Source organism: Acinetobacter populi (assembly GCF_002174125.1).
Classification (GTDB): domain Bacteria; phylum Pseudomonadota; class Gammaproteobacteria; order Pseudomonadales; family Moraxellaceae; genus Acinetobacter; species Acinetobacter populi.
In genome coordinates this window covers 461,372-576,714 of sequence record NZ_NEXX01000002.1, presented here as the reverse complement: position 1 = coordinate 576,714, position 115,343 = coordinate 461,372, and the positions used below count along the sequence as shown (strand labels likewise).

General features: G+C 40.7%; 99 protein-coding genes, 2 tRNA genes, 3 rRNA genes, 1 pseudogene and 1 riboswitch (2 of these 106 running past the window's edge). Of the genes and pseudogenes, 64 read left to right on the top strand and 41 right to left on the bottom strand.

Going from position 1 to position 115,343, the window contains the following annotated elements:
• From CAP51_RS08830 to recJ, 5 genes are all read left to right on the top strand, one after another.
• Positions 1–256, top strand: the 3' portion of a protein-coding gene (locus tag CAP51_RS08830; protein ID WP_087620359.1) for a YkgJ family cysteine cluster protein. 110 nt of this gene lie to the left of the window's left edge; the window shows 256 of its 366 coding nt (coding positions 111–366); its start codon lies beyond the left edge, outside the window; the stop codon is at positions 254–256.
• Positions 257–359: 103 nt separating this feature from the next.
• On the top strand, positions 360–1,826 hold the full coding sequence (gene guaB / locus CAP51_RS08825) for an IMP dehydrogenase (protein ID WP_087620358.1): 1,467 nt from the start codon (positions 360–362) through the stop codon (positions 1,824–1,826).
• A 109-nt stretch (positions 1,827–1,935) separates the two neighbouring features.
• Positions 1,936–3,279: a phosphoglucosamine mutase gene (gene glmM / locus CAP51_RS08820; RefSeq protein WP_087620357.1), complete on the top strand. Its 1,344-nt coding sequence runs from the start codon at positions 1,936–1,938 to the stop codon at positions 3,277–3,279.
• Positions 3,280–3,291: 12 nt separating this feature from the next.
• Entirely contained in the window at positions 3,292–3,948 is a 657-nt protein-coding gene (gene pdxH / locus CAP51_RS08815; protein ID WP_087620356.1) for a pyridoxamine 5'-phosphate oxidase, read from the top strand.
• A 12-nt stretch (positions 3,949–3,960) separates the two neighbouring features.
• Positions 3,961–5,670: a single-stranded-DNA-specific exonuclease RecJ gene (recJ, locus tag CAP51_RS08810; RefSeq protein ID WP_087620355.1), complete on the top strand. Its 1,710-nt coding sequence runs from the start codon at positions 3,961–3,963 to the stop codon at positions 5,668–5,670.
• Positions 5,671–5,725: 55 nt separating this feature from the next.
• Here the strand turns inward: recJ and CAP51_RS08805 are convergent, their stop codons facing one another.
• Positions 5,726–6,490: a putative porin gene (locus CAP51_RS08805; RefSeq protein ID WP_087620354.1), complete on the bottom strand. Its 765-nt coding sequence runs from the start codon at positions 6,488–6,490 to the stop codon at positions 5,726–5,728.
• Positions 6,491–6,649: 159 nt separating this feature from the next.
• Complete coding sequence (locus CAP51_RS08800) at positions 6,650–7,429, bottom strand: putative porin (protein ID WP_087620353.1); 780 nt, start codon at positions 7,427–7,429, stop codon at positions 6,650–6,652.
• Between the two features lie 318 nt (positions 7,430–7,747).
• Between CAP51_RS08800 and prfB the strand changes: the two genes are divergently transcribed.
• From prfB to CAP51_RS08785, 3 genes are all read left to right on the top strand, one after another.
• A protein-coding gene (gene prfB, locus CAP51_RS08795) for a peptide chain release factor 2 (RefSeq protein WP_140404421.1) occupies positions 7,748–8,843 on the top strand; the annotation gives its coding sequence in 2 pieces (ribosomal slippage) (positions 7,748–7,819 and positions 7,821–8,843; 1,095 coding nt in all).
• Positions 8,844–8,973: 130 nt separating this feature from the next.
• Positions 8,974–9,273: an ArsR/SmtB family transcription factor gene (locus CAP51_RS08790; protein ID WP_087620351.1), complete on the top strand. Its 300-nt coding sequence runs from the start codon at positions 8,974–8,976 to the stop codon at positions 9,271–9,273.
• 19 nt (positions 9,274–9,292) lie between these two features.
• A complete protein-coding gene (locus CAP51_RS08785; protein ID WP_087620350.1) occupies positions 9,293–10,342 on the top strand; it encodes an alkene reductase in 1,050 nt (349 codons plus the stop codon).
• A gap of 81 nt (positions 10,343–10,423) precedes the next feature.
• Here the strand turns inward: CAP51_RS08785 and CAP51_RS08780 are convergent, their stop codons facing one another.
• Complete coding sequence (locus CAP51_RS08780; RefSeq protein ID WP_087620446.1) at positions 10,424–11,611, bottom strand: DUF4268 domain-containing protein; 1,188 nt, start codon at positions 11,609–11,611, stop codon at positions 10,424–10,426.
• 460 nt (positions 11,612–12,071) lie between these two features.
• Between CAP51_RS08780 and CAP51_RS08775 the strand changes: the two genes are divergently transcribed.
• Complete coding sequence (locus CAP51_RS08775; RefSeq protein ID WP_087620349.1) at positions 12,072–12,281, top strand: cold-shock protein; 210 nt, start codon at positions 12,072–12,074, stop codon at positions 12,279–12,281.
• A 173-nt stretch (positions 12,282–12,454) separates the two neighbouring features.
• Here CAP51_RS08775 and CAP51_RS08770 read toward each other — a convergent pair whose 3' ends face one another.
• On the bottom strand, positions 12,455–13,498 hold the full coding sequence (locus CAP51_RS08770; protein WP_087620348.1) for a hypothetical protein: 1,044 nt from the start codon (positions 13,496–13,498) through the stop codon (positions 12,455–12,457).
• Between the two features lie 190 nt (positions 13,499–13,688).
• On the opposite strand from CAP51_RS08770, the gene CAP51_RS08765 reads away from it, so the two are divergent.
• A complete protein-coding gene (locus CAP51_RS08765; protein WP_087620347.1) occupies positions 13,689–14,972 on the top strand; it encodes a 3-deoxy-D-manno-octulosonic acid transferase in 1,284 nt (427 codons plus the stop codon).
• Positions 14,969–15,670, top strand: a complete 702-nt coding sequence (locus CAP51_RS08760) for a 16S rRNA (uracil(1498)-N(3))-methyltransferase (protein ID WP_087620346.1) — start codon at positions 14,969–14,971, stop codon at positions 15,668–15,670. Before CAP51_RS08765 ends, CAP51_RS08760 begins: the two co-directional genes overlap by 4 nt.
• Here CAP51_RS08760 and CAP51_RS08755 read toward each other — a convergent pair.
• A complete protein-coding gene (locus CAP51_RS08755; protein WP_245809112.1) occupies positions 15,650–16,636 on the bottom strand; it encodes a mechanosensitive ion channel family protein in 987 nt (328 codons plus the stop codon). The two genes, CAP51_RS08760 and CAP51_RS08755, sit on opposite strands and share 21 nt — an antisense overlap.
• Before the next feature lie 187 nt (positions 16,637–16,823).
• Positions 16,824–17,408, bottom strand: a complete 585-nt coding sequence (locus CAP51_RS08750) for a DUF805 domain-containing protein (protein ID WP_087620345.1) — start codon at positions 17,406–17,408, stop codon at positions 16,824–16,826.
• Positions 17,409–17,799: 391 nt separating this feature from the next.
• Between CAP51_RS08750 and acs the strand changes: the two genes are divergently transcribed.
• From acs to ftsW, 6 genes are all read left to right on the top strand, one after another.
• On the top strand, positions 17,800–19,743 hold the full coding sequence (acs, locus tag CAP51_RS08740) for an acetate--CoA ligase (RefSeq protein ID WP_087620343.1): 1,944 nt from the start codon (positions 17,800–17,802) through the stop codon (positions 19,741–19,743).
• A gap of 405 nt (positions 19,744–20,148) precedes the next feature.
• Complete coding sequence (locus CAP51_RS08735) at positions 20,149–21,624, top strand: ATP-binding cassette domain-containing protein (RefSeq protein WP_140404420.1); 1,476 nt, start codon at positions 20,149–20,151, stop codon at positions 21,622–21,624.
• Positions 21,608–22,021: a hypothetical protein gene (locus CAP51_RS08730; RefSeq protein WP_245809109.1), complete on the top strand. Its 414-nt coding sequence runs from the start codon at positions 21,608–21,610 to the stop codon at positions 22,019–22,021. Before CAP51_RS08735 ends, CAP51_RS08730 begins: the two co-directional genes overlap by 17 nt.
• Before the next feature lie 159 nt (positions 22,022–22,180).
• Entirely contained in the window at positions 22,181–22,567 is a 387-nt protein-coding gene (locus tag CAP51_RS08725) for a roadblock/LC7 domain-containing protein (RefSeq protein ID WP_087620341.1), read from the top strand.
• A 158-nt stretch (positions 22,568–22,725) separates the two neighbouring features.
• Positions 22,726–24,072, top strand: coding sequence for a UDP-N-acetylmuramoyl-L-alanine--D-glutamate ligase (murD, locus tag CAP51_RS08720; protein WP_087620340.1), 1,347 nt, complete (start codon positions 22,726–22,728; stop codon positions 24,070–24,072).
• Positions 24,073–24,085: 13 nt separating this feature from the next.
• Positions 24,086–25,288 carry a putative lipid II flippase FtsW gene (gene ftsW, locus CAP51_RS08715; RefSeq protein ID WP_087620339.1) on the top strand — a complete coding sequence of 401 codons (1,203 nt, stop codon included), beginning with the start codon at positions 24,086–24,088 and terminating at the stop codon, positions 25,286–25,288.
• A gap of 52 nt (positions 25,289–25,340) precedes the next feature.
• Here the strand turns inward: ftsW and gluQRS are convergent, their stop codons facing one another.
• From gluQRS to ubiG, 8 genes are all read right to left on the bottom strand, one after another.
• Positions 25,341–26,354: a tRNA glutamyl-Q(34) synthetase GluQRS gene (gene gluQRS / locus CAP51_RS08710; RefSeq protein ID WP_087620338.1), complete on the bottom strand. Its 1,014-nt coding sequence runs from the start codon at positions 26,352–26,354 to the stop codon at positions 25,341–25,343.
• Between the two features lie 5 nt (positions 26,355–26,359).
• Positions 26,360–26,887 (bottom strand): RNA polymerase-binding protein DksA, encoded by a 528-nt coding sequence (dksA, locus tag CAP51_RS08705; RefSeq protein ID WP_087620337.1) that lies wholly within the window; start codon positions 26,885–26,887, stop codon positions 26,360–26,362.
• Between the two features lie 218 nt (positions 26,888–27,105).
• Complete coding sequence (gene cpdA, locus CAP51_RS08700; RefSeq protein ID WP_087620336.1) at positions 27,106–27,927, bottom strand: 3',5'-cyclic-AMP phosphodiesterase; 822 nt, start codon at positions 27,925–27,927, stop codon at positions 27,106–27,108.
• 14 nt (positions 27,928–27,941) lie between these two features.
• Positions 27,942–28,568, bottom strand: a complete 627-nt coding sequence (locus CAP51_RS08695) for an NUDIX domain-containing protein (protein WP_087620335.1) — start codon at positions 28,566–28,568, stop codon at positions 27,942–27,944.
• A gap of 72 nt (positions 28,569–28,640) precedes the next feature.
• Complete coding sequence (gene thiC / locus CAP51_RS08690; RefSeq protein ID WP_087620334.1) at positions 28,641–30,539, bottom strand: phosphomethylpyrimidine synthase ThiC; 1,899 nt, start codon at positions 30,537–30,539, stop codon at positions 28,641–28,643.
• Between the two features lie 91 nt (positions 30,540–30,630).
• A riboswitch (TPP riboswitch) is annotated at positions 30,631–30,758 on the bottom strand.
• A gap of 170 nt (positions 30,759–30,928) precedes the next feature.
• A complete protein-coding gene (locus tag CAP51_RS08685) occupies positions 30,929–31,678 on the bottom strand; it encodes a YciK family oxidoreductase (RefSeq protein ID WP_087620333.1) in 750 nt (249 codons plus the stop codon).
• A gap of 84 nt (positions 31,679–31,762) precedes the next feature.
• On the bottom strand, positions 31,763–32,428 hold the full coding sequence (locus tag CAP51_RS08680; RefSeq protein WP_087620443.1) for an HAD family hydrolase: 666 nt from the start codon (positions 32,426–32,428) through the stop codon (positions 31,763–31,765).
• Positions 32,428–33,144 (bottom strand): bifunctional 2-polyprenyl-6-hydroxyphenol methylase/3-demethylubiquinol 3-O-methyltransferase UbiG, encoded by a 717-nt coding sequence (gene ubiG / locus CAP51_RS08675; RefSeq protein WP_087620332.1) that lies wholly within the window; start codon positions 33,142–33,144, stop codon positions 32,428–32,430. Before ubiG ends, CAP51_RS08680 begins: the two co-directional genes overlap by 1 nt.
• Positions 33,145–33,361: 217 nt before the next feature.
• Here ubiG and CAP51_RS08670 point away from each other — a divergent pair, with 217 nt between their 5' ends.
• Positions 33,362–33,994, top strand: coding sequence for a thiol:disulfide interchange protein DsbA/DsbL (locus tag CAP51_RS08670; protein WP_087620331.1), 633 nt, complete (start codon positions 33,362–33,364; stop codon positions 33,992–33,994).
• Between the two features lie 53 nt (positions 33,995–34,047).
• On the opposite strand, the gene CAP51_RS08665 is transcribed toward CAP51_RS08670, so the two are convergent.
• Positions 34,048–34,686, bottom strand: a complete 639-nt coding sequence (locus tag CAP51_RS08665) for a TetR family transcriptional regulator (RefSeq protein WP_087620330.1) — start codon at positions 34,684–34,686, stop codon at positions 34,048–34,050.
• A 186-nt stretch (positions 34,687–34,872) separates the two neighbouring features.
• Between CAP51_RS08665 and CAP51_RS08660 the strand changes: the two genes are divergently transcribed.
• The 4 genes from CAP51_RS08660 to rph all read left to right on the top strand — a co-directional run bounded on the left by CAP51_RS08660 (position 34,873) and on the right by rph (position 38,558).
• Entirely contained in the window at positions 34,873–35,898 is a 1,026-nt protein-coding gene (locus tag CAP51_RS08660; protein WP_087620329.1) for a flavin reductase family protein, read from the top strand.
• Positions 35,899–35,929: 31 nt separating this feature from the next.
• Positions 35,930–37,078, top strand: coding sequence for a fatty acid desaturase family protein (locus CAP51_RS08655; protein WP_087620328.1), 1,149 nt, complete (start codon positions 35,930–35,932; stop codon positions 37,076–37,078).
• Positions 37,079–37,199: 121 nt separating this feature from the next.
• Positions 37,200–37,772, top strand: coding sequence for a YqiA/YcfP family alpha/beta fold hydrolase (locus CAP51_RS08650; protein ID WP_087620327.1), 573 nt, complete (start codon positions 37,200–37,202; stop codon positions 37,770–37,772).
• Between the two features lie 69 nt (positions 37,773–37,841).
• Complete coding sequence (gene rph / locus CAP51_RS08645; protein WP_087620326.1) at positions 37,842–38,558, top strand: ribonuclease PH; 717 nt, start codon at positions 37,842–37,844, stop codon at positions 38,556–38,558.
• 554 nt (positions 38,559–39,112) lie between these two features.
• Here the strand turns inward: rph and CAP51_RS08635 are convergent.
• The gene (locus CAP51_RS08635; protein WP_087620324.1) at positions 39,113–39,973 is read right to left on the bottom strand and encodes an MBL fold metallo-hydrolase; all 861 of its coding nucleotides are present in this window, start codon (positions 39,971–39,973) and stop codon (positions 39,113–39,115) included.
• Positions 39,974–40,093: 120 nt separating this feature from the next.
• Between CAP51_RS08635 and CAP51_RS08630 the strand changes: the two genes are divergently transcribed.
• Positions 40,094–40,975, top strand: coding sequence for a LysR family transcriptional regulator (locus CAP51_RS08630; RefSeq protein WP_087620323.1), 882 nt, complete (start codon positions 40,094–40,096; stop codon positions 40,973–40,975).
• Positions 40,976–41,019: 44 nt separating this feature from the next.
• Here the strand turns inward: CAP51_RS08630 and CAP51_RS08625 are convergent, their stop codons facing one another.
• The gene (locus tag CAP51_RS08625; protein WP_087620322.1) at positions 41,020–41,649 is read right to left on the bottom strand and encodes a DUF4230 domain-containing protein; all 630 of its coding nucleotides are present in this window, start codon (positions 41,647–41,649) and stop codon (positions 41,020–41,022) included.
• Between the two features lie 276 nt (positions 41,650–41,925).
• Here CAP51_RS08625 and grpE point away from each other — a divergent pair, with 276 nt between their 5' ends.
• Positions 41,926–42,480, top strand: a complete 555-nt coding sequence (gene grpE, locus CAP51_RS08620) for a nucleotide exchange factor GrpE (RefSeq protein ID WP_087620321.1) — start codon at positions 41,926–41,928, stop codon at positions 42,478–42,480.
• Positions 42,481–42,601: 121 nt separating this feature from the next.
• Positions 42,602–44,548 carry a molecular chaperone DnaK gene (gene dnaK, locus CAP51_RS08615; protein ID WP_087620320.1) on the top strand — a complete coding sequence of 649 codons (1,947 nt, stop codon included), beginning with the start codon at positions 42,602–42,604 and terminating at the stop codon, positions 44,546–44,548.
• Between the two features lie 76 nt (positions 44,549–44,624).
• On the opposite strand, the gene CAP51_RS08610 is transcribed toward dnaK, so the two are convergent.
• Positions 44,625–45,620, bottom strand: coding sequence for a restriction endonuclease (locus CAP51_RS08610; protein WP_087620319.1), 996 nt, complete (start codon positions 45,618–45,620; stop codon positions 44,625–44,627).
• Between the two features lie 404 nt (positions 45,621–46,024).
• Between CAP51_RS08610 and CAP51_RS08600 the strand changes: the two genes are divergently transcribed.
• The gene (locus tag CAP51_RS08600) at positions 46,025–46,570 is read left to right on the top strand and encodes a hypothetical protein (RefSeq protein ID WP_245809108.1); all 546 of its coding nucleotides are present in this window, start codon (positions 46,025–46,027) and stop codon (positions 46,568–46,570) included.
• Positions 46,571–46,621: 51 nt separating this feature from the next.
• Positions 46,622–47,155, top strand: a complete 534-nt coding sequence (locus tag CAP51_RS08595; protein ID WP_087620317.1) for an FUSC family protein — start codon at positions 46,622–46,624, stop codon at positions 47,153–47,155.
• Positions 47,156–47,235: 80 nt separating this feature from the next.
• On the opposite strand, the gene CAP51_RS08590 is transcribed toward CAP51_RS08595, so the two are convergent.
• Both CAP51_RS08590 and alc read right to left on the bottom strand, forming a co-directional pair.
• On the bottom strand, positions 47,236–47,742 hold the full coding sequence (locus tag CAP51_RS08590) for an ureidoglycolate lyase (protein ID WP_087620316.1): 507 nt from the start codon (positions 47,740–47,742) through the stop codon (positions 47,236–47,238).
• Between the two features lie 9 nt (positions 47,743–47,751).
• Complete coding sequence (gene alc / locus CAP51_RS08585; RefSeq protein WP_087620315.1) at positions 47,752–48,759, bottom strand: allantoicase; 1,008 nt, start codon at positions 48,757–48,759, stop codon at positions 47,752–47,754.
• Between the two features lie 214 nt (positions 48,760–48,973).
• Between alc and hpxO the strand changes: the two genes are divergently transcribed.
• The 4 genes from hpxO to niaP all read left to right on the top strand — a co-directional run bounded on the left by hpxO (position 48,974) and on the right by niaP (position 52,789).
• Positions 48,974–50,131, top strand: a complete 1,158-nt coding sequence (gene hpxO / locus CAP51_RS08580; RefSeq protein ID WP_087620314.1) for an FAD-dependent urate hydroxylase HpxO — start codon at positions 48,974–48,976, stop codon at positions 50,129–50,131.
• An 87-nt stretch (positions 50,132–50,218) separates the two neighbouring features.
• Positions 50,219–50,686 carry a YchJ family protein gene (locus CAP51_RS08575; RefSeq protein WP_087620313.1) on the top strand — a complete coding sequence of 156 codons (468 nt, stop codon included), beginning with the start codon at positions 50,219–50,221 and terminating at the stop codon, positions 50,684–50,686.
• 61 nt (positions 50,687–50,747) lie between these two features.
• Positions 50,748–51,395 carry a trimeric intracellular cation channel family protein gene (locus CAP51_RS08570; RefSeq protein ID WP_087620312.1) on the top strand — a complete coding sequence of 216 codons (648 nt, stop codon included), beginning with the start codon at positions 50,748–50,750 and terminating at the stop codon, positions 51,393–51,395.
• A gap of 74 nt (positions 51,396–51,469) precedes the next feature.
• A complete protein-coding gene (gene niaP / locus CAP51_RS08565) occupies positions 51,470–52,789 on the top strand; it encodes a niacin transporter NiaP (RefSeq protein WP_087620311.1) in 1,320 nt (439 codons plus the stop codon).
• Positions 52,790–52,895: 106 nt separating this feature from the next.
• Here the strand turns inward: niaP and CAP51_RS08560 are convergent, their stop codons facing one another.
• Complete coding sequence (locus CAP51_RS08560; RefSeq protein WP_087620310.1) at positions 52,896–54,101, bottom strand: oxygenase MpaB family protein; 1,206 nt, start codon at positions 54,099–54,101, stop codon at positions 52,896–52,898.
• Positions 54,102–54,186: 85 nt separating this feature from the next.
• On the opposite strand from CAP51_RS08560, the gene CAP51_RS08555 reads away from it, so the two are divergent.
• The 6 genes from CAP51_RS08555 to rrf all read left to right on the top strand — a co-directional run bounded on the left by CAP51_RS08555 (position 54,187) and on the right by rrf (position 60,602).
• Positions 54,187–54,786 (top strand): TetR/AcrR family transcriptional regulator, encoded by a 600-nt coding sequence (locus tag CAP51_RS08555; protein ID WP_087620309.1) that lies wholly within the window; start codon positions 54,187–54,189, stop codon positions 54,784–54,786.
• Positions 54,787–55,275: 489 nt separating this feature from the next.
• Positions 55,276–56,813, top strand: a 16S ribosomal RNA gene (locus CAP51_RS08550).
• 63 nt (positions 56,814–56,876) lie between these two features.
• Positions 56,877–56,953 (top strand) — tRNA-Ile (locus CAP51_RS08545).
• A gap of 49 nt (positions 56,954–57,002) precedes the next feature.
• Positions 57,003–57,078 (top strand) — tRNA-Ala (locus tag CAP51_RS08540).
• Positions 57,079–57,425: 347 nt separating this feature from the next.
• Positions 57,426–60,317, top strand: a 23S ribosomal RNA gene (locus CAP51_RS08535).
• Positions 60,318–60,487: 170 nt separating this feature from the next.
• Positions 60,488–60,602: ribosomal RNA gene (rrf, locus tag CAP51_RS08530) — 5S ribosomal RNA — on the top strand.
• The 16S, 23S and 5S rRNA genes sit together here with 2 tRNA genes alongside, the layout of an rRNA operon.
• Positions 60,603–60,669: 67 nt before the next feature.
• Here the strand turns inward: rrf and CAP51_RS17455 are convergent.
• A pseudogene (locus CAP51_RS17455) lies at positions 60,670–60,762 on the bottom strand (hypothetical protein); the annotation flags it as partial.
• 248 nt (positions 60,763–61,010) lie between these two features.
• Here CAP51_RS17455 and CAP51_RS08525 point away from each other — a divergent pair.
• From CAP51_RS08525 to hisC, 7 genes are all read left to right on the top strand, one after another.
• Positions 61,011–62,450 carry an RNA polymerase factor sigma-54 gene (locus CAP51_RS08525; RefSeq protein ID WP_087620308.1) on the top strand — a complete coding sequence of 480 codons (1,440 nt, stop codon included), beginning with the start codon at positions 61,011–61,013 and terminating at the stop codon, positions 62,448–62,450.
• A 142-nt stretch (positions 62,451–62,592) separates the two neighbouring features.
• Positions 62,593–62,910, top strand: a complete 318-nt coding sequence (hpf, locus tag CAP51_RS08520; protein WP_087620442.1) for a ribosome hibernation-promoting factor, HPF/YfiA family — start codon at positions 62,593–62,595, stop codon at positions 62,908–62,910.
• Positions 62,911–63,040: 130 nt separating this feature from the next.
• The gene (ibaG, locus tag CAP51_RS08515) at positions 63,041–63,292 is read left to right on the top strand and encodes a BolA family iron metabolism protein IbaG (protein WP_087620307.1); all 252 of its coding nucleotides are present in this window, start codon (positions 63,041–63,043) and stop codon (positions 63,290–63,292) included.
• 6 nt (positions 63,293–63,298) lie between these two features.
• Positions 63,299–64,561, top strand: a complete 1,263-nt coding sequence (gene murA / locus CAP51_RS08510) for a UDP-N-acetylglucosamine 1-carboxyvinyltransferase (RefSeq protein WP_087620306.1) — start codon at positions 63,299–63,301, stop codon at positions 64,559–64,561.
• Between the two features lie 3 nt (positions 64,562–64,564).
• Positions 64,565–65,236 (top strand): ATP phosphoribosyltransferase, encoded by a 672-nt coding sequence (gene hisG / locus CAP51_RS08505; protein WP_087620305.1) that lies wholly within the window; start codon positions 64,565–64,567, stop codon positions 65,234–65,236.
• Between the two features lie 76 nt (positions 65,237–65,312).
• Positions 65,313–66,614 (top strand): histidinol dehydrogenase, encoded by a 1,302-nt coding sequence (gene hisD / locus CAP51_RS08500; protein WP_171294756.1) that lies wholly within the window; start codon positions 65,313–65,315, stop codon positions 66,612–66,614.
• Between the two features lie 69 nt (positions 66,615–66,683).
• Entirely contained in the window at positions 66,684–67,769 is a 1,086-nt protein-coding gene (hisC, locus tag CAP51_RS08495; protein ID WP_087620303.1) for a histidinol-phosphate transaminase, read from the top strand.
• 48 nt (positions 67,770–67,817) lie between these two features.
• On the opposite strand, the gene pabB is transcribed toward hisC, so the two are convergent.
• Positions 67,818–69,149 (bottom strand): aminodeoxychorismate synthase component I, encoded by a 1,332-nt coding sequence (gene pabB / locus CAP51_RS08490; RefSeq protein WP_425426779.1) that lies wholly within the window; start codon positions 69,147–69,149, stop codon positions 67,818–67,820.
• 251 nt (positions 69,150–69,400) lie between these two features.
• On the opposite strand from pabB, the gene filA reads away from it, so the two are divergent.
• From filA to filF, 7 genes are all read left to right on the top strand, one after another.
• On the top strand, positions 69,401–70,276 hold the full coding sequence (gene filA / locus CAP51_RS08485; RefSeq protein WP_087620302.1) for a putative pilus system protein FilA: 876 nt from the start codon (positions 69,401–69,403) through the stop codon (positions 70,274–70,276).
• Positions 70,277–70,652: 376 nt separating this feature from the next.
• Positions 70,653–71,645, top strand: coding sequence for a DUF6160 family protein (locus CAP51_RS08480; protein ID WP_140404419.1), 993 nt, complete (start codon positions 70,653–70,655; stop codon positions 71,643–71,645).
• Between the two features lie 185 nt (positions 71,646–71,830).
• Complete coding sequence (filB, locus tag CAP51_RS08475) at positions 71,831–72,667, top strand: putative pilus system C39 family peptidase FilB (protein ID WP_087620300.1); 837 nt, start codon at positions 71,831–71,833, stop codon at positions 72,665–72,667.
• Between the two features lie 39 nt (positions 72,668–72,706).
• Complete coding sequence (gene filC, locus CAP51_RS08470) at positions 72,707–73,879, top strand: putative pilus system protein FilC (RefSeq protein ID WP_087620440.1); 1,173 nt, start codon at positions 72,707–72,709, stop codon at positions 73,877–73,879.
• A gap of 10 nt (positions 73,880–73,889) precedes the next feature.
• A complete protein-coding gene (filD, locus tag CAP51_RS08465; RefSeq protein ID WP_087620299.1) occupies positions 73,890–75,554 on the top strand; it encodes a putative pilus system OmpP1/FadL family transporter FilD in 1,665 nt (554 codons plus the stop codon).
• Positions 75,555–75,559: 5 nt separating this feature from the next.
• Positions 75,560–76,741, top strand: a complete 1,182-nt coding sequence (filE, locus tag CAP51_RS08460; RefSeq protein ID WP_087620298.1) for a putative pilus assembly protein FilE — start codon at positions 75,560–75,562, stop codon at positions 76,739–76,741.
• Between the two features lie 33 nt (positions 76,742–76,774).
• Positions 76,775–78,670, top strand: a complete 1,896-nt coding sequence (gene filF, locus CAP51_RS08455) for a putative pilus system protein FilF (RefSeq protein WP_140404417.1) — start codon at positions 76,775–76,777, stop codon at positions 78,668–78,670.
• Positions 78,671–78,790: 120 nt separating this feature from the next.
• Here filF and CAP51_RS08450 read toward each other — a convergent pair whose 3' ends face one another.
• The 4 genes from CAP51_RS08450 to CAP51_RS08435 form a co-directional block, all read right to left on the bottom strand.
• Positions 78,791–79,639 carry an SPFH domain-containing protein gene (locus CAP51_RS08450; RefSeq protein WP_087620296.1) on the bottom strand — a complete coding sequence of 283 codons (849 nt, stop codon included), beginning with the start codon at positions 79,637–79,639 and terminating at the stop codon, positions 78,791–78,793.
• Between the two features lie 10 nt (positions 79,640–79,649).
• Positions 79,650–80,120, bottom strand: coding sequence for an NfeD family protein (locus CAP51_RS08445; protein ID WP_087620295.1), 471 nt, complete (start codon positions 80,118–80,120; stop codon positions 79,650–79,652).
• A 28-nt stretch (positions 80,121–80,148) separates the two neighbouring features.
• Positions 80,149–81,069 (bottom strand): patatin-like phospholipase family protein, encoded by a 921-nt coding sequence (locus CAP51_RS08440; RefSeq protein WP_087620439.1) that lies wholly within the window; start codon positions 81,067–81,069, stop codon positions 80,149–80,151.
• Positions 81,070–81,148: 79 nt separating this feature from the next.
• Positions 81,149–81,775 carry a 1-acyl-sn-glycerol-3-phosphate acyltransferase gene (locus tag CAP51_RS08435; protein ID WP_087620294.1) on the bottom strand — a complete coding sequence of 209 codons (627 nt, stop codon included), beginning with the start codon at positions 81,773–81,775 and terminating at the stop codon, positions 81,149–81,151.
• 152 nt (positions 81,776–81,927) lie between these two features.
• Here CAP51_RS08435 and CAP51_RS08430 point away from each other — a divergent pair, with 152 nt between their 5' ends.
• On the top strand, positions 81,928–83,187 hold the full coding sequence (locus CAP51_RS08430) for an MFS transporter (RefSeq protein ID WP_087620438.1): 1,260 nt from the start codon (positions 81,928–81,930) through the stop codon (positions 83,185–83,187).
• Positions 83,188–83,308: 121 nt separating this feature from the next.
• Positions 83,309–84,373, top strand: a complete 1,065-nt coding sequence (locus CAP51_RS08425; protein WP_171294755.1) for a porin — start codon at positions 83,309–83,311, stop codon at positions 84,371–84,373.
• Between the two features lie 210 nt (positions 84,374–84,583).
• Here the strand turns inward: CAP51_RS08425 and CAP51_RS08420 are convergent, their stop codons facing one another.
• Entirely contained in the window at positions 84,584–85,357 is a 774-nt protein-coding gene (locus tag CAP51_RS08420; RefSeq protein WP_087620292.1) for a hydroxymethylpyrimidine/phosphomethylpyrimidine kinase, read from the bottom strand.
• A gap of 95 nt (positions 85,358–85,452) precedes the next feature.
• On the opposite strand from CAP51_RS08420, the gene CAP51_RS08415 reads away from it, so the two are divergent.
• Positions 85,453–86,100: an HAD-IA family hydrolase gene (locus CAP51_RS08415; protein WP_087620291.1), complete on the top strand. Its 648-nt coding sequence runs from the start codon at positions 85,453–85,455 to the stop codon at positions 86,098–86,100.
• 39 nt (positions 86,101–86,139) lie between these two features.
• Complete coding sequence (locus tag CAP51_RS08410) at positions 86,140–86,475, top strand: hypothetical protein (RefSeq protein ID WP_140404416.1); 336 nt, start codon at positions 86,140–86,142, stop codon at positions 86,473–86,475.
• 21 nt (positions 86,476–86,496) lie between these two features.
• Here CAP51_RS08410 and CAP51_RS08405 read toward each other — a convergent pair whose 3' ends face one another.
• From CAP51_RS08405 to CAP51_RS08375, 7 genes are all read right to left on the bottom strand, one after another.
• On the bottom strand, positions 86,497–86,949 hold the full coding sequence (locus CAP51_RS08405; protein WP_087620289.1) for a CopD family protein: 453 nt from the start codon (positions 86,947–86,949) through the stop codon (positions 86,497–86,499).
• Positions 86,950–86,961: 12 nt separating this feature from the next.
• Positions 86,962–88,197 carry a beta-ketoacyl-ACP synthase II gene (locus CAP51_RS08400; protein ID WP_087620288.1) on the bottom strand — a complete coding sequence of 412 codons (1,236 nt, stop codon included), beginning with the start codon at positions 88,195–88,197 and terminating at the stop codon, positions 86,962–86,964.
• Between the two features lie 105 nt (positions 88,198–88,302).
• Positions 88,303–92,052, bottom strand: coding sequence for a DUF4132 domain-containing protein (locus CAP51_RS08395; RefSeq protein ID WP_087620287.1), 3,750 nt, complete (start codon positions 92,050–92,052; stop codon positions 88,303–88,305).
• A gap of 122 nt (positions 92,053–92,174) precedes the next feature.
• The gene (locus CAP51_RS08390) at positions 92,175–94,262 is read right to left on the bottom strand and encodes a hypothetical protein (RefSeq protein WP_087620286.1); all 2,088 of its coding nucleotides are present in this window, start codon (positions 94,260–94,262) and stop codon (positions 92,175–92,177) included.
• A gap of 38 nt (positions 94,263–94,300) precedes the next feature.
• A complete protein-coding gene (locus CAP51_RS08385; protein WP_087620285.1) occupies positions 94,301–95,458 on the bottom strand; it encodes a VWA domain-containing protein in 1,158 nt (385 codons plus the stop codon).
• Positions 95,451–97,982: a DUF5682 family protein gene (locus CAP51_RS08380; RefSeq protein WP_087620284.1), complete on the bottom strand. Its 2,532-nt coding sequence runs from the start codon at positions 97,980–97,982 to the stop codon at positions 95,451–95,453. Before CAP51_RS08380 ends, CAP51_RS08385 begins: the two co-directional genes overlap by 8 nt.
• Entirely contained in the window at positions 97,982–99,070 is a 1,089-nt protein-coding gene (locus tag CAP51_RS08375; protein ID WP_213062683.1) for an ATP-binding protein, read from the bottom strand. Before CAP51_RS08375 ends, CAP51_RS08380 begins: the two co-directional genes overlap by 1 nt.
• Positions 99,071–99,333: 263 nt before the next feature.
• Between CAP51_RS08375 and CAP51_RS08370 the strand changes: the two genes are divergently transcribed.
• The 7 genes from CAP51_RS08370 to rimI all read left to right on the top strand — a co-directional run bounded on the left by CAP51_RS08370 (position 99,334) and on the right by rimI (position 107,248).
• Positions 99,334–100,806, top strand: coding sequence for an EcsC family protein (locus CAP51_RS08370; protein ID WP_087620282.1), 1,473 nt, complete (start codon positions 99,334–99,336; stop codon positions 100,804–100,806).
• A gap of 194 nt (positions 100,807–101,000) precedes the next feature.
• Positions 101,001–101,375 (top strand): 30S ribosomal protein S12, encoded by a 375-nt coding sequence (gene rpsL / locus CAP51_RS08365; protein WP_004648013.1) that lies wholly within the window; start codon positions 101,001–101,003, stop codon positions 101,373–101,375.
• Positions 101,376–101,538: 163 nt separating this feature from the next.
• The gene (gene rpsG, locus CAP51_RS08360) at positions 101,539–102,009 is read left to right on the top strand and encodes a 30S ribosomal protein S7 (protein WP_070069440.1); all 471 of its coding nucleotides are present in this window, start codon (positions 101,539–101,541) and stop codon (positions 102,007–102,009) included.
• Positions 102,010–102,186: 177 nt separating this feature from the next.
• Positions 102,187–104,325, top strand: coding sequence for an elongation factor G (gene fusA / locus CAP51_RS08355; protein WP_087620281.1), 2,139 nt, complete (start codon positions 102,187–102,189; stop codon positions 104,323–104,325).
• Between the two features lie 109 nt (positions 104,326–104,434).
• Positions 104,435–105,625, top strand: a complete 1,191-nt coding sequence (gene tuf, locus CAP51_RS08350) for an elongation factor Tu (protein WP_087619630.1) — start codon at positions 104,435–104,437, stop codon at positions 105,623–105,625.
• 196 nt (positions 105,626–105,821) lie between these two features.
• The gene (locus CAP51_RS08345; protein WP_087620280.1) at positions 105,822–106,703 is read left to right on the top strand and encodes a metal-dependent hydrolase; all 882 of its coding nucleotides are present in this window, start codon (positions 105,822–105,824) and stop codon (positions 106,701–106,703) included.
• An 83-nt stretch (positions 106,704–106,786) separates the two neighbouring features.
• Positions 106,787–107,248, top strand: coding sequence for a ribosomal protein S18-alanine N-acetyltransferase (gene rimI / locus CAP51_RS08340; RefSeq protein WP_087620279.1), 462 nt, complete (start codon positions 106,787–106,789; stop codon positions 107,246–107,248).
• Here the strand turns inward: rimI and CAP51_RS08335 are convergent.
• From CAP51_RS08335 to trxB, 3 genes are all read right to left on the bottom strand, one after another.
• Entirely contained in the window at positions 107,245–108,048 is an 804-nt protein-coding gene (locus tag CAP51_RS08335) for an arginyltransferase (protein WP_087620278.1), read from the bottom strand. The genes rimI and CAP51_RS08335 overlap by 4 nt on opposite strands.
• Before the next feature lie 8 nt (positions 108,049–108,056).
• On the bottom strand, positions 108,057–108,788 hold the full coding sequence (aat, locus tag CAP51_RS08330) for a leucyl/phenylalanyl-tRNA--protein transferase (RefSeq protein ID WP_087620277.1): 732 nt from the start codon (positions 108,786–108,788) through the stop codon (positions 108,057–108,059).
• 93 nt (positions 108,789–108,881) lie between these two features.
• On the bottom strand, positions 108,882–109,835 hold the full coding sequence (gene trxB, locus CAP51_RS08325; RefSeq protein ID WP_087620276.1) for a thioredoxin-disulfide reductase: 954 nt from the start codon (positions 109,833–109,835) through the stop codon (positions 108,882–108,884).
• Between the two features lie 266 nt (positions 109,836–110,101).
• On the opposite strand from trxB, the gene CAP51_RS08320 reads away from it, so the two are divergent.
• Positions 110,102–113,092, top strand: coding sequence for a DNA translocase FtsK (locus CAP51_RS08320; protein ID WP_087620275.1), 2,991 nt, complete (start codon positions 110,102–110,104; stop codon positions 113,090–113,092).
• A gap of 101 nt (positions 113,093–113,193) precedes the next feature.
• Positions 113,194–113,814, top strand: coding sequence for a LysE family transporter (locus CAP51_RS08315; RefSeq protein ID WP_087620274.1), 621 nt, complete (start codon positions 113,194–113,196; stop codon positions 113,812–113,814).
• Between the two features lie 59 nt (positions 113,815–113,873).
• Here the strand turns inward: CAP51_RS08315 and CAP51_RS08310 are convergent, their stop codons facing one another.
• The 3 genes from CAP51_RS08310 to minD form a co-directional block, all read right to left on the bottom strand.
• Entirely contained in the window at positions 113,874–114,161 is a 288-nt protein-coding gene (locus CAP51_RS08310; protein ID WP_087620273.1) for a PA4642 family protein, read from the bottom strand.
• Between the two features lie 102 nt (positions 114,162–114,263).
• Complete coding sequence (gene minE, locus CAP51_RS08305; protein ID WP_087620272.1) at positions 114,264–114,536, bottom strand: cell division topological specificity factor MinE; 273 nt, start codon at positions 114,534–114,536, stop codon at positions 114,264–114,266.
• A 2-nt stretch (positions 114,537–114,538) separates the two neighbouring features.
• Positions 114,539–115,343, bottom strand: the 3' portion of a protein-coding gene (minD, locus tag CAP51_RS08300) for a septum site-determining protein MinD (RefSeq protein ID WP_087620271.1). The gene runs 8 nt beyond the window's last position; only the last 805 of its 813 coding nucleotides appear in the window; its start codon lies beyond the right edge, outside the window; its stop codon occupies positions 114,539–114,541.

Genomic DNA, 115,343 nt, shown 5'->3' with positions numbered 1-115,343 from the left:
TCAGGAGCAACTAACGCCTGTTTATTCCTGTATGAAAGGCACCAATCAAAAACAGCCTAGATGTATCGCCTTACAGGGAGAAATTGGACAGCAAGTGCAATGTTCGATTTATAGTGTTCGTAGTTCCAGTTGTCGTGAAGTCCAGATTGGAGATCAACAATGTGCCAAAGCGAGATCAGCTTATGGTCTGATACCTGTGATACAAATCACAGAACCTGACAATGAGGAGTACTATGATTTTGATCGAGTCGGTTAGCTTTTCCGTTTTTTTGATATTTCTGAAAATAACCGCAAGAAAAAATGAAATTTAGTGTGAAATTTGTTTATAATAGCGCACGGAAATTACCAGTGAGATTGTTATGCTGACCATCGTTCAAGAAGCGTTGACCTTCGATGATGTCTTGTTACTCCCTGCCTATTCTACAGTTCTTCCAAAAGATGTCTCCTTAAAGACACGCCTGACTCGTGGCATTCAACTTAATATTCCTTTAGTTTCAGCAGCCATGGACACCGTGACTGAATCACGTATGGCGATTGCCATGGCGCAAAATGGCGGTATCGGTATTTTACATAAAAATATGGATATTGCTGCACAGGCTGCCGAAGTGCGCCGCGTGAAAAAATTTGAAGCCGGAATGGTCAAAGATCCAATTACGGTTTCACCGCAAACATCGGTGCGTGAACTGATTGAAATCACCAAGGCCAATAATATTAGTGGTGTGCCAGTGGTTGAACATGGCAAAGTGGTCGGGATTGTGACAGGTCGTGATACACGCTTTGTGACCAATCTGGAACAACCAGTTCGCAACGTGATGACACCACAAGAGCGTTTGGTGACAGTGAAAGAAGGCGAATCGAAAGAAAATATTCAGGCCTTATTGCAAAAACACCGTATTGAGAAAGTACTGGTGGTGGATGATCAGCAAAATTTAAAAGGTTTGATCACTGTCACAGACTTTCGTAAAGCCGAGCTTTATCCAAATTCCTGTAAAGACGAATTAGGTCGTTTACGTGTTGGCGCCGCAGTTGGTACCGGGACAGAAACCCCTGCACGTGTTGAAGCGCTTGTTGAAGCAGGTGCCGATGTGGTCGTGGTGGATACTGCACATGGACATTCTGCCGGTGTGATTGAACGTGTACGCTGGGTTAAACAAAACTTCCCACAAGTTCAGGTCATTGGTGGAAATATTGCAACAGGTGATGCTGCGTTGGCATTGCTTGATGCCGGTGCCGATGCTGTTAAAGTCGGTATTGGCCCGGGTTCGATCTGTACCACACGTATTGTTGCAGGGATTGGTGTTCCACAAATTTCTGCAATTGATAATGTTGCCAATGCCTTAAAAGAGCAGATTCCTTTAATCGCAGATGGTGGTATTCGTTATTCTGGTGATATGGCAAAAGCCATTGCTGCCGGTGCAAGTACCATTATGGTTGGTTCCTTAATGGCGGGTACTGAAGAAGCACCGGGCGAAGTAGAATTTTTCCAAGGTCGTTATTATAAAGCGTATCGTGGTATGGGTTCATTAGGTGCGATGTCGGGGACTACAGGTTCATCTGACCGTTATTTCCAAGATGCCAAAGCTGGCGTGGAAAAACTGGTACCGGAAGGAATTGAAGGTCGTGTACCGTATAAAGGACCAATGGGTAATATCGTGCATCAAATGATTGGTGGCTTGCGTTCTTCCATGGGCTATACCGGTTCTGCTGATATCGAAGCCATGCGTAAAAATACCCAGTTTGTTAAAATTACTGCTGCGGGTATGAAAGAGTCTCATGTACATGATGTGACCATTACCAAAGAAGCACCAAATTATCGTGTAGGCTAATGGCAACTAAAGCATAAAATAAATCAACAGCTGTCCATGATGGATGGCTGTTTTTTATTGTAGAATTAAAGTTTGTGGATAATAAAATTAATCTGATAGAGAGCATGATATGAGTTATTTTGGTACCGATGGTATTCGCGGAAAATTTGGACAGAAACCCATCACGCCAGAATTTGCCCTCAAACTGGGATTTGCTGCGGGTAGTGTATTAAAACGTGTCTATCCCAAGAAAAAGCCAATTGTGGTTTTAGGTAAAGATACCCGTCTATCTGGTTATATTCTGGAATCGGCTTTACAGGCAGGTTTGAATTCTGCCGGTGTCTATGTGCATTTACTTGGGCCGTTGCCAACACCTGCAATCGCACACTTAACCCGTGCCTTACATGCCAATGCCGGGATTGTGATTTCCGCTTCACACAATCCGTATTTCGATAATGGCATCAAGTTTTTCTCCAATGAAGGGAAAAAATTACCTGATGAATTACAAGAAGCGATTAATGCCGAATTAGAAAAAGATATTGTTATTCATGAACCTGACCAACTCGGTAAAAGTTTTAGGGTTGATGATGCACAGGGACGTTATATTGAATTTTGTAAATCCACTTTTCCCTATCATTTAAATTTACAGGACTATACCATTGTTGTGGATTGTGCCAATGGCGCAGCTTATAACGTTGGTCCTGCGGTTTTTCGTGAATTGGGGGCAAAAGTCATTACGATTTTTGATACGCCAAATGGTCTTAATATTAATGACGGATGTGGCTCAACCCATCCTGAAAATTTACAAAAAGCCGTGATCAGACATCAAGCCGATCTTGGTATTGCCTTTGATGGTGATGCAGATCGCGTGGTGTTAGTCGATAAACATGGCAAATTGATTGATGGCGACCATATCTTGTATATCCTTGCCACCAAAGCTCGAAAGAAACCTGCCGGCATTGCAGGGACTTTAATGACCAATATGGCATTAGAGCTTGCGCTGGCGCAAGCAGATGTACCTTTTGTTCGTGCCAAAGTCGGTGATCGTTATGTATTACAAGCTCTGGAAGAGAATGGTTGGTTGATTGGTGGCGAACCTTCTGGGCATATTTTGACACTGGATAAAAGTACCACAGGGGATGCCATCATTTCTGCGTTACAGGTGCTACGGGTAATGGTGGAAAAACAACTGGCGCTGGATGAACTGGTGGCAGATTTTAAACTATTTCCCCAAGTGCTTGAAAATGTTCGACTGGAACATATGATCGACCCCTATGCAGATGCCTTACTGGTTGACGAATTTGCCAAAGCAGAACAGCAGTTGAAAGGTCGTGGACGTTTGCTGATTCGTAAATCCGGTACAGAGCCTGTGATCCGGGTGATGGTAGAAGGTGACCAGTTTGAAGAAGTACAGAAGCTGGCAAAACATCTTGCCAGTGTGATCCGCCAAAGTGCTGTAATTTCTGAAGAATAAAAGGATAAAACCATGAGTGATGTCATCAAAGATTTAAGTGAATTACGATTAAATTATCAACGTGCCGAACTGCATGAAGATCAGATTGCGACACATCCTCATACACAGTTTTTAAACTGGTTTAATGTGGCATTAACCACCAATTTACCAGAACCCTATGCCATGTCGGTCGCGACTGCCAGTGCAGCAGGGGTGCCGCATGTGCGTACCTTATTACTGCGTGGTGCCACCGAACAGGGTTATGACTTTTATACCAATTACGACAGTTTAAAAGGTCATGACTTGGCACAGAATCCACAGGCACAATTATTGTTTTACTGGGCAGGTCTGGAACAACAGGTGCGTATTTCTGGACGGGTTGAAAAAATTTCGCTGGAAGAATCGACTGATTATTATCATAAACGACCGCATGACAGTCAGATCGCAGCGCATGTCAGTACCCCGCAAAGTGGTGTGATTGAAAACCGTGAAGCATTACAGCAACGTTTTGATGCAATCTTTGCACAACTTCAACATACCCATCCTTTACCCAAACCGGATTTTTGGGGTGGCTATCGTTTGATCCCGGACTATTATGAATTCTGGCAAGGTCGTCCGAATCGTTTACATGACCGCATTAGCTATACACAACAAAATGGTCAGTGGATCATTCAACGTTTGATGCCTTGATCTAATATTTTGATGACTTCTATGCTTTTACAGCAGCGACCATTACAACAGCCGCTCGAACAATTTGCCTATTTACAATCGGATACGCTGGCAAGGATTTTATCGGCACGTAATGTCGCCGCCGATCAATTGGCATTGCAGCTAAAATCCTTGTTAAGCCCTGATTTATTGGGGCTACAAAAGGCAGTAGCTCGCATTGATCAGGCGATTGATGAACGTAAACAGATTTTAATTGTTGGCGATTACGATGCTGATGGTGCAACCAGTACTGCACTGATGATACTGGCATTGCGGGATATGGGCGCACAAGTCGACTATATTGTGCCGGATCGTTTTAAATATGGTTATGGCTTAACGCCAGCAATTGCAGAACTTGCCTATCAGCGTTATCAACCCGATTTACTGATCACGGTGGATAATGGCATTTCCAGTCATGCCGGTGTAGAAACATGCCATGCCTTGGGTATGCAGGTCATTATCACCGATCACCATTTAACCACCAAAGCCACTCCACCAGCAGAAGCCGTGGTCAATCCCAATCAATTGGGGTGTAATTTTGCCAGCAAATCACTGGCGGGTGTCGGTGTAGCCTTTTATGTTCTAGCTCGTCTAGCCACCATACGGCAGCAACAGGGCAAAACCACGACCAAACTAAGTCAATATTTGGACTTGGTTGCGCTGGGTACAGTGGCAGATGTTGCAAAACTGGATTTTAATAATCGCATTCTGGTACAGGCAGGGCTGGAAAGAATTCGCCGTGGACAATGCCGTGCGGGTATTTTGGCATTGCTTGAGATTGCAGGAAAAAATCCGGCACAATTGCAGGCTCAGGATTTTGGCTTTGTACTCGGACCACGCATCAATGCCGCAGGGCGTATGGACAGTATGCAAATCGGCATTGAATGTTTATTGGCACCCGATTTAACAACGGCTTATCCGATTGCCTATCAACTGGATCGATTGAATGTTGAACGGCGACAGGTTGAGCAAAGCATGCGTGAGCAGGCATTTGAATATTTGACCGAACTACAGCTTGAACAAGCTCAGATTCCAGAAGCACTGGTTTTATTCGAACCAGAATGGCATCAGGGTGTGATTGGTATTGTCGCGGGTCGTTTAAAAGAACATTATCATCGACCCAGTATTGTCTTTGCACTCGATGAAGATGGACAGCATTTAAAAGGATCTGCCCGTTCCATTGAAGGTATTCATATTCGCGATAGCATTGAGGCAGTGGCACAGCAGCATCCACATTTGGTCAAGTTTTTTGGTGGACATGCCGCAGCCGCAGGCTTAACCATCCAACAGCAATATTTTGATGAGTTTAAAAGCCATTTTACTGCTTTCATTGCACAGCATCATCCTGATGTTTTTACCGCTAGACTCTGGACAGATGGTGCTTTACACGTTAAGGATTTTAGCCTGGATTTTCTTGCACAGTTAGAACAGCTCGGTCCCTGGGGACAAGGCTTTGAAGCACCAGTTTTTGAAGGTGTTTTTAATGTCAATGAGTTTCAATGGCTCAAGGAACAGCATTTAAAACTCAAGTTAAAGCTCGATGATGGTCGTTTATTGGATGCGATTGGTTTTAATTTTCGAGAGAAAGTTCAAACACCAATCGGTGAAAAGGTATATCTAGCGTTTAGTCTGGAAAAAAACGAATTTCGGGGACAAACTCATTTACAAATGCGAATACTTTATTTGAAAAATCTTGAATTTTGATATAAAAAAATCGCCCTAAAAAGAGCGATTTATTTAAATTTGATATTGCATCAAATTAGAAGCGATAAGCAGCACGAATACCGTAAATATTGTAGTCGTCACCAAAGCCTGCATTCGCTTCTACACTAAATTCTTGGGTAAAGAATTTCTTAGCACGTAAAGTGAATACATCTTCATCGATTAAATCGTCGTTGCTACCGCTATAAGCAACACCAACACTTAAAGTTTTATCAAGGTATAAGTCTGCACCTAGATTATAATAATCTGTGTCACCAAAACTTGTTGCCGCTTCAAAATTCACATCATAGCCACTCAACTGAGTCACATATTTAGCGCGTAAAGTTGGGTCCACATCATCGCTATAATCATCATCATAACCCACAACACCAACCGCAATTAATAAATTGGCAACAGGTAAATAACCTACTTCTGCTTTATATGTTGTTGTATCCCAGTCTTTGAAACCATCTTCTTTCTCTGTGGTACGGGCAATGTTGCCAGCAACATAGAAATCAGTATTTGGTACGAAATATTCAGCGCCTATACCGTAAGTAGTTACTTTATAACCATCATTATCTGCATAGCTTACTGCGCCATTTACATTGCTAGCACGATTTAAAAATGCTGCTTCATTTAACGGCGCATTTTTTACTTGTACTGGATTAAAGTAGTAAGTACCATCAATTGCAAAACCAGTTGCAGAATCAGCATGATCTGGATCGATATAGTTGATTGTGCCGCCAACTTCTGCTTGATAAGCATTAGCACCCATTGCAACAACAGATGCGAAAATCGCTGTAGCTAGACTCAATTTTTTCATGGAAATGTCCCCACGTAATTTAAAAAATGTAAATATTTTGTTACATGTGACAGTTTAATGAAAAAAATGCACCCGTCAATAGCATTTTATCTTATATAGATATGAAAAAATGCCCTATATGAGGGCATTTTTTGGATCAGTACTGATCTGTTACGAGGACTAGAAGCGGTAGTTTGCACCTACAGTGTAGGTATTGTAGTCATCACCAAAGCCTAGACGGCCATCAACACTTAAATTAGTATTGATGAATTTCTTGGCTTTAATGCCCCATTGATCCTGATCAACAGATTTGTCTTTACTATAGTCGGCACCAAAACTTAAAGTTTTGTCAAAGTAATAGTCGCCACCGATATAGTACTGTTTGTTTTCATCATCACCAAAGACACCACGTGCTTCAACATTAATATCATTACCACCTATGTTGGTAACATATTTAGCCCGTAAGGTTGGATCAACGCCATCGCCGCCATGTTTGGTGTCATAGCCTTGTGCACCTACAGCAACTAGAAGTCCCGGTGCTGGTAAATAACCTACTTCTGCATTGTAATGCGTGGTTTTTGTATCAATATTGGCACGATCTATTTTATATTCACTACGTGAGATATTACCGCCAATATAGAAGTCAGAGTTTGGAACAAAATACTCTGCACCTACGCCATATTGAGAGTTTTTAGTGCCGTCATTATCACCGTAATCAATCGCAGCATTTACGTTACTAGAACGATTTAGAAATGCGGCTTCGGCAAGTGGAGAATCCTTGGTTTGTACTGGTTCAAAGTAATATTTACCATTGACACCAAATTGGCTGATACTGTCTCCACGATCTGGATCCAGATAGCTATAATTACCCCCAACTTCCGCTTGATACGCATTGGCATTGAGAGCCACAAAAGATGCTGTCGTCGCAATAAGTGCTGTAGCAAGTGTTAATTTTTTCATCATCATTCCTCCAAAGAAGAGATATCAAATTTTTTGTTACAATTTCAGTCTAGTTGAAAAATTCTCTACGTCAAATGCAGTTGGTAACTGCACTGTTAAACTGTGTGGTTCTTGTGAAGATTGGACAATTAACCATATGAAAAGTATATTGAAATATTAGTGTAATTTTTATTTACGTTATGTGTGCAAGTGTACGGGGAATAAATTTAGCACAAAAAACAGGCAAAAGTGTAATTTAAAATTATTTCTTGACATTGAAAATTTACATTTAAAAGCTATGTTAAACTAGGCAACTTTTAAAATGTTATTGTGTGAATTATGGAAATTAATCCTTTTGTATTACGTCTAAAAGATTTATCTGATCGGGGTGAAACACTTCGGGGGTATCTTTGACTACGATCTTAAAAAAGAACGTCTTGAAGAAGTTTTAAGAGAACTGGAAGATCCAGCCATCTGGAATGATCAAGCACGTGCGCAAGCCATTGCTAAAGAAAAGGGTGCATTGGAAAACAGTATAGGTGTGCTGGATCAGCTTGCCGAGCAATTGATAGATGCACAGGCGATGCTGGATCTGGCAGTTGAGGCAGACGAGGAAAGTCTGCTTGAAGATGTGACGTCGGAACTGGACACTGCTGAAGAAGCATTGGCCAAACTCGAATTCCATCGTATGTTTAATAATCCGATGGACCCTAATCCATGCTTTTTGGAGATTCAGTCCGGATCGGGTGGGACAGAGGCACAAGACTGGGCATCTATGCTATTGCGTATGTATTTACGCTGGATTGAACGCCATGGTTTTAAAGGCGAATTGATGGAAGTCTCGGATGGGGACGTGGCCGGTATTAAATCTGCGACGATTCGGGTTGATGGTGAGTTTGCCTTTGGCTGGTTACGTACCGAATCAGGGGTACATCGTCTGGTACGAAAATCACCCTTTGATAGTAATAACAACCGCCATACTTCATTTGCTGCGGTGTTCGTTTCACCTGAAATCGATGACAATATTGAAATTGACATCAATCCGTCTGATGTCCGTACTGATACCTATCGTGCTTCGGGTGCAGGTGGTCAGCATATTAACAAAACCGATTCTGCGGTACGTTTAACCCATATGCCGACAGGTATTGTGGTGGCTTGCCAGAACCAGCGCTCACAACATGCCAACCGTGATACAGCATGGAAACAGTTGCGTGCAAAATTGTATGAATTGGAAATGCAAAAACGGAATGAGGCAGCACAGGCACTGGAAGATTCCAAGTCGGATATTGGCTGGGGCAGCCAGATTCGTTCTTATGTACTGGACGATTCGCGTATTAAAGATTTACGTACCAATGTAGAAACCTCCAATACCAAAGCTGTTTTGGATGGCGATCTTGATAAATTTATCGAAGCCAGTTTAAAACAGGGTTTGTAATTTAATCGAAGGCTTATTCAATTTGATTGTTTGTATATCGTAAAAAATAGATTTAAATATCGAAAAAATACGATATATTGATGATGAACGTTGAATAAGGCTTCTTTATTTAAATGTGTGCCAGAAACTTATGGATACAGATGCGATTTTTAAGGCTTTAGCCAATCCTATGCGGCGGCAAATTCTGCAATGGTTAAAATCACCAGAGCAGTTTTTATCTGCCGATGAATGTGATGGATTTGCAAAAGGTGTCTGTGCCGGACAGATTGAAAAACTGGGGCAACTGTCCCAATCAACCATGTCTAATCATCTTTCGGTATTACAACAAGCTGGTTTGATTACTGTACAAAAACATGGGCAGTGGTCGTATTTCTCCCGTAATGAAGCCTTGATTCAGCAATACTTGGATGTGTTAAAAGATACTCTTTAAATAGGGTAAAGAGGTTGTGATGGCTGAATTATTGGATTCATTAAAACTGGGTGATCTTATCCTTAAAAATCGTTTGGTGCTGGCGCCTTTGACTCGTTCCAGATCGGGTGATATTCGTGTGCCAAATGATTTAAATGTTGAATATTATCAGCAACGTGCCAATGCAGGATTAATCCTGACCGAGGCTACCGTGATTAGTCCATCTGCCGTGGGTTATGCCAAAACCCCTGGATTATATAATCAGCAGCAAGTAGAAGGCTGGAAAAAAGTGGTAGATGCTGTACATCAACAAGATGCCAAAATTTTTGTCCAGCTTTGGCATGTCGGACGTATCTCTGATCCTGAGCTTCTGGATGGCGCAACACCTGTTTCTGCCAGTGCAATCAAAGCTGCTGGTTATGTTAGTTTGTTGCGACCAAAACGTGAATATGTTACGCCACGTGCATTAAGCATTGATGAGATTCAGGCAATCGTTGCAGACTATAAGCATGCCGCAGTATTGGCCAAAGAAGCCGGGTTTGATGGTGTAGAGTTACATGCAGCCAATGGTTATTTAATCGATCAATTTTTACAAACAAAAACCAATCATCGTGAAGATGAATATGGTGGTCCGGTTGAAAATCGTGCCAGATTATTGCTACAAGTCGTGGATGCATTTATTGAGGTTTGGGGCGCAGAGCGTGTCGGTGTGCATTTAGCACCGCGTAGAGATGCACATGATATGGGCGATGATGATCCACGTGGAACATTTGGTTATGTGGTAGAACAATTAAGCCAGCGTCATATTGCTTTTATTTTTGCACGTGAATATCAGGCAGATGACAGTTTAAGTCCATATTTACGTCCGAAATTCTCTGGTGTCTGGATTGCCAATGAAAATCTGACACCTGAAACTGCCAAGAAAATTCTGGCAGAAGGTAAAGCCGATGCTGTATCGTTTGGTAAAGTATATATTGCCAATCCGGATCTACTAGATCGCTTGGTAAAAAATGCGCCACTCAATGAGCTTAACCCTGAAACATTGTATGCAGATGGTGTAGAAGGTTATACCGATTATCCAACGCTATAATAATTGCTGATAGAAAACCAATTCTAGTATAGGATTGGTTTTTCACTGTTCTAATTTAATAATTTTTATAAATATTTTATATTAATAGGCTCTGTTTAATGCCTTATAAGCTTCGCCAATTAATGGCTTAAGTGCCTTTTCTAAATTTTCTATATATTGTAAATGCCATTTTATATATTGTTCCCAAGATTTATGATCATATCCATCTACAGCTATTGATAATTGAATACGTGAAGACTTTTTATCATCTAAACGTAACCACTCTAGAGGTTGTCCAAATGATGTTTCAATTTGCTGCTTATGATGGTTAAAAAAGTCGAATAGCAGTTTATTTTCTTCTGCATTTGAACGCCCCATAGCAAATTCAACTCTCAGCTCTTTTTGTAAAAAGAGTAATGTATATACGCATCCAGAAATACCTGAACCAGTATTGAGCCAATGATCACTTTTAGGGCTAATGTTGTTATATAAGCTATTATTAAATTTAGAAAAATACTTTAATAATAGTTCCCAGTATTGATATCTAATATCAGTTTTATCTGCTCGTTTGATTTTGACTGATACTTCCTCAGCATCTTTACGGTTTAAGCGAACCATATATTCAGAAGCTTCTGGAACAGGAATAATTTGCTGAATTTGAACTAATAGCTGTTCATGGAGTATATATGGTGAGACTTTGACACATTTAACATCAATACCACGCTCAATTAACCACAACGCAGTGCTTGTAACTTCTCTTCTAAACTCACCTGCTACTAAAATTATACGTTGGCTTTTCCCTAAATTAAGAGTTGTTATTTCTGTACCTATTTCTTGATTTTCCTCAAGAAATTTTTTAATAATTAACTTTGCTGTATGCTTTACCTGATCTAAATCATATGCATTATCATCAAGCTCTATATATTTAGGCTTATATTTAAGTAAGTATTTTGCAAAAACATCTTCAATATCATCAACAGTAAAAGGGGCAACATAAGAAGCATATTTTATAGCCTGCCAAACAGCATCACGACCACTCTCATCTCTTTTATTTTCAATAAGAACTAATCTGCCTTGTGTATCTAATGCTAATAAATCTAATCGTTCTCCTGTACCGTCAAATCCAGAAAATTCTTTTTGAATAATCAAAAGCTCTTCTCCCAACGCTTGAGGATGACTGACTAACCATTCTTGCAAATCATAACGTTCGGTTAATTGTTGTTCACTTAGTTTTGTTCCTCCAAGTGGCATTAATATTTTTTTATCTGTATTTACAGTGAATAAACTCATATTCCCTCTGTCTAAATGCATATCGCCTAATTGACTAAGATTAGTCTAAATACTTTTGTAATTTGATGCGATAAAAATATGAATCAGCATATTATGCAAAATAATTTTTATAAACTTGGGTCCCGTACTATAAAGAAAGATAGTATGTACTTTCTATCGATGAAAGCAAACTAAGTCACCATTTCTCAGTGTGAGTGTAATTTAATAATCAATCTTAGTCTCATGCTTTTTATAAGAAAAATAAATAATATATATAAATAACTTGAATATTTATTTATTTCATGTACGATGAACTTAACTAGAAAAAAAGACTTGTTTAGTAAATCTTCTATTAGTATCGCAGTTTTAGTCATAATCCTTCGTTTTTTAGATCTTAAGCACAATTCTTTATTATTTTCAAAGTTATATCTAGCCATCAAAAAAATGGCTAAACATTATTAAAAACCCAATAGGATATAGTATGTCTAATACAATTAACGGTACAGTAAAATGGTTTAACGAAGCGAAAGGTTTCGGTTTTATTCAACAAGAATCTGGTCCAGATGTGTTTGCCCATTTTAGCGAAATTTCAAACTCTGGTTTTAAAACCCTGTTTGAAGGTCAACAAGTGTCATTTAGTATTGCTCAAGGTCAAAAAGGCCCAAATGCAGTAAATATTGTTGCACTTTAATGTGTTACTAATAAAAAGCATTTTCTTGATCTGACTTCAATAGAGTTCGATTAAGCCGCTTTTAAAAACCGATTTCTGTATTGCAGGAATCGGTTTTTTATTTTTATCAAGAAAGTTATTTATCGATGCTATTTAAAAAAGGTCAATATTGACCTTTTTGTTTCTTGTTAAAATTAGTTTTTAGGTAAAGATTGGATAGCTGTTTTTAGCGTTTGAGCTGCTGATTCATTATAACTTGAGCAAATACCTGCTTTGAATTCCTGGGCATCATAATCTTCTTCATATTCATATAGTTCAGGAGTATCTAATTCTGCATAATATAAAGTACCATTGATCTCTACAACAATATCTTGATATCCATATTGATAATTGCCCTTGGCATCTGCAAGATATGCGACATTATATGTAGCCCATTTTTCTTCAACGATGTTTGAATCCGCATTTTTTTGTTTTTCTATCCATTGATTATAGGTTTGGCCGACCGTTGAGTCACCGTCAAAACTTAAGGTATCTTGACTAAATTTATGCGTAAGATATTGATAGCAAATTGCTTTATCTGCAAAAGTATTACCAAGCTGAGAGAAATCCTGTTTAAGTTTTATAAAACCTGAATCATTAAGCGTAGAATCGTCAAAAGTATAAAACAATTCGTTGATGACTTCGGGAGTTACGACTTTTTTATTTGATAAATCAATTGTTTTATAGGTAATTGTTTGTGTTAAATCCTGATCACTATTACCATAACTAAGCGTAAGGGTTGGATTGCTATTTTTAATCACAGAATATGAATGAAGGCCATCTTTCGCTTGATATAATTTATCTTTTGTTAAAATATATTCGTATTCTCCCCACCATGTAACAGGGAGAGCTCCTATTTGTTGAAAAATAGTGTCAGCTTTACTTGATAGAAGACTATTTGCTAAAAACCATTGATTTTCTAAAATAGAATAAATGTATTTTTTACCAACATAAGCTGGTTGAATATCAAACTCTGAAAAAGGAAAGCTCAATGCATTTGTTATTTCTGAATCGGTAGAACCACCAGTATTAGTATTAGAGTTATTATTACCTGATGAATTATTACTATTGTCAGTATTTTCCGTATTGGTAGATGTAGAGTCATTACTGTTGTTGGAACCACTTCCCCCACATGCACTTAGCATTAAAGCTGTAATGATTGAAAATGATAAAGTTTTTAAAGCCGTTTTGTTGATCATAATCTATTTTCCTTAAATAAGATTTTATTGTGGAGGAATCTTATATTTTTGTGACAAAATATGCAAATTATTTATATAAATGTGATTTATTTAAAATTAATTGGTGTGGCTTTATTCTATCTCTGAAGATATTTGCCTAAACTGACCATGTGTTATACTTTTTTATAGTAAAAATAAACAGGTATCTGCCTTGTCTTCTCCGCTTTGGTACAATTTTTTATTGACCCTGATCAAACCTTTATATCGTTTGCGTGTAAAACAACGCTTTGGTCATTTGCCTGATTATCAACAGGAAATTGATGAGCGGTTTGGGCATTTCCAGCCCGTTAAAAATAAAAATACCCTCTGGTTTCATGCGGTTTCTGTGGGTGAAACCAATGCGGCACAGCCCTTGATTGAGCATTATTTAAAACAAGGCCAAGCTGTTCTGGTCACGAATACCACAAGGACAGGACAGGCACGAGCGAAATCTCTATTTGCAAAAAAATATCCAGATTTATTTCAGGCAGTATTCTTACCCATTGATCAGAAAGCATTGATTGAAGTGTTTATTCAACTCAATCAACCGCGTATTTTACTGCTGATGGAAACCGAACTTTGGCCAAATTTACTCGAATGTGTACATCAACAGGGCATTCCACAATTGTTATTGAATGCCAGGTTATCGGAAAAATCTGCCAAAGGGTACGCCAGATTTCGGCGTTTAACTGTTCCGATGTTGCAGCAACTGAATTGGATTGCGGCACAGGATCAGGCAACTTTTGATCGATTTCATCATCTGGGGAAATCCCAAAAAGAAATGAGTGTGGTGGGTAATGTGAAATTTGATATTACTGCACCTGAACATTTTGTTCAGCAAGCCAGCCAGTTGCGACAAGACTGGCAATTACAACAACGAAAAATTATGGTGCTGGCCAGTACACATGCGCCAGAAGAACAACAAATTCTAGCGGCGTTGGCACCTACATTATCAAAGGATAAAAATCTTTTATGTATTGTCGTGCCGCGTCATCCGGAACGATTTGATGAGGTTTTTCAGTCAATTCAGAAACTTGCTTTAATCGGGCAACGACGTAGTTTGGGACAGGCAATTACAGTGGATACACAGGTCTATCTTGCCGATTCGATGGGAGAATTATGGTTATGGTATGCTTTGGCACAGGTGGCTTATGTCGGCGGTTCATTGAATGAACCGGGTGGGGGGCATAATATTCTGGAACCCATCGCTTTAAATGTTGTCACAGTTCTGGGGAAAAACTATTTTAATTTTCAGAATATTGTCGATGAGTTTGTACAACATGGAGCAGTTGAAATCGTTCAGAATGCGAATGATGCTGCACAGACTTTACTGGATTTACTGGATAATCAGGCACAACGACAAGAGATGAATCAACAGGCCCAACAGATTTTAACTGCCAATCAAGGTGCCGTAGCTCGGCATATTTCTCTCATTGACCGATTTTTAGCACAATGAATATTATCTTGCTTCCAGCCCAGCACAATGATGAATACTGGCAGATTCATGATCCCCGTCAATTGGCACATTTAAAGCAATATTTAAATGTACAGGTTGGCGATCAGCTCAAAGTTGGGCTATTAAATCAGGCGAGATATTTAACTGAAGTTGTTGAAATAACAGAAAAAGAAGTCAGAATAAAACCTCTTGTTCAGCAGCCTGTACCTGCCAAATTCCCAGTGACTTTGATTGTTGCCTTACCCCGACCCAAAGTATTACGCCGTTTGGTGATGGACAGTGTGAGCTTGGGTGTGGACAAGTTAGTACTTATCCACAGTTATCGTGTGGATAAGAGTTATTGGCAAACGCCTTTCCTGACAAAACTTGATGAATATGTACAATTGGGACTAGAGCAAGCAGGTGATGTGTTTACTCCAGAGATTGTGCTGGAAAAGCGCTTTAAACCTTTTGTTGAAGATCGGTTGGCGATCTGGAGTAAAGATCGGCCAACATTTGTCGGTCATCCTTATTCCGAACAGCGCATGCCGATGGCATTTAATCAGCCTTGTCAGGTGGTGATCGGACCCGAAGGTGGTTTTATTCCTTATGAAATTGATTTAATGCAAAAAAATGGTTGCCAAAGCATGAGTTTAGGCAACCGGATTTTAAGAACAGAAACAGCCGTCGCTACAATTTTAGCCAGACTTTTCAGTTGATGGATGATCTTCTACTTTTGTAGGAACTTTGACAATATTGACATCCTGAATGGGATAGGGAATTGAAATACCTTCCTGATCAAACGTATTTTTCACCGCAGTTTGAATTTCACTGATGGAATTACCTGTGCTGGTACAGCCAATATCAATCCACCACTGTACTGTAATATTCACCGAGAAATCCGCTAGTGTGGTTACTTGTATGGTAAAGGCAGGTTCTGATAATACGTTACGATTGTGGTCAAGCACTTTCCTGATCACATCTGTAGCTTTTTCGATGTTATCTTCATAGCCGATACCGACCACAAATTCACAGCGGCGGCGCTGGTACGCGGTATTGACAATAATGGCACTGGTATAAACGGTCGCATTGGGAATCACAATCCGGCGGCCATCAGCGGAACGTAAAAAAGTTGCCCGGATTTGGATATCTTCAACGGTACCTTCCATGCTATTCACCACAATGGTATCACCGATACGGAATGGCTCTCCCAGCAGGATTAATACACCGGATAATAAATTTTGAAAAATATCTTTAAAGGCAAAACCAATTGCAACCGAACCAATCCCCAATGCGCTGATCAGTTGTCCAGGTGAAAAACCGGGAATGATGATGACTAGAGCAATTAAAAAACCAAAAAATAGAATAAAGGTACTGCCGACACGATTAAGTACTAGCACCAAATTTTGTCTGGTATAGGAACGATTGAGCAAGGCTTTGCCAATAAAGATTTTAAAAACTTTTGCCAGTAACCAAAAAATCAGAAAAACCACAAAACCAATAATGAGATAAGGGACACGCTCCCAGAATCCTTCAATGATTTTATTCATGGTCATATAGGCATCACTGTATTTTTGTGATTGTTCGATCACCGATGCAGTGGTTTTTTGTCCAGCTTCCTGCAAAAACTGTGTGGTTTGAGTTGTGACATCTTTTAAATGTTCAGTTGTCTGGTTACTCACTATCAATTTGCCTAATTCAGTCAACGATAAAGGGATATTGTGCCCGAATTTTTTTTAAAAGATAAGTTGTTTATTTGCTGTAAATTTTCATTGCCTCGTCATAATTTTGTATCAAAAGCGATCATACAAACCAGCTTCAAACAAAAGCTGGTCTGACGAGATATTTATAATGAGAACGAAGCGTGTTTTATTAGACGGTATTGAGTGAATCTGGGCCAGGAATCGTTGCAGGATCAAATTGATTCATCAACACACCAAAGATGGCACCATAAAACAGGATACCCAGAATAATAAAGGCCACATAAATCCAGCCTAGTGCAACTTCCCAGCTTTTGGACGGACGTATCGGACCAAAGCGGTTGGGACCTTTGGTGCCCGGTACAAAAATCAGGAACAGATATAAGATGACATTGACCACCGGAATCAAGAGTAAAAGACTGACCCAACCTGTGACATTGACATCATGTAAGCGACGGATCGCAAATACAAATGCAAAATAAAGAGAAAGAATCCCGATAATGATTAAACCGATATAAAAAATACCGAAGGAAGCAAAACCTGCACTTTCCAATGCATTGGCATTACTGGTTGCGCTGAGGAAAATGGCCATTCCACCACCAGTAATCAGTGAGAAAGCGACCATAACGGCTGTAACTACGATGGAGTAAAGAAAAGTCCAGCCAAGATAACTCAAACGGTTAAAACGTCCATTGGGAGATAACGGTTTGTCGATAAGGTCTTGAAACGGCGGTGTTACTTGTGTGGTTGTTTGCATGAAATCACCCTGTCTATTTATAGTTAATCAGTACAAAATTGTTATTGGTGTAGCAGATCAATTCAATCATTACAACGATTGCAAATCAGCAATGATCTGAATAATTGTAGCGATAATAACCAGAAAATACATTAACTTGATGATATAAAATGTAAACTTTATGAAGATTGTTGCATTTGCAGTCTCAAGGGTGGATCTGAAAAAAATGTTTGATTTTGCTATCGTTCCTTGCATAAAAATGGCCGAAATGGTTTGATCATAATAAGACCAAAGCATGATTGTCTGTCTTTTCAAAGCTCGGTATTACTAGAGAAGAAAGATATGGACATGCAAAAAATGAGAGAGTTCTCGTGATGAGATAAATACCAAGTCAAGCTAAGGAATAAGCATTATGAAAGACATTTATCCAGTACCTGAAAAATTTGCCGAAACTGCACGTACAACACGCCCCGAATATGAAGCGCGTTATCGTGAATCCATCGAGAACCCAGACGCATTTTGGACTGAACAAGCACGAATAGTCGATTGGATCACACCTTTTAGCCAAGTCAAAAATACCAGTTTTGATCGGGAAAATTTTAAAATTGAATGGTTTGCCGATGGCCAATTGAATGTTTCGGCCAATTGTCTGGACCGTCATCTAAAAGAACATCCGCATAAACCAGCAATTATCTGGGAAGGTGACCATCCATCACGACACAAGATAGTTTCGTTTAAGGAATTACATGATGAAGTCTGTCGTTTTGCCAATGTATTAAAGAAATATGGGATTCAAAAAGGTGATCGTGTCGTTCTATATATGCCAATGGTGACTGAGGCAGCAGTGGCAATGTTGGCCTGTACTCGGATTGGTGCTGTGCATTGCGTTGTCTTTGGTGGTTTTTCACCAGATTCTCTGGCCAGTCGTATTGAAGATTCACAAGCAAAACTGGTGATTACTGCCGACTCCAGCATGCGCGGTGGTAAGCTTTTACCGTTAAAAGAAAATGTTGATCAGGCTCTATCCCTGCCCGGTACAGAAAGTGTGGAAAATGTCATTGTGGTTTATCGCAATGCCAATACAGTTAATATGCAGCTGGGGCGTGATCTGTGGTATCACCTGGTGATTATGGAAGTCAATGGGATTTGTCCGCCAGAGCCGATGAATGCCGAAGATCCCTTATTTATTCTCTATACTTCAGGCTCCACAGGTAAGCCCAAAGGTGTATTGCATACCACTGGCGGTTATCTGGTCTATGCTGCCAGTACATTTAAGGAAGTATTCGATATCAAACAAGATGATGTGTACTGGTGTACAGCCGACATTGGCTGGATTACCGGACATTCCTATTTGATCTATGGACCGCTAGCCAATGGTACCACCACATTAATGTTTGAAGGTATTCCGCAATATCCAACTTGGGCACGTTTGGGACATGTCGTGGATAAACATAAAGTGTCGATTCTTTATACTGCACCGACAGCAATTCGTGCCATGATGCGTGAAGGTGATGCCTACGTTCGGGAAAGTGATCGAAGTAGTTTACGTTTGCTGGGTACTGTTGGTGAACCGATTAATCCTGAAGCATGGAATTGGTATTATGAAGTTGTTGGTGAAGGACGTTGTCCAATTGTGGATACTTGGTGGCAAACTGAAACTGGCGGCATCTTAATTTCTCCTTTGCCCGGTGCAACCGATCTAAAACCGGGTTCTGCCACCAAACCTTTATTTGGGATTCAGCCAGCACTGGTTGATGGTGAAGGTCAAGTACTTGAAGGTGCAACCGAAGGTAATCTGGTCATTCAGGATTCATGGCCGGGTCAGATGCGTGATATTTGGGGGGATCATGCTCGTTTTATCGAGGCTTATTTTTCGACCTTCCCCGGTAATTATTTTACTGGAGATGGTGCACGTCGGGACGAAGACGGATATTACTGGATTACCGGACGTGTTGATGATGTCTTAAATGTCTCAGGGCATCGGTTGGGAACAGCCGAAATTGAAAGTGCGCTGGTACTGCATGAAAAAGTTGCCGAAGCTGCTGTGGTCGGCATGCCACACGAGATTAAAGGACAGGGCATTTGTACATTTGTGACCTTACAGGCTGGTGTTGAAGAAAGTGAAGAATTACGTCAGGAACTGATTCAATGGGTACGTAAAGTACTTGGACCGGTTGCCAGCCCCGATGCGTTGCATTGGGCACCGGCATTGCCAAAGACCCGCTCAGGCAAAATCATGCGACGTATTTTACGTAAAATCGTTGCCAATGAACTAGATAGTTTAGGAGATACGTCAACGCTGGCAGAACCGCAAGTGGTTGAGCAATTGATTGTTACGGTACAGGGCAAATCCTGATTAATCTGCTTGAGGTTAATAAAAATATGGTGTTGCAAAGTCACATTGCTTTGCAACACAGTTCATATTTATTGATGATGACGTATTTTTGTTTCTTATAGATTTATATCGAACGACTTTTCTTATTATAAAAAATGATTATTGAGAATGAGAATATTGTTTATAAATTGCTAATATTTTTTCTTGGCTTAACATTTTTACGCTGTCTTAAATTTTAAATAAGGCTATTTTTTCTGTAATAAATTATTAATGTCTTAAATGAACTGTGATTTACTTAACATTTTTATTTTATTAAATCTATGTGAGTCACATATGTTTGATTTAAATCATTAATTTAAAGCTATTGCTAAATGTTATTTTTTGTTTATATTTATTTTTATAGAAAAAATTGAGAAATATACAAAATTGTTTACCTATAAAGATGTTGTGGAAATAGATCGCTTAAATGTAGAGATTCATCATAAAAAGATACTGCGCTCTATAAATTTACATGTGCCTAATCAAGGGATTACAGTAATACTCGGGCCATCTGGCACAGGAAAATCGACATTATTAAGAACACTTGCTGGTCTAAATGAGAATAATTCTGATATAAAAATATCAGGACATATTTATTATAAAGGTCAAGCTATTTTAAATCAGCCGGAAAAGCCTGCTTTAGTGACACAAAAGCTTGAGCATATGTCTAATACCGTGCGGGAAAATATATTATCTAGTCTCAAAAATCGCTCTTCCATTATGTTGTGTGATCAGAAAAATGTTATTAAAACGATTTGTGATCAGTATCACCAAAACTGGATTATGGATTATTTAGATAAACCAGTTATATATTTATCCCGTTATCAGCAGCGTATATTATCCATTATACGTGCAGTATTATCTCAACCTGCCTTATTGATGTTGGACGAACCTACAGTGGGGCTGGAAAGTGAAGAGGCGCTAGACCTCATCAAATTAATCAAAAAAATTGCCGAACAGACGCCAATTCTGATGATTTCTCATCATATTGCACAAACTAAAACCGTGGCGGATACCGTTGTGCTGATTGCGAATGGTACTGTACAGGAATGCAATGCTGTAGAGGCATTTTTTAATTCGCCTCAGGCCGAGATCACCAAACATTATTTAAGAACTGGATCCTGTCCGGAACTCTCATCGGAACAGCTTGATTTGATAGAGCAAAGCGATACGCAATCGATAACTATATCATCGGCTCTAGATGGATCACTACAATCATCAGCGCAAGAGATTCACACTATACCGCCTATACAGTCTACTGCTTCATCTGCTATGGCATCGCATGATACAGGTGCACAGCTTATACAGAACAATATTTTTCATCATGATTTTAATGCAAAAAGCCATGTGCTGGGGCCTCGCGGATTTGTCTGGCTGATTCGTGGCAGATTAGCCGGGACACCTTATCCTGGTATCTCAGGTGATATGCAGCGTGATCTGGCACTCCTTCAGGATGTAGGTATTACCGACCTGATTTCATTAACGGAAGATACCTTTGATGTAGCGCTGGCACAGCCATTTGCAATTCAGGTGTCACATTTTCCGATTGTGGATATGCAGGTACCTTCAATTCAGGATGCCTATCGGCTGTGTAGGGTGTTGGATGAAAAAATTAGTGCGGGGCGGGTTATCGCAATGCATTGTAAAGCTGGTCTAGGCAGAACCGGCACGATGCTAGCCATATACGATTTGTGGTTGGGAAAGGGGAAAAGAACGGCAACAGAAGCAATCGCGAATGTCCGATCTTTGAATGGACTAATGATTCAGTCGGATGTTCAAACTGAATTTTTAGATCTGTTTGGTATTGAGTTAAGAAAGTTATTTTTTAAAGTTGAGGAAAAGTTTTATGTCAATGTTAGATGATGCATTACAACGTGCAATGTCGGGGATTCCAGACTGTTTGGCAGCTGGATTTGTTGATCTTAATTCGGGGATGATTTTAAGTATCAAAACCGTGGATTCACATCCATCCGACGTATTTGATTTTTTGGCTGCGGCAACAGCTGATTTGTTTCAGGGGCCAAATGTCGTTTCGATTGAAAATATTTTCAAAAAAGCCAGAGGGTTGCCAGAAGAGGAAGAACATCATTATTTTCAGGAAATTATTGTGAATAGTGAAAATCTGATCCATGTTTTTATCCGAACTAAAAAACAGCAACAAGTGGTTTGCTTCGTTTGTCGTAAAGGTGCAAACCTGGGAATGGTGCTTACCAAGGCGCGTATTGGATTGCCAGCCATTGAGCAAGCTTTTTATTTATAATGGGTTTGTGATTGTAATGGTTATTTACGTTATATTCCGAAGAGGTAGTGGTCTAGGAATATAACGTATTTATCTAGATTTTTTGACGTCCAGTGTAAAAAAATTATGAGTATAAAATAATCATTTAAATTGTCTTTTATTGCGAAAGTAGGAGTTCCAATGTTTAGTCAGCTCACACAAACAACCATGTTGTTTATACAAAAAACATTGGTTAATTGCGAAAAGCATCCAAGTTTTTTCGGTGCAGCATTATCGAGTCCAGATGGTTTGATTCTGGCTTCGCATGGTCAGCTCCCTAGTGATGAGGCAGCAGCATGTGCATCAAGCTTATTTATCGAATCAAGCAATAGCTTAGCTTATATCTCTGAATCTCCAGCAAAAACTATGCTGATCTGGACCAATGATAAACTCATGACGGTAAATCGATTAAATGATGGCAGTATTTTATTGATTTTGTTTTATGCAACCGATGCCTATCAGACCATTTATGAATTTAGTCAATTAACTGCACAAAAATTAGATCAAGCCCTAAAAATGCTGGGTTAAAAAAAATTCAAAATTATGATCTGATCAGCATGCTTAGATCATCTGGCTTTTCATTTTTCCTGCTAGAAAAACAGTGAAAAACTGTAATTCCCAAAGTAATCAATCTGACAAAGTGCTAACATTTTGACAATTTCAAAAATGATGGCGATAGGTCGATTATGCTGATTCAACGTGGTGGATTAAAAGTTGTGGCAGGACTCGGAATTTCGGGTGTTTCCACAGTCAATTATTTGTATCAACAAGGCTATCAGGTTGTTGTGACCGATTCCCGTACAACACCACCGGGTATGGATAAAATTCCTCAGGATGTTAAAACCAGTTTTGGCAAACTGGATCAGGATCTCCTATTACAAGCAGAAGAAATTATTTTAAGCCCAGGTCTTGCGCCGCAATTGCCTGAAATTCAAGCCGCATTAGCCAAGGGGATTCCGGTGGTGAGTGATATTCAATTGCTGCGCCGGGCAACCGATGTTCCGATTGTGGCGATTACCGGGTCCAATGCCAAAAGTACGGTTACCACGTTGGTGGGCGAGATGGCTAAAAATGCCGGTAAAAAAGTTGCTGTTGGCGGTAATCTTGGGCGTCCTGCACTCGACCTTTTACAAGATGAACCAGAATTAATCGTATTGGAATTGTCCAGTTTTCAATTGGAAACCACCAGTAATTTAAACGCCGCCGTCGCTGTGGTTCTTAATATGAGTGAAGATCATCTTGATCGTCATGGTGATATGGCAGGGTATCACACGGCCAAACACCGGATTTTTCAGGGCTGTGAAAAGTATGTCTACAACCGTGATGATGGCCTGACTAGACCATTGGTTGCCGATAATATTACGCATATCAGCTTTGGTTTAAATGCACCAGATTTAAAACAATATGGTGTATTACGTGATTCACAAGGACATATGTATCTAGCCAAAGGCACCAAGCGTTTACTGGATAGTTCAAAGATGTATATTCAGGGCAGTCATAATATTGCCAATGCTCTGGCTTGTCTGGCGCTGGGTGAGTCTATTGGTTTGCCTTTAGAGATTATGCTGGAGACATTAACAAGTTTTAAGGGGCTTGAACATCGCTGTCAATTTGTAGATGAAAAACATGGTGTCCGTTATTATGATGATTCCAAAGGAACCAATGTCGGTGCAACACTGGCTGCAATTAATGGGTTGGGACAAGCACTTGCACCCAAACAAGCTAAGGTATTGGTGATTTTGGGTGGACAGGGTAAAGGTCAGGATTTTGCACCCTTATCCCCTGCATTGGCAAACTATGCCCGTCATGTGGTATTGATTGGTGAAGATGCAGCAGTGATTGAAGCTGCTTTATCTGATGAGATTACACGGAGTTATGCCAGTACTTTGCAAGATGCTGTGCTGCAATGCCAGCAACATGCTGTAGCAGGTGATGCGGTTTTGTTGTCGCCAGCCTGTGCAAGTTTTGATATGTTTAAGAGCTATAATGACCGTGGACAGCAATTTGTCCAGTGTGTAAACGACCTCGTTTAGAACGATCACGATTATGAAACAGATAAAAATTTCCAAAATTCAGCAGGTACAGGATCGGATCGACCATTTTTTTAATTGGCTGATGATACGACTGCCTGAGGAAGTCTCGGCAAGGAATACATTATTATTTTGTGTATTGGCCTTATTGTGTATCGGAACAATCATGGTGGCTTCGGCTTCCATGCCGTATGCCGAACGACTGCATGAAAATTCGATGCATTATATTTCCCGGCATTTGCTGTATGTGGTATTGGCAATTGTTGCGGTGATTGCGGCCTATAATGTGCAGCTGCGTTATTGGTTTGGTAAGGCACCGATTATGCTGTGGTTGGGCACCATCACTTTATTGATTGCAGTTCTGGTGGTTGGACGAGATGTGAATGGTTCGACTCGCTGGTTAAGTCTGGCTGGCTTTAGTATTCAACCGTCGGAAATTGCCAAATTTGCCATGGCCGTTTTTACCGCAGATTATGTGGTACGTCGTGGCGGAGAAGTGCGGGAGAGTCTGTTAAGCGTCATGCGTTTGAGTATTCCGGTGGGGACAACGGTAGGCTTGATTATGCTTGAACCGGACTTGGGTGCATCCGCTGTGGTCGTGGTCACTGTGGCGATGATTTTCTTTCTGGCTGGTGCTCCCGGTAAAGCGCTGGCGAGTGTGTTTGGCGTCTTGATTGCGTTTCTTGCGACCTTTATTCTCATTGAGCCTTATCGTTTACGTCGTATGTTGTCATTTTCCAATCCTTGGGATGATCCACTCGGTGCTGGCTATCAGTTGTCGCAAAGTTTAATGGCTTTTGGTCGCGGCGAGTGGTTTGGAACCGGTTTGGGACATAGCGTACAAAAGCTGGCTTATTTGCCCGAAGCCCATACCGATTTTATGTTGGCAGTGACCGCAGAAGAATTAGGTTTTGTGGGTATTACCCTGATTTTTAGCTTGTCTTTTCTGATGGTGGCTTGCTGCATGCGTATTGCACATCGTGCGCTGGTCAATCAGCATTTACGCAGTGGTTATCTGGCTTATGGTATTGCTGTGATTTTCCTGCTACAAATTTGTGTAAATGCCGGTATGAATATGGGACTGATTCCAACCAAAGGCTTAACTTTGCCCTTTATTAGTTATGGCGGGTCTTCATTGTTAATGTGTGCCTTTATGATTGGCGTCATGTTCCGTATTGATCGAGATACTTCAGAAAAAACCGAAGAACGACTGACTTAAGTTTAGTCATGATCAACATTAAGCAGGCTTCGGTCTGCTTTTTATTGTCTTGTTATAAATAGTTGCCAGTCAGCTGTTGTTGCTTGGGAATTAAATCACGATTCCATTGTTGTACAGCCTGTTTTAACATGATCTCCGGATGGTCAAGATCCAGTGCGGGTTGCTGTAATGCCTGAGCAGCCTGAGCGAGTAGAAAAGGGGCTTGTTTGATGTCTAAGGCATGAGCAAGGTTTTGTTTTGACAGTTTTTGCCCTTGGCGATTCATAGCGAGTGGCAAGTGCATATAGTGCAAAGGAGGATAATGTAGACATTGCCCAAGCCAGATTTGGCGTGCGGTATTATCCAGCAGATCTGCACCACGCACCACATGGGTAACGCCCTGTAAATAATCATCAACCACGACAGCCAATTGATAACTGATAATGCCATCACGCCGTTTTAAAATAAAATCGCCTAAATCCTGTTGTAAATTACTACAATGTCGTCCTTGTAACGGATCTTCAAAACAGATGTCTTGATCAGCTACTTTAAGACGAATAGCTTGATGTGCAAAAGGTAGTTTTAAGTTACGACATGTGCCGCTATAAATGGCATTACTGCCCAAAATTTTGCGGGTACATTGGCAGGCATAAATCAAATCATTTTGTTGCAGTTGTAACAATACATCTTCATAGATTTCGAGACGATCTTTTTGAAATAAAATTGGTGCGTCAGATTCAAAATGAAATGCTTCAAGACAAGCCAGAATATGGCTTTCACTGTGCGGATAAATACGTGGAATATCGGTATCTTCAATCCGTACCAGCCATTTGCCACCATGTGATTTTGCCTCGCAATAACTGGCAAACGCAGTAATCAATGAGCCAAAATGTAAAGGACCGGTAGGTGATGGTGCAAATCTTCCAATGTATGAGCAACGAGGAAACACTGTTTCAATAGTTGCGCAAGAACGGTTAAGCGAAACATCATTTTGCTGTGGTAAAAGAGAGCTACGAGGCTTTTCTGGAAGATGATCAAGAAAAACAGCGGAGTCTTGCCCCGCTGTTGGATGATGCTTTTTAGGCATGGTGTTTAGCCGTTATTTTGTTTCTCTTTGATCTCTGCAAGTGTCTTGCAATCGATACATAAGGTGGCAGTCGGGCGAGCTTCTAGACGACGTAAACCAATTTCGATACCACAGGTTTCACAATAGCCATAATCTTCATCTTTAATGGCTTGTAAAGACTGCTCAATTTTACGAATCAGTTTACGTTCACGATCACGGGTACGTAATTCGATGGCAAATTCTTCTTCCTGTGTCGCGCGGTCATTGACATCCGGTAAGGCAGAAGATTCATCCTGCATGGAAGTTAATGTACGATCAACTTCAGACATGAGTTCGGCTTTCCACGCTTCAAGAATTTTGCGAAAATGCTCAAGCTGTCCTTCGGACATATATTCTTCATTTTTCTTTTCTTGATATGGCGCAAATCCAAACAAGCTTGCAGTGGTACCCATTTCAGTTTTTGTTTTGGGTTTGCGAGTACGTTTTACAGCTGGCTTTTCTGTCGTTGCCACGTCTTTCACATCATCTATAGGTGTTTCGTTTTGATTCGCCATATAGGGCATTCCTCATCGTACAAGTTATCTATACGCAAAAGTTGGGGTGTTAAAGCATGTGATTTAAAATAAAAAACTTGCGTAGTTTCCCCTAGGGTGGCACATCATATAGGCTTTTATGCCAAGATGATAGTATTAAATCGTGAACAATCGTTGCAAGATTTTAAACCTTCGGGAGGGTTAAATTTTCATAAACAGAGATGAAAGTTTAACACGCCCTAATATTCACACAATTTATAATCGATTTCACCAATATTTTCAGATAATCGCAAGATTTTTGTGCTGTAGTTGCCATTTGCATAAAGCTCAATAATTCGATAACCCGGCGGTTGGCTATCTAGACAAAACTCTTCACTTTGCGGTTTAAACTGGATGCAGGTGGAAGGACAGGATAAAAAGTCGATATGTCGATGCCGATGGCTAAATTCCTGATGAACGTGACCAGATAATACCATTTTTACCTGTTCTTGATCTTGAATACAGTCCAGAAAAGCTTGTTGATTCTGTAGACTATGCTGATCCAGCCATTTACAGCCAACGGGAAAGGTATTGTGATGCAAAGCAATCACGGTAAAATAATTGTGATATTTATGCAGTGCCTGAGCCAGATATTCCAGTTGCATGGGGGAAATTTCACCATGCACGCAGCCTTGTTTCTGGCTATTTAGCATGATGAGGCACCATTGTCCGATCAGAATGATTTCAGGTTCTTCAGATGGCGATTGATCCGGGAAATTACCATTATCATCATGATTGCCGCGTATCCAGTAATGCGGTAAATTGAATACAGCAACTTCTTCCAGATAATCCAGATACGTTTGTTGTGACGGTTGCTGTGCAATATCCCCGGTCGATAGGATGCAGTCAAAAGGCAGATGACGTTTGCTATGTTCAATCACCATTTGTAATGATTTAAAAGGTTGAATCCCTGCAAAAAAATCCTGCTTATTCTCTAATAAGTGTGGATCACTTAATTGCAATAATCGAATGGGGTGTTCATCGTGAGAAGGCTGGGGAATAATATCGAGATGTAAAGGCATCTATAAAATCCCCCTTAAGTCTTTTCGTGTTGAATAAGAAATAATTGAAACCATTGCATGGCAATGATCAGTGGTGCATTACGAAAATAACCCTGCTGACATAAAGCTTCGAGTTGTTCATAATCGAACAGATGTACTTTGATGTCTTCATTTTCTGAAACTTCACCATGAATACCGCCACAATGGCTTAAATCCGCAGTGGCCACATAGAAATTAAAAATTTCATCGCTGGCACCCGTTGATGGATGATAACGCGAAACAAATTGTAATTGTTCAATATGACAGCCCGCTTCCTCCAAAGCCTCACGTTTTAGGCAGGTCTCGGCATCTTCACCAGCATCAATGAGACCGGCAATAATTTCCAGTTGCCATGGGGTATCAGCCAGATTCATGGCACCAGCACGGAACTGTTCAATCAGTAAGAATTTTTTTAAATGAGGATCATGTACAAAAACGCCCGCAGCTTCCCGGCGGCGGACGATTTCACGATGAATGTTGGCACTAAACTGTCTTGTGGCAAAAAGACGATGACGAAGTGTGACAGATTCGACTTGTACAAATCCCCGATACAATGTTTGTTGTTGTAGGATTTCTACATCCTGACTGGAAAATTGTGGTTTATAAATCAAATCATCACACATTATTTTATACTATCAAAAGTTGCTGTTTATTTCCCCTAATCTGCCATATTTTGCGCTGATTTGATAGAAAACTCAAACTTTTTGATATAAAGAATTGCCTTGGCGGCGATATTCTTCCTGCATGTGTTTCATACCATCTTCCGGCGTTGGCTGATTTTTTTGCGCTGCGGCATAGTCACGAACATTTTGCGTGATTTTCATCGAACAAAATTTCGGACCACACATCGAGCAAAAATGTGCAGATTTATGCGCTTCTTTCGGCATGGTTTCATCATGCATACTCCTAGCAGTATCTGGATCCAGTGCCAGATTGAACTGATCTTCCCAGCGGAATTCAAAACGGGCTTTGGATAAGGCATTATCCCGCGCTTGTGCACCGGGATGGCCTTTGGCAAGATCGGCAGCATGGGCAGCAATCTTATAGGTGATGATCCCGTCTTTGACATCCTTTTTATTGGGTAAGCCCAGATGTTCTTTGGGGGTGACATAACACAACATGGCTGTGCCATACCAACCAATCATGGCTGCACCGATTGCCGAGGTAATATGATCATAACCCGGTGCAATATCGGTGGTTAACGGACCTAGCGTATAAAATGGCGCTTCTTTGCAGACTTCAAGTTGCAAATCCATATTTTCCTTGATCATATGCATGGGTACATGCCCTGGTCCTTCAATCATCACTTGCACATCATGTTGCCAAGCTTTGTGGGTAAGTTCACCCAGAGTTTTAAGTTCGCTGAACTGTGCTTCATCATTGGCATCCTGAATACAGCCGGGGCGTAAACCATCACCTAGACTAAAGGACACATCATAGGCTTTCATGATTTCACAAATTTCATCAAAATGCGTGTACAGGAAATTTTCCTGATGATGTGCCAGACACCATTGTGCCATGATCGAACCACCACGGGAAACAATGCCGGTTAAACGTCCAGCCGTTAAAGGCACATAACGTAATAATACGCCGGCATGAATGGTAAAATAATCCACACCCTGTTCGGCCTGTTCAATCAGAGTGTCCTTGAAAATTTCCCAGTTTAAATCTTCGGCGACCCCATTCACTTTTTCCAGTGCCTGATAAATTGGAACCGTACCAATCGGCACAGGGGAATTACGGATAATCCATTCACGGGTTTCGTGGATATTTTTACCAGTAGATAAATCCATGATGGTGTCGGCGCCCCAGCGGGTTGCCCAGGTCATTTTTGCCACTTCTTCATCAATCGATGAACCAAGGGCAGAATTACCGATATTGGCATTGATCTTGACCAAGAAATTACGTCCGATGATCATCGGTTCTATTTCAGGGTGATTGATGTTGGCCGGAATAATGGCACGTCCTGCGGCCACTTCCTGACGTACAAATTCTGGCGTAATCTCCCTTAAATTCTGGGCACCAAAATTCTGTCCGGCATGCTGGCGCATATCGACACTTTCACGCTGGCGCTGATTCTCACGAATGGCGATGTATTCCATTTCAGGTGTGATGATGCCTTGCTTGGCATAATGCATTTGTGTGACATTTTTGCCCGCTTTGGCCCGGCGTGGATTCTGGATATGGGCAAAACGAATGTCTGCGGTGCGAATATCTTTCAGTCGTTCCTGTCCGAAGCTTGAACTTAAGCTGTCCAGTTTCTCGGTATCTTGGCGTTGTTCGATCCATCCACTGCGAATAGAAGGCAGACCTTTGTTGAGGTCAATACTGACATTCGGGTCGGTATAAACTCCTGATGTGTCATAGACACGTAAGGGTAAATTTTTCTCGCCGCCTAGACCTGTAGGTGTATCGGTCAGGTTGATTTCCCGAAAAGGTACCTGAATATCGGGCTGAGAGCCTTGGACATAGATTTTACTGGAGGCAGGCAGAATACGGGTTAGATCTTTTGCATCTTGCTCGTGTTGTGCAGCAACATCGGCTGGATTTTGTGAGGTGGGTTGTGAAGAATGAAGATTCGTCAATTGGTTCATGCTCATATTCCTTATGACTGGACATTAACGAATCAAGCACGACCAAAAACAATGGTGAAGGTTTTATCCTAAGAGGGATAAAAAAGCATAAGTTTTTAGATGGCTTGATTCCTACGCAGGTCTTAACCTGATCAGGTTCAACGGTACTCACATTCAAGTTGATCAAAAGACAACTTATGCGATCTCAGCAGTTCGTTAACTGCGCTCCGTCAAGCGATGTTTAAAGATTAACAGATTTTTGAAAGAAAGATAGGGTTTGGATATGCGCTAAAAGTCTTAAAATGTAAGTCGGATAAAAATTTAAATGCTCTGGTCAATTGTCATAAAAAACGTAGGCACATGACCTACGTAGCGAGATAAACTTTAAATCATCATTTTAAAGTGTAGATTTAGCTTTGCGCATCAAATGTTTGTCCTGAAATACCCGTACTATCGTCACCCATCAAATATAAATAGGCCGGCATGATATCTTCTGGTGTTGGCAGGGTTTTGGGATCTTCCTGTGGATAAGCTTTAGCACGCATGGCAGTACGGGTTGCACCCGGATTAATGCAGTTAAAGCGGATATTTTGGTATTCGGCCATTTCTGCTGCAAAAATTTTACTTAATGCTTCCACACCAAACTTGGAAATAGAGTAAGCACCCCATAGCGCACGGGCATCACGACCGACCCCGCTACTGGCAAATACCACCGAAGCATTTTCGGAGCGTTGTAGCAACGGTAATAAGGCTTGAGTCAGGGCAAAAGGCGCTCGTAAATTCACATCCATGACCTCATCCCACACTTCCACTGGATAATTGGCAAGGGCAACGCGTTCACCCAGAATACCGGCATTGTGTAAAATCCCGTCCAGACGACCAAATTGCTGTTCTAGCGTATCTACTAATAATTCATAGTCACGGGCAGAGGCACTGGACAATTGCAAAGGTAAAATTGCAGGTTGCGGTGCGCCGAGTGATTCGATTTCGTCATAAATGACTTCTAGTTTGGTCAGGGTACGGCCGTGTAAGACCACAGTTGCACCGTGTAAGGCAAAGTTAATGGCAGCAGCACGACCAATACCATCACCACTTCCTGTAACTAAAATGACACGGCCTTTGAGTAAATCGGGTGCAGGGTGATATTCTTTAAAATTCATGCTGTTACCTCCAGTATTGTTGCTGTTATTTTGCAATAGATTATGCTTGTCTGAAGGTCAAAGTCAAAAATATTTTGTCAATCATTACACCAACTTTGTAATCAACTGATGTAACTGCTCCACATTTTCGACAATATCATCTGCACCCCATGCCGCAAGGTCTTGTGACGATTCAGGCGGTAAATAACCATAAGCAGCCAGCACAGTTGGCATATTGGCATGTTTGCCTGCCAGTATATCCCTTGGATGATCACCGACATAGATGATTTGCTCTGGGGCTATATCCAGTTGCGAGGCCGCCAGTAACATCGGTTCCGGGTCGGGTTTGGTCTGTTTGACATCTTCAGGACAGACCAGCACGGCACAGCGTTGGTTAAGATGCAGTGCTTCTAGCAATGCTTCGCTCAGCCAGCGTGGTTTATTGGTCACAATTCCCCATGGAATCTGACGTGATTCCAGATCTTTTAGCAGCCCATCCATGCCCGCAAAAAGTGCTGTGTCGACTACAATCTCATCGCCATAGCGATCAAGAAATTTTTGCCGATGTTCAAGGAAAACGGGGTCATCTGTTGCCAGTTCTGGATAAACTAGTTTGACCATGGCGCGCGCACCTTCGGAAACCTGCGTCCGAATGGTCTGGGCATCGACAATATCGCAGCCTTTTTCTGTACACATCAATTGAATGATACGAATAAAATCGGCTGCTGTATCAATTAATGTGCCATCCAGATCAAATAAAACCGCTTTGATCATGTGTTATTCGCCTTTACGGTGTGCACCATATAGTTGACATCAACATTGGGGGCGAGCCAGTAATGCTTGGTCAGCGGATTATAATGTAAGCCAGTCATGGCTTTTAATTGCAAACCTGATTGTCGAATGGCCGCTGCCAGTTCGGAAGGACGAATAAATTTGTGATAATCATGTGTCCCTTTAGGTAAAAGGCGTAACAGATATTCGGCACCGATAATGGCAAATAGGTAGGATTTTGGATTGCGGTTAATGGTAGAGAAAAATACATCACCACCCGGTTTGACCAGATCATAACAAGCTTTGACAATGGAAGCGGGATCCGGCACATGTTCCAGCATTTCCATACAGGTCACTACGTCATATTGTCCGGCCTGTTCCTGTGCCAATTGTTCGACTGGAATCTGACGATATTCAATATTTTTTACATCGGCTTGAGCTGCATGAATACGTGCGACGGCAAGTGGTGCTTCACCCATATCAATACCCAGTACACTTTGTGCCCGATAGGCCATGCTTTCTGCCAAGATACCGCCACCACAGCCGACATCTAATACTTTTTTGCCCGCTAATCCGCCGGATTTTTCATCAATCCAGTTTAAGCGTAAAGGATTGATTTGATGCAATGGACGAAACTCGGATGTTTGATCCCACCATTTGTCTGCGAGAGCTTCAAATTTTGCAATTTCCTGCGGATCGACATTGAGCGTAGTCATGGCAGCGTACCTATTAATCAAAAAAGTAATTAGAAAAGTCATACATCATCAAAAACTTATCCGCTTAGTTTAGCGTTAAAATGAAAAAAAGCGAGAAAGCGACAAAAAATCTTCACAGAATAAAACGCTTCATGCTACTTTCATCTATATTTATTTATTTTAATTTGCACTATAGTGCAAAACGTGTAAGAAGAACAGAAAGAGGACTCACTCGGGAATGAAAAAGTTAGCTTTAGGTATTTTGTCATTTGCCATGATGACAGCGTCTGGAATGGCTCTGGCTGCAGATCAATTTGTGCAGGGCAAAGATTATCAGGTTGTTGCCAAGCCGGGAAAAGTTGATGTGCCGGGCAAAATCGAAGTACGTGAATTTTTCTGGTATGGCTGTCCGCACTGTTTCAAATTAGAACCGTATATGCAAGCATGGTTGCGCCAGTTACCCAAAGATGTCAATTTTATTCGTACCCCAGCAGCGATGAATCCGGTTTGGGAACAAAATGCCCGTGGTTATTATGTGTCTGAAGCATTGGGAATACGCAAGAAAGCACATATTCCATTGTTTGATGCGATTAATAAGAATGGGCAACAACTTTTTGATCAAAAATCTTTGGCTCAGTTCTATACCAAATATGGTGCCAGTGAAGGTCAGTTTAATCAGTTATTTAATTCATTTGCGATTTCCGGCAAAATTAATCAGGCTAAAAATCTGGCAATTCAGTATCAGTTGACTGGTGTACCGGCAGTTGTGGTAAATGGCAAATATGTAGTGCAGGGTGAAGACCAGCATGTTGTCGATGTGGTGAATTATCTGATTGAAAAAGAACGACAAACGCTGAAAAAAGCTTCTTGACCATAAATATAAAAAACCTGATCCATATGGATCAGGTTTTTTAACTTAAGATTTTAACCTTGCCAATTGGCAATGCCTCTGAATAATAACCGTACTTGCGTTGATACTTGCTCGATATACTGCTGTTGCATATCAATTAACTCACCGCCGGAATAGCGGGTATTGAGATTGAGCCAAGTCATTGCCCAGGTAAAAGATAAATTAATCAAAATTGATGACATGACATAGAGGTCATCGGCACTTTGTACATGTTTGAAACGATTATTTTCATTTAAATCTTTTGATAGGTCGTTAATCAGAATATCAATTTCTTTGGTGATTTCATCACGAATGGTGACAGAGCCGCCCCAACGCTCGGCAATCAGAAAAATCCAGTCCTGTGGACTTTGATCTACTGCACGAAAAAATAATTTAATACTGGTTTGTGTCTTGGCATTCTCATGGCTGAGATAGCCTTGACGTAATTGTAGAATCACTTCATGTAACCGTCCGGAAACCTGTTCAACCAAGGCTTCACCCAGTTTTTCCATATCTTCGAAATGGCGATAGAACGCTGTAGGTACCAAGCCAACTTCCCGTGCAATTTCACGCAAACTAATGGTGCTGAATGAACGTCCAGATGTACTGAGTTTAAGCGCAGCATCTAATAAAGCTTGTCGACTTTGTTGTTTACGTTCATCACGTATGGACATGGCAATACCTAAAAATGAAGAAAAGTAAGTCTAACAAAAATTTGTGATCAGCATGATAAAAAAAAACTTGAAATTGAGTGAACAGTTGTTGACTCAAAAATAAAACTCAAATATAGTGTACATATGTTCACTAAAAGAACGATTGTTCACTCAAAGAAAAATCAGCATTAAATCGAGGAACCTATCATGACCACTTATTCTGTAGCCGCGTATCAGCCACAGTGGATTAAATCAGATTTTATCGACTTCCTTTTGGAAAAATTCAATCCATTACTGAGTATCCATAAAATTAAAGCAGAAGTTGTTGGCTATAAGCAGCTTAGCGAAGATATGTATCAAGTGCATCTACAACCTAATACCAAATTTAACAAGGTTTGGCAGGCAGGGCAATCGGTTCTGGTGACAGTGCAAATTGCCGGTGTATTTCATCAGCGTAGTTATTCTATTGTAGATATTACAGCCCAAGGTCAGGTGATTCTCGGAATCAAAGCCCAAGGTCAGGTTTCCAACTTTTTGACACAACCACATCAAAATTTGATTGTTGAGTTATCTCAGGCGCAAGGCGATTTTGTCCTGCATCAAGGCACTGCACCGGCATTAATGCTTGCTTCTGGCAGCGGGATTACAGCAATTTATGCATTGGTACAGCAGGCTTTACAGCAAGATTTAAACAGTGTCTATCTACTCTATTTTAATCGTCATCCGGTATATCATGCAGAATTACAGGCACTTGCAGCACAATATCCACAGTTCCATTACCGTTTTATCAATACCACGCAGCAAAAACAACATTTTGATGAATCATTGCTGAATGCATTTTGCTCAGATTGGCAAAATATACAGACGTATCTCTGCGGCGCACCAGCATTAATGCAGTCCGTCCAAAATGTCTATGCCGCACATCAGCAACTAGATAGATTGAATCGTGAGCACTTTCAGTCGATCATTGATGAGGATGCAACGGAACAACCCATTACTTTTCGTCGCTCACAACATGATTTTATCGCAACGCAAAATTTACTGATCAGTGCGGAGCAAGCTGGTTTAAAACCCTCACATGGTTGTCGTATGGGGATTTGTAATACCTGTACCTGTACCAAAATTAGTGGCGTGACCAAAAATCTGGTTACAGGTGAAATTGAATCGGAAGACAATCGTCCGATCAAATTATGTATTAGTCAGGCTTTAAGCCCTGTCGTGATTGATCTTTAAGTCGTCATAAAAATAAATAGAGGAAATGACCATGAATACAGCCGTAAAATTCCCGTTAAATAGTAAATCTAAATATTTAACGCCTGCACAGATTGAAGAATTTGGTGCAAAAATTGAGGTACTACGTCAGCAAGTGATGGCAGATATTGGTGAACGTGATGCAAAGTATATCTATCAGGTACGTGATTTTGTCCGTTATAGCGAAATTGCTTCACGAGGCATGTTAATGTTTGCTGGCTGGATTCCACCGATCTGGTTATTGGCAACAGGCATGTTAGGTGTATCCAAAATTGTAGAAAATATGGAATTGGGCCATAACGTCATGCATGGTCAATATGACTGGCTCAATGATGATAGTTTACGTGGTAATCATTTTGACTGGGATAATGTCTGTACCGGTGAAGACTGGCGTTATACACATAACTATATTCACCATACCTACACCAATATTGTTGGACAGGACCATGATGTGGGCTATGGAATTTTGCGGGTTAGTGAAGACCAGCCCTGGGAACCACGCTTTATCTTCAATGTTCCGGCAGCGATACAGTTAATGGTGTTTTTTGAGTGGTATGTCGGCATTCAAAATCTGCATTTAGAAGATGCCTTGGTTTATAAAACCAAGTCATGGCAACAGGTGTGGCAAGATGCTGCCAATTTTCGTAAAAAAGCAACCCGACAGGTCATCAAGGATTATATATTTTTCCCAGTGATTTCTGGTATTAACTTTTTACCTGTACTGGCAGGTAATGCGACAGCCAATATTATTCGTAACCTCTGGTCATCAGCCGTGATTTTTAATGGTCATTTTACCGAAGATGCAGAAAATTTTCAGCCGGATACCACGGCAACCGAAACTCGCGCACAGTGGTATTTACGCCAGATTCGGGGATCTAGTAATTTTGAGGGCAGTAAAGTGCTGCATTTCCTGAGCGGCAATTTAAGCCATCAGATTGAACATCATTTGTTTCCGGATATGCCTGCCAATCGTTATCAGGAAGTTGCACCAAAAGTAAAAGCATTATGTGAAGAATATGGCGTGAATTACAACACAGCCAGTTTTGGTAAACAGTTTTTCACGGTTTGGCAACGACTGGCGAAATTGTCGTTACCACAGCAACATGAGCGTAAACATATTGTTGATAAGCTAAAACAGAAAATCACAGGATTTTTTGCCTAATTTATTTTGTCGATTTTGATCACTTTTCTTTTTTCTCTTGCGCAGGGCGAGTCAAACGACTAGCCCTTTTTTTATTCTAGTTCTACACTACAGCAAATCCTGTATCTGTTTAACTTGAGCTATGTCAAAAAATATATTGTTTATTCATGGTTTTGCATCGGTTGGTCAAGGACTTAAATCATTACAACTACAACAAATGTTTGATGGACAAGTGCTTGCTCCAGATCTTGTGCATCGGCCTTTACAGGATGTACAGACCTTAAGTCAATTGGTAGCGCAACATCAGATTAAAACAGTGATTGGCAGTTCTCTCGGTGGCTTTTATGCACTACTTTTGGCATTAAAATATCCGATCAATCTTATTCTGATTAATCCGGCATTACAGTCACCCGTCACCTTACAGAAATATATTGGCACAGTACAACGCTCGGATGGCCAAACCTTTGAATGGAGTGAACAGCAGATTGCGGAATTAAGCATACTGTTGCAAAACATACTGCTAGAAAACCTACAAAAACTGGACAAATCCAGTGTATTGGTACTATTGGCTACCCGTGATGAGGTACTGGATTATCGTATTGCAGCGCAATTATTACAGGGTGCCAATATCCTGCTTGATGAAAAAGCAGATCATCGTTTTGCCGATTTACAGCCTTATGCATCGCTACTTCAACAGTGGCATCAACGTCCATAAATGCTTTTTCCCATTACAGCAGCATTTGCTATACTAGCCGCCTTAGACTTATTCTTCAGCAGGATTTTTATGCGTATCGACCAAAGAGCTTTAAACCAATTACGTCCAGTCAAAATTACTCGTAACTATACACGTTATGCAGAAGGCTCGGTGTTAGTCGAATTTGGTCATACCAAAGTATTGTGTACAGCCAGTATTGATAATAGCGTACCGCGCTTTTTGAAAGGCAAGGGACAGGGCTGGGTGACTGCTGAATATGGCATGTTGCCACGTTCAACCCATACGCGCTCTGACCGTGAAGCTGCTCGTGGCAAACAAAGTGGTCGTACGCAGGAGATTCAACGTCTGATTGGTCGTAGCTTACGTGCCATGGTTGATTTAAAGAAACTTGGCGAAAATACCATTACCATTGACTGTGATGTAATTCAGGCAGATGGCGGTACGCGTACTGCATCAATCACAGGTGCAGCAGTGGCATTGATCGATGCAATGAATGTATTGCTTGAACAAAAGAAAATTAAACATGATCCTTTAAAAGGCTTGGTGGCCGCTGTGTCTGTCGGTGTCTATGAAGGGGAAGCATTGCTTGATTTATGCTATGAGGAAGATTCAAATTGTGAAACCGATCTAAATGTGGTGATGACACAATCTGGTGAGTTTATTGAGATTCAGGGCACTGCCGAAGAAAAACCGTTTACGCGTGATCAAGCCAACCAAATGCTGGTATTGGCAGAAGATGGCATTAAACAATTAATCACAGCGCAACAACAAGCACTAGGCTGGTAATCAAATCGGGTCACAAATTAAAGTCCGTCGACATTGCATAAATGGATTGCGCTAGATTCAGAAAAGAGCTACCCAAGCATGAGTAGCTCTTTTTTTATGATGGAGTTAAAAGAATGGGAAAAAATCGATAAGCTTATCCATAAAAGAGAATAATTATTAATTACATAAGTGATACAAAACCGCTCATTCCTCTATTGATTGAAATATAAGCTATACAGGATAATCTTTCGAAGATGTCGCGAGGATTTGATATGTCCTTTATTGAAATTATTTTGCTTTCTATATTTATAATATTTTTTATTATTGCTTTTGTTTGTCTTATTATTTCATTTATGTCACAAGATATTTTATTTTTGATCATTGCTATTCTTTGTGTTGTTGCGGCAATTTTGTTTAAATCTCATTTTTCCGAATATTTCCCTTCGCTCAAAGTAAAAAAATAGTTGCGTTCACTCTCTTTAGCCAAGATAACTTCTCATCATCAGAAGCCAAGCTACTCTACAACTAGATATCCCACAAAATAGTAAGATATCCTATCTATTTTTAATCGTATGTTAAGGCCAGTTTATTTCTGACTTGACCACTTTTGCACCCAGCTCAAGGCTACTGGTGTCTTTAAATTGTGGATACTGTTTTTTCATCGTATCAATTAATTGCTCTGCATTTTTGCTGGCATTGACAGCTTTCTCATATTGTTTGAGATAGCTGATGGTAAAATCCACAGCGGCAATTCCGGTTGGTGCATTCTCTTGCATATGTGCAGGAATCACCTGTTCTGGATGCAGTGCTTTAATTTCATTTAAACTGGCAATAACATGTTGACGGTCTTTTGGTTGTGGCGTATCTGCGGTCCAGACATGAATGCCAGAGCTGACCAAGTTGCCACCTACTACGGCTTTAATGCTGGGAATCCAGAGAAAAGTACGTTCATCCTGACCTTTGATTTCGATATCCTGACCATCAAGTGTCAGATGTTTTGCAGTATAAGCAGTGGGGAGATAGGTTTCTGTTGGTGCATTAGGTCCGAATTTGGGTGCCCAATATTTGAGTTTTAATTCATGGGTTGCTGCAATGTGTTTTACAGTTTGTGGTGTTGCAATCACTTCAACCTGTGGAAAGTAGGTTTTAAGTGTTTGTAGACCAAAATAATAATCGGGATCGCCATAACTGATAAAGATTGTCTTAAGGTTCTTTCCACTATCCAGAATATCAGCAGCAACACGTAACGCTTCTGAACGACTAAATTGTGCATTGACCAGAATGACATCTTTTTCCCCTTCAATGAGGGTCGAGCTAACACCAAAATTTTGTGGTTCGGCCAGATGTGTTTTTAATAATAAGGGTTGTGCTGTAGCAAAAGTTGAAAGTCCTGCAAGCGCAGTAATGAGTACAACTTTGGAAAATAAGCGTTTCATGACATGGTTCTCAAATAAATAGAAAAACTTCAATTTTTTAAATTTATCTTAGTTTTCTGCTCTGATATAGCCTGAAATGTGCGATAAACTATTGCATAAAATGAAATAATGGCAATAGAAATGGATACGATTAAAGCAATACAGGTTTTTATCGAAGTTGCAGAACGTGAAAGTTTTACTCAGGCTGCTGACCATTTGAATTTATCACGGGCAATGGTGTCCAGATACGTCGAATATCTGGAACAGCGTTTCGCCGTGCGCTTGTTACAGCGTAATACCCGTAAGGTGACACTTACCCTTGCGGGAGAGCAGGCTTTGGTTCATTGTCGTGCAATGTTGCGCCAGCAGCAGGAATTATATGCTTTGTCGAGTGAGCAGCAGTTGCAGGGTACGATTCGTCTGACCATGGGACAATTTTTATTTGATCTTTATTTTAAACAGATACTGATTCAGTTTCGGCAACAATATCCACAAATACGTATAGATCTATTGATCACAGAAGAAATTGTCGATCTATATGACCAGCGTATTGATTTGGCTTTTCGTATTAGTCAAAAATTTGCAGAGGGTTTAATTGCCTTTCCTTTAAAGGATATTGTCTCGGTATTATGTGCTTCACCGCAATTTTTACATCACCATTCGCTACAGCATCCGCAGCAATTAATCGATGTACCGTGTTTGGTACATCAAGCAATTGGACGTCATAACACGTGGGTTTTAAGCGCTGAACAACAACCACAAAATTATACGCTGCAAACTGCCTATAGCAGTAATGAGGTCATGACCCTTTATCAACTCTGCTTGTCGGGACAAGGAGTTGCCATGTTGCCTAGTGATTTGGTTAGTCAGGATCTACAACATGGCAGGTTGATTCAGATATTAACCACATATCAGGCGCAGGATTTTGAACTTTGTTTGCTTTATCCATCACGCCTGCATTTGCCTAAAATTACCCAGTTATTCATTGCTTTTGTTAAACAAACTTTTCGGCAAGACGACTAATCATTTTCAGTTGAGTTATCACTTGAGTCAAAAGATTGCACAAATTAGGCACATTTCGGTACAGGCGCACTTTCTACAGTGATTTGTGCTTGAGTCAATGTGAATAGCGACTCAATTTGTTTTTGTGCATTGCCATTGGCAAGCTCTAAAATTCCGGATTGACAGGCTGTTTGAATAATTTTGCGACGTGCTGCGGTTTGGGCAAGACTTAATAGTTGGGGATCAATATCCATCAAACCAAATAGACCGGTCTGGATGTCATAAATTTCAGTTTTATCAAGACTACTGGATAGGATTTCAACAGGTGGAAGTTTGATATGTATGGCCTTGCCATCTTTGGAAACGCTTACATTTTCGGGGGTGAGTTTAGACAGATTCAAGCCGGCCACCACCCGACCACTGGCAACAAAAAGCCCTTTTTGTTGATCCTGCCATAACCGGTTCCATGAACCTTCACGGGTACTGGTGACCACGGTATCAATATGAAATGCGACTGTTTCCAGATTATTGAGATGTTGAATGTGTTGTAATACACCGTCACTGGTCAAGACCTGAATATCAGGTTGCTGCTTTTGATACCATTTAACTGCCGCAAAAGCCGAGAGTAGGCCGATGATAATAATGAGAAAAAACCATTTAAATCGAGAACGCAAAGAACTTGAAGTACCAGACATGATGAAATTCCTAAACCATACAACATCGCGAATATTGATGATAAATCATTGAGGAAATAGTTAACATTTACAAGCAAAAATGGGAAATTGTGCTAAAAAATTATTTTAAATAGAGAAAACATGGAAAAGCACCTTGAATTCTTAGATTGCTGCCCTTATTTCCAATAACAATCGATCAACATTATTCATCATGGCAGTTCGGCATCATGAATTTGTCTAATGCCCATAAAAAAGGTACTGCACATGTTTGACTTTTTTAATAAACGGAGATCATCAATGGCAAACGAGCAAAATGAAAACGCTCAGGAGCTTGCACAAGAGCAGGCAGAGAATGTTGAGCAAGCTCAAAATGAAAGTACGGACAATATTACTACAGAAGAGAGTGTCGAAGATTTAAAGGCCCAGATTGTAAAACTTGAAGAAAGCTTAAAACTTGAAAAGGCAAGAGCTGCCAATGCAATTTATGAAGCAGGCAAAGTAAAAGAACGGCTGGAACGTGAAGCCGAAGCTGCGAAAAAATTTGCACTGGAAAAGTTTGCCAAAGGTCTACTGGATTCTGTTGATAATCTTGAGCGTGCCATTCAGGCAGCGGGTGAGGAAAAATCACCTTTGCTTGAAGGTGTGGAGTTGACCCTGAAATCATTGATCACCACTTTGGAAAAACATGAAGTGGTCGCGGTAGATACCGTAAACGGTTTTAATGCAGATTTACATCAGGCTGTGGGCATTGACCCAAATGCCAAAACTGGTGAAATCGGTAACGTATTGCAAAAAGGCTATACCTTATCAGGTCGCTTATTACGTCCTGCCATGGTCACCGTTGGGCAATAGGTCAAAAGAATTGCGAGGGTATTTAGATTTTTTTTGATAGATGACTTGAAAAAAACTGAACTGCTCTCATATCGGATAACAAGCAAAACATTGCAAAAAAGATTTTTGAGGAAAATATATAATGGCTAAAATTATTGGTATTGATTTAGGTACAACAAACTCATGTGTTGCTGTACTTGAAGGCGATAAAGTAAAAGTAATTGAAAATGCAGAAGGTGCACGTACCACACCATCAATTATTGCCTATAAAGATGGCGAAATTCTGGTTGGTCAATCTGCAAAACGTCAGGCAGTGACTAACCCAAAAAATACATTATTCGCAATCAAGCGTTTAATTGGTCGTCGCTATGATGATGCTGCGGTACAAAAAGACATTGGTCTGGTACCTTATAAAATCATCAAAGCCGACAATGGTGATGCGTGGGTTGAAGTAAACGATAAAAAACTGGCACCACAACAGATCTCCGCTGAAATTTTGAAAAAAATGAAAAAAACAGCAGAAGATTATCTGGGTGAAACAGTGACCGAAGCTGTGATCACTGTACCGGCGTACTTTAACGATGCACAGCGTCAAGCAACCAAAGATGCAGGTAAAATTGCAGGACTTGATGTAAAACGTATCATTAACGAACCAACTGCTGCGGCACTTGCGTTTGGTATGGACAAAAAAGAAGGCGACCGTAAAGTTGCAGTTTACGACTTGGGTGGTGGTACATTTGACGTATCTATCATTGAAATTGCAGACCTTGATGGCGACCAACAAATCGAAGTGTTATCGACTAACGGTGATACCTTCCTAGGTGGTGAAGATTTTGATAATGCATTGATTGAATATCTGGTTGAAGAGTTCAAAAAAGAACAAAGTGTTAACCTGAAAAATGATCCATTGGCATTACAACGTCTAAAAGAAGCAGCGGAAAAAGCCAAAATTGAATTGTCTTCTTCTAATGCAACTGAAATTAACCTGCCATATATCACTGCCGATGCAACTGGTCCAAAACACTTGGTCATCAATGTAACTCGTGCAAAACTGGAAGGTTTGGTTGCAGACTTGGTTGCCCGTACCATTGAGCCATGTAAAATTGCATTAAAAGATGCTGGTCTTTCAACTTCTGACATCTCTGACGTGATTTTGGTGGGTGGTCAATCTCGTATGCCACTTGTACAACAAAAAGTACAAGAATTTTTCGGTAAAGAACCACGTAAAGACGTAAACCCAGATGAAGCTGTAGCGATTGGTGCTGCGATCCAAGGTGCAGTATTGTCAGGTGATAAAAACGACGTATTGTTGCTGGACGTTACCCCATTAACTTTGGGTATCGAAACCATGGGTGGTGTATTAACACCAATCATCGAGAAAAATACTACAATTCCTGCGAAAAAATCACAGGTCTTCTCGACAGCAGCTGACAACCAACCTGCGGTAGACATTTCTGTTTATCAGGGTGAACGTAAAATGGCACAACAAAACAAATTGTTGGGCAACTTCCAATTAGGTGATATTCCACCAGCACCACGTGGCGTACCACAAATTGAAGTATCATTTGATATCAATGCCGATGGTATCTTGAAAGTATCTGCAAAAGATAAAAGCACTGGTAAAGAGCAATCTATCCAGATCAAAGCAAACTCTGGTTTGTCTGATGCTGAGATCGATGCAATGATTAAAGATGCAGAAGCGAATGCAGAAGAAGATCGTAAGTTTGAAGAACTGGCTAAAGCACGTAACGAAGCAGATGCCTTAGTATCCAGTGCAACCAAAGCAGTTAAAGACTTGGGCGATAAAGTCACTGCTGATGAAAAAACTGCGGTTGAAACTGCGGTTTCAGAACTTGAAGCAGCAACCAAAGAAAATGACGTTGATGCGATCAAAGCAAAAACCGAAAGCTTGCAGAACATTTTGATGCCGATTACCCAACGTGCGTATGAGCAAGCACAGGGTGCAGCAGGTGGTGCACAGGATTTTGATCCGAATGCATTTAATCAAGATGCTGGTCAACAACAGCAAAAAGCTGATGATGGCGTAGTTGATGCAGAATTTACTGAAGTGAAAGATGACAAAAAATAATTTGTCATTTTAATCAAAAAGACCGCTTAGAGTAATCTAGGCGGTTTTTTTATTAAGTTAATATGTCCTTTAAATTTTATGACTTTACAACAGTTGGTATTTCAATAATGCCTAGCAATTGTTTGGTTTTAAAGGATAGTTTAGGTAATTGATCATAAATCCAATCTACCAATTCATCGCCTGTCATATATCTTATATTATTGGCAGTTGCATATTCTTTATTGCTTTCAGACAGATTAGCTGTAGTGATAAATAATTTTAGGTGTTCATTTTCTGAATCATGCGTTTCATAAGCAATTAATTGCTCTAAACCATGCTTCCCAGAAATATGATGATGATGCTTAACTTGAACTTCAAGATACGATTCTGAAAAACGGTCTATTTTTTGTGCGACAATATCTACATCGGCAATGTCTGAGGATTGGTTTTTAGCCTGTATTTTGGCATTATAGCCTTCGGCTTCCAGTAGTTCTTTGACTAAATGTTCCAAACCATTACCTCCTGCTGAAAGCCAAGTTTTGCCAGAAGTGATAGCGCTAAGGAGATTGTTTTTAAAATTTATTTCTGATTCAGCTATTTGTTCTAAGAGATAAGTATCTTGTTTATAGGCACCCTGAGATTCGATAGAATCTATGATTCTATGAATTTCATCTTTATATATGTTTAAATTTGAGATAGTCGTCCTAGATTTTAAACGACTTTCTAATCCCTGAGATAGATCCTTTCTTGGGATTCTCAAAATATGTCCATCGACTGTTCTAAAAAAATTTACAGCAATTAAATTACATGCCTTATCTTTTGCTAAATTAAGATCAAAGGATTTTTCTCCTTCTACGATACCGATAGTTATTGCCTTGGATAAAGGGACAACCACAACATCACCTTTTTGTAGATTAAAAAATCTAGAAATATTGTTGGTATTACGTCCGATACCATTTTCATATTTTTCATTGATCGCCTGTACAATATCAGTGACAGACTGATAAGTTGAAAAATTGACTCTAGCCCGACCATATCCAATATATCCTTTATTTATTGCAACAAGTGGGCTTCTTACCATTAAAATTTTCATTGATTTTCCAGTGGTTTAACATTTGGTTTGATAATGAGGATCTTTTTTTAAAATAACTTCGTGACTTGCGGTATTAAAAAAATCATATATTTTTTGTACTTTATCTTTGAAGAGAAGTTTTTGATCTAGATAAATAATTAGTTTTTTCTTATTCACATCATAGATTGCTCGTCATCTGGGAATTTCTTCATAATCAAAGTGAATAAGTTCAGGCGTATTAGCCTGAATATTACTCCATAGTTCCACATGTGTATATGGAATCTATAAGTCCTAGTGAGTCAGCATGTTCAGCTGCGAAAGAATGAGATATTCCTAAAACACTTTTTTATAAAACCAAAAAATACCTATTTTCATTTTACTTTACATATAAAATACTACATATTATTAGATGTGTGTTAAAGGGTGTGAAATTGGAAAATTGCGTTAATCCATATGATGTTGTAACACCAAGAAAAAATATTACAGCTATTCATGTGATATATGATGGTGGAGAAAATTCATTCTCTTTGGCCAAATTAAAATGGAAAAGTGAAGAAACTAATTTAATAGAAGATAAATTGGGTTTACGGTGGAATGGTACAAAGCAATCACCAAAAGGTTTTCCTACAGCAATGGGCAATCCTTCATGGTTTATCGTTCCTGCAAAACTGGAACAGGTATTAAAAGATAAGGCTTTTGAATTAAATGAAACCGAAGGTAAAGCAAAAATTATTAATATTGCAAATAAAATAATAGATCACGTCAGTCATTTGAAAAAATCGAATCATCAAGGGCAACTTGGTTTTACCACCTATGTTTTTGATGAAAAAGTCAATGAACAAGATCGGCAAGAGTTAGAAAAAATACTTAGCCAAAATATGATATTTTTTTTAAAGACGGATAATCCAGAGGATACTTTCGATCTCGGCTTAGATGGTTCATTAACGGTTAGATTAAATTTTTTAATTTGATTCTACTTTGTTAAAACAAATATTAACAATATGATGAAAGAGTAATATCAAATGCTAATCAATATAGACGATATCTTAAAGTCAGAAAAAGTACTCTATACCATCAAAATTTTAAGTTGTGCTGGCTTGATTGCATTGCTGGCGATTACATTTGATAAGGATAAAAATACCAATTTTTTTCTATGGGCCTCATTAACTGCATTTTTTACCGTACAGTATGACAGTAAAAATAAAGTCAATTTTAATCAGGTGACTGGGAATGTGATCGGTTCCGTTGTCGGGATTGCGATCTGGTTGCTCATCGCCAATATTTCACATCATAAAGGGTATTATATCAATCTGGAATACTGGTTTTTAATTCTTGGTATTTTGCTGACGACCTTATGTTGTATCTTAATGAATCATGCTGAATATTGCGGGATCGCCTTGGCAAGTTTTCTGATTGTGACGATTTATGATGTATCTCATCATAGTATTGAAGGTGCATTGATGCGTATTGTATTTTGTATCGTTGGTTGTTTGATTGCCTATGTAGTAGATATTGTGGCACGTAATTTCTGGACAAAACAACTGAATAAATTGTGATCATTTTTAAAGAATCACAAAAAGGCTGAGATAACGAGTTATCTCAGCCTTTTTGATGAATAAGATTAAGCAGCAGGGATTTAGTGATCCTTAACCATGATGCTATAAGGGAAAGTATACACATCACAATTATGTCCTGTGCCGATACGATCAACGACAGCAAAATCACTTGGTGCTTCAAAGGTAAGCAATGGATGATGCCATGTACCGGCCCGATAGTTTACACCCTGATAACCATCGCTGATAAATGCACGAATATGATTAATATCCGGTGTCTGATCATCAAGTGCAGGTGCAACCACGATGAGAAACTTTTGTCCCTGCATGGGTATAAACGCCTGTGAACCATTGGGATGGCGTTCCAGCATATGGATTTCCAGTGGTAACTCAGTTTTTTTAATATTGCGAAAAATACTGATCCCTGCTTTGGCCTCACCGATAATTTCTGTACTGACCAGCGCATGATAGCGTTCGGTGTGCTGGTCATTAATATAGAAAAAATCATTATTTTCGTAACTGATTACTTCACCAAATTCGGCAAAGTTATCTTTAGTTAGCGGTTGCACGTCCACGACTAGATTGCTCATTTTGCTCTCTTATACCAATTTGCCCCATAAGCGAATACGGCTGATTCCACCATCAGGAATCATATTGACACGGATATGGGAGATTTTTTCATGGGCCAGAATTTCGTTTAGATATTCATGGATATGATCCATTTGCATTGACTGTGCATCTAGTAAGTAATCCCAGAACATACTTTGTGGAATCAATTGTGCATCAGTTGCATCTTCGATATAGGTTGCCTGAATAGATACTTGCGCAGGGAAATTGCCTTTAAAGTGTGCAGTATCAATTTCAATCTTTTCGATTTTACCTGCTTGACCCAATGCAATAATACACCAGTCATAACCTGGTGCACGGCGGCGTTTGGTTTCCCAGCCGTCACCCATGTTAATACCACGACCAGGATTGATCAGGTTACGCGGATGACCAAAGTGGGCATCACTGAATGCCACGATTCGGCCACCGTTTCTTAACGCCACCAAATCCAGCGTTTCGTCGGTACGTTGCGCTTGAATCTGGACTTGACCATAAATTTTTAAACGGGCAATACCGCCATCCGGGAAGATATTCAGACGGACATGGGTAAATACTTGTGCAGTATTTTGGCTGATAAGAACATGATGTTGGCTAGGACCTAACAAACTGTTGGGTAAAATGCTCTGCCATTGTGCATTATCGATGTCACCATTTGGTGCATAACAGCCCTCTAATGATGCAGATGCAGGATAGTTACCTGTAAAAAAGGTGGTGTCGATATCTACAGCCTGAATTGTTCCAGCAACACCCAGTTGGATAATACACCAGTCATAACCTGCTTCACGTTTACGGCGTGTTTCCCAGCCGTCCATCCATTTACCATGATCATCAAATTTGTCTTCAACAAAAATCGGCGCAGCAAATTGCAGCATACGCTTTGCCTCAGCAAAGAATTGATCAGAACAGCTAACGATTGCAGTGCCTAGACGTTCGTCTGCAAGGTTGGTGTAAGGAAGAAGGGTTTCAGGTATAGTAAATTCTGGAGCAAGTAAGGTTGCCATAAATCAATCCAAAGTAAGTCAGTCCGAAAGAACAGGGTAATGCTATCAAATTTCGGTCAACGGCACATCTAACAGTACCCGTATTTTCCAGATAAATCGTATTTTGTTAACAATTAAATTATACATTGTTGTCAAAGTGGTTAAAATGGCATGTTTTTTGTAGGGATTGATACTGTAAATTAAAAATTAAGCAGATAGAGCATTGGAGAAACATATGCGTATCGTGATTATTGGCGCAGGAATTGGTGGGTTATCAGCAGGTATTTTGCTTAAAAAATATGGGCATGACGTCACGGTATATGAGCAAGTTGAAAAAATTCTTCCAGTGGGTGCAGCCATTTCTGTATGGTCAAATGGGGTAAAATGCCTGAACTACATGGGATTACAGACACAAGTTGAAAAACTTGGCGGTATTATGGATCGTATGGCTTATGTGGATGGCTTAAATAATGAGATCATGACGCAATTTGGCCTACAGTCGCTGATTGATGAAGTTGGACAGCGCCCTTATCCGGTGTCCCGTGCCGAATTGCAAAATATGCTGATGGATGAATTTGGGCGTGAAGACATTCATCTGGGTGTTCGCTTGATTGGTATTGAAGATCATGGTGACAGTATCACGGCTGAATTGTCTAATGGTACTAAAGTGGAAGCGGACTTATTAATTGGTGCCGATGGAACCCATTCTTATGCACGTGAATATATTTTAGGTAAAAAAGTTGAACGTCGCTATGCTGGTTATGTCAATTGGAATGGTCTGGTTGAAATCGATGAAAGTATTGCGCCAGCAGATCAATGGACAACCTTTGTTGGCGAAGGTAAACGTGTTTCCTTAATGCCAATTGCAGGCAATCGTTTCTATTTCTTCTTTGATGTGCCTTTACCTGTGGGCTTGGGCAACGATAAAGCTGAATATAAAACTTTATTAAAAGAATATTTTGCTGGCTGGTGTGAACCGGTACAGAAATTGATTGATCAAATTGATCCGCAAAGAACCAACCGTGTAGAAATTCATGATATTGAACCATTCTATGAATGGTACAAAGGTCGTTGTGTGATTCTTGGTGATGCGGCACACAGCACTACACCGGATATTGGACAAGGTGGATGTCAGGCGCTGGAAGATGCTATTTACTTAACCCGTTCTTTACAGATCAATACCAATAGTCTTGCCGATGCCTTACAACGGTATCAAGATATGCGTAGTCCTCGTGCCAATGAATTGGTCTTACGTGCACGTAAACGCTGCGATGTGACTCATATGAAAGATGAGGCAGAAACCACAGCATGGTATGAAGAGCTACGTCATGAAGACGGTGAGCGTATCATGAAAGGGATTATCAGTAATATTATTGGCAATCCATTAGACTAATTTTAATGATTTTATAAGTTCTTATTTTCTCCTGAGATCACCTATATTCTTTATAATGTGGTCTCTTTTTTATCAATTGATAGCAAAATGTCTGAACAATGCATCTGTCAATCAGGGCAAGATGATGAAAACTGTTGCCAACCTTTTCATCTTGGGGAGCGATACCCGGAAAATGCGGAACAATTGATGCGGTCACGGTATGCAGCTTATGTGCAGAAAAATATTGACTATATTGTGACAACAACTGTTCCGGCTCAGCAAAAATCACTTGATAAAGAAGCAATGCTGCAATGGAGTGAAGAAACCCAATGGGATGGGTTAGACATTATTCAGCATCGTCCAAAAGTCGATAAAAATCATGCACAGGTTGAATTTAAAGCTTATTATCTAACAAGTGAAGGACGGCAGTTTCATCATGAATTATCCACCTTTACATGTATTGATGGACGGTGGTATTTTCTGGATCCAACCGTAGAGATCGCTTTGACCATGAAGCAACCCTGTTTGTGTGGATCAGGTAAAAAATTTAAGCAATGCTGTGCACCCTATCTCTAACTACTTTTTAGCTAAACTCGGCTACAATAGCGTAATTTTAAAAAGCCTGATGATGTAACGCATGTTGCTGACCATTATTTATATTATTGCCATTACTGCTGAGGCAATGACCGGGGCACTTTCCGCAGGTCGTCGTAGTATGGACTGGTTTGGTGTTATTTTGATTGCCAGTGTGACTGCTCTTGGTGGCGGTTCAGTTCGTGATGTGTTGTTGGGACATTATCCTCTCACTTGGGTAAAGCATCCTGAGTATTTGGTGCTGACGACTTTTGCAGCATTATTCACTATTATTATTGCCAAATGGATGAAGCATTTACGTAATATTTTCCTATTACTCGATGCCTTGGGTTTAATTGGTTTTACAATTATTGGATGCCAGATTGCCATCCAGATGGGACATGGCTTTGTGGTTGCTGCGGTTGCAGGTGTATTAACCGGGGTGTCAGGTGGTATTTTGCGTGATATTTTGTGTAACGATGTACCGTTGGTCTTCCGTCGTGAACTTTATGCCAGTATTTCCTTTGCTGCGGTAGTATTTTACTGGATTTGTTTCCACTATGCACGCTTGAATCTTGAAGCGACAGTTATTTTTACCCTGATTTTTGGCTTCACTTTACGTGTGGTTGCCATCTATTTTGGTCTGGAAATGCCCAAATTTATCTATCAGGAAGATGATGAAAGTTCCGCATCTTCAACGGATGAGCATTAAGTCACCAGATATTTTATCTTTTGAGCAAGATTTTTGCTTAAGCAATCCAATCTATATTTGATGGGGGAAGTTCTATGGATTTGATCAGTCGGGTACAGCGTATCCCAGTCGGTAAATTCCATTACACCTTATTGTGGATGATTGGACTGGGCTGGATGTTCGACGCTATGGATACGGGCATGATTTCCTTTATCATGACCGAACTTGCTTCGGATTGGTCTCTTGATGCCAAGCAAAAAGCATCTATTGTGAGCCTTACTTTTGTTGGTATGGCTATTGGTGCGGTGGTGGCAGGCGCAATCGCGGATAAAATTGGCCGAAAAACTGTTTTTGCAGCGACCTTGTTTATCTATAGTATTGCAACGGCACTCTGTGCTTTTGCACCAGATCTGACCTGGCTCTTGCTATGCAGATTTATCGTTGGTCTGGGACTGGGTGGACAGTTACCAGTTGCGGTATCTCTGGTCAGTGAATATATTCCGGCACAGGTCCGTGGTCGTTTTATTGTATTACTTGAAAGTTTCTGGGGTTTGGGCTGGCTGGTTGCCGCACTGGTCTCTTACTTTTTTATTCCAAAATTTGGCTGGCATGCCGCTTTTTTAATTGGCGGTTTACCTGCACTTTATGTATTCGTGATCTGGAAAAAAGTTCCGGAATCCATTCCTTATCTCATTAATCGTGGTCGTTTGCAAGAAGCTCACCAGATTGTCTGTAAAATGGAAAAACAGGCAGGATTACCCGTTTTCCAGCAAATTAAAGCCATTCCAGTTGCCACACAGAATAATGTTTCCTTTCGTCAGCTCTGGTCCAAACCATTATGGAAACGATCCTTAATGCTTTGGCTGATCTGGTTTGGTGTGGTTTATTCCTATTACGGTATATTTACTTGGTTACCCAGCCTTTTGGTGCAAGAAGGCTATACCATTGTCAAATCCTTTGAATATGTTCTGGTCATGATTCTGGCACAATTGCCGGGGTATCTTGCTGCCGCCTGGTGTGTGGAAAAATTTGGGCGTAAATTTACATTAGCAGGATTTATTGCAGCATGTGCTGTTTGTGCTTATTTTTTTGGGAATACTGGGTCAGTGACCATGATTGTAGTTTGGGGCTGTCTATTATCTTTCTTTAATCTAGGCGCATGGGGTGTGGTTTATACCTATACACCAGAACAATATCCGACAAATATCCGTGCCTTCGGTTCGGGTTGGGCTTCGGCAATTGGTCGTATCGGTGGTATATGCGCTCCGATTGTGGTGACGGCCATGATGGACTTGCCGAATAGTTTCCATAACGTATTTCTGATGTTTACCGCCGTGTTAATGGCAGTCGCATTGGTGGTTCTGATCTTGGGTGAAGAAACTAAAGGCAGAACATTAGAGTCAATTAGTCAATAATCAGCAGTCTAATAACCGCCGTTATCATCCAAGATGATCTTTGGATGTTAGTTCCATCTATCTTTATGTATTTTCAGGTGTACTTGCAGATACATTCCGAGCTACTTCATTTATGCATACTGGCAAGTTTCTTGGATTGGTTTTTATACAAAGCCAGTCCCATCTTCTGCATTTGACGACCATTATTCTCTAAAAAATGTTTTAATTTTGGAATGCGTTTGGCACCTGTGTACAGTACCACATTACGTGCGATCAGATAGTAAGCAAACCATGCAGCAGGACGGTTAGGCAGCCCAAGACTTTGCATGCGTTTCTTGCCAATAAAGAATTGGGTGATTTCCAAATGTTGACGATAGGCTAATTTTTGCTGCAATGATCGTAAATAACGATATTCGCGTTCAAACGGCTCTTTAGACAAACTTGCGCCTAATGCAGCACTGCTGGCATCAGATTTTGGATGGCTGAACTGCAACCAATACATAAAGCGCCAGCCTTCTGATTCCTTTTTGACTTGCCACTGTTCTTCTACGCCCATCAACCACCCGACATAACGCCAAAAATGTAGATAGTCATCCACTTCAGCTTTATTGGGGAAAATACCTAAACCTCGTATCCCAAGTAATACGACACTGCTAAATGCTATATTAGTCATCGCGAGATCAAATTGATTAATTGGGACGCCCCATGTGTCGGCATCCCAACGTTCGGACTTTTTGAGTTGATGGCGAACTAAAGCATGAATAAAACGAACATAAATGGTTGAGCTAAAACCATGATTATAGCGCTCTAGGCCATTACGTTCGGTAATGTCAATCCACCATTTTGTGGTTTCTGCCAGACGTGTACCTACTTGCTGTTTTAAAGCCCCAGTCAGTATCAAAGGCTGATTAAAGCCGGGAAACATATATCCAGCCATGAGTGATACATCTCTAAGCACCAAACCATTATTGATGCCTAGTCGATAAGTAAAATCAATTGCTCGATTAATCTTGTCGTCATCAACCCAACTTGGCTTGGTTTCCACATGGCGAAAAAAACTGTCTAGTTCTGGAATATTCTCAGGAAGTGCATCCAGTCCTTTGAATAGGGCAGTTTCAAAATACTGACGATGCTGTTTGGGATTCTGCATCACCCATTCAATGACTGCCTCCATTGGCCCATCACCTTTGGACAATGCTTGTTGCAAAGCAGAATAGTCTTGGGCGGTTGGCTGTACAGGTTGATCACAAAGCTTATTGAGGACTTGGGCAATCCAGTCACTTTTTTGAGTTGCTTCAAAGGGGACAAGACGGGACGGGGATGATGTATACATTGCAATATGACTCAGCTTGTTATTTAATCACAGCTTAATATGAATAATTATTCGCATTCAATTCGCATTTCTAGAGGAGCGCTGTATGAGAAAAAGACCGCAGCAACGCCGTGCCAAAGTGGTGGTAGAAAGTATTTTGGAAGGTGCGCAAAAATGCATTGCTGAATATGGCATCATTCATGTTACTACGCCAAAAATAGCTGAAAAATCTGGGGTGAGTGTTGGTTCGATCTATCAATACTTTGAAAATAAAGAGCAGATCATTTCCGAGTTACTACTACAAAAAAGTGAGCATTTGGGGCAAGGCTTAAAACAACTGGTGATGACGCAGTCCGACGTTGATATTCGGGACATCATCACATTAAGTATTGCGTTTGGCTTTGCCACACTAAAAGCTGATCATGGCTTTTTTATTGAAATTCTAAAGAACTGGCATACCTATAATGATTCTGAAGCTTCGGAAGTACTTGAGCGGCATTTCTTTGAAGTGGGTATGTATGTGTTTAATCGCTATTATCAACACTGGAACTTTGAAACCTTAAAGCATAAATCATTTGTCATCATTAACAGTACCTTATTCACCATGATGAGATATGCAAGCCAAAGTAATTTTTTAATTGAAGAAGAGCGGTTAAAACACGAGTTATCAGTTATGATCATGGCTTATCTGGGAATTGACAAATAACTGCTGATTTAATGATCTTTATAATATTAATAAAAAACAATAACTTAAAAAATATTGGTATGTTAATCAAGCACACGATAAAAAAATATCTGATAACCGCTTGCAACCGTTCTGGAATGCTGTAGAATGCACATCCATCGGCGGTGATGCAGATTAAAACTTGTTGAAAAACAGGGTGTTAGTTGGAACTTAAGGGTTTTTATTAATATTTGGTTTGAAGGAATAAGTTTAGAAACAATCGAAATTACTAGTTGACTTTAAAGAGATTTAGAGTAGAATAGCCGACCTAGCTTGCTGGTGACGAATCAGTAGGAAGATCATTAAGAGCATAGAAGAACAACTTGTGTGGATTTTTACTGGTTGGTTGATGAATATATTTCATTAATTAATTGGTTTAAATTACTCGAAGTTTATTTGAGAATATTTAAGTCAGTACGATTGATGAGCAAGAATTGGTACCTTTTCTATAAATAAGGTACAAAATGATTTTAACTGAAGAGTTTGATCATGGCTCAGATTGAACGCTGGCGGCAGGCTTAACACATGCAAGTCGAGCGGGGGAAGGTAGCTTGCTACCGGACCTAGCGGCGGACGGGTGAGTAATACTTAGGAATCTGCCTATTAGTGGGGGACAACGTTTCGAAAGGGACGCTAATACCGCATACGTCCTACGGGAGAAAGCAGGGGCTCTTTATGACCTTGCGCTAATAGATGAGCCTAAGTCGGATTAGCTAGTTGGTGGGGTAAAGGCCTACCAAGGCGACGATCTGTAGCGGGTCTGAGAGGATGATCCGCCACACTGGGACTGAGACACGGCCCAGACTCCTACGGGAGGCAGCAGTGGGGAATATTGGACAATGGGGGGAACCCTGATCCAGCCATGCCGCGTGTGTGAAGAAGGCATTTTTGTTGTAAAGCACTTTAAGCGAGGAGGAGGCTCTTTAGGTTAATACCCTGAATGAGTGGACGTTACTCGCAGAATAAGCACCGGCTAACTCTGTGCCAGCAGCCGCGGTAATACAGAGGGTGCGAGCGTTAATCGGATTTACTGGGCGTAAAGCGTGCGTAGGCGGCCAATTAAGTCAAATGTGAAATCCCCGAGCTTAACTTGGGAATTGCATTCGATACTGGTTGGCTAGAGTATGGGAGAGGATGGTAGAATTCCAGGTGTAGCGGTGAAATGCGTAGAGATCTGGAGGAATACCGATGGCGAAGGCAGCCATCTGGCCTAATACTGACGCTGAGGTACGAAAGCATGGGGAGCAAACAGGATTAGATACCCTGGTAGTCCATGCCGTAAACGATGTCTACTAGCCGTTGGGGCCTTTGAGGCTTTAGTGGCGCAGCTAACGCGATAAGTAGACCGCCTGGGGAGTACGGTCGCAAGACTAAAACTCAAATGAATTGACGGGGGCCCGCACAAGCGGTGGAGCATGTGGTTTAATTCGATGCAACGCGAAGAACCTTACCTGGCCTTGACATACTAAGAATATAGCAGAGATGCTTTAGTGCCTTCGGGAACTTAGATACAGGTGCTGCATGGCTGTCGTCAGCTCGTGTCGTGAGATGTTGGGTTAAGTCCCGCAACGAGCGCAACCCTTTTCCTTACTTGCCAGCATTTCGGATGGGAACTTTAAGGATACTGCCAGTGACAAACTGGAGGAAGGCGGGGACGACGTCAAGTCATCATGGCCCTTACGGCCAGGGCTACACACGTGCTACAATGGTCGGTACAAAGGGTTGCTACACAGCGATGTGATGCTAATCTCAAAAAGCCGATCGTAGTCCGGATTGGAGTCTGCAACTCGACTCCATGAAGTCGGAATCGCTAGTAATCGCGGATCAGAATGCCGCGGTGAATACGTTCCCGGGCCTTGTACACACCGCCCGTCACACCATGGGAGTTTGTTGCACCAGAAGTAGCTAGCCTAACTGCAAAGAGGGCGGTTACCACGGTGTGGCCGATGACTGGGGTGAAGTCGTAACAAGGTAGCCGTAGGGGAACCTGCGGCTGGATCACCTCCTTAACGAAAAGTTGACTGATCGGTAAGAATCCACAACAAGTTGTTCTTCTAGAAGATGTATCGCAAGGGTCTGTAGCTCAGTTGGTTAGAGCACACGCTTGATAAGCGTGGGGTCACAAGTTCAAGTCTTGTCAGACCCACCAAGTTAACTGATGAAGTGGACAGGTTAAGCGATACATAATGATATAAGCTGGGGACTTAGCTTAGTTGGTAGAGCGCCTGCTTTGCACGCAGGAGGTCAGGAGTTCGACTCTCCTAGTCTCCACCAGAACTTAAGATGAGTTCGGATTGCAGAAATTAGTAAATAGAGATTATAGGTCTTGTTTATTAACTTCTGTGATTTAAGTATCACGGTATTAGCTTGGTATCGACGAGATATTAAGTTATTCATTAACAGATTGGCAAAATTGAGTCTGAAATAAATTGTTCACTCAATTATTTATTTAAACAAGCAATTGTTTAAATTAAATGAATTGAGAACTAGCAAATTAACTGAATCAAGCGTTTTGGTATATGAATTTAGATTGAAGCTGTATGGTGATTAAATTCACAGTACTTCAAACTGTAAAGTTGATTGTTCTACTTGTAGGGACAAGCGACTGTTTGGGGTTGTATAGTCAAGTAATTAAGTGCATGTGGTGGATGCCTTGGCAGTCAGAGGCGAAGAAAGACGTGATAGCCTGCGAAAAGCTTCGGGGAGGCGGCAAATATCCTGTGATCCGGAGATGTCTGAATGGGGGAACCCACCTACTGTAAGGTAGGTATCAATAACTGAATACATAGGTTATTGAGGCGAACGAGGGGAAGTGAAACATCTCAGTACCCTTAGGAAAAGAAATCAATTGAGATTCCCACAGTAGCGGCGAGCGACCTGGGAAGAGCCCATTAAGTTGAGTGTGTATTAGCGGAAAGCTCTGGGAAGTGCTACCGTAGAGGGTGATAGTCCCGTACACGAAAGTGCACACTTGATGATGACGAGTAGGGCGAGGCACGTGAAACCTTGTCTGAATATGGGGGGACCATCCTCCAAGGCTAAATACTCCTGACTGACCGATAGTGAACCAGTACCGTGAGGGAAAGGCGAAAAGAACCCCTGTGAGGGGAGTGAAATAGATCCTGAAACCGCATGCATACAAGCAGTGGGAGCACCTTTTTGGTGTGACTGCGTACCTTTTGTATAATGGGTCAGCGACTTATATTCAGTAGCGAGGTTAACCGCATAGGGGAGCCGTAGGGAAACCGAGTCTTAATAGGGCGTATAGTTGCTGGGTATAGACCCGAAACCAGGCGATCTATCCATGAGCAGGTTGAAGGTTGGGTAACACTAACTGGAGGACCGAACCCACTGTCGTTGAAAAGCCAGGGGATGACTTGTGGATAGGGGTGAAAGGCTAATCAAGCCTGGTGATAGCTGGTTCTCCCCGAAAGCTATTTAGGTAGCGCCTCGGACGAATACCATAGGGGGTAGAGCACTGTTTCGGCTAGGGGGTCATCCCGACTTACCAAACCGATGCAAACTCCGAATACCTATGAGTACTATCCGGGAGACAGACTGCGGGTGCTAACGTCCGTAGTCAAGAGGAAAACAATCCAGACCGCCAGCTAAGGTCCCAAAATCTATATTAAGTGGGAAACGATGTGGGAAGGCATAGACAGCTAGGAGGTTGGCTTAGAAGCAGCCACCCTTTAAAGAAAGCGTAATAGCTCACTAGTCGAGTCGGCCTGCGCGGAAGATGTAACGGGGCTAAAATATAGTACCGAAGCTGCGGATGCATAATTTATTATGCGTGGTAGGGGAGCGTTCTGTAAGCCGATGAAGGTGTATTGAGAAGTATGCTGGAGGTATCAGAAGTGCGAATGCTGACGTGAGTAACGACAAAACGGGTGAAAAACCCGTTCGCCGAAAGACCAAGGGTTCCAGTCCAACGTTAATCGGGGCTGGGTGAGTCGACCCCTAAGGTGAGGCCGAAAGGCGTAATCGATGGGAAATTGGTTAATATTCCAATACTTCTGTGTAATGCGATGAGAGGACGGAGAAGGTTAAGTCAGCCTGGCGTTGGTTGTCCAGGTGGAAGACAGTAGGCATGCATCTTAGGCAAATCCGGGGTGCTCTATGCTGAGAGTCGATAGCAAGCTGTACTTGTACAGTGAAGTGGCTGATACCAAGCTTCCAGGAAAAGTCTCTAAGCTACAGTTACACAGGAATCGTACCCTAAACCGACACAGGTGGTCAGGTCGAGTAGACCAAGGCGCTTGAGAGAACTCTGCTGAAGGAACTAGGCAAAATGGTACCGTAACTTCGGGAGAAGGTACGCTGCTGATGGTGACGGGACTTGCTCCCCGAGCTGTTGGCAGTCGCAGAAACCAGGCCGCTGCAACTGTTTATTAAAAACATAGCACTCTGCAAACACGAAAGTGGACGTATAGGGTGTGATGCCTGCCCGGTGCTGGAAGGTTAATTGATGGGGTTAGCGTAAGCGAAGCTCTTGATCGAAGCCCCAGTAAACGGCGGCCGTAACTATAACGGTCCTAAGGTAGCGAAATTCCTTGTCGGGTAAGTTCCGACCTGCACGAATGGCATAATGATGGCGGCGCTGTCTCCAGCAGAGGCTCAGTGAAATCGAAATCGCTGTGAAGATGCAGTGTACCCGCGGCTAGACGGAAAGACCCCGTGAACCTTTACTGCAGCTTGACACTGAACTTTGACCTTACTTGTGTAGGATAGGTGGGAGGCTTTGAAGTGCGAACGCTAGTTTGCATGGAGCCAATCTTGAAATACCACCCTGGTAATGTTGAGGTTCTAACTCTGTCCCCTGATCGGGGACGAGGACCGTGTCTGGTGGGTAGTTTGACTGGGGCGGTCTCCTCCTAAAGAGTAACGGAGGAGTACGAAGGTGCGCTCAGCGTGGTCGGAAATCACGCGTAGAGTATAAAGGCAAAAGCGCGCTTAACTGCGAGACCCACAAGTCGAGCAGGTACGAAAGTAGGTCTTAGTGATCCGGTGGTTCTGTATGGAAGGGCCATCGCTCAACGGATAAAAGGTACTCTGGGGATAACAGGCTGATACCGCCCAAGAGTTCATATCGACGGCGGTGTTTGGCACCTCGATGTCGGCTCATCTCATCCTGGGGCTGAAGCAGGTCCCAAGGGTATGGCTGTTCGCCATTTAAAGAGGTACGCGAGCTGGGTTTAGAACGTCGTGAGACAGTTCGGTCCCTATCTACCGTGGGCGTTGGAAATTTGAGAGGATCTGCTCCTAGTACGAGAGGACCAGAGTGGACGAACCTCTGGTGTACCGGTTGTCACGCCAGTGGCATCGCCGGGTAGCTATGTTCGGAAGGGATAACCGCTGAAAGCATCTAAGCGGGAAGCCTACCTCAAGATAAGATTTCCCTTGTGCTTAGCACACTAAAGAGCCGTTCAAGACTAGGACGTTGATAGGTTGGATGTGGAAGTGTAGTGATACATGAAGCTGACCAATACTAATTGCTCGTGAGGCTTGACTATACAACACCCAAACAGTTGTATTATCAATCTGATTTCATATAATCAATACTTGATTTAGTTAACGCTAAACAATACAATTTCAGACCCAATACAGCCCAATCTGTTTAAGATTTGGTGAAAGATCGGCATGTTTAATACAGTTAAGACCGAAAAAACACCATAACAGTTGTGCTGGCGACAATAGCAAGAGTGAACCACCTGATCCCTTCCCGAACTCAGAAGTGAAACCTCTTCGCGCTGATGGTAGTGTGGGGTTACCCATGTGAGAGTAAGTCATCGCCAGCTCATTATTCAAAACCCCCAAGCTGATGCTTGGGGGTTTTTTTTAGTCTGCGCTTAAATTCGCGTTTTATTAAGAGAGTTGCCGGCGTGCATGCTTAAATGCAGTTCTTAGGCCTTCTTCCAACGTCGGGTGATAATAAGGCTGTGCTAATAAATCGGATAAAAAAGTTTTACCTTGTGTAGCTTAAGAAGTAAAATTTCGTATTAGTTTCTTCGTGAGGATTTGGTTTTTTAAAGAAAGTATTATAAATAACTGATAAGTATTATATGGTTATAGATGCTATAGTAGATTAATGTATTAACATAACAATTAAAATTCTTTTCTAGCACGTTGCATTTATATATTATTGTAGATATTATTGAAGTAGGCATGATATTTGCTATTAGTTTTTTCTTGTGTAGAGTAAATTTATGAAGTTATCTGTAGGTTTAAAAGTAGCCAATACTTTGTCGCTTACGCCTCAGTTACAGCAAGCCATTAAACTTTTACAGCTTTCTTCTCTCGAGTTGGAGCAAGAAGTTCAAATTCAATTGGATAGTAATCCATTATTAGAAAAAGTTGACGATGATTTTTCTTCGGTTGAGAAGGAAGAACAAATCGATCAGTCCACCCAAGATGAATTTAAGAATGATAATCTTCCTGATGATTTACCTGTAGATACCAATTGGGATGAAATTTATACCAATCAGTCTACTGCGTTGGCAACGCCTGAATACGAAGAAAGAGAAGATAATCGTTCATCATCAGTAAGTTTATCAGATCATTTACTATGGCAAATTAATTTATTGCATTTGTCCGAAGTTGAGCAAATTATTGCATATTGTATTGTTGATTCGCTTGATGAAAGTGGTTATCTGGATTGTGAAATCGAGGAAATTTTATTTGCAGCCCAACATCTACTTGAACAGGCTGATATTCAGGAAGAAGTTGAATTAGACGAAGTCATGGTGGTGCTAAAATATATTCAACGTCTTGATCCTGTCGGTGTGGCTACGCGAAATCTGGTTGAATGTTTATCCATACAACTTGAAAGTTATGACCAAAATTTAACTTTAAAAGAAAATACAAAAAAATTACTGGAACATGCGAGTTTGTTATTAACCAATGATGTGAATCGTTTGATGAAACAAACTCAGTTAAGTCTGGAGCAATTAAAGCAGGCAATGGCTTTATTGAAGTCATTTGATCCAGCGCCTGGTGCAAAATATCAGGAAAAAGAACAGGAATATCAAACACCGGATGTGATATTGCAAAAGAAGAATGAACGTTGGCAAGTGTTTTTAAATCCGGATGTTTTACCAAAATTACGTATTAATCCTTATTATGCGGGTATGATCAAACGTGCTGATCAAAGTGCGGACAATCAATATTTAAAAAATCAAATGCTGGAAGCGAAAAACTTTATTAAAAGCATTGATGAGCGGCATAAGACCTTATTAAAAGTGGCGACTTGTATCGTAGAACATCAGCGTAATTTCTTTGAGATTGGTGCTGAGGGCATGAAACCTTTGGTTTTACGTGATGTTGCTGATGAGGTTGAGTTGCATGAATCAACAGTTTCTCGTGTTACGACCAACAAATATATTCTGACACCGCGTGGTTTATTTGAATTGAAATATTTCTTTTCTAGTCATGTCGGTACTTCTAGTGGAGGAGAGTGTTCCTCAACGGCGATTCGCGCTATGATTAAAAAATTGATTGCAGTAGAAAACCCTAAAAAACCTTTATCTGACAATGCAATTGCAAAACTTTTACAAGAAGAAGGAATTGATGTGGCGCGTCGTACTGTGGCGAAATATCGTGAGTCTTTAAATATTCCTGCATCTTCTGATCGAAAAGTCTTGATTTAAAGTTTTAACTGTGATTATTTAGAAGAGTACTTTTGGTACATTCAATCAATAGGAGTTAAACATGGTTAAATGAATTTGCTGGGATCATTGTATCTTTTGCCATTTGATCATGTTTGATGAATACATCATGGGAGGTGGTATTATGCATATAACAATCCGTGGACATCATTTAGCAATCACACCTGCAATTGAAGATAAGATAAAAGCACAATTTGAAAAACTAACCAAGCATATCGATCAAGTGTGTAGTATGCAGGTCAAATTACAAAAAGATCATCGCTTAACATCACGTAGCCATAAAGGTCAGGACAATCATAATGCCGAGGTAATTTTAAGATTGCCAGGTAAAGAGCTTTTTGCTCAGGCATCTGCCGATGATATGTATCAGGCCATTACTCTATTATCAGAAAAATTACGCCGTCAATTGGCCAGATATAAATCGCTTAAAGTTGCAGCATAGTTTTTGTGGGATAAATAAGGGTGACAGTGTCGCCCTTATTTATTTTCATAGAGTTTTTGTAGTCTGAATCAAAGTTATAGTAAACTAATCGGCTTTAGTCGCAGACTTAAATGATTTAGAGACCACAGCAATGAATAGTGAACAGCTTTCACAAATATTACAGCAAGCCTTTCCGCAAGCCGAAATACATGTTACAGGTGAGGCAGGAAAATTTGATCTTCGTATTGTAAATTCTGAGTTTGAAGGTAAAAGAACTGTGGCTCGTCAACAAGCCGTATATGCACCCTTGAATGAATATATAGCCTCTGGTGCAGTCCATGCAGTGAGCATACGTGCAATGACTCCGGAAGAATGGCGCAAAGCTAGTATGTTTGGAGCATAAGATTGCATGGATAAATTTTTAATTCGTGGTGGTAATGTTTTAAATGGCGAAGTTAAAATTTCTGGGGCAAAGAATGCGGTATTACCGTTACTGGCTGCGACAATTTTAACTGATGAACCGATCACTATTACCAATGTGCCTAATCTTAAGGATGTGAATACCCTAATCAAGCTGATTGCGGGTCTAGGTATCACAATCTCCTATGAAGGTGATACAGTTAAGGTTGATAGTAGCACTTTAGATAATCAATTTGCGCCATACGATCTGGTTAAAACCATGCGAGCTTCTATTTTGGTTCTCGGTCCTTTATTGGCACGTTATGGTCAGGCCAAAGTATCGTTACCAGGTGGTTGTGCGATTGGTTCCCGTCCTGTCGATCAGCATTTAAAAGCATTGGAAGCATTGGGTGCAAACATTGAAGTCGAAGCAGGCTATGTCAATGCGACAGTAGATGGTCGTCTCAAAGGTGGCGAAGTAGTGTTTGACATGGTCACTGTAGGTGGCACCGAAAATATCCTGATGGCGGCTGTTTTGGCTGAAGGCACCACGATTATTCGCAATGCAGCATGTGAACCTGAAATTACTGATTTGGCCAACTTATTAATTAAAATGGGTGCCAAAATTGAAGGATTAGAAACACATACCTTAACTGTGACAGGTGTTGAGCAGTTACATGGCTGTAAATATCGTGTGGTTGCAGATCGTATTGAAACAGGTTCTTATTTGGCAGCGGCGGCAATTACCGGTGGTAAAATCAAAACCACACATACCGATCCTAACCTGATGGAATCTGTACTGGAAAAATTCGAGGAAATGGGTGCCGAAGTAACCCGAGGTGAAGACTGGATCGAACTGGATATGCAGGGCAAACGTCCCAAAGCAGTTAGTTTTCGGACCTTACCTCATCCGGATTTTCCAACGGATATGCAGGCGCAACTTATGGCAGTTAATTCGATAGGTCGTGGCTTTGCGACAGTATCGGAAACCATTTTTGAAAACCGTTTTATGCATGTCCCTGAATTGTGTCGTTTAGGTGCCAATATTCAGGTTGAAGGTAATGATGCAGTTGTGACGGGTGTCGAAAAATTACAGGGTGCTCCGGTCATGGCAACTGATTTACGTGCTTCATTTTCTTTGGTGATTGCCGCATTGGCTGCCGAAGGGGAAACTATGGTTGATCGTATTTATCATATTGACCGTGGTTATGAAAATATAGAAGCAAAATTACAGGCATTAGGTGCCGATATTCAAAGAATCAAAGGCGAATAGATCATGCAACAAGATGATTCGATCATGGGTAACTTTGATCACGGTTTAACTTTGGCATTAAGTAAAGGTCGGATTTTAAAAGAAACTTTACCATTGTTGGCAGAAGCAGGCATTGAATTACTGGAAGATCCAGACAAATCGCGCAAGCTGATCTTTCTGACCACAAATCCGAATGTACGCATTTTGATTTTACGGGCCAGTGATGTGCCTACTTATGTAGAAAATGGTGCAGCCGATTTCGGTGTGGCGGGTAAAGATGTATTGATGGAATATGGATCTGAAAATGTTTATGAACCACTCGATCTGAAAATTGCCAACTGTAAATTAATGACTGCCGGCAAGGTCGGTATGGTTAAACCTCAAGGCCGTCTGCGGATTGCCACCAAATATGTCAATTTAACTCGTCAATACTATGCCAGTCGTGGTGAGCAAGTTGATGTGATTAAACTGTACGGTTCAATGGAACTCGCACCGCTGGTCGGCTTGGGACATTATATTGTCGATGTGGTTGATACGGGTAATACTTTACGTGCTAACGGTCTGGAACCACTGGAAGAAATCTGTAAAGTTTCTTCGCGTTTAATTGTTAATAAAGCCAGTTATAAACGTAAGCAACATTTATTACAACCTATTTTGTCGGATCTAGAACAGGCTGTCCAATCAAGACAAAAGTAAAAATCCATCAAGAAACAGTGTATCAATCACCACAAGTGCATAGAAAAAATGTAAAATATATTTTTTATGTCAACGTGTGGAAAGATTGATGCGCCGTTTGTCAACTCAAGATCAAAACTTTAAACAGCAATTTGCCGACCTGTTAGCCTTCGAAACTGTCAATGATCCGGAACTGTTAAAAACAGTTGATCAAATAATTGCTGATGTTCGTGCCGATGGTGATAAACATGTTTTGGCGTTAACCCAAAAGTTTGATCGACATCCAGCCCAACATTTTTCCGATCTGGAATTAACCCAGACCCAGTTAAAAGCTGCTTTTGATGGCTTAGATGATGAAGTGCGACAAGCATTGGAAATGGCTGCCAATCGTATTCGGTCCTTCCATGAGGCACAAAAACAGGACGGCTGGACCTATGTTGATGCTTTAGGCAATACACTCGGACAAAAAATTACGCCGCTGGATCGGGTTGGGATTTATGTACCAGGTGGTTTGGCATCTTATCCTTCTTCTGTATTGATGAATGCTGTGCCTGCCCACGTTGCAGGTGTACAGGAAATTATCATGGTGGTACCTGCACCGAATGGTGAATTAAATCCACTGGTTTTGGCGGCTGCTTATCTAGCGGGTGTACATCGTGTTTTTACCATTGGTGGTGCACAAGCTGTGGCGGCATTGGCCTATGGTACGGAAACGATTCCTCAGGTTGATAAAATCACTGGACCAGGGAATCGTTTTGTTGCTGCGGCAAAACGCGCTGTGTTTGGTCAGGTCGGGATTGACATGATTGCCGGTCCGTCAGAAATTCTAGTCTATGCCGAAGGCGAAAATAATGCCAAATGGCTGGCGATGGATGTGTTATCACAAGCTGAGCATGATACGGTAGCACAAGCGATTTTTATTACGCCTGATGAGCAATTATTGAACGCTGTAGCAGAAGCCGTAGAAGAACATCTGGCCAATTTACCTAAAGCAGAGATTGCCCGTACATCAATTGCCAATCGTGGTGCTTTGGTTCTGGTGAAAGATCGTGATGAAGCGATTGCCTTAATTAATCAGGTTGCACCCGAACATCTTGAGCTATGTCTTGATGATGCAGAGCAGATGAGTCAGGAAATCCGTCATGCCGGTGCGATTTTTATGGGACGTTATACGCCAGAAGCGATTGGGGATTATTGTGCTGGACCGAACCATGTTTTACCGACATCGGGAACTGCGCGTTTTTCATCACCATTAGGAGTGTATGATTTTCAAAAACGAACCAGTTTGATCATGTGTTCCGAGCAAGGTGTAAAATCTCTGGCAAAAACAGCGGATATTCTGGCACAACAGGAAAACCTGGATGCCCATGCCCGTTCAGCACGTTATCGTTATCAATAATTCAAAATCATTTCAGACATTTCCTCTCCGTTCGGAGAGGGCTTAATGTTGGCATAAGAGAATCTAAAAATGACTACCTTTACCGAACAGCAAAAGCGTTTCTGGAGTCCGCAGGTGCGTGAGCTTGAGCCCTATGTGCCAGGTGAACAACCAAAAATTCAGAATTTACTGAAACTCAATACCAATGAAAATCCTTATCCACCTTCGGCAAAAGTTGTGGAAGCTGTCCAATCAGTTTTAGCCGATCAGGCAGATGTATTAAAACTTTATCCTGATCCTGATGCCACGCTGTTAAAACAGGCGATTGCCAGACAACAACATGTGGAGCTTTCACAGGTATTTGTCGGTAATGGTTCCGATGAAGTTCTGGCACATATTTTTAAAGCATTTTTTGTGCAAGATAAACCTTTATTGTATCCTGACATTAGTTATAGTTTTTATCCTGTTTATAGCCAGTTTTTTGCTTTAACTACGATTGAAGTGCCATTGACCAAAACGTTTGAGATTAATATTGCCGATTATCATCAGCCAAATGGCGGTGTTATTTTGGCAAATCCGAATGCGCCTACAGGACGGGCAATTACTTTAGATCAAATTAAACAATTGCTAGAACAAAATGCTGATTCCGTTGTGGTGATCGATGAGGCTTATGTCGATTTTGGTGCAGAATCTGCGGTAAGTCTTGTCAATCAATATGACAATCTGGTGGTCTGTCAAACCACCTCAAAATCGCGTTCACTGGCCGGTTTGCGTGTCGGTTATGCGATTGCTCAAGCGCATTTGATTGCTGCACTTGAAGCAGTAAAAAATAGTTTTAATTCCTATCCGATAGATCGCTTTGCCATTGCTGCCGCAGTAGCTTCTTTTGATGATCAATCTTATTTTGAACAGCAATGTGAAAAAGTGATTGCCAATCGTAAGCAACTGGTTGCCAAGATGCAGCAATTAGGTTTTGAGATTTTACCGTCCAAAGCTAACTTTGTTTTTGCCACACATCCGCAACATCAAGCGATTGATCTTGCCAAAGGTTTACGCGAACAGGGTGTGATTGTGCGACATTTTAATCGTCCACGTATTGATCAGTTTTTACGGATTACCATTGGCACGCTTGAACAAAATCAGCGTTTGATTGACAGTTTAAAACAGATTCTGTAATACATATGACAAAGCATAGTTTTTGAATCATGGGAACTATGCTTTATTTTATTCGCTATATTGATTTAAAAAATCCAGTAAAGCTGAAACCTTGTCCATACATTCTTGATATTCGGCATCGACTTGTGATGCAACAGTGATTCCACCACCAGCCCAGACACTTAATTGATCTCCATAGCGTTGAATGCTACGAATTAGGATATTAAAGCGTCCGGTTCCATCATAATTAAAATAACCCAAGCTACCACAATATGCACCTCGTGCATTGCCTTCAATTTCATCAATAATTTGCATGGCACGTATTTTCGGTGCGCCGGTAATCGAACCGCCGGGCAGGGCAGACAACAAAACCTCCAAAACATTGACATCATCTTTTAACTTTGCCTGAATCTCGCTCACCATATGATGGACTTGTGCAAAACTTTCAATTTCAAACAGGCAGGGAACCTTTACTGACCCAGTCTGTGCATAAACACTTAAATCGTTACGCAATAAATCGACAATCATTAAATTTTCTGCCTGATCTTTTTCTGAATTTGCCAATTGCTGTTTTAATTGCTGATCCTGCTCTGGATCTTGATGTCGGGGCAAGGTTCCCTTAATTGGGCGAGTTTTTAAGATACGATTGGGCTGGAATTCAATAAATAACTCTGGTGAGCAGCTGAGTAATTCAAAGTTTTCAAATTGAATATAACCGGCAAAAGGAGCTTGACTCAAGTGCATTAGGTCGGAGACTAAAGCAGATAAACCTCCTGATATAACCTCGCCGCAAAACTCTTGGGTTAAATTAATTTGATAACAGTCTCCAGCATATAAATAGTCCTGCACATGTTGAAAAGCCTGATCATATTCGGTTTTGGACCAGCGTGGCTGCATATTTTTTTTAAGTTTGAAAGGAATAGCTGGTTTGATTTCCTGACAATGTTGCAGTTCATGAATTAAATTTTGAATTGCTGGATGATCGATTAAATTCTTTTCTGCAAACAGTACCCATTGATGATCAACCCATTTGATAAAAATATCATATTCTCCAACAATTGCAGTAGGTTGCTGAATGGGATGTTGTTGTTCAATGTGTTGTTGCGCGGCATAATCATAAGAGATAAACGCAATATATCCACCTTGAAAGGATAAATCTGCTGAATTTATCTGATTATCATAAAAGTTCATTTGGAGCAATTGTGTCTGTGTTTGTTCTACATAATCAAAATCTGCCTGTCGATAGAAGATTTTGTCTTGATCTAGAATGTGCAAGTATTTTGGATAAATTGCAAAAAAAGGCTGATTCTGATCTTGTAAAAAGACAAAGCCAAATTTTTGTAATAGAAGGGGCTTTAACTGAGTAAAAGATATGGATTTATCTAACTGAAAAATATCAATAATCACGACAAACAGTATCAACTTAAAAGGAGATAGATAGTTTACCTTTGTTTCGGTAATTTGCAAAAAATACCGTTTATCGGGTTATGCCAAAACAGCTTTGTAAAAGCTTGATTAAATTGTGTGCCTATTGTAACTTTAGCGTCACAGGAATGATAATTCGTTATCTATAATTATCTAAAACAACAAACATGGATATTTATAGAATTCGAGTTTTTGGGAAGTAAAAAAACACTCTAGGAGAGTATGTAATGAAATTATTTACAAAAATTGCTTTGGTTTCTGCGATGGCGATCAGTGCCAATGCTATGGCATCTCAATTGCAAGCATTGGATGATGAAACATTAAGTGCAACTACGGGTCAGGATGGTATTTCAATCCAAATTTCTGCTCCAACTTCTGGTTCTATTACCATTGATAAAGTCAACGTCCATGATACCGATGGTTTTGGTACTGCAACGGCTGGTGCAATTACTTTAGGTAATCACTTTGATAGTGCTAATCAAGTTAAAGTTAACTTAGGTGCAGGTACAACTATTGGGGTGGATATTGATGCAGGTAAGAATGGAAGTAACGCAGCAACTTTAAATGTTGCAATCACTTTGCCGTCTTCTTTCAGTATTGATACTGGTGATATTGGTGTCCAAGGTTCTTCAGGTAGTGCCGCTGATTATGGTACAGCAGATTCTTTAGTAGGAACAAATACCAAAATTTTGGATACAATGAATATTGCGCTTGGTGGTACAACTCTCAATGTTCAATTGGGGCATGAAGAACAAGGTGCAATGATTAAGTTAACTGGAACAATTGCAAATGGTATTACAATTTCCAATTTAGCTCTTAATGATGATAATGGGGCCCCAATAGCGAATGGTGGTACTGAGACAGCAGGAAGTTTAAATATTGGTACACTTAAAATTACTGATAGTGGTGTAACAAGTTTAGGCCTTAATTCTGATATTGATATTGATGCGACTGGTCTAATCATCAAAGATAACTCTACGACCAAAAAAGATATTATCATTACACGTCTTGGCTTAGGTGATGTAGCTGGGCCTAAAATTGGTGATGTTGAAGTATTGGGTTTAAGTACTACAGGTATGGGTATTCGCGTTTCTGGTAAGTAATTTGATCTTAATAAAAACTGCTCCATACTTGGGGCAGTTTTTATTTGTATGAGGCGATGATGTTCGCAAATATGAACGTGTTCAAAATTCTATGTTAATGGTCATATTCGCGAACGCTTTGCGCCATATATGGCTCACCATCCATCAAAAGCATCTTGAGAAATAATATTTTTCATCGATCAAGCCGATATAGATATGCTTTATATGAAAATATTACGTATAAGAGTAATTTAAATTACAAATATATTGTGCAATACGTCGCAAAACTATTTTAATTGTATGCAAAATTAATTATATTCAGAGACAGCTAGGTCAATGATTCGCCGGGATGGTCAAGATATCATTGAATGAGAAAATAGAGTTAGGATGCTCGAAGATGAAAAAAATAGCGATATTGTTTTTTATATTATCCTCCTCGACAGGATGGGCAATGCAGGCAATGGATGATGCTGCAATGACACAAGTCACTGCGCAGGATGGTGTTTCGATAGATATTCAGCTTCCGGACTCAACTTTAAGCTTTAATCAGGTCAACTTAGTTGATACCGATGGTACAACTGATAGAAATCAGGCGGCCTCATTGGTTATTGCACCTACCACAAATACTTCGACTCAAGGTGTACGTTTCTTTACTGCATCCGGTACTGTTACGCAACAACCAATTTCTATTAATATTGATGCAGGTGCAAATACGGCAGATCAGGCCACAGCCAATATTAATATATCTTTACCATCAGATTTAAGCAGGATTCGAATTAACCCGTTCTCTGTTTATCTCGCTCCAGGGAGAGGTGAGATTTTTACTGCCAGAAAGGTTGATGCGAGCACAACGAATAGTGTTCGTACCAATATTAGGGAGATTTTACAGATTGGTGAGCAGGGAGTGGATGTTGTATTTAAATCAGGTGAGATCGTTGGATTTAATGTACAGTTTGGTCATGAGGATCAGGGACATTTATTAAAATTTAGTAGCGGTACCCTGTTGTGTGTGGCAAATAATGCAATGTGTGTTACTGGGAATAATGATGATGGAAGTAATCCAATTCAGGTTCATAGCGTTGATGGATCAAGTTTAAAATTTGGCTTTAAATTATCAGCAGCGAATCAAACTACAGGTTTGCGTCTCTATGATCATGATGGCGCTGGTGGGTTTAGCGGTTTTTATGGTGATATTGATGATCAGGGTTTTTTAATCGGGGCTGATGGTACGATGGATAAATTTGATCTGAATATCAGTAATGTCATTATGGGAAATAAGGGAAGTGCTACGATTTCTCAATTTAATAATCTGAATAATGGATCAATGGGTAATTTTGGTCTTAATGGTGTTGCAGTGAGCGACTTTAAAGCAACAATACGTGGAATGTAATTTTTTAATACTTATTGTGTGATTCAATTTGTAAATTGCATGCAAATAGTAAAAAAATTAGTGTTTTTATTCTAGAAAAAAGGTATCTTGTAATTAATTTAAGGGACAGTGCACCAGTGAATGGTCGCATAAACACAGGACTTGGTGACGCGTTTAGAGTTGCCTAAAACAAAAAAAGAGTTTCTATGTTGCTTATTACGTTAGGTTCTGCATTGATTTACCATTTTGCAACCGATGCATTTGAGGTTGCAGATCAACCTGCTGGTACTGTGTATTACACAGAAGTTCTGGATGGCCGGCAAAATAGTTATACCCGCAATCATCGTGAATCAGTGCAAATTACCCCCGCAGCTGTCGATCAATTTCGAGGTATTGTCAAGCAAGCCTATGACTATAGTTGTGGTTCGGCAGCATTAACTACGCTATTAAATGGTTATGCAGGCACTAATCTGACAGAAAAACAAACCATGGATGGCTTGTTACGTTATGGCGAGTATGCACGAATTATCGAACGACGTAGTTTTTCACTGCTTGATATGAAACGTTTTGTCACAGCGCTTGGTTACTCAAGTGGTGGTTATCGGGCTGAACTTAAAGATCTTATTGCATTGGATAAACCAGTTATTGTGCCTATTGCATATGCCGGTTTTAAACATTTTGTAGTGTATAAAGGTTACGCCGAAGGCCGGATCTATGTCGCAGATCCTGCGTTGGGTAATATCAGCTTTAATGCTGATCGCTTTGCCGAAATTTGGGACAATAATACGTTATTCATGGTTGAGTTGGCAGAGTATCAAAAGCCTAATAATGTACTGGTATTAAGTGAAAATGATATGCGTCATGTCGATGATGCAACAGTCAATAAGTTTGCTTTTGTCGATTTGCAATATCCGGAGCATAAATTTGAAAAATTGGCAGATAATGCTGCAACAATGCGTAGGGTACTAGATGCAGATCCCAATTCCACTAACTATGGTAAGCCAATAGATACATATATGCGTATGTATTATAAGCGTAAGTGATTGTAGTAAATAAAAATTATTGAAAAGGTATCGCAGATGATCGAGATTAAATGGATGAATCGAACAGCTTTAGGATTGAGTATAGGATTAGCATTTGCAGGACAGGTCTATGCAGAGGATCGAGTAACAGAAAGTGAAATTTCTGAAGCTGATCGTGTGGCTGTAGATGTAGCCCCTTCAGTAGTGAGTCCAGAAGAAAGTACGCTAAGTTCCAGCTATCAAGATCCTGAAAATAAGCAGGTCGCTGAAGAAACACCATCAATGAATGTTGCTTCAAGTGCATCTGAAGCTTTACAACAGCAAGAAGGTGATGCAACACAAAAGGATAATCTGGAAGAGGTCTTTACTGCATCGGAACGTCAATATTCCCTATTGAAAAAGGGTTCGTATTCGGGCACTTATGATTTGGATTATACATATTATCGCGATACTCAACTGGATTTAGCCCTAGACAGTAGTAGTTCAACCCTTACACGATTACGTATTGAGGACAATGCCAATCATAATCTAACCAATACCTTTACAGTACAATATGGGGTATTGGATAATCTGACACTTACTGCCTCCGTACCGTTGGTTGCCAAAACTGATAATATTAAAGATACGTCAACTGCGGGATTGGGAGATATTTCCTTTGGTGCACGCTGGGAACCATTTCCTTTAAAACAGGGACGATTACCTCTGATTTTATTTGGTAATGTTTCAACAAAAACAGGTGATAGTCCTTATGAAGTAAATGCGATGACAGATTTATCGACAGGTAAGGGCTATTATTCTGTTGGTGCCGGTGCAAGTACCCGCAAATATATTGACCCTGTTGTCTTATTTGCTTCTGTTTCAGCAAATTATGGATTTGAAGAAACTGGTTTAAATCAGTTACGTGGTTCTCGTGTTCTTGATTCATTTGATCCAGGTGTTAGTGGCGGTTTTGCTTTTGGTTTTGCCTATTCTTTTAATTATGATGTATCGATGACCATGTCGTATCAACAAAGTTTTAATACGGCTTCAGAGTTTCGTTTTACCAGTGGTGAGACATCAAAACCAGCAGATCAAAGTAGTGCCACTCTAGGCATTTCATTGGGGGTGAGGGTTTCGCCAAAAACGATTGTTAATGGTTCGGTCGGAATTGGTTTAACAGAGGACGCACCGGATGTTAGCTTAGGTCTATCGTTCCCTCTGGATTTCCTAGGCTTTGGGCGTAATACACGCTAAGGAGTGAATCATGAACGCACTCCAATTACGACCGCTTATTGTCGCTTTAATATTAACAGGCTTATCTACCAGCAGCTTTGCACGTCTGGGGCAGAATTTATCTGTTGATTTGAAATCCTTATCGTTAGGGAATGCTGTTACAGCTGATCCGCCCGGTGTCTCTGCGGTACATTTTAATCCGGCAGGTTTGACCAAAATTGATGGCTTGCAGGTGGATTTACAAGGTATTGTGGCTCATTTTGATGTGCAAAGAGAGTGGTCTGCACCTGCGGGTTATAATGTTTTTGGTTATTCTGATGATCCATTGGTTTGTAATGATGAACCGACCAATCCGTCCAGCCTTTGTACGGATTTTAAGGGCACAGTCAGAGGAGATGTTGAATATCCTTCCCTTTATGTACCGATATTGAAAAAAATGGTTGATCTTGGTGAGGGAATGCCAGTTATTGCACCGACAGTGGGTGCCGCATATCGCCCACCAGGTTCCAAAATTACTTATGCCAATGCGGTATATGCACCATTGATTGCAGGATTTGGTGCAGAAGATGGTAATGCTGGAAATTATATGGGACAACAAATTGCGATTGAACGCGTTACTTATTTGTCGCCATCTGCTGCATATAAAATTAATGATAACCTTTCTATTGGTGCTTCTGTTGGGCTTTCCTATCAGGCACTTGCACTGAATACAAATATGCGTGCACCGAATGAATTGGTCGGTGTTTTACGTTTAATTCATGAAGATGTTTGTGCACCATTTCTGGAAAATGGCAATATCGTAACGGATCTTTTGTTATTTGGTATGTGTAATGCAGAGAATTCGTTGGGACCATTTGATCAATTGGCAAAAATAAATGTTTCCATGGAGCAGAGTATTTCACCTACCTATAACTTAGGTATATTGTGGGAACCTACTGATGAGTTTGGCTTTGGTATGGTCTATCAAAGCAATAGTAAAATGCGGCTCAAGGGTAAATATAGCATTCAACCGGGAGATGGTGCCCGTGATCTGGTTTCGGCGTTGAACTCTTCTGTGACAGGACAAATTTTATCGGCAATCTTAGGCTTTCCGAGTTATATTCCGGGAAAAGAAAGTGGACTGGTTGCCATGGATCTGGAGTATCCTCAGCATTTTCAGGCTGGGATTAAATATAAAATTATGCCTGATTTGCAAGTGAATTTTGATGTAAGTTGGACAGATTATAAAAAATGGAATCAATTCAAAATGGAGTTTGACCGCTCCGTTAGTGTCCTGAAAATTGCAAAATTATTAACCAATAATATTACTGATAATTCTCTGACCTTACCCGTGGGATTTCAGTCTGCATGGGCATGGGGGATTGGCTTACAATATGATGCAACAGATCGCCTGCAACTTCGGGCAGGTTACGAGCCACGATCTTCCGCCATTCCAGACAATAAGCGTAATCCAATGATTCCACTGAATAATGCACAGTTATTTGGGTTGGGTTTGACTTATCGTTTTGATGAGGATACAGATATTGATCTAACCATTGCACAATTGCGAAGTAAAGACAGTATTCCAGCTAATACCAGTACGCTTGCCAATCAGACGGGCGTTAATAATGTAATTTACAATCCTTATGCTGGACTGGACATTAAAACCAACCTGAAAGTACATCTTTTAGGGCTTACTTATCGGACAAGATGGTAAACAGTATGATGCGTAATAAGTTTCCATTCTGTTGTTTATTTATCAGTTTATTGCTGGTGCAGTCGGGTATTGCCCAACAACCTGATATGGTAACAATTATTGGTCCTGATGGTCGTCCAATGATTGTGCCACGTCCGATCGAGGCAATGCCAAAGGCTAAAGAAGAGAAAAAAGCTAAAGAAGATAAAGTTGATCAGGACGCATCTAAAGAAGGTTTTTTTTCTTTCTTTAAGTCTAAAAAAGAGAAAACCGAAGTAAAGGTTATTCCAAACAATGAAAAAGTTCTCCTTCCAGAAAGCAATATTTCTACCACACTAGTTACAACAGTAATTGAGAAACCGCTTGTGGAATCAAAAGCAGTAAAAGTTCAAATGCCTGATCCAGCACCTGCTCAGAAGATGCAGTCAGATTCTAATACATCACAGCAGGTCAAGATAATATCTAATCCAGATGAATCTCATGTCGTTAATACTGTACCGCCCAGCAAACAAGAAGCAAGTGATCTACCGTACCATATTATCGATGGTGAAAAATATTATGAATCTGAATATCTGGAGTCTAAAGAATTCAATTTAGATAACAAAAAAAGATTCTATCAAATTCCGAATGTTGCTGGTGGGGCAAGCTGGGATGTACTGGAGCGGGAGAAAGGTGCAGATATGTCCTTGTTTCAATCCGATGTAAAGACGCAGAAAATAGCGAATATCCCTGTCGCTTTGGGCGTCAATTATAAGGTTTTATCCAAGGATGAACTCTCTCAGGCTTTACCGATTCAATGTGTGGATCAAAAAGCTCAAACAAAATCTAAAAAATTATTGATTAATCGACCATTGTCATTATGGCCACGTGCACCTTTTCATGATCAATTTGATTATCAATTGGTTGCATTGGAGGAAGGGATCCAGAATTTTAAAATCACCTCCTATGGTAGCCATGTTGATCATCCTTCTTATTATTGGCCTATGGCAATTTTCTTGGATCGTAATGGTTGTTTAATCGAAGGTGCCAGTGCCTTTTTCTCCACAGCTTATCCATCAACAATGTTACAAAATGAATCTATCGAAGGTATTATACATGTACCGAATGAGAGCAAATTTGTGTTGTTGACTGCACTTGAGCAAGCAGTGGATGTGCCGACATTGACGTTGAGTAATCAGGGACAAATCAAACTCACTGTTTTAAAGTAAGCTTTTATGAGTATTTAAGGACGAGTTATAAGAATGAATAAATTTATGTTACCGTTTTCCATCTCTACATTATGTTTAATGCTGACAGCATGTGGTGGTGGTAGTAATAATATTGATGAGGATCCAAGAGTAAAACCTGAAGATACAACAGCTGTCGGCTGTACAATCGCCAGCTCAAGTGATTCATGTTTCCCATTTATGCTTGAGTATCCGATTGCCGGAATTCAATATACCTGTAGTAGTGATACGATAAATACCTTTAAAACGCAGGTGAATGGCAACAGTGTGACAGGTGGATGTGATAAGGGCGATACAATCACATTTTTCTTAAATGCCAATGATACTTCTCGGGTAGAATTGGGAAGTGTCAAACTTTCCAAGCTAGGTCAAGTAAGTACTGATGACAGTCCAGTACATTTGACTACATTGGATATGGCAGAAGGTTTAACTGGCCAAGCTGCAACATCACTTGAGCAAAGTGATGCAACAGTTAAAGTTGCTCTGGATCTAATTAAGATTTTTCAGGCAATTGGTCACCAGAAAACTGATAGTAATGTGATCGGAGATGTCCAGCCGATTAGCCTAAGTTCTACCAGTTTGGAAGGCTTGTCTAATATTACTCAGAAAGTTGATCTCACTGCGTATCAGAACGGGCAATATGCTGCAATTCTTAAGCCTTGGATTGATGTCACCCAAATTTCCGATACGGAAGCTATGGCGGTATTAAAGCAAGCGATTAATATTACGCTGGGTGCAGTATATCAAGCAGATCCACCCATTTTAATTACAGTGACAGATGGGATGATTGGATATTCAGGCACTGGTGACAATAAAAATACTTTGCTTGGTTCTTTCTTTTTATTGTCTGATCGACAAGGTTATACTCAAGGATATGGTCTTCAATGGCGTGGTAAACCAACGGTCACGTCTGAAACGATTGCCAGTGCCATTGATTTAATTAAAACTGCAAATCCAATTTTTATGTATGCCAGTAGTCAGCAAAACTGGATTAACCCAATTAATGACCGCATAGGTACGGTGGATAAATTTAAATTTGTCACTTCAAATAATGAAAATTTATTTATTAATCAGGGGCGGTTAATTAATGACTATATGGCTGCCGGTTCGGAAACGCTGTATAAATATATTACTGGTGAAGATTCTGCACCTGCCAATGATCTTGCAAAGTGGACCATGAGTACAGGCAGTGAAAATTATGCAGGCGTTGTTGATTTTGTAAAGGCTTATCCGATTTCTTATCTGGATCGTCATGTGTTTAGATCGATTAAAAATATCAATCCAGGTGAAAAATATTATTTCCCATTATACGCGACTTTACGTTTTAAAGTCACCAGTGAACAAACTTTTAAAGATGTAGATTTGGGTATCGTCATTGATGAGTTTGGTGATATTCGTACAGATATCAAAGCTGGCGCAACTGATACTGATATGTCCGGACAATGTGGAACAGTGGATAACTCACAGGTTAATCTGGTTGATAACTACGGTGTGACGCAATATCGTATTGGTACAGTAAGTGCTACCAATTACCAACCTAATCAAAATGACTATGCAATTGCGATACGGATGATTTTATCAGGTACACAGTTTAATACATTAGATGGTGTTTTATTGGGCCTATCAGGCACCGTACTTGGAAACTCTGGCGTAATCACAGTAAACAGTGGTGGGGCCAAGATTAATTTATATAGCTTGTTAACGAATGAGAATGGCAATATTAATCTGACTAACTATAGTAATGGGGTCGCACAATGGGTCAATATTTATAATAATTATAAGGCGATTTATGCTCAAGCCGCTGAAAATCCTGTTTTAACTGATAAGGAAAAAGATCAGATCGCACGTTTAACCGGTACAGTAAGTGTTAGTTTAGCCAGTTGTTATGCGCGTGGACAAGTAAAACCATGATTTGAATAGTGATTGTAGAATTTATATTCAGGGTTATATTGATACATCGCTTGATGAAATTATGATGTGTTGATCAAGTGAACAATAAAAAAGAGCGCATATGAAATGCGCTCTTTTCGATTATGGTGCGTTATGACGTCCCATGACACCACGAATGGTATTGAGAATATCTGAAGGTAAGACCACAGTTTTGGCATTATTGGACTTGGCCATGTCCTGCATGGCTTTGACATACTGCTCACCCAGTAAATAAGCGACAGGAATTTCTTTTTCTCCTACCGCAGATGTTACCATTTCAATGGCTTTTTGTGAGGCTTCTGCCAGAACAACCTGTGCTTCGGCATCACGACGCGATGCTTCCAAACGTCCTTCTGCTTCTAAAATAGCAGCCTGTTTTTCACCATCGGCTTTTGTAACAGTTGCACGGCGTTGGCGTTCTGCTGCTGCCTGTGCTTCCATCGCTGCCTGCATGGTGGATGAAGGTTTAATATCTTGAATTTCTACTGTTTTAAGGGTGATGCCCCAGTCTGCAATATCATCAGAAATCGCAATCTTTAATTTTGCCTTGATATGATCCCGGGAAGAAAGGGCATCATCGAGATTCATTTCACCTGCAATAGAACGTAGTGTTGTTTGTACTAGATTCTGGATTGCCCAAGTGTAATCTTCAATCCCGTAAACTGCTTTTTCCGGCGCAGTGATGTTGATATAGGCCACAGCATTCATCAGAAGTACTGCATTGTCACGGGTGATGACTTCCTGTGATGGAATATCAAGTACAATGTCTTTTGTGGTGACTTTATAAGCAACTTTATCCATAAATGGAATAATAAAATTAATCCCGGGCGTCAGGGTGGCATGATATTTCCCTAATCGCTGCACGATAAATTTATAGCCTTGTGGCACCAAAGTGACTGTACTGTATATCGCAATAGCGACCAGAACAGCAAGAATAATGGCAAAAGTCATGATTAAATCCTCAGTTTTTATTGTGTGATTGTTGTGGAACAACAACGAGCTGATTACCCAGAATGTCTGTTACTGATACACGATCACCAACATTGATAGGTTCCAGACAGCGACAGGTCCATTCATCAGTGCCTAAAATTGGCATCGGAAAACGAACAATGACTTCATTGTGTTCGGGAATAATGTGAATCACCATACCCACTTGCCCAATCGTGGCTTCACGGGGAAGTCCTGCTTTGGTATGGTCTTTGGATAAAGGCTTAATAAATTTAAACCAAAGGAAAGTAATCAGGATCGATAAAATGATCCAAGTCATGATTTGCAGGGGAACCGGCATCATGGGAAATAACCAGAGTAGAACACTGACCATAACCGCAGCCAAACCAAACCAGAAAATGGTAAAACTCGGTGCAAAAATTTCCAGCACGATAAGTGCAATCCCCAGTAGGAACCAGTGCCAAGGTTCAATGTTGAAATTCATGGTGATATCGCCCTATGGTATTATTTGATTAAAATTTTGCCTTGGGTGGTGGCAATAATGCTTGGGGTGATCTGGCAAAATCAGCCAGAATTTTTTTGATTTTTGGTATTTGACCTTGTGCAGCCTGTTCACCGGCCAAGATGGATTCATTACGTGCTTTTAAATCTAACACACCAAGATGACCAACGGTAGGTTTAATCACGATATCTGCCTGATTGAGTTCGTAATTAATACTGGATTGGCCCATAATATTGATGGTTTGGTCAAGTAAACCCCACATATTCATGGACTTGCCGCTTTGTGGACGCGCAGAAATATCCACCGCAATGACAATATCTGCGCCCATATTTTTTGCTGTTTCAACAGGAATAGGACTAACCAGACCACCATCGACGTATTTTTTTCCTGCAATGGTAGCAGGTACAAATACATTGGGAATACTGCAAGAGGCACGTACAGCTTGTCCGGCATTGCCTCGTATAAATTCAACTTTCTTGCCGGTATTTAAATCTGTTGCAATGGCTGCAAAACGTTTTGGAAATTTTTCGATAGGTACATTACCAACCTGACGATTGACAAAATCCTGTAACTTTTGACCGAGCACAATACCCTGACTATTCAGGGTCAAATCTCGTAAGTCGGATTCTTCGAGTTTGAGGGCAATTTCCTGTAACTGAAATGGCGTTTTACCCGATGCATAAATACTACCGACAAAACTGCCTGCACTGGTGCCTGTGACAATTTGTGGTTTGATGCCATGTGATTCCAGTACTTTAATTACACCAATATGTGCAAAACCTTTTGCACCGCCGCCGCCTAATGCAATGGCAACAACAGGTTGACGTGCTTTTACTGTATGCACAGTGGCGGGTTTTTTATTGGCAAAATCACAACCAGTCAATGCAAGGACGAGGAGGGATGCGGCAGAAAGTTTTACAGCACTGTACATCATTTTGTCTGAAATTTAGTCAAAGTTAAGTGGAGTCTCATAGTAACTGTTTTCTGACAAAATCCCTATAGATGTATTGTTATTTAACATCAATTAAACGCAGTGGATCAGAAAGTTGTAGGGGATTTTTTGCAGAAAAATTTCCCTGATAAGCCATTAAAATCTCCTGCATATCTTGCTGATAATCATCAGTACATGTCTTTTGACCCAAGACCCGAATGGTTTTATGGCGGTAATCCAAGGCAATCATAATAATTGGAATATGTGCGGCTTTGGCAATACGGTAGAAACCACTTTTCCATTGTTTTGCCTGTTTACGTGTTCCTTCAGGGGACATGGCAATCCAGATGCGTTCCTGTGTTGCAATTTCCTTTATTAAATGTTCAGTTAAGCCTTGAGGATGATCACGATTGACCGGCATCATGCCAAACCAGTGCATTAACTTGTCAAACGGTGTAACAAATAAAGTATGCTTTGCCAAAATAGTAATTTTTAGATCAAGTGCTAGCACGGCTAAAAAACTAAACCATGCATCAATATTTGAGGTATGTGGTGCCACGATAATCACCGCTTTGGGAATATTGGGAATTTTTCCTTCAATGTGCCAGCCTTGCGCCCGAAGAAGATGGGCAAAAAAGTATTTAAACCATTTCGTTCCACGTTGCGGGATATTTTTGCAGAGAACTGGAAAATCTAAATTTGACATAAGACAATAAATTCCATTTTTTGCCTATTGGATGCAAGGGCGAATCATTAGAAATTAGGCCAAACCAGCGCTAGTAATTTACCTTGTATTTTTATATTGTCTGCATTGTATTCACGTGACAATGATCAATTATGCCAAAACAAAATACCCCAATGAGCGAAAAGGCAAATTCATATGCTTTGATGATGTTGTTAGCGCTCTATCTTGCTCAGGGTCTACCAGTAGGTTTTATGACACAGGCATTGCCTGCTTTACTCAGACATTATGGTGTTTCACTGACGCAAATTGGATTTTCTGGCCTGTTAATGTTGCCGTGGGCGATTAAATTTTTATGGGCGCCGGCGATTGATCGGTTCGGTTATCAAAAAATGGGGCATTATCGGTTTTGGATTATATTGACCCAAGCGTTAACCATCGTCTGTTTGTTCATACTGGCATATTTACCGGTTGAGCAGTTGCACCAGCTTTCTGCACTTTGGTATTTATGTATAGTGTTATTGCTGATGAATACCTTGTGTGCGACACAGGACATTGCAACAGATGGTCTTGCAGTTAATATTTTAAAAAAAGGTCAGGTACATTGGGGCAATACGTTTCAGGTGATGGGATCTCGATTAGGATTTCTACTGGGTGGCGGTGCAGTATTGTATTCAATAGATATACTTTCTTGGAAAACAACATTTATTGCACTGGCAATCGGTGTGACGCTTAATAGCTTACCCATTTTATTTTATCGTGAACCTCAATTTAAAATTGTACCGCAGGCTACTTTTGTTAAGAAAAATAATATTTTACTGAAAATTAAAAATATATATGGACATCTGTGGCATAGCAATGAACTCAAGCTATGGTTATTGGTATTAGTCACTTATAAAATTGCAGATGGTTTGTCTGGCCCGATCATCAAACCCCTGATGATCGATATGGGATTATCTCTGGCACAAATTGGATTGTATGTCACCATGTTCGGAGCAGTTTGTGCATTATTCGGCGCATGGTTGGCTGCATGGTTGATTAAACGTTTTTCTTTGGCAGTGATGTTGATCTGGTTTTCGATTTTGCAGAGTATGGCAATTTTATATTATCTGATTTTGGCGTATTTATTTGAGCAGCAGATCGGGTTTTCATTATTCCATGTCTATGCTGCAAATGCAGTTGAAGAGTTTTTTGCTGCCATGAGCTTGGTTGCAATGTTGAGTTTGATCATGCTCTATGCCAGAGAAAAATTTGCAGGAACAGATTTTACTGTACAGGTTTCAATCATGACCTTAGTGAGTGGGGGATTATATGTGGTTGGTGGGAAACTGGCTGATAGCATGGGCTACACCACATTTCTAAGTTTGATTTTTGTCCTTTCTATGCTTTGTATTCTGCCCAAATTATATTGGTTTTATATGAAAAAATCCGTATAAAAATATTTCTTTATGACAAAATTATGAAAAGTATTGCACTTTTAATTATTTTTTCTTTACAAAATATTTCGTAACAATGTGCTGGAGTTCAAACAGTCTGAAATATTTAAGTGGGGAACACATGAAAACTCAAAAAATTAGTTTGGCGATTGCATTAGCGTTTATTTCTGGTACTACATTTGCTGCACCGACTTTATATGGTGTATTGGATTTATCTGCGAATTTTGCCGATAAAGATGCAGGACATACTTTAACAACGATTAATGATGGTGCATCAGTTTCTTCTAATAACTCTTATATCGGTATCAAGGGATCTGAAAAATTAACGGATACACTGAGTGTTGTTTATGATGCACAGTGGACTGTAAATACTGACGGTGATGGTACTGATTTGGGGCAGCGTGATCGTTATCTTGGCTTGAAACATGAGCAATTGGGTACATTGTCCTTTGGTAAAGTAAATACCTTTTTAAAACGTCTGGGTGGTGTCGATTTATTTGATAACTATGCAGGCAACCAACTGGATATCCAGAATACCTTTACCGGTGAAAATCGTGTCAATAATGCGGTGCAATATCAATCACCTACATTTAATGCAGCAGCTGGTAAAATCAATGTGGGTGTACAATTATTCCAAGGTGAAGATGCTAAAATTGTCAGTAGTGGTAATGCGGTAGGCAATAGTTTTGGTGATGCAATTTCCGCTTCTGTGACTTATGACAATAAGGATGCTGGTTTCAATCTTGGTTTGGCCTATGACAGTGCTGTGCCGAGTCGTTGGATTGGTGCTTCCAATGCATGGGCAGAAACCAATACCATTCGTGCGACAGGTACTTATAATATTGCCAATTTGTCTTTACGTGCTTTGGTCCAACGTGCTGAAATTGATGAAGCAAGTACAGCCAGTAGTAATGTTGCTACAGTTTCAGCGATTGATGATGAGCTTGGTTTTGCACTGGGTGCGGTTTATAAGATTGCGGATACGGCATGGTCTGTTAAGGGTCAGTATCAACAGGGTACAACCAGCTATAAAACATCTGCATCAGATGTAAAAGCACAGCAAATCGCAGCAGGTGTAGATTATCAATATAACAGCAATGCCAAAGCTTATGCTTTCTTGGCACAAAACAAGCTTGTAGATGATAAAAATACTGTAGGTGGTTTAGGTTTCCAGTATAAGTTTTAATAACTGCTCATTATGAATCAATAGTGATATGTAATTACAAAAGTTGTTGAGGAAGAAATCGACCTCAACAACTTTTTTTATAGCAAAAATTTGATTTAACGATGATGTAATGCCAGTCCACATCACTCATTTATTGTGAAGACTGTTTCAAAAAATCACTTCATTTCTTTATTTGAACTACGCTTAAATTATAAAAATAAGAAATCACCATTAAGTAAAGCGCCGTGGCATCCGTTGTCCATCCGCATGAGGCACATCGGCTCGTTGTAGCGCACGGAATAGCCATTTTTCTGCAATATCAACCGCTTTTTCCAGTGAATCATGCAGTGCCAGACGACCTGCAATAAAACTGGCCAATGAACAGCCTGAACCATGAAATTCACCATCGAGTCGCGGTTGTTCACTTTCATGCACCAATTGTCCCTGAATATATAAACGATTAATTAACAGATCAGCCGGTAACTTTTCATGACCACCTTTTACTAAAACTGCTTGTGCCCCTAGTTCAAAGATTTTTTGCGTGGCATCATGAAGATTCTCACAACCTGTTAAAGCTCTTAATTCAACAGTATTTGGGGTAATCAATGTTGCACGTGGAATCAGGATTTTAAAGGCTTCGACCAGTGTTGGCAGATCGCCAAGAGAGCCGCCACTATTTGCCACCAAAACAGGGTCTAGTACATAGTTTAAATCGGCATGCTCACTGAGAAACTCAGAGAGTGCGAAAATGTTATCAGTTGTTCCTAACATGCCGGATTTCACGGTATTAATCGGTAGATCATCAATTACTGCATTGGCCTGTGCCAATAAGAGCTTTTTTGAGGTCGCTTCAAAACCAAATACGTGTTGAGAGTTTTGAATGGTGAGTGCTGTGCATGCAATTGCAGCATGTGCACCACTTTGTCCAATGGCCTCAATATCTGCCTGAATACCGGCTCCACCGGAAGGATCCAGACCTGAAAAACATAAGACCGTCGGGCGCATAGTGAATCTTCCTTAATTGTTGCTGAAATATTATTTTCTATTTTAACAAGGGTTGTGGCACACTTAACAGCGATATAAATGATTTTCTTGAAGACATGGCAACTCAAAACATTTTAATTGATCTGGATGGTACATTAACCGATCCAAAAGTTGGTATTACGACGTCTATTCGATATGGCCTGGAACGCGTGGGTTATCCCTTACCGGAAGAAACAGCACTGGAATGGTGTATTGGTCCACCTTTAAAACAATCCTTGGCGAAGTTGCTAAATAGTGAAGATGATGAACTGGCAGAGCGTGCTTTGGCTATGTATCGTGAGCGATTTAGCAAAACAGGATTATTTGAGAATGAAGTTTATCCTGATGTCGCAAATACATTATTATTACTCAAGCAACGTGGCTATCGTCTATTTGTGGCGACGGCAAAACCAACCATCTTTGCCAAACGTATTCTTGAATATTTTGATCTGGCACAATATTTCCAACATATTTATGGCAGCGAACTGACAGGTGAACGTACCAATAAAGGTGACTTGATTACTTATCTGGTGCAACAAGAACAGTTAATCCCTGAGCAGTGCATTATGGTTGGAGATCGGGAACATGATATTTTAGGGGCAAGGCGGAATGGCATTGAAGCAATTGCGGTAACTTATGGTTATGGCACGCTTGAGGAAATTAGTGCAGCACAACCTTTTGCACAAATTGAACAATTTAGTCATTTATTAAATCATTTGCATTAAGGCTAAATAGATTCAAGATTTAATACCGAGTAGATTTTCATGAAAACCAGCATGGCATTGATGTTTAGCCTCTTATGTGTTGGGTGTAGTCATTTGCCTGTACACTCAAAACAGTCCAATCATGCGCAACAAAGCATTGAAGTGTATAAATCATTGCAAAGCCGGCAATGTGAGAACAGTGGATTAAGCCTCAGTCAGCTGAAACAGGAATTGCAAACCGCCAAGATACAGGTTTTGGCTGAACGCGAAGGCGATACTGGCAAAGCCTATATCCAGATGTGTGGTGCACCTGATGGACGGTTGGGTGTATTTAGCATTGATGTTAAAGATTTGTCTAAAGCAACCACATTGGGGTTTAAGCCTTTTACCTATTGAATCTCAAGTGTCAAGCCTCTATTAAAATTGAGGCTTAACCACGACGAGAATAACGCAGGCAAATAGAATCAGCGTCGGTAATTCATTAAAAAAACGCCAGAATTTATGCGATTTATAATGGGCATTTTCAATCAGTTTTTTACGGTAATAACCACAGAACAAGTGGTAAATAATTAATATCCCGACCAGACTGACTTTGAGGTAGAACCAGATTGCGGTATGGTAGTGATAGAAAGCATCACCCCAATCCACCAGAAAATGTGCAGTGATTAAGGTTGCAATCAAGGATGGCCACATGATGCCACGGTATAATTTACGTTCCATCACCTGAAAGCGTTGATGACTAATGTCATCGTCGCTCATGGCATGGTAAACAAATAATCGTGGCAAGTAGAACAGGGCAGCAAACCAACATACAACGGCAATAATATGTAAGGCTTTTACCCATAAAAACGCTTCAGATGGCACATCCATTGATGATCCTATTTAGGCATCTGCCCATTTCTTGAAAACTAGGCAGGCGTTTACACCACCGAACCCAAAACTATTACTCATAATAGTATTCAGTTTTGTGTCGCGTTTTTCAAGTACCAGATCAAATCCTTGTGCACCTTCATCTAATTCGGTGACATTAATATTGGGTGCAATAAAGTCATTTTGCATCATTAATAAGCAATAAATTGCTTCTTGTACGCCAGCCGCACCCAGACTATGACCTGTCATAGATTTGGTTGAACTAAATGCTGGAACTTTTCCTTCACCAAATGCACGTTCCATGGCTTTTAATTCGGTAATATCTCCTGCAGGCGTAGATGTACCATGCGTATTGATATAATCAATCTGCTCTACACCATGTTGTTTGGCTTCATCCAGTGCCATTAAGATACAACGGGTTGCACCTTCACCACTTGGCGCGACCATGTCATGACCATCGCTATTCGCAGCATAACCCACAACTTCAGCCAAAATATTTGCACCTCGGGCTTGAGCATGTTCCAGTGATTCCAGTACCACAAAGCCACCACCACCAGCGATGACAAAACCATCACGGTCTTTGGAATAAGGGCGCGATGCAGTTTCCGGCGTATCATTATATTTAGAGCTTAGGGCACCCATGGCATCAAATAACAGACTTTGTGACCAATGGTCTTCTTCACCGCCACCTGCCAGCATTAAATCTTGTTTACCCAGTTGAATTAGATTATAGGCATAACCAATAGCATCGGCAGAGGTTGCACAGGCACTGGTAATGGAGTGGGAAACACCCTGTAATTTAAATGCCACACCAATGTTAGCAGTAATGGTGTTACTCATGTTGCGTGGCACAAAGAATGGCCCAATTTTACGTGCGCCTTTTTCTTTGAGGAGTTCGGTCATTTCGACAACAGAATGTGTCGAATTACCACCACTTCCGCCGGCAATGCCATAACGTGGATGATTGGCTAAATCTTCTATTTTTAAACCTGCATTTTCTACGGCATCCACGGCTGCATTGTAGGCATACATGGCACAAACGCCCATAAAGCGTTTTAATTTACGATCAATGCCGTCAAAATCCTGCTCGGCAGCTGCACTGACATGGCTTTTAAAATTAAGATCCGCATAGGACTGGTTAAAACGTGTGCCTGAAATACCATTTTTTAAGGAGTGTGTAACAGCTTCTAAAGTATTACCGATGCACGAGTTAATGCCCATGCCAGTGATCACAACACGACGGTTCATGTCAGGTCCCTTATTTTCATTACTAAACAATTGCAGACATTTAAGCGGTTTTCCTAAATGCCTGCAATGGCGAAAGATACTAGATTTAGCACTTATCGCCTAGATTTACCATGGTGTTTTTTTCTGCCATTCTGGATCAAAACCTGAGCATGCTGCTGCAACTTTCAGATAATCGGCATAACATTCTGCCAGTAGGACTTTCGGAACCTGTGCCAGTTGCAGCTGTTGTTCTCGCCATGAACGTACAGTTTTGTTATCAAATCCGAGTTCATACAAAACCGCAGGTATATTTTCTTCCGGCACGTAACTACCACTAAAATTAATTACCGCAGAAATACCAATCTGGCTAAACGGTTTGTAATAACTATCAAAAGAACCCCCATCTTCAATGCTGGCCCGTTGATAGCCCAGTTTGGTAATGACACCCCGTAAGCTAAAGGTATCTGTGAGCCAGCCTTTATGATCATCGATCAATTGTGCTTTGTCATCAAATTCGGGGAGTTGATGGCTCATTTGATCAAATAACGGTTTGACTTTGTAGTCTTTAAAATGTTCTTGCCATGCAGTTGCCTGTTCCTGAGAAATTAATACGGCATGTGCCAGTTTAATCTGGCTATCGGTCTGTAATTCAATTTCATCATCTTCAAGATCAAGCAAACTTCCATCATCACTAGGGCGGAATTGATGCAAAATCTTACCATCGCTATCAACTTCCAACCAGACTAGACGTTGAATGAGCCGTTTCATAATTGGGTGGGCAAACAAATATTCCTGCCAGTCCGCACTTGACCAGATCCGTTCGCTACACATCGCTTCATATAAACGTTGGGTTTGTAGATCGAGCACCTGTTTAAATTCTTTTTTACTGTTGCTAAATAATGACTTGGCTTCCTTGATGAGAGCTTCATCATCACCTTGCCGAGCAGCCGGCAAGCTTTTAATCACTTTGCTATCTTCATTTTTAAGGACAAATTTATCTTTGTCATCGACATAGGCGGTTAAGGTTCGAGTGCCATAATCCAGTGTCAGAATGCCTGTATCATCCAAGCCGGCAGTTGGAATGGTACGATCAGCCAGTTCGTCACTGCTCCAGTGGTTACGTTCGGCAATTTGTTCAACCAATTGTTTGGCAAGGTTTTGTACAGATGCAGTGCGATAACGACGGGATAAGCCGAGTAATAATTGAATAATTAACGGATCATCACTAATGCTAAAACTACTAAGCATGGCTTCAATCTGCGCCCGACGCTGATAATGCTGTTTCATATAATCTTGCAGTAATTTAACCGCCAGACTGCCTTGTGCTTTATAGGTTAGGGCCAGCATTCCCTTACTTTTAATGGCAGAACCTAGATAAATACCCATACGTTCACGCTTGATTTCTTCGATCACCTCTTCCAGCGTAATGGTGGCGTATTTGCCATAGTAATCCGGATATTGTTTACCCCAGCGTTGATAGGCATCACGATAATTTTGTAAACGGGCAGGTGCTTCATTGATGGCAATTGCACTGGCTTCGTCTAGACTTGGATGACGGGTATCTTGATGAATAAAGCTTTGTAGCAGGTGTAAGGATAGCGTTTGTTGGCTTTTTTCATCCAATAAACCGAGATAGCGTTGTAATAAAGCATTGGGTACGGGGTCTTTGAGTTTATCTGCTAACACGACCCACCATTTGATAATATTGGCATCGACAGGAGAGCCATCTTGCCACTGTGCGCTTGGTAAGCTGTCTAAATCAAACCAGCTAAAACTCGCAGCAATTTTGCCTTTTAAGCCTTTTTCTGCTTCTTGTTGTAAAGTTGATGGCGATAGATAACTGCTGATATCTTCGCCCAATTGTTCCAGTGCAGTCAAAATTGCAGCAATGACAATTTCTTTTTTCTCTTTTTTCAATAAAGCATATAGGGCGGGTACAGCAGTGCCATGTTGCAGGCGAACCAGCCATTCAATTGCCGTAATGCGAATTTCTTGTTTACCATTTTGCAGGGCTTCAATAGCACGTTCATGAATATTCGGAACAGTTTGTAATAATTCCTGTGCATCAAAACGCAGACGTTTATTTTCACCGAGTGCAAACTCTAATAAACGAGGAATAAACTGCTTTGGAATATGCGGGAAATAATTTAAGACTTTAATTGCATTTAAGGGTTCAAAACTGCGATAACTGGTTACAGACTGATTTGGTAATAATCCTAAAGCCTCGGCAATAAAATCCAGATTTTCCACAAAAAATGGCACAATCTGGTCATCACGCTGAATATAATCATGCAGGCCATCGTAGTAACTATTTTCTAGAAAGCCTGCGGCAATTAAGCGGGTTGGATTTTTAAAGCCGACATCTTGCATCGCATGTGCCAATTGGCGTAATTCCAGTTGTTCAAAATGATGCGGTTGTAAATATTCGGTAAATAGACTGGACCAATTGATCCAGTCATCACGATGGTGAATTAAACGCAAGGCATGGTATAAACCATATTCCTTATAATTTTGGATTTTTTTCTGATATAAAATAATATTGCCATATTTAATATTTTTGGCGTTTTGCTTTCCATTAATGGTAGCCAATAACGGTTTTCCGATTTGTTCCGTACTAATTTTTTGCAACTCCTTATAATTTTTTTGTTGCCAGTCATATTTATAGTTTTTCTCCGCGGCTTTATTATCCTCGATTTCCTGTTCGGCAGCGAGTCGGGCTTTTTCCAAAATTGCTTGATAATTTTCTTGTAATACCGTAATAAAACTGTCCGGAATATCCTGTGAGGTGAGTGGCTGCAATTCTGGTATGATAAAATCTTCTTCCTCAATCTGTTGTAGGCTATCTAGTCGCTGAAGAGCAGATTGAATACTTTGTTGAACCGATTTTTGCGTTTCGTTATTCAAAGCCTGTTGCAAAATATCACGGCTATCTTCACTACTTCTTGCCAGTAAATCAGCTGCAAAGGCACGTTGTTTACTGTCACCCTGAGTTAAATAATATTGTAAATGCTGTTGCGCTTGAGTGCGATCCAGTTGACTGATTAAGCTATTGGCAGTTTCCCGTACGGTTTTACTGCTACTTAAAGCAAGCATGATGATTAATTGTGGAAATTGTTTGACCAAATCCAGATGATTTTTGGCAAATTCCAGAAATAATACTTGTCCACTGGCAGATAAACTCGGGATCACACTTTGCAGGGTTTCACCACGCTGTTGTAAAAAAGTGCTGCTATCTGCCAGCTCATGAATTAAGTGTAAATTGTTGTGGTGATAGCTATCAATGCCTTTACGTTCAAAGAGTGTCGTAATCAAAACTTGATCTGCATCTGTAATATCTGTTGCAAGTAACTGTTGTAATTTATCTAGTGTCCAGTGCTGACGATGGGTTAGTTCCTTGCCATAGTTCTGACTGAGAGTCATCACCAACCCATCAACAATCAGATAGGTAAACCAGACTGGTGTCTGTTCATACAATACTTTAAAGTTTTTTTCCTGTGTTACCGCAGCCAGTAGTTTGCCATAACGAATAATTTGTTCCGCAGTTAATTTTTCAAAAATATCGATATACAGTTTATAACGGGCATTTTGTGCAGCTTTGACCAGTTTTTCTTGTGCTTTGCTCAAATTATGTGATGTCCAGTACCATGAATAAGTCCCCGGATTTCCCATTAAGGTACTGGCTTGATCATTGGGTTGTTGTTGTAGCGTGAGTAATATTTCGGCATGTTGACCATCAATGATAAAACTTAAAGCTTGTTCTGGAAGGTTTTGATCTATTTCTGCCAAAGGTGCAACAAGGGTCTGGAGTAAATCCAAAGTCACCTGATCTTTTGGATTGATCAGTTGACCTAATTTATGCATTAAATTTTCAAACATTTATCACTCCATTATTCTGGATATTTCAATTTTGTAAGGGATATAAATTCTGATATGGATTTAGAATAATCAAGTTTTAACAGGCTGTGTATAGTATGAATGTTTATTTGCGACATAATCTGTCACTGTATTGGCGGCTGAGTTAACAGTTTTTGTGTCAATCCCAGTACATGTCGCCAGATGAGTAGTTGTTCGGAGAATGCCAAGGATTGTTGTCGCAATAGTTGGGCAAGTAACTGTAAGCCTAAATCTTCAAATTGCTGTGCCAATTGTTGCAAGTGTTGTTGATCATCGGGGTCAAAACTTTGTCGACCTGTATTGGCATAAAACTCCAGCAGGTTTTGCGTGTGCTGTAGCGTAAGGTGAATAACATTGGTGGTCATGGTTGAATGAAGCTCACGTTTACGTGTCAGTAAGCTGCTGATTCGCGCGGTGAATTGTTGTAAAAAATTCTGTTTTTGTTTGTGATAGGGAAGGTGATCATAATCCAAACTAAAAATACACAGACCTTTTGTTTCATTTAAAACGAGACTACACGGCAGAAAACGGATGGTCTGTGCCTGTATCTCCATTCGAACCAGTATGGCAATGATTTGACCTGTTTGAATTAGATATTGCAGTTTATTAATTTTGCCATGATGATTTGGATCAATAGGTAATGACAGCTGTAATTGCTGTTGTTGGCAATCGGTAACCCAGCATTCAAAGCATTGTTCAATTTCATTGAGTTCCAGTTGGCTACACGCTTGGATGTGTAGCAACTGATAACGTGGCAACGAATTAAACAGGCTTGAACTTGGTTGCAAAAGTATTTTGATCTGCTGCCAGTCATCAATGCCAATGACTTGCTGTTTAAATGCGTCTGTACTGAGTTGATCTATGCTGCCAAGCGATTGAAAACGGCTATCAGCACTGGCGCTAAGCTTTCCATCTGGACTGATTTTGGCTTCAGTCAGTTTCAACTGATGTTTCAATAAAAAATCCAGTGAACTGCCCCAAATGCCTGTTTGTGCCGCACTGTCTTGATTAAAGGTAATATCCAAATGATTGGCTCGAGCCTGCGTAACTTCTCGGATACGCTGTGTACTATTGTCCCAAAAACATACGGTCAAACCTCGTGCGCCACTGGCGGTTGTCCACCATTCACAGCCGAGTGGAATTAGATGTTCGATCTGTTGCTGCGCATAATCACGTTGTACTTGGCCACGTAACTGATTGAGGTTGTCTTGATTTAATGTTTCGGGTTGTTCTGCATCGTGTTGCAATGCGGTTAAATAAGTATATAAAAATGCTAAAGCATCGAAAATTTGTGCTTCATCGACCTGTACATCGTGTGTTAGCAAACGTTGTAATAAACCATGCAAGCGTCGCAATTCACTTGCCAGACGTGGAAGATTTTGTGCCCGTGCCTGCATATTCAATAAATGTAAGGATAAAACCGATTCTCTGGCAATATGTGATAAACCTTGTCGCATCAGGGACAGACATAAGATTTTTATATCTTTAATAAAAGTCAGATCATCATGATTTAAACCGATTGAGGCTTCTACTGGATTGACATTTTGCTGTTGTAAATCATCTGACCATTGCCATTTTTCCGGCGCATGTTGGGCAAATAAATATGCAATACAGGCAAGATGGCAGGCATTTTTTTGTTTGTCTGCAACATCGGAAAGCATACCTGCCAGATGACTTTGCGGAAAATACACAATCGCCGATTCGGAAAAACTGGTTTGAAAACTGATTTTTTCGGCTTGAATCTCAATCTGGCATAAAGTCGGATCATGTTGCCATTCGGAAAAAATCTGATAAGCCAGTTGCCGTTCGGTTTTACGCAAATTTTTTAGAAGTTGGATTGAATCCAATTGCAAGGCCGTGTCTAAAGTAGAGGGGGTTACAGGTGTATAATCTTGAAGATTTTTATCTGTATTGGCGACTTCAGGTTGTAAATGCTCGGGATGTTGTTGTAACCATAAAATACTACTTAAGATATGTTTGCAGCAGCCTTGAGCAGGGCAGGTGCAAGAGGCTTGCGTAATTCCTTGTGAGGGTAATTCGACATGACAATCCTCCACCACAAAATGCAGTTGTGCATCGTGAGTTTGTGGCTGTACCTCATCCAGTGACTTTTTGGCACGTCGGATTAGACCTGCATTGGCAAAGGTGATCAGGCTATCTTCATCATAATTTAAATATATTTGCCAACTCATTGTATTCTTCTCATTACGTCGCTCTCATTATACTTTTTTCATGACATAATTTCGGCAAACCATGTTGCCAGATGTTCAGGTGTCATCGCAGCCACCTGCATGCCACGTTGCTGTAATTGCTGTGCGGTCGCATGGTCATAGCAAGGATTGGCAAATTGATCAAGTGCTGCCAGACCCAATAATTTACAGCCTTGCTCATTTAATTGTGAGATGGTTTTATACATCTGTTGCACCGAACCACCTTCTTCAAAATCACTGATCAATACCAGAATACTGCGCTGTGGTTGTTTAATTTTTTGTGCACAATATTGCAGGGCGTGTCCGATATTGGTACCGCCACCAAGTTGAATGGTTAATAACACTTCAACAGGATCATGCGCCAGATGGCTTAAATCAACAATTTGGGTATCGAATAAAACCAGATGCGTGGTCACGGCTGGCAATGCTGCCAAGATACTGGCACAAATCGCTGCGTACATTACCGAATCCATCATCGAACCACTTTGATCGACACACAGCACAATTTCCCACGGCAAATGCTGTTGTACCCGTGCATTAAAAAACGGTTGCTGAATAATAATTTTCTGTAAATCGGGCTGATAATGTTTGAGGTTGTGTTGAATGGTACGTCGCCAGTCAAAATTCTGTGCCTGCTTGATATGTGAGTGACGAAAACGATTGCGTCGTCCTTGAAGTGCCTGTAAAAATTGTGGGCGGATTTTTTGCAGTAGCTCATCAACCACTTTGGCAATCAATTCCCGAATCGCATCCCGCATTTCCGCACTTAACTTGCCGCGCATACTCAATAACGCCTTGGCAATGGCAGGATTGGCATCCAGTTGTCGTACATGCTCGGGCGTTTTAAGTAAATCAGTCATTTGATAGCGTTCCAGTGCCTGTTTCTGCATACGCTCAAAGGTCGATTTGGGAAATAGTTTACGGCTTTGATTAAGCCAGTTAATGGCAGTCAGTTGTGAGGCATCGAGGCTACCATGACGATTTTTGCCTTGTTCAATGCCACGGCGTTTGTATTCCTGTTGATATAAAAAGTCCAGCGAGCGTTCCAGTTGTAGTTGTTCACCAGAAAGATTGGCTTGCTGTAAATTTTTATCAGCATAACGTCCTAGAATTAAACGCCAACGTCGTGCATGTTCTAAATCAGGTTCTAGATGTTGTTCTTGTTTTTGATCAGTCATCGACGTGCTCCTGTGGCGTATGCGGTGCTGATTTGTATAACCATGATAATAACTGGTCATCTGCAAAAATTGTTTCTAATTGCCGATTTAACTGCACACCATGTAGCATGTCCTGTTCAGAAATATCCGAATAGACCTGTTCCAGCAGACTGGCATCTTGCAAATGCGTATATTCGGCAATTTTGCCGGAAATCTGCTGGCTTTGTTTAGGATTTAACTGGCTAAAAATATAACGCAGGTCAGGTAAAATCTGTAAAAAAGTATCATCTGACCAATGTTGTACCAATTGATACAGGGTGTGAATGGCAAGGTCGGATTGCACAAAAATTTCCGGTGCAATATATAATACGCCTTGCAGATATTGCACCGCATCTTCGGCATGGCTGCCAATACTAAAGGCTTCTTTGATATGTTGCTGTAATTGCTGTTGTGTGATGCGTTGATCCAGATATAACAGGGTATGCAGTGCACCTTTGAGTTTTAATAAATGAAATTCATCCAGTTTGCCAGCATCCAATTGCTGATACATTTGATCGAGTAAATGAAGATCAGATACTTGGAATTTATCTTGTGCATTGGTGATCAATTCATGCAGTGCTTTTAAGTTTTGCACATTCTGTTCAATTTTATCCTCATGCGTATCATAGAGTTGATCTAGCACATAACAGGCTTGCGTGATGGCAAATACGATGCTGTCTTGTAGGGCTTGCGCTGGCAATTGTAGTAGTTGTCGACCATACCAAAGATAAAACAATTGCTGTGCCGCAGCAATCAGTGATGCCAGATTTTGATCGATTTCCAGATAGTGATGCAGCTGTTGTTGAAGGTCATTTAATTGTTGTTTTAAACCCAGTTGGCATGCTTGTGCCAGCAATTGTGCAGTGTACATGGCAGATTGTCCTAATCCCTGTGCCTGTAAATCCTGCTGCCTGTCTAGCAGTTGTTGTGTGGCCAGTTGGCTCAGTTGATCACCTTGTTCCGATAGTTCAATTAAACGTGCCTCGACAGCGGGTGTCCATGCATAACGCCATTCTTCAAATAATAAATCCATGCCTGTGGCATGGATAAAATCGGGGCCAGATAGTCGCTGGGCAAAACCGACCTGTAAAAAATTTAACAAATGTAGAAATTGACTGATCTGTTGATGTATTGGCTTACGATAAATATCCAGTTTGCGTTGTTTCAGTAGTGTATCATCAAGTTTAAAGCGTAAGGTCTGGATTTTCTGATAGGTATTCTGTAATAGTGCTGGACTACGCTGATTTTTTGCCACTTGTCCCAGTATTTGACCACTTAAATAATCATCAATACATTGCCATAAATAATGTTGTCCATCGTCCATTTCACCTTTAATTAGGCTACTTTGTAAGGCATCGAGCAAGTCATAACGCCCTGGGCGATAATGTCCTCGCAATTGTGCCAATCCCAGTGCCATTTCCGCAGTATTTTTTAAGGCAATATAGGGTGTGATTTCCAGTGCCTGTTTTTCTGCCAGTTCCCGACAGAGTAAACTCAGATAATCATAAAGTTGTATTTGACTGTCTGCTTGGGTCTGATTTAGATCCTGCCATAGCCGTTGATAATAGGCGGGTGAGGGCATGCCAGAAGCATAACCATTTAAGGCATCCAGTCGATCAAAACTATAGCGAATCAGCCATGCGTGTTGTTGCCAATGCTTGTTTTTTTGTTCAATCAGATATGGTTTTACTTTAGGATTGACTAATTGCTCAATCAGCGCTAGCGTATGAAAACCGCCTGTGACTATGAGTAGCTTATGTTCAGGTTTTCGCATTGATTGAATATGCTGATACATACAATATTCACGATGTAATGAGGCTTCTCGGTAAAGCACTTCTTCCTCATAGTCCAGTCGTGCCAACGCACACCAGCTAAATACATCATTAAAGAATTGTGTTGGATTTTTTAGTTGTTCCAAAGATTGTAACTCAAACAGATGATCCCATAATTCATCGTGATCACGGCAATGCAGCTTTTGGGCAAGTTGCTGGATAAACTGACTGTGTGCCAGATAGCGTTCTGCCATCAGATTGCTTTGCTGTGCTGAAATCTGATCTAAATGAGCTTTAAAATGGCATTGATCAGACCAGTCTAGATCAATAAAGGCAAGTTGTGCTTGCTGTTTATGCCCTTGCTGTAATGCCACCCATTCAGGCGAATAGCCACAAAATGGAAAATAGGCAGATTGAATCTGTGGCAGATTTTCCAAGTGTTGATCATCAGTTTTATTTTGATTGTTATGCTTTGCCTGTGCAAAAATTGCCACAGGTGGCTGAGTCTGTGTCGATAATAAATCTTCGATTAAATCCTGAAAGCCATGTGGTGCCTCAATCAAAATGTGTGTCGGTTGTAATTGCTCAATATAGTGTTTTAAGGCATAAGCACAGGCAGGGCTATGATGACGAATCGGGGCAAAATATATTTGCTGTTCGGCAAGTTGTGATTTGGCTGTAAACGCATCAGCCAGTCGCTGTGGCAGGTCGATCTGTTGAAGTGCTTGCATCATTAAAACTCACGACTGGCCTCATAAAAGGCTTTCCAGTCGTTGTCCTGTCTAGCACGTTCTTTAACCACGGTATCCAGATAATAACGTAAGCGTTTGGCATCATCGGCATTGTCCTTAAACACCACACCGAGTAATTGCTGGGCAAGATGACCCGCTTGTAATTCACCATTGCCTAGATAAATTGCTTGCAGACTGGCAGCATGGGCAATATTCACCGCTTCGGCAGTGGACATGACGGCATCAGGTGTTTTGAGATTTGCACCCTGTAAACTTTGTCCTGTGCGTAATTCATTAAAGATTGTCACCAAAAGTTCAATCACTTGCGGTTTGATTTTTACCTCTTTGTAGAGGTCTTTGAGTTCCTGTTTAAGTTGTTGTTGTACCAGTTCAATTTCAAAGGTGCGGTCTTTGATGGGTTTTACGGTTTCAAAATTAAAACGTCGTTTCAGTGCCGAAGACATCTCATGCACACCACGATCCCGTAAGTTGGCGGTGGCAATAATATTAAAGCCTTGCTGTGCATGCAGGCTATGTTGTTGTCCCATTTCTGGAATCATCATCTGTTTTTCTGACATCAGTGACACCAACACATCCTGAATTTCAGGTGGACAGCGAGTGATTTCCTCAAAACGGGCAATCTTACCATGTTGCATTGCATGATAAAGTGGTGAGGGAATTAAGGATTTTTCCGAAGGGCCTTCTGCCAGTAACAGGGCATAATTCCATGAATATTTAATATGATCTTCAGTAGTGCCAGCAGTACCCTGAATGGTAAATTGTGAGCTACCACCAATCGCTGCACTTAATAGCTCGGATAGCATGGATTTGGCGGTTCCCGGTTCACCCACCAGCATTAATCCTTGTTTACCCATTAATGTGACGAGTGCCCGATCCACCAGTGCATCATCACCATAAAATTTTTTGGAAATGTTGAGTGCTGTATCACCTAAAATAAATTGACGTACTGCATGTGCGGACAGTTGCCAGCCTGTTGGTTTAAGCAATTGATCCTGTTGTTTTAACTGTTCTAATTCAGTGGCATATTTTTGTTCGGCACTTTGCCGTAAAATGTGATCTGTATCTGGCATGTTACTCATCTAATCAATAATTTATTTAAGGATCAATCTAATCAGAAATCAGTATGTTGGACAAAATATAAAATGATTATAGGTGAGTATAGGGCAAGACGACAGGCTTCATGTTATCAGAACGTAATTTTTACCGACAAATTGCAAAGTTTTGCTGTATAGATTTTGCGATATATCCGATGAATTAACATAATCAGTCTTGAAACATGAGGGAAAATTCCTTTTAATCAGAAAAATACGAAAACGAATGATGAGAAAGACAGATGCGTAATAAATCAGGTATATTTCAAAAAGTTCGAGAGCAAGCACAAAAAATAAGTCATTTAGGCACCAAATCATTGCAAAAAGTGGCACAGGAACCGATAGAAAAAGCGCAAGCTCAGGTAACGTCTGGACAGGTTGTGGAAGGACAAGCTTATCAGCGTGATATTACAGATTCAGATTATCAGGATATCCGCCAGCTTTTTCGCCATCAATTCCCTACCGTGACACGTCAGATTTTTGGTAGACGTTATAATACCTTAAATAAAGTTTCTCGTTTTGTTTTGCCTAATGGTATGGATCAAGCTGCCGATGAGGTACTTGAATTATTAAGTGAATTTGCAGGTCGTCTTGCTGCGACAGAACGTGTATTGGCAGAAACAGGTTGTAAAGAGATTAAAGAACTGCAAAAAGATCCTGCTCGATCACATCGTGCGGGCAATGCATTAACTCAGGTGAATAAAGTCATTGCTGCGGTACAGGGTGGTGTCAGTGGTTTAACAGGACTAGTTGGCGCAGCCGCAGATTTACCTATCTCAGTGGTTTTATCCTTAAAAACCATTTATGAAATTGGCCATGTCTACGGTTTTGAGCTGGATAATGAAGAAGATCGTCAAGCAGTATATACAGCTTTATCCCAATCTGATCTCAGTTTAATTGCAGAAAAACAAACCATTTTCTTGGGTCTGCGTACATTAAAAAGTGTATTTGATACTGGTGATTATGGCCAGTTGCAAAGTTTTCTTAATAGTAATTATAGCATTGAGCAGTTTCAGGGTTTTCTGACTGATGAGCAAGGAAACTATAAATGGCCCGGGTTTGCTGCACTTGGCAAAATCAAATTGTTAAAATTTACGACACCCGTTTTGGGTGCTGCAATTGGCGCAATTTATAATGTCAGATTGATTGAAGAAGTGGCACAGCATGCTGACGAAATTTTTTCATTGGCACGGCAATATCTATTAGCCCATCAGGATGAAGATATATCGGTACTCGATGCTTACCAAAAAGAAAAGTCACATCTTGTACAGGTCAATCAACTTGCCGACAATGATATTACAGCATTATTGGAAGAACCAGTCCAACCATCAGCAGCGCAAGAAGATGTGTTGCAACAGCAAGCCATTGAAGACTTGGCAGGTAGCGATACCATAAGTCAGGTTGAAATTGTAGATAAAAAAGCAGAACAAAAAACTGAGCAAGCAGAATCTACAACCGAGCAGGCAGAAGATCAGGCGATAGAAACTGGAATTGAGCAGTTGGCCGAGCAAAATATCGTATCAGCAACTGAATCCGAACAAAAAACAAAAGTTACGCCAGAAAAAAACACTGCACCAAAACGCACTGCAAGAAAAACCCCTAAACCTTCAAATAATCGAAATACAGCGACAAAAACCTCTGGCAAGACCAGTAATGTCAAAGCTGAAAATGCTGCGTCAGTGCCAGCACAAAACAAAGGCGATGAGGCCAAGTGATTTTTTATTGCTACAAAATCGCAGCTAGGCAGGAAGGCTACATAAAATTGTAGCCTTTTTTATGTAAGATAAATCGTTTACAGCATTTGCTGTGTATTGACCCTGACATCTAGATGCACTACAATTTCATGCCCTTAAAAAGCGTATATTCAAATTCGTTTTTTGAGGTTGATTAATAACGGGAGAATTGCCATATGGCAACAACAAATCAGTTGATCCGCAAGGGTCGTACAACTTTGATTGAAAAATCAAAAGTTCCTGCGTTGAAGGCTTGTCCACAACGCCGTGGTGTATGTACACGTGTTTATACGACTACACCTAAAAAACCTAACTCAGCAATGCGTAAAGTTTGTCGTGTTCGCTTGACTTCTGGTTTTGAAGTATCTAGCTACATCGGTGGTGAAGGTCACAACCTGCAAGAGCATAGTGTTGTGCTTATCCGTGGTGGTCGTGTTAAAGACTTACCAGGTGTACGTTACCATACCGTTCGTGGTTCTTTAGACTGTGCTGGTGTGAAAGATCGTAACCAATCACGTTCTAAATATGGTACCAAACGTCCTAAAAAATAATTTTTAGGGACAACGTACCAGTCGTCCTTTAGCGTTTCGCTTGTTTGAATATGTGTAACAAATTTGAAATTCAAGCGACGTATAGTAAGGCCAGCGTAGCGTGCATGACACTTGCACAAACTGCTGGATTATCCTGAAGTGTCATAATATTAGGTGTATAAAAATGCCAAGACGTCGCGTAGTCGCTGCCCGTGAAATCCTTCCGGATCCTAAGTTCGGTAGCCAAACAATCGCTAAATTTATGAACCACGTAATGCAAGATGGTAAAAAATCTATTGCAGAAAGTATCGTTTATGGTGCTTTAGACCGTGTTCAAGAAAAAAATAAAGTAGACCCAGTAGAATTTTTCGAAACGACTCTTGAAAAAGTTCGTCCTATGGTCGAAGTAAAAGCACGCCGTGTTGGTGGTGCTACTTATCAAGTACCTATGGAAGTACGCCCATCCCGTCGTACTGCCTTGGCTATGCGTTGGTTAGTAGATGCTGCTGCAAAGCGTTCTGAAAAAACTATGGCTTTACGTCTTGCTGGCGAGTTGCTTGATGCAGCTGAAGGCAAAGGTGCTGCAATCAAAAAACGTGAAGACGTGCACCGTATGGCGGAAGCGAACAAAGCCTTTTCTCATTACCGTTTCTAAGCGGATAAAACAGTCCCTCATCAGGAGAATACTTATGCGTACCGCAGCTCGATTTAACATCGCACTTTACCCAAGTGGGGGATTTGCGGGTATTTAAGTTGCCCAGCAAAAGTATTCGTACGCATCAATCTATTGGTGCGTCCTGTTTTAACAAAATATTTAGGAATGTAAGACATTATGGCTCGCCAAACTCCGATTTCTCGTTACCGTAATATCGGTATTTCTGCTCACATTGATGCAGGTAAAACAACGACCACAGAACGTATTTTGTTCTACACTGGTGTATCTCACAAAATTGGTGAAGTACATGACGGTGCAGCAACAATGGACTGGATGGAACAAGAGCAAGAACGTGGTATTACCATTACTTCTGCTGCAACAACTTGTTTCTGGTCTGGTATGGGCAACCAATTCCCACAACACCGTATCAATGTAATTGATACCCCGGGACACGTTGACTTCACCATTGAAGTTGAACGTTCTATGCGTGTACTTGATGGTGCATGTATGGTGTACTGTGCAGTGGGTGGTGTACAACCTCAGTCTGAAACTGTATGGCGTCAGGCAAACAAATATAAAGTGCCTCGTTTGGCATTCGTGAACAAGATGGACCGTACTGGTGCCAACTTCTTCCGTGTTGTTGAACAAATGAAAACACGTTTGGGCGCTCATCCTGTACCAATCGTAATTCCAATTGGTGCCGAAGAAAACTTCCAAGGTGTAATTGACCTGATCGAAATGAAAGCCATTATCTGGGATGAAGCATCTCAGGGCATGAAGTTCGAATACGGTGATATTCCGGCTGAGCTTCAAGAAAGTGCTGAAGAATGGCGCACCAACATGGTTGAAGCTGCTGCTGAAGCATCTGAAGAATTGATGGATGAATATCTAAACAATGGCGAATTGACTAAAGAACAAATCGTTGCTGGTATTCGTGCACAAACTCTGGCTGGTGAAATCCAACCAATGCTTTGTGGTACTGCGTTCAAAAACAAAGGCGTACAACGTATGTTGGATGCTGTGATTGAATTCTTACCATCACCTACAGAAGTAAAAGCGATCGAAGGTATTCTTGACGATAAAGCTGAAACTAAAGCATCTCGTGAAGCATCTGACGAAGCACCGTTCTCTGCGTTGGCATTCAAAATCATGAATGACAAATTCGTAGGTAACTTGACTTTCGTACGTGTTTATTCTGGTGTACTTAAACAAGGTGATCCGGTTTATAACCCAGTGAAGTCTAAGCGTGAACGTATTGGTCGTATCGTACAGATGCATGCCAACGAACGTCAGGATCTTGACGAAATCCGTGCGGGTGATATCGCAGCGTGTGTAGGTCTTAAAGACGTAACCACAGGTGATACACTGTGTGATGAAAAAAATATCATTACACTTGAACGTATGGAATTCCCAGAGCCAGTAATTTCTTTGGCTGTTGAACCAAAAACTAAAGCTGACCAAGAAAAAATGTCTATCGCTTTAGGTCGTTTGGCAAAAGAAGATCCTTCATTCCGTGTTCGTACCGATGAAGAATCTGGTCAAACCATTATTGCTGGTATGGGTGAGCTTCACCTTGACATCATCGTTGATCGTATGAAACGTGAATTCGGTGTTGAAGCGAACATTGGTAAACCAATGGTTGCTTATCGTGAAACGATCAAGAAAACTGTTGAGCAAGAAGGTAAATTCGTACGTCAAACTGGTGGTAAAGGTAAGTTCGGTCATGTATATGTCCGTCTTGAGCCGCTTGATGTTGAAGAAGCTGGTAAAGAATACGAATTCGCTGAAGAAGTTGTCGGTGGTGTTGTACCGAAGGAATTCTTTGGTGCGGTTGACAAAGGTATTCAAGAACGTATGAAGAATGGTGTCCTTGCAGGTTATCCTGTTGTAGGCGTAAAAGCTGTTCTTTATGATGGTTCTTACCATGATGTCGACTCTGACGAATTATCATTTAAAATGGCAGGTTCTTATGCCTTCCGTGATGGTTTCATGAAAGCAGATCCTGTTCTTCTTGAACCAATCATGAAAGTTGAAGTTGAAACGCCTGAAGATTACATGGGCGATATCATGGGTGACTTAAACCGTCGTCGTGGTATGGTTCAAGGTATGGATGATTTGCCTGGTGGTACCAAAGCGATTCGTGCGGAAGTTCCACTTGCTGAGATGTTTGGTTACGCGACTCAAATGCGTTCTATGTCTCAGGGTCGTGCAACATATTCTATGGAATTCGCTAAATATGCTGAAACACCACGTAACGTGGCTGACGGTATCATCGCTAAATTCCAGACTGGCGGTAAAAAAGGTGACGACGAGTAATCTTTCGATTACTATATTCATCTCAGCTTAAATGAGCCAACTAAATTTTAGTTAAAAACCAAGCGCTCATGAGTGATCCTCATGAGCAGTTTAAGAAAGGAAGATCATCATGGCTAAAGCCAAGTTTGAACGTAATAAACCACATGTAAACGTGGGCACTATCGGTCACGTTGACCATGGTAAAACAACTTTAACAGCTGCGATCGCAACCATCTGTGCAAAAACTTATGGCGGTGAAGCGAAAGATTATGCAGCAATCGACTCTGCACCAGAAGAAAAAGCACGTGGTATTACAATTAATACATCACACGTAGAATACGATTCTCCAGCACGTCACTATGCACACGTAGACTGCCCAGGACACGCCGACTATGTGAAAAACATGATCACTGGTGCTGCGCAAATGGACGGTGCGATCCTTGTATGTGCTGCGACTGATGGTCCAATGCCACAAACACGTGAACACATCCTGTTGTCTCGTCAGGTTGGTGTACCTTACATCATCGTATTCTTGAACAAATGCGATCTTGTAGACGACGAAGAATTGCTTGAATTGGTAGAAATGGAAGTTCGTGAACTTCTTTCTGCTTATGACTTCCCTGGTGATGATACCCCTGTAATCCGTGGTTCAGCTTTGGCTGCATTAAATGGTGATGCAGGTCCTTACGGTGAAGAATCAGTACTTTCATTGGTTGCTGCACTTGACTCTTATATCCCAGAACCAGAACGTGCAATCGACAAAGCATTCTTGATGCCAATCGAAGATGTATTCTCAATCTCTGGTCGTGGTACAGTGGTAACAGGTCGTGTTGAATCTGGTATCGTAAAAGTTGGTGAAGAAGTTGAAATCGTTGGTATTAAAGATACAGTTAAAACAACTGTAACCGGCGTTGAAATGTTCCGTAAACTTCTTGATGAAGGTCGTGCAGGCGAGAACTGTGGTGTTCTTCTACGTGGTACAAAACGTGAAGAAGTACAACGTGGTCAAGTACTGGCTAAACCAGGTACAATCAAACCGCATACTAAATTTGACGCAGAAGTATATGTGTTGTCAAAAGAAGAAGGTGGTCGTCATACGCCATTCTTAAATGGTTACCGTCCACAGTTCTACTTCCGTACAACAGACGTAACTGGTGCGATCCAATTGAAAGAAGGCGTTGAAATGGTTATGCCAGGTGACAACGTTGAAATGTCAGTTGAATTAATCCACCCAATCGCAATGGACCCAGGTCTACGTTTTGCGATTCGTGAAGGTGGTCGTACTGTAGGTGCTGGTGTTGTTGCGAAAGTAACTGCATAATCACTTTTATAGTCGTCAAAAAGCACTCCTTTTAGGGGTGCTTTTTTTGTTAGACAAAATAATAAGTTGTCCTTATCTGATATTAAACTGTCCTATTCATCACCTATAGCATCTTCAATAAATCAGTAATATAAAACGATCAAAGCTTAAGTGTTATCTATCGTTGTGATCAATGATAAATCGGAGATGAAATAAAATGAATGCTAAAGTAAACATTTCCAGTCGTGCTGGTGCCAGTTTCCCTGTACGTCGAATGAATTTTGATTTTGAGCATGTTCCGCAATATTGGGCCAATGAATCTGCGGGTATTACTCACTTTCTGACCGCGTTATCGGCGTTATTTCCTGCGGGTGAGAAGTTTTTTATCGACTCTGTCCGTGCAGTACGCAAACATCCGCTGATTAAAGATGATGAAAGACTACAAAAAGAGATCAGTGCATTTATTGGTCAAGAAGCCATGCATACCCAAGAACATGTGGGTTTTAATGCCTCGGCACAAAAATATGGTCATGATGTGGCGACGCTGGAAAAAAATACCGATACAGTGATACAAGCCGCACGTAAGGTTTTTGCCAAAGTAGTAAAACCATTTGGTATGACACAGGAAATGGTGGATCTTACCGCAACAACAGCTTTAGAGCATTTTACGGCAACCATTGCTTCACAGTTATTGACCAACCAGCATATTCAGGATTTGATGACTGATCAAACCATGGCAAATATGTGGTACTGGCATGCAGTTGAAGAGAATGAGCATAAAGCGGTGGCTTATGATGTGTATGAAGGTGTATTTGGACAGGGTATAAAAGCATATACATTGCGTACCAGTGCCTTAGTTTTCGCCATGACACTGATTTTTCTGACGCAATCTTATTTTGTGTTGCGTTTGTTAAAACAGGATCAAAAGTTAAATTTAAAAGAACTGGGCATGATTTATACATATGCTTATAGTCCATCAAAAGGCATCATTACAGGTATGACCAAAGAAATGCTGGCTTATTTTAGACCCGGCTTTCATCCCAATGATCTGGATACCAATGCTTTATTGGATAAATGGAAAGCAAAATTAGGTCTATAAAGTTTCAAATCAAAAAAGAGCAAATTCTTTGCTCTTTTTTTTGCTTGGATTAAAATGCTTAAAATTTTTAGAATTCAATCACTATGATTCGTTTGATGCAAGCTCAGGATATTGATCAGGTTGTACGTATTGAGCAACAAGTCCAATTTCATCCATGGACCAAAACACAATTTGCCGACAGTATGTTGAACTATCAGGTGACTGTGCTTGAAAAAGATAAACAAGTAATAGGATTTTGTATCATGCAGCCTGTGCTCGACGAGGCGAATTTACTGCTAATGGCAGTTGATCCGCAGTATCAGGGACAGGGATATGGTTTGGCCATATTAGAAGATGCCATTGCGCGATTAGGGGAGAAATGTATACAAATTTTTCTTGAAGTACGTGAGAGTAATCTGGCAGCAATTGCCTTATATGAAAAAGCTGGTTTTCATCAAATTGATTTGCGGAAAAATTATTATCCAGCTCCACACGGTAAGAAAGAACATGCCATTATTATGGCCAATCTTCTTAATACTGACACCTTTAATTTTAAACTTGACTAACGGCTGAGATGTGAGGGTAGGGTGGTGAGCAGTGAATCCCCCAGACGCTGTACCTCTTCCTCGGAAAGGTGATGTGTTAATCGATGCCATTGTCCATCTAGTAGCACTTCTAGTGCGCTGTACTGGATTTTATAATTCATTTTGGCAGAGTGGGGCACCCAGTAGCCTAAATAAAGATAATCCAGCCCAAGCATTTTGACATATTCAATTTGTTGCAAAATGGAGAATACCCCCAAACTGCGTTTACTTTCTTCCGGTTCAAAAAATGTATAGACCGCAGATAATCCATCATCCAATTGGTCACATGTGGCAACACTTAATAATTGCTGATCTTGCCATAATTCCAGAAAGAAACTATCGGTACAGCTATGTACTAAAAACTTTTCAAATTGTTCATGATTGGGTGGGAACATATCCCCATCAAAATGACGTAAACGGATATATTTTTCATATAGTTCATAATGATGATATTGCGCTTCATGAGTTGGTGTAATTTTAAGGTTTAAATCCTGATTACGTTTCCATGCTTTTTTTTGACTGCTATTTGCCACAAAGTCGTTGACTGGAATACGTGCAGACAGGCATTGTCGACACAAATGACATTCTGGACGATAGATAAAATCTCCACTACGACGGAAACCGGAGCGTGAAAGTTCTGAGAGGGTAACAGTATCAATTCTTTGCACCGGATCCAAAAAAACCATACGGGCAGAACGACGTGACAGATAACTACAATCATGTGGCGGTGTGATGTAGTACTGCAAATCATCAAGTGACGTCAAAGGAGTGTATGATTTCATAGCTTAACTCAGTGTATTGCGTGTAGTTTTTTATGCAATGCGACCTCATAAGAAGAAAATACACTGTTTTGGTAGACTTTCCAATCAATTTGTGGCTGATTTACCACATTTTGTAATGTGCTTAAAAAATCAGAGCGTGTAATGGTGGTTGCACCTAAGCGCATCAAATGATCATTTGGCAACTGACAGTCAACCCAAGGACACTGTTGTTCATGGCAAAGCAGCATCAAACTGTAAAAGGCCATTTTTGAGGTATCTGTTCGGGTATTGAACATGGATTCACCGAAAAAACCTTTGCCCAGATTGAGTCCATATAGACCACCAATCAATTCCTCTTGATCCCAGATTTCGATGCTGTGGGCAAAGCCAAGTTGATGCAACTGAATATAGCTCTTGATGATGTCGGAGCTAATCCATGTTTCCTGACTATAACTGCGTGGTGCAGCACAGCTTTTAATGACTTGTTCAAAGACACAATCAATCCGGATTTGATAATCCAGTTTTTTCATATTGCGGATCAGGGTTTTACTGGGTACAAATGTTTCTGGGTGGATAATGCAGCGTGGTTCGGGGCACCACCAGCAAATTGGTTCATCCTGATTAAACCACGGAAATAAGCCACGATGATAGGCAGCCAGTAAAGTCGATGGTTGTAGATCACCGCCTATACAGATCAGCCCTTGACCATCAGGATCGGCAACACCAGGATCTGGAAAATCATATATGCAATTAAAATTCATTGTGAGTGATCAATTAATCCTATGCTAAGCATAAATTTTGAGGGTGTTGTAGATAAAAGAAAAGAGCGGTATCGCTCTTTTCTTTAAAATGCTCTATTTGACATGATTGTCCAGATAGAGATCGGCATCGAGTGCCGCCATACAGCCCGAGCCTGCGGAGGTAATCGCCTGACGATAAATGTGATCAGCGACATCACCTGCGGCAAATACACCAGCTACACTGGTTGCAGTTGCATTACCATGTGTGCCACTGTTTACGACAATATAACCGTCTTTGAGCTCAAGCTGACCTTGGAATATTTCGGTATTCGGTTTGTGACCAATGGCAACAAATAAGCCCTGAACCTCGATATCCTGAGTAGAATGATCCTGAGTCGATTTGATACGAACACCTGTAACACCAGTTTGATCGCCTAGCACTTCATCAACCTGATGATTCCAGATAATGGAAATTTTGCCTTCTTTTTCTTTGGCAAATAAATGGTCTTGTAAAATCTTTTCAGAACGTAAGCTGTCACGACGATGTACCAGCGTGACATGAGCTGCGATATTGGATAAATACAAAGCTTCTTCTACCGCAGTATTACCACCACCCACGACCATTACTTTCTGATTTTTATAGAAGAAACCATCACAGGTAGCACATGCGCTGACGCCTTGTCCCATAAATTTCTGTTCAGATTCCAGACCAAGATATTGCGCGGTTGCACCAGTTGCAATAATTAAAGCATCACAGGTGTATTCTTCCATATCACCTTTGAGGACAAAGGGACGGGTTTTTAAATCTACTTCATTGATGTGATCATATAAAATTTCTGTACCAAAGCGTTCTGCATGGGCTTGCATACGTTCCATGAGTGCAGGACCTGTCAAACCTTCTTCACCACCTGGCCAGTTGTCAATTTCTGTGGTTGTGGTTAATTGGCCACCAAGTTGTAAACCAGCGATAAGAACTGGTTTAAGATTTGCACGTGCAGCATAGACTGCCGCGCTGTAGCCGGCAGGGCCAGAGCCTAAAATAATGAGTTGAGAGTGACGTGTACTCATATCAATTTTCCTGAAACTTATTCATGTGATTTATGTGGTTGTGAGAATTATACGTGAAATATGCCTGAAATTGGCGGTACTTTGGTAGAGTAATGTTGATTAAAGATATAGGTAATCTCGATTTTAGTTGAAAAAGCCAATCGAAGCGAAGCACAATCATACAAACGGACAAGATTTTCTAATTGAAGCAGTGCATAATATAAGATAAATAATGATTTCAAGATTTAGGCATCGCTTAAGCTGCCGAAGCTAGAATAGGAAAATAGATGAGTGTAGTGAACGGTAACTATGCACAACGTGTTTTAAGTACCATTTTTTTGGTGTCTTTTGGGATTTACTTGTTTTTGGCGACAGTAACCTACACCCCATTTGATCCGGGATGGATGCATGTTTCAAGTGATACGCAACAGGTCAGTAATGCCAGTGGTGTAGCAGGGGCGTGGGTCGCCGATATGCTGTATGGCTTATTTGGCTGGGCAGTATTATTGTTACCATTATTTTTATTTATCGAAGCGATTCAGGTCTGGTGGCCACGTAGTTATTTAACACGTCCATTTCGCTATGCTGCACAGTTTTTTATTTTGCTGACTACGGCTGCACTGTTGTATTTCCTCTGGCAAGTACCCAGCGATGCTTTAGTTAATGCATCTGGCGGAATTGTTGGCTATGAGGTTGCACAAAGTCTAGCGGGTATCTTTAGTCAAATTGGCGCAATTATTTTTTTAATTGTGTTTTGCGTTATTTTATGGACTTTGGCATTTAAGATTGAATGGCTCAATGCAGGTCAATTGATTCGTTCTATTCCCGGGTATTTACAGGATATTTTTTATAAAAACGTCCCTGCTGAAGCAGAAGATTACGATTTGAGTCTGGGCCGAGAAGAAGCAAAAAAACATGGTGCAGTGGCAGCAAATCGTCAACAAAAAGTTGCCGAACATTCGGCGGTAGCCACTCAGGACGCGACGCAAACTGATGACTATGATTTTGTTGAAGAGCAACTTCAGAGTGATACAGAAATCCGTCAATTAGAAGATAAAATTATTACCAAACCCAAGATTGCTGAAGCAGATAATGTGCCTGTTGCAAATGCTTCGCCTAAGCAGCAGACGACGGTACAAAGCGGTGAGGTATGGCGAGCAGTTGCTGGGCAAACAGAGACAGCAGACAGCATTCATGCGGATTCAGAGCACGCTGCTTTGCCAGTAACAAATAGGGTAGGGCAGACTGAAAATGAGAGTAACAGTAGAGAGACTGTTGCATTACATACGTTACAGCAAACCGATTCTCATGATGAAATGATCCAGTTAATCGAGCAGGCAGATCGTCATTTGCAGGAACTGCCAGAACGTAAGGCAACATCTTTACCTTTACCAAACGATCTGAATGACACTATTTTGGACTGGAGTGATGATGAAGTATTTGATGAGCTGTTGGCAGCCGTACCGCAGGATCAACAGAAAAAAATAGAAACGCCAACACCTGCGACAACGACTCAAAAAGATCATACAGTAAAAGCCCCTCAATTTGATCATTGCGAAGTATTGAACGAGGAAAATACTCCAGAAATAAATTCTTTAATTTCTCCTGTGATCGCACAAGAGGCAGAGGCTAACAAGCCGCTGAGTAAACAGGAATTTATAGAAGCCTGGCATGAAACGGCAGGTAAACCACAAGAAGAAGAGTTTGACTGGGATGATCTGGATGCACCTTTAACAGATGCTTCAGGACGTCCTGTATCACATGCTTTTCAAGTGGTGGAAAAACGTAAACATTTGTCGCCTTTACCGGGTCTGGATTTACTCGATCCTGTTGATCCCAATAAGAAGGTGAATTTTACCGCCGAGCAGTTGAGCCGGTTATCTGAATTACTTGAAATTAAATTACAGGATTTTAATGTCAAGGCAACCGTGATCGAAGCGCATCCCGGCCCTGTAGTCACACGTTTTGAACTTGATCTTGCACCGGGGGTAAAAGCGTCTAAAGTGACCAATATTTCCCGAGATCTGGCACGCTCCATGTCTATGGCATCAGTTCGTGTGGTGGAGGTGATTCCGGGTAAACCTTATATCGGTATTGAAGTGCCCAATAGTGCCCGTGAGATGGTGCGTTTGATCGAGTTATTGGAAACCCCAGCTTATCGTGATCCTAGTGGTTTGATCAGTATGGCTATGGGTAAAGATATTTCGGGCAATCCGGTGCTTGCCGATTTGGCCAAAGCACCACATATGCTGGTAGCAGGCACCACAGGTTCGGGTAAATCGGTTGCAGTTAATGCCATGATTTTATCCATGCTGTTAAAATATCCACCCAAAGAATTACGTTTAATTTTAATCGATCCAAAACAGCTTGAATTGGCAAACTATAACGATATTCCACATTTGCTTACACCTGTAGTTACCGATATGAAAGATGCGGTAAGTGCCTTGAATTGGTGTGTAAATGAAATGGAACGCCGTTATAAACTGATGTCGTTTTTGAAAATTCGTAAAATCACCGATTACAATCGCAAAGTTGAAGAGGCGATTGCCCGTGGTGAGGATTTAATTGATCCGACGTGGAAGCCAAGTGACTCGGCAACGCAGGATCGCGCACCTCGTTTGCAGCCTTTACCGATGATTGTGATTGTTGCCGATGAATTTGCCGACATGATCATGCAGGTCGGTAAAAAAGCCGAGGAAATGATTACGCGTCTGGCACAAAAGTCGCGTGCTGCCGGGATTCATTTATTGCTTGCGACACAACGGCCATCGGTGGATGTCATTACTGGTCTGATTAAAGCTAATATTCCAACCCGGGTGGCATTACGGGTTAACTCTAAAATTGACTCACGTACCATCTTGGATGCAGGTGGTGCAGAAGACTTACTTGGTCATGGTGATATGTTGTTCCTTGGACCGGGTAAAATCGAACCGGAACGCGTACATGGTGCCTTTATTTCTGATGACGAGGTAAACCGGATCTGTGACGCATGGCGAGAACGTGGTTCTCCGGATTATATCGATGAGATTTTGACACCATTTGATGAAGAGGGCGGCTCAAATGGCAGTTTTGATTCCGGTGATGGTGATCCAAATCGGGATGCGCTCTATGATCAATGTGTATCTTTTGTGCTGGAAACCCGCAAAGTTTCGGTTTCTTCATTACAGCGTAAATTTAGCCTAGGTTATAACCGTGCAGCGCGTATTGTCGATCAGATGGAAGAAAATGGTATCGTAAGTCCAATGGGTCCCAATGGTAAACGGGATATTCTGGTATAATATTGCTATTGTGTATTTGGCCTCAACAATGTTGGGGCTTTTTTATTGATTGGCACGATCAAATAGTTTGTGATCATGATAAATAAATCAAGGAACTTCTTATGTTCATGGCGTTAATGACATTGGTATTTATTCATTTGTGCGCTCTGATTACGCCGGGACCAGATTTTTTTCTGGTGTCACAAACTGCAATCAGTCATTCTCGCAAGGACAGTTTTTATGTCGTAATGGGTATTAGCTGTAGTGTCATGGTTTGGGCATTATTGGCATTGCTGGGACTAAATATTATTTTTGAAAAAATGGCATGGTTAAGACAAGTTTTATTTATTTTAGGTGGCATTTACTTGTGTTATTTGGGCCTACAAATGCTACGTGCTGCATTTGCTAAAAAGTCTGATCAAACGCCAGCTGCGTTGATTTTACCGCAATCAGGTGTACTGTTTTTCTTAAAAGGGTTTCTAACCAACCTATCCAATCCCAAAGCAGTGATTTATTTTGGTAGTGTATTTTCATTGTTTTTGGTCAATCCTAAACTTGAGGGTTTACATGCCTTATTGTTATTCATCGTCACCATTGAAACAGTGATCTGGTTTAGTCTAGTGATGCTGGTATTTTCCATGCCAAGTTTTAAAGCAGCCTATGAAAATGCTGCGCGATGGATTGATGGAATTTCAGGGGGGATTTTTACGTCATTTGGACTGTATTTAATCGGACATAAATAACGAAAATAACAGAAGCCTGAACATGCAGGCTTCTGGATTAATAATGCAAAGTTTATTGATTAAGCAAACTTTGCCAAGACCTCTAAGAACGCTGTGCTTTGACTTGGATATTGTGCAATCACATCAGCAATGGTTTGTCCTTGAGGATTTTTGGCATTGACATCACGGCCATCTGCAACAAATTTTGTTAATAGACGTTCAAAATCGAATGAACGCATATGTTTAAAGGCATTATAAAGCACATGATAATCTGCATTTACGCCTTGTGGTGGTAATTGATTTAAATAGGCAAATACGCGATCATCAGACCATTCTTCATTAAAGGTTGCTGGCTGTGATACTGCCATGAGGTTCTCCTAAAATTTTAATCCAGTAAAAAGGCAAAAAACAGACACTTATATATGCTGAATTTTGCCTTTATTCAATCTACATCGTCAATAAAAAAGAGGTTATTTATCTTCTGGTAAATTGATATTCATTTCAAGCATTTCGATATTTGCTTCGGAACGAACCTGCATGTTGATATTGGTTTCATCAACACCACGTACATAACGATTGACCACCTGTAAAATTTCTTTTTTCATTTGGTCAATTTTATCCTGACTTAAACGACGACCCAGACCTTGTTCGGAAGCAACAATCACTTTCAAACGGTCTTTTGCAGTTTGTGCACTACTTGGTTTTTCGTCTCCGCTAAATAATTTACTCCAAAATCCTGCCATGTCTATGCTCCAAACAATCGAGCTAACCAACCTTTAGGTTGCGCTTTAATATGACGATAAGGACGATCTTCACCGAGGAAGCGAGCCACAAGATCATCATAGGCCTGACCTGCTTTGGACTCTGTAAACAGAATCACAGGTTTACCTTCATTGGATGCCTGTAAAACGCTTGGACATTCTGGAATCACGCCAAGTGTAGGTACACGTAAGATATCTTCGGAAATGTCTTCAATGGTCAACATTTCTTGTTTATCAGCACGTTCTGGATTAAAGCGTGTGATACACAGATGTTTACGAATACGCCCTTCTTTTTGTTCTACTTTTTTGGTTTTGCTATCGAGCATACCGATGATACGGTCTGAATCTCGAACGGAAGAAATTTCCGGATTGGTTACGATAATAGCTTCATCGGCATGATACATGGCAAGAATAGCACCACGTTCAATACCAGCTGGAGAGTCACAAATGATATAGTCAAATTCTTCTGATAGCTCATCCATCACCCGTTGTACGCCTTCATCACTCAATGCATCTTTATCACGGGTTTGTGAAGCGGGAAGGATATATAAGTTATCAATATCTTTATCACGGATTAAGGCTTGCTGTAATCGTGCTTCATTATTGATGACATTGACAAAGTCATAAACAACTCGGCGTTCACAGCCCATGATCAAGTCCAGATTACGTAGTCCAACATCAAAATCGATGACAACGGTTTTATGGCCTCTAAGCGCAAGGCCAGTCGCAAATGAAGCACTGGTAGTGGTTTTACCTACTCCGCCTTTGCCGGAAGTTACGACAACAATT

What these genes read in the sequence shown, in the direction of transcription:
- cpdA (WP_087620336.1), bottom strand. Translation starts at nt 27,927, where the DNA reads ATGCCTTTACATCTCGATATTATTCCCCAGCCTTCTCACGATGAACAC.
- CAP51_RS08685 (WP_087620333.1), bottom strand. Translation starts at nt 31,678, where the DNA reads ATGAATTTTAAAGAATATCACCCTGCACCCGATTTACTCAAAGGCCGT.
- hisC (WP_087620303.1), top strand. Translation starts at nt 66,684, where the DNA reads ATGACTACCTTTACCGAACAGCAAAAGCGTTTCTGGAGTCCGCAGGTG.
- CAP51_RS08450 (WP_087620296.1), bottom strand. Translation starts at nt 79,639, where the DNA reads ATGACTTTTGCCATTATTCTTGCTGTTCTGGTCGCTATTGCGATATAC.
- gluQRS (WP_087620338.1), bottom strand. Translation starts at nt 26,354, where the DNA reads ATGCCTAAAAAGCATCATCCAACAGCGGGGCAAGACTCCGCTGTTTTT.
- rph (WP_087620326.1), top strand. Translation starts at nt 37,842, where the DNA reads ATGCGTATCGACCAAAGAGCTTTAAACCAATTACGTCCAGTCAAAATT.
- CAP51_RS08410 (WP_140404416.1), top strand. Translation starts at nt 86,140, where the DNA reads ATGAAAACCAGCATGGCATTGATGTTTAGCCTCTTATGTGTTGGGTGT.
- aat (WP_087620277.1), bottom strand. Translation starts at nt 108,788, where the DNA reads ATGAATTTTAATTGCATATATGATTTTCCAGATCCTGGTGTTGCCGAT.
- CAP51_RS08445 (WP_087620295.1), bottom strand. Translation starts at nt 80,120, where the DNA reads ATGAATTTCAACATTGAACCTTGGCACTGGTTCCTACTGGGGATTGCA.
- filA (WP_087620302.1), top strand. Translation starts at nt 69,401, where the DNA reads ATGAAATTATTTACAAAAATTGCTTTGGTTTCTGCGATGGCGATCAGT.
- CAP51_RS08595 (WP_087620317.1), top strand. Translation starts at nt 46,622, where the DNA reads ATGCTAATCAATATAGACGATATCTTAAAGTCAGAAAAAGTACTCTAT.
- CAP51_RS08725 (WP_087620341.1), top strand. Translation starts at nt 22,181, where the DNA reads ATGTTTAGTCAGCTCACACAAACAACCATGTTGTTTATACAAAAAACA.
- CAP51_RS08390 (WP_087620286.1), bottom strand. Translation starts at nt 94,262, where the DNA reads ATGAGTTGGCAAATATATTTAAATTATGATGAAGATAGCCTGATCACC.
- CAP51_RS08415 (WP_087620291.1), top strand. Translation starts at nt 85,453, where the DNA reads ATGGCAACTCAAAACATTTTAATTGATCTGGATGGTACATTAACCGAT.
- ibaG (WP_087620307.1), top strand. Translation starts at nt 63,041, where the DNA reads ATGAATAGTGAACAGCTTTCACAAATATTACAGCAAGCCTTTCCGCAA.
- hpf (WP_087620442.1), top strand. Translation starts at nt 62,593, where the DNA reads ATGCATATAACAATCCGTGGACATCATTTAGCAATCACACCTGCAATT.
- dnaK (WP_087620320.1), top strand. Translation starts at nt 42,602, where the DNA reads ATGGCTAAAATTATTGGTATTGATTTAGGTACAACAAACTCATGTGTT.
- murD (WP_087620340.1), top strand. Translation starts at nt 22,726, where the DNA reads ATGCTGATTCAACGTGGTGGATTAAAAGTTGTGGCAGGACTCGGAATT.
- dksA (WP_087620337.1), bottom strand. Translation starts at nt 26,887, where the DNA reads ATGGCGAATCAAAACGAAACACCTATAGATGATGTGAAAGACGTGGCA.
- pdxH (WP_087620356.1), top strand. Translation starts at nt 3,292, where the DNA reads ATGAGTGATGTCATCAAAGATTTAAGTGAATTACGATTAAATTATCAA.
- fusA (WP_087620281.1), top strand. Translation starts at nt 102,187, where the DNA reads ATGGCTCGCCAAACTCCGATTTCTCGTTACCGTAATATCGGTATTTCT.
- CAP51_RS08380 (WP_087620284.1), bottom strand. Translation starts at nt 97,982, where the DNA reads ATGATGCAAGCACTTCAACAGATCGACCTGCCACAGCGACTGGCTGAT.
- CAP51_RS08425 (WP_171294755.1), top strand. Translation starts at nt 83,309, where the DNA reads ATGAAAACTCAAAAAATTAGTTTGGCGATTGCATTAGCGTTTATTTCT.
- CAP51_RS08730 (WP_245809109.1), top strand. Translation starts at nt 21,608, where the DNA reads ATGTCAATGTTAGATGATGCATTACAACGTGCAATGTCGGGGATTCCA.
- CAP51_RS08660 (WP_087620329.1), top strand. Translation starts at nt 34,873, where the DNA reads ATGACCACTTATTCTGTAGCCGCGTATCAGCCACAGTGGATTAAATCA.
- CAP51_RS08370 (WP_087620282.1), top strand. Translation starts at nt 99,334, where the DNA reads ATGCGTAATAAATCAGGTATATTTCAAAAAGTTCGAGAGCAAGCACAA.
- CAP51_RS08345 (WP_087620280.1), top strand. Translation starts at nt 105,822, where the DNA reads ATGAATGCTAAAGTAAACATTTCCAGTCGTGCTGGTGCCAGTTTCCCT.
- murA (WP_087620306.1), top strand. Translation starts at nt 63,299, where the DNA reads ATGGATAAATTTTTAATTCGTGGTGGTAATGTTTTAAATGGCGAAGTT.
- CAP51_RS08790 (WP_087620351.1), top strand. Translation starts at nt 8,974, where the DNA reads ATGGATACAGATGCGATTTTTAAGGCTTTAGCCAATCCTATGCGGCGG.
- CAP51_RS08760 (WP_087620346.1), top strand. Translation starts at nt 14,969, where the DNA reads ATGAATATTATCTTGCTTCCAGCCCAGCACAATGATGAATACTGGCAG.
- CAP51_RS08610 (WP_087620319.1), bottom strand. Translation starts at nt 45,620, where the DNA reads ATGAAAATTTTAATGGTAAGAAGCCCACTTGTTGCAATAAATAAAGGA.
- CAP51_RS08785 (WP_087620350.1), top strand. Translation starts at nt 9,293, where the DNA reads ATGGCTGAATTATTGGATTCATTAAAACTGGGTGATCTTATCCTTAAA.
- CAP51_RS08780 (WP_087620446.1), bottom strand. Translation starts at nt 11,611, where the DNA reads ATGAGTTTATTCACTGTAAATACAGATAAAAAAATATTAATGCCACTT.
- CAP51_RS08650 (WP_087620327.1), top strand. Translation starts at nt 37,200, where the DNA reads ATGTCAAAAAATATATTGTTTATTCATGGTTTTGCATCGGTTGGTCAA.
- CAP51_RS08525 (WP_087620308.1), top strand. Translation starts at nt 61,011, where the DNA reads ATGAAGTTATCTGTAGGTTTAAAAGTAGCCAATACTTTGTCGCTTACG.
- rpsL (WP_004648013.1), top strand. Translation starts at nt 101,001, where the DNA reads ATGGCAACAACAAATCAGTTGATCCGCAAGGGTCGTACAACTTTGATT.
- CAP51_RS08665 (WP_087620330.1), bottom strand. Translation starts at nt 34,686, where the DNA reads ATGTCCATACGTGATGAACGTAAACAACAAAGTCGACAAGCTTTATTA.
- CAP51_RS08775 (WP_087620349.1), top strand. Translation starts at nt 12,072, where the DNA reads ATGTCTAATACAATTAACGGTACAGTAAAATGGTTTAACGAAGCGAAA.
- rpsG (WP_070069440.1), top strand. Translation starts at nt 101,539, where the DNA reads ATGCCAAGACGTCGCGTAGTCGCTGCCCGTGAAATCCTTCCGGATCCT.
- glmM (WP_087620357.1), top strand. Translation starts at nt 1,936, where the DNA reads ATGAGTTATTTTGGTACCGATGGTATTCGCGGAAAATTTGGACAGAAA.
- minE (WP_087620272.1), bottom strand. Translation starts at nt 114,536, where the DNA reads ATGGCAGGATTTTGGAGTAAATTATTTAGCGGAGACGAAAAACCAAGT.
- CAP51_RS08590 (WP_087620316.1), bottom strand. Translation starts at nt 47,742, where the DNA reads ATGAGCAATCTAGTCGTGGACGTGCAACCGCTAACTAAAGATAACTTT.
- CAP51_RS08435 (WP_087620294.1), bottom strand. Translation starts at nt 81,775, where the DNA reads ATGTCAAATTTAGATTTTCCAGTTCTCTGCAAAAATATCCCGCAACGT.
- CAP51_RS08800 (WP_087620353.1), bottom strand. Translation starts at nt 7,429, where the DNA reads ATGAAAAAATTAACACTTGCTACAGCACTTATTGCGACGACAGCATCT.
- CAP51_RS08770 (WP_087620348.1), bottom strand. Translation starts at nt 13,498, where the DNA reads ATGATCAACAAAACGGCTTTAAAAACTTTATCATTTTCAATCATTACA.
- alc (WP_087620315.1), bottom strand. Translation starts at nt 48,759, where the DNA reads ATGGCAACCTTACTTGCTCCAGAATTTACTATACCTGAAACCCTTCTT.
- ubiG (WP_087620332.1), bottom strand. Translation starts at nt 33,144, where the DNA reads ATGACTACGCTCAATGTCGATCCGCAGGAAATTGCAAAATTTGAAGCT.
- CAP51_RS08315 (WP_087620274.1), top strand. Translation starts at nt 113,194, where the DNA reads ATGTTCATGGCGTTAATGACATTGGTATTTATTCATTTGTGCGCTCTG.
- trxB (WP_087620276.1), bottom strand. Translation starts at nt 109,835, where the DNA reads ATGAGTACACGTCACTCTCAACTCATTATTTTAGGCTCTGGCCCTGCC.
- CAP51_RS08555 (WP_087620309.1), top strand. Translation starts at nt 54,187, where the DNA reads ATGAGAAAAAGACCGCAGCAACGCCGTGCCAAAGTGGTGGTAGAAAGT.
- filE (WP_087620298.1), top strand. Translation starts at nt 75,560, where the DNA reads ATGATGCGTAATAAGTTTCCATTCTGTTGTTTATTTATCAGTTTATTG.
- CAP51_RS08570 (WP_087620312.1), top strand. Translation starts at nt 50,748, where the DNA reads ATGTTGCTGACCATTATTTATATTATTGCCATTACTGCTGAGGCAATG.
- acs (WP_087620343.1), top strand. Translation starts at nt 17,800, where the DNA reads ATGAAAGACATTTATCCAGTACCTGAAAAATTTGCCGAAACTGCACGT.
- CAP51_RS08750 (WP_087620345.1), bottom strand. Translation starts at nt 17,408, where the DNA reads ATGCAAACAACCACACAAGTAACACCGCCGTTTCAAGACCTTATCGAC.
- tuf (WP_087619630.1), top strand. Translation starts at nt 104,435, where the DNA reads ATGGCTAAAGCCAAGTTTGAACGTAATAAACCACATGTAAACGTGGGC.
- CAP51_RS08405 (WP_087620289.1), bottom strand. Translation starts at nt 86,949, where the DNA reads ATGGATGTGCCATCTGAAGCGTTTTTATGGGTAAAAGCCTTACATATT.
- CAP51_RS08420 (WP_087620292.1), bottom strand. Translation starts at nt 85,357, where the DNA reads ATGCGCCCGACGGTCTTATGTTTTTCAGGTCTGGATCCTTCCGGTGGA.
- grpE (WP_087620321.1), top strand. Translation starts at nt 41,926, where the DNA reads ATGGCAAACGAGCAAAATGAAAACGCTCAGGAGCTTGCACAAGAGCAG.
- CAP51_RS08335 (WP_087620278.1), bottom strand. Translation starts at nt 108,048, where the DNA reads ATGAAATCATACACTCCTTTGACGTCACTTGATGATTTGCAGTACTAC.
- hisG (WP_087620305.1), top strand. Translation starts at nt 64,565, where the DNA reads ATGCAACAAGATGATTCGATCATGGGTAACTTTGATCACGGTTTAACT.
- filD (WP_087620299.1), top strand. Translation starts at nt 73,890, where the DNA reads ATGAACGCACTCCAATTACGACCGCTTATTGTCGCTTTAATATTAACA.
- hpxO (WP_087620314.1), top strand. Translation starts at nt 48,974, where the DNA reads ATGCGTATCGTGATTATTGGCGCAGGAATTGGTGGGTTATCAGCAGGT.
- CAP51_RS08375 (WP_213062683.1), bottom strand. Translation starts at nt 99,070, where the DNA reads ATGCCAGATACAGATCACATTTTACGGCAAAGTGCCGAACAAAAATAT.
- CAP51_RS08655 (WP_087620328.1), top strand. Translation starts at nt 35,930, where the DNA reads ATGAATACAGCCGTAAAATTCCCGTTAAATAGTAAATCTAAATATTTA.
- CAP51_RS08430 (WP_087620438.1), top strand. Translation starts at nt 81,928, where the DNA reads ATGAGCGAAAAGGCAAATTCATATGCTTTGATGATGTTGTTAGCGCTC.
- recJ (WP_087620355.1), top strand. Translation starts at nt 3,961, where the DNA reads ATGACTTCTATGCTTTTACAGCAGCGACCATTACAACAGCCGCTCGAA.
- CAP51_RS08440 (WP_087620439.1), bottom strand. Translation starts at nt 81,069, where the DNA reads ATGTACAGTGCTGTAAAACTTTCTGCCGCATCCCTCCTCGTCCTTGCA.
- ftsW (WP_087620339.1), top strand. Translation starts at nt 24,086, where the DNA reads ATGAAACAGATAAAAATTTCCAAAATTCAGCAGGTACAGGATCGGATC.
- filF (WP_140404417.1), top strand. Translation starts at nt 76,775, where the DNA reads ATGAATAAATTTATGTTACCGTTTTCCATCTCTACATTATGTTTAATG.
- CAP51_RS08805 (WP_087620354.1), bottom strand. Translation starts at nt 6,490, where the DNA reads ATGAAAAAATTGAGTCTAGCTACAGCGATTTTCGCATCTGTTGTTGCA.
- CAP51_RS08400 (WP_087620288.1), bottom strand. Translation starts at nt 88,197, where the DNA reads ATGAACCGTCGTGTTGTGATCACTGGCATGGGCATTAACTCGTGCATC.
- CAP51_RS08670 (WP_087620331.1), top strand. Translation starts at nt 33,362, where the DNA reads ATGAAAAAGTTAGCTTTAGGTATTTTGTCATTTGCCATGATGACAGCG.
- CAP51_RS08695 (WP_087620335.1), bottom strand. Translation starts at nt 28,568, where the DNA reads ATGTGTGATGATTTGATTTATAAACCACAATTTTCCAGTCAGGATGTA.
- CAP51_RS08385 (WP_087620285.1), bottom strand. Translation starts at nt 95,458, where the DNA reads ATGACTGATCAAAAACAAGAACAACATCTAGAACCTGATTTAGAACAT.
- rimI (WP_087620279.1), top strand. Translation starts at nt 106,787, where the DNA reads ATGATTCGTTTGATGCAAGCTCAGGATATTGATCAGGTTGTACGTATT.
- thiC (WP_087620334.1), bottom strand. Translation starts at nt 30,539, where the DNA reads ATGAACCAATTGACGAATCTTCATTCTTCACAACCCACCTCACAAAAT.
- CAP51_RS08320 (WP_087620275.1), top strand. Translation starts at nt 110,102, where the DNA reads ATGAGTGTAGTGAACGGTAACTATGCACAACGTGTTTTAAGTACCATT.
- CAP51_RS08560 (WP_087620310.1), bottom strand. Translation starts at nt 54,101, where the DNA reads ATGTATACATCATCCCCGTCCCGTCTTGTCCCCTTTGAAGCAACTCAA.
- CAP51_RS08575 (WP_087620313.1), top strand. Translation starts at nt 50,219, where the DNA reads ATGTCTGAACAATGCATCTGTCAATCAGGGCAAGATGATGAAAACTGT.
- CAP51_RS08625 (WP_087620322.1), bottom strand. Translation starts at nt 41,649, where the DNA reads ATGTCTGGTACTTCAAGTTCTTTGCGTTCTCGATTTAAATGGTTTTTT.
- guaB (WP_087620358.1), top strand. Translation starts at nt 360, where the DNA reads ATGCTGACCATCGTTCAAGAAGCGTTGACCTTCGATGATGTCTTGTTA.
- CAP51_RS08310 (WP_087620273.1), bottom strand. Translation starts at nt 114,161, where the DNA reads ATGGCAGTATCACAGCCAGCAACCTTTAATGAAGAATGGTCTGATGAT.
- CAP51_RS08480 (WP_140404419.1), top strand. Translation starts at nt 70,653, where the DNA reads ATGAAAAAAATAGCGATATTGTTTTTTATATTATCCTCCTCGACAGGA.
- CAP51_RS08395 (WP_087620287.1), bottom strand. Translation starts at nt 92,052, where the DNA reads ATGTTTGAAAATTTAATGCATAAATTAGGTCAACTGATCAATCCAAAA.
- CAP51_RS08635 (WP_087620324.1), bottom strand. Translation starts at nt 39,973, where the DNA reads ATGAAACGCTTATTTTCCAAAGTTGTACTCATTACTGCGCTTGCAGGA.
- filB (WP_087620300.1), top strand. Translation starts at nt 71,831, where the DNA reads ATGTTGCTTATTACGTTAGGTTCTGCATTGATTTACCATTTTGCAACC.
- CAP51_RS08630 (WP_087620323.1), top strand. Translation starts at nt 40,094, where the DNA reads ATGGATACGATTAAAGCAATACAGGTTTTTATCGAAGTTGCAGAACGT.
- niaP (WP_087620311.1), top strand. Translation starts at nt 51,470, where the DNA reads ATGGATTTGATCAGTCGGGTACAGCGTATCCCAGTCGGTAAATTCCAT.